Source organism: Dyadobacter sp. CY356, from assembly GCF_021440195.1.
GTDB lineage: Bacteria > Bacteroidota > Bacteroidia > Cytophagales > Spirosomataceae > Dyadobacter.
Map to the genome: position 1 here is coordinate 288,358 of NZ_JAJTSZ010000001.1, position 115,343 is coordinate 403,700.

Here is a 115,343-nt window from a genome sequence, read left to right on the forward strand (position 1 = left end):
GGATAATGGTTCTTAAACTTAAACCAATAACCAGCGTTCCAACCATTAACATCAGTGGTTTGCGTTTTATCTTTCCAACCAGAAGTGCACCAAAAGGCGCTGCAATCACCCCGCCGATGATAAGCCCGAGTACTACCTGCCAGCTGTTGATGCCATTAAAAATCAGAAAGGTAATGCCGCTTGCAAAACTGATAACAAACTCAGCCGCATTTACAGAGCCGATCGTATAACGGGGATCGCGCCCCTGGCCAAGCAGGGTTGAAGTAACAATAGGTCCCCAGCCACCACCGCCCACAGAATCCATGAATCCTCCGGTTGCTGCCAGAATACCGATGCGTTTTGTTTTATTTTTGACCAGGTTTTTTTGAATGGCTTTTCGGATAATGATCACACCCAAAATCAGCATGTAAAAGGCGATGTAAGGTTTAATTACCGCTCCGTCGATAATGTCTGACAATAAATATGCGCCCGTAACTGCTCCCAGAACACCGGGTATGAGAAGTGATTTGAAAAGTTTCTTGTTAATATTTTTAAATCTGAAATGCGAGATTGCAGAGGCACCTGTTGTAAACATTTCTGCTACGTGTACACTTGCGCTACTCACGGCCGGCGTTACGCCAAGACTCAACAAAAACGATGTTGAGGTCACACCATATGCCATTCCAAGTGCTCCGTCAACCAATTGAGCTGCAAGTCCTACTAACAGATATAGTGCGAAATCACTGGCTACAAATGTTCCGATCCCTTCCTGAGTAATGGATATTGTTCCGTTCAAAAACAAGAAACCAACAAACAGAACAAATATACTGATTGGTAAAATATACCAGACAGGTCTTGTAGGAAGTTTAAGAGAAAGAACTTTTTCCAGCATGGTGATGGGATTTAATAATTCAGCAATTTGTGTGACAGTATGCAAAACTACTAAAACTATTAAATCTACCAAATTGATAGAGTAAAATTAATCTGAAATTAATTTTCCGAATTTGATGAAAAGAAATTTTACCAGCTGATTTTTATGAATGAAACGGCTTGACGCGGCAATGGGAATTTCATATCCAATTCCCCGTTTTTTACATTAACCCACTCAGGAGAAGTCAGAAGCTGTAATTGTCCGGCTTTTTCAAGCGTTGATATCTGTTCATCGGTTGGATTTTTTGGAGATCCCATTTTCTTCCATACTTCGTAAGAATTACTGTATTGCTGATCAATACGATAATGCTGAACCAGAACTCTTTGGGCAGTTATTCCTTTTAAATGAATATCGACAGGAGAATCGGGAGCTGGTTTATTATCATCATGGTAATTCCAGACCATCACAGCGGCTTCTTTTTGATCTTTGGAAGCAAAGGCATTAATGTCTGGTTCGCCGCGAACACTCCCATCGCGTACTTTAAGGAAATCATATGCCAGATTTTGTTTGACTTCCACACGTTTTCCCTGCATCATACCAAACATTCTGAAAACATTTAAAACCGGTTTGTCGACGCCGTTGGTGGCCAGATCACGGAATCCGCGAAACCAGGCCTGATCTTCAAATTCAAACGCCCACGTTACAGCCCCCATTAGATTGACGCCTCTGGCCTCGGCCAGATCCGATTTTCTTGCAAAGGACGCCGCTGTATAACTTGAATACATCGTCCCGTTCCGGTATGCATTCTGTGGACTTAAATCTTCCGAACAGGCCGCGCAGCCTTCCGGATCAGATTCTCCTATAATGATCGGCAAATTTTTTAGGGTTGGATACGAAGCTACAATTTCAAAACCTTTGTCCATATCACGCAGTTGCGTTCCCATATCCATCCGTACCATACCATCAACCAGTTTTGGCGCTCCTTTGGCGTGGAAAGTTAAAACGTCAATAGGCGATCCGATTTTGCCTGTGACATAATTTTTTCCTTTGGTAACATGATCCAGAAAGGCTCTGAAAAATTTGGCAGAAACATCCCAGTTAGGTCCGGTTACTTCCGGGCCGCCAACTTTTGCTGTGGGAAGGGCGCGTTTTACTGCATCTGCGGAATAATCATACATTTTGATATACTCTTCCGTCGTTCCCTTCCAGTAGCTGATATTTGGCTCATTCCATAATTCCCAATACCAGCTTTCAACTTCTTTTTTACCATATTTTTCAACTGAATGTTTAACCCATTGGTAAACGAGTTCTGCGAATTTGGCGTAATCTTTCGGCGGATATGCCCAGCCTGTATAAATGTCATTATAGTTATCGCCAGGTTTCCAGAAATGGCGATAGGGCTGAGGATGAGAAGATAAAGCTTCGGGCATGAAACCGATTTGCGCAATAGGTTTCATGCCACGTTCAATGTAAGTATCAAATATTTTATCAACAATCGTCCAGTTATAAACCGGTTTCCCGTCTTTATCTTCCGTGTAAGCGTTTGTTGAACCCCATTTCAAAGCGGCAACACCATCGCCAGTGACCAGCATACTGTGCGCGCGGACATAAACCGGAACCTTACTCAACTGTGATATTTCAGTAAGCAGTTTTTTCCCGTCTTTCATGTAAGTATAATTTGGCTCGTCGTAGCCAAACCAAGACCAGATCGGTTTTATTGGGCCCTTTTCTTTATTTAAATCGATTTCGATGGAGACAGGTTTTGCCTCCTGTGCAACAACCGGAAGTATTGCGAAAATCAGTAAGCCAGTGGATAATATAGATCTGAGAAAGTTGCTGATTTTCATAATTTTGATAGACGTTAGACTATTCCTGTGACAAAATCGATATAGTTGTCGCGTGTTATCCAGTTGGTCCGGGCCTCAGGGTACGCTTCGATGAAAGCCTTGGGAAACTTAATCTTACTGTCTTTCCATTTAAATTCATAAGCAGAAATTTGTTCATCCCTGAGTTCCAGCCAATCCAGTTCCTGCTGATCATAGGTTCGCCAGAAATAAGTGAAAGGAGATTTATTATCGTAAGCATTGTATTTCATACGTTCGGAAACAAGATAATTTTCCCAGAGACCACCAATATCCTTTCGTTGAATCACAGGTAAAAAATTATTAATCAATGCATTACGAATTCCATTGTCGAAAAAATACCACTTAGATGATTTACTAACTTCTTTTCTTAAATTTTTACTGAAACCTCCGACGCGAAAAATAATGAATACTTTCGAAAACAGATCGAGATATCGCTCCACAGTATTTCTGTCAATTTGGAGTGATTTGGCTAATTCTTCGAAGGATACTTCCTGTCCAACCTGATAGGCAACCAATTGCAGAAGTTGCAGCATTTTGTGTGAATACCGCACTTGTTCATACATCAGGATGTCTTTTAGCAAGTAGCCGTTTACCAATTCTTTGAGGTATTCAATTTGCTCATCCCTAGATTTCATTTGCAGAACGTCGGGGTAACATCCAAAAATAAGTCTGTTTTCCAGCTGCTGTTTTGTTTCAAGAAAATTTTCTGTTTTTGACAATTCCATTTGAGCCAGTGGGAAAAGCTGAAAACTTATTTGTCTCCCTACAAGTGGTTCGCCGGTTTGGTTTGAAAGCTCAAAAGCAGATGAGCCGCTGGCTAAAATGGTTAGTGATGGAAATGAATCAATCAGAAGTTTGAGCGATTTACCTATTTCAGGCACCGCTTGTGCTTCGTCAATTATTAATAAATCGATACCTGTTACCCAACGTTGATAGGAAGTTATACGACGATCCGTTAGTAAATCCTTTACATCAAGATCCTCTCCATTCATATACAGCGACTTTCCCTTGAAATCCGCTTTGATTTTATTTAGTAAAAAAGTTTTTCCAACACGTCGCGCACCTGTTAAAACGATCGCCTTATTAGACGATAATTGTTTTTCAATTATTGGAAGAATATATCTGTCAAATACCATTTAGCTAAATTCGTTGAATGGACTCAACAAATTTAGCTAAATTCATTGAGTCTATTCAACGAATTAACAATATTTTATAACCAGACTACCTTTTGCTCCGAAATATGCTCTTTTCCAATAATGTCCCGGTATAAGTTCGGTCGACGTGCTTTTAAATACCTGCTGCCACCTGCGCGCTCTAATTTTTCCGGCGTTAAAGTTGCAATGGCTATATCATTATCAAGTTCCCGACATTCGGCAATGATGTCGCCATAAGGATCAAGAATCATGGAGCAGCCATTTTTTAACTGATCATCATCCATACCGATCGGATTTGAAAAAACTGCGTAAATCGCGTTGTCATAAGCACGCGCCGGTAACCATTTCATCAGCCAGCTGCGGCCTTTGGCACCATCAAATTCCTGGCGAAGTGAAGTGGGATCAGCTTCTCTGTTTTCCCATAAAACCGGATCAACAAAACCTGCACCCGGGCGGGTTGAAGGTGTACACATAGTTACGTGCGGCATAAAAATAATATCTGCACCGAGCAATTTTGTCGCTCTGACGTTTTCGATAATATTGTTATCATAACAGATCAGAATACCGGATTTCCAGCCAAACAGATCAAAAACGACGTATTCATTTCCTGGTGTAAGATGTGGATTGATGAACGGATGAAGTTTACGGAATTTGGCAACCAGGCCATTTTCGTTCACACAGACATATGCCTTGTACATTTTATCATCCGCATCTTTTTCAAAAAGTCCGGCTAAAATGGTGATGTTATTTGACTTTGAAATTTCGGTCAGTTTCCGGATACTGGGACCGTCGGGAATGAATTCGGAGATTTCAAGCAATGCTTGTTTTGATAAATTCCGGGCGAAGGTATATCCGGTGACTGAACATTCGTGAAAGGCGATAACCTTTGCTCCCTTTGCCGCTGCCTGCTGCGAGAGCTGGTTGATCATTTCAAGATTATAGGCTTTGTCGCCGCTCCGGTTTTCAAATTGTGCAGTCGCAACTTTAAGATTTTCCATACTGATATCGTTTTTAGTTTAACGAATCAAAAATAGAAAGTGGTGAAACGACATGATTGTACAAACCCGACAGCAGCAATATTTTCAGGGGATTTGTAAGAAATTTGCAGCCAATAAATTCGGTTGATCTAAATACTGACCTGGTGTGATACCGGAAATATTTCTCATCTCACGAATTAAATGCGCCTGGTCGAAAAAACCTGCGTCGTACACCAGCCCTGTTTTTGGAATTTCTGAATTCTTACGTAGTAATTTCAAAAAATACTGCACCCGGATCATGCCGGAATATCGTTTCGGGGTAAGTCCGACATGTTCTTCAAAAGTCCGTTGTAATTTTCTCTCGCTGACTTGCAAAGTATCGGTAAGCTGCATGACCGAAAGATTTCCGTGGTACTGATGGATTAAACTTATAGCTTGAAATGGTAGCTGATTATTACGATCGTTTTCTGAAAGTTTAGTGATCAGGAAATTTTCAACCAATTGGATTTTGAAAAAAATATTTGAAAGGTTGAAAATTTGCTCAGCGAGATTTTGGGTTTCGGAAGTGTAAAATGTTTCAAGATCAAGAATCATGTTTTTCAGCTCAACCGCAGGAATTTTAAGTAAAGTGGATATTCCAAACGGGTGAAAAACTACGATTAGTAACTTTATATTACCCGTGGAAACGATATTTTGATAAGTATCCAACTGGCCGTAAACAAAGGTCGTCGGGAGAAATTCTGAAATGCTACCTCCGTTTTTCAGGTGCAAAAGCGGAGTTCCAAAATTGAAAACCATGCCAGTATTCCCATCTGAAAACAACCTCAGACCGACATTGGAAATCTGTTCATTTTCAATGATCAGAAAATGTTTTACAATATGCGCCAACGGAGGAGATGGGAGAATCTGCATGGAATCTACATTTTGCTATGCTTTTTTAACCCAAAAACTTTGTCCATCAAAACCGCTTTTTGCCAGTAATGTTGCAGCCATCCGGCTGCGTTTTCCGGTTGTACAATAAAAGACTATTGTTTTATCGGCAGGAAATAAGCTGACGTTTTCTGGTATTTCAGAAAGCGGGATATTTTTTCCACCGATGAAGTCTTCTTCAAATTCATAATTTTCCCTTACATCGATCAAATATAAATCTTCGGCTCCGGATTCGAGCTTTACTTCCAGCTCTTCAAAAAACATTTCTTCGATTTTGTTAGTAACCGGTTGTGTGGCCGGTATCTCATTTATAGTAAGTTCTTTAACTGGAAATGCAGAAGATCTGCTGAAACTGAAAATGTTATTCGTGTTACCAAGCGCATTCAAAACCAATAACTTTCCTGATAAAATCTCACCAATTTCACAGATTATTTTGATCGTTTCATTGGCCATGTAGGTGCCGATAATACCCGGCAAAATTCCGATTACACCGGCCACTTCACAATTATCACCTTCTTCGGCTTCCGGAAAAAGACAGCGGTAGGTTGGTCCGCCTTTATAATTAAAAACGGAAACCTGTCCTTCAAATCTTAAAATGGAGCCAAAAACCAGCGGTTTATTTAGCTCGACACAAATATCATTGGCAAGATAACGGGTAGGGAAATTATCGGATCCGTCGATAACCAGATCGTAATTTGAAATTATTTCAGCCGCATTCGATTCGTCCAAACGGACTGGAATAGCTTTCAGAATTACATAAGGATTCATCACAGCTAATTTCCTGACAGCTGTTTCTGCTTTCCCTTTGCCGATATCATCCGGCGAATACAAAATCTGCCGATGCAGGTTTGTAACATCAACCGTATCATCATCAACCACGCCAATTGTTCCAACTCCTGCCGCAACCAGATATTGCAAAACAGGACATCCCAAACCGCCCGCGCCGATGACAAGCACTTTCGCAGCTTTCAGTTTTTCCTGCCCGGCCATACCCATTTCAGGTAAAATAATCTGGCGGCTATATCTTTTTCTTTCTGGTATTTCCATATGTGTTTTATTACACAGAGCTACGCAGAGAAATAAAGAGAGGCACAGAGTATTCTTTTAAGAATTTCTCTGTGTAGCTCCTTTTAGCTCTGTGGCCCTCTGTGAAACCTACAAATCTCTGTGTCACCTATGACAAAACTTGATCCCAATCTTTCCAGACAGGCTCATATCCCTTTGATCTGATCATCTCCGCAATGACTTCCGGACTTCGTTCGTCTGAAATCTCAAACTGTTCCAAAGATTCAGGTTCGACAGCATATCCTCCCGGATTTGTTTTGGAACCTGCGCTGATGGAAGTTATCCCAAGCCGCACGCAATGATCTCTGAATTTTTCAGATTCGCGCGTCGACAAAGAAATTTCAACTTCTTCATTAAACAAACGATAGGCACAAATGAGTTGCACCAGTTCGCGGTCATTCATTTCTACTTTTGGTTCAAGGCCGCCGGAAAACGGGCGAAGTCTCGGAAATGACAGACTATAACGTGTTTGCCAATATGTTTTTTCCAGATAATTCAGGTGTAATGCTGTGAAAAAACTGTCCGTTCGCCAATCTTCAAGTCCAATTAAAACGCCTAAACCCATTTTATGAATTCCTGCCCGACCTAATCTGTCCGGAGTTTCCAAACGGTAATTAAAGTTAGATTTTTTTCCTTTGGGATGATGCTTTTTGTAATCTTCTTTGTGGTAAGTTTCCTGATAAATAAGGACCGAAGTTAATCCCAGCGGAATGAGCTCAACATATTCCTCAGTATCCAAAGGTTGCACCTCCATCGAAACCTGCGCAAAATACGGGTGAATTAATTTCAAAACTTTTTTGAAATATTCTGTGTGAACGGTTTGATTAGCTTCGCCTGTAACCAAAAGTACATGATCATATCCAAGGCTTTTGATCACTTTTACTTCCCGTAAGATTTCCTCTTCGGTCAGCGTTTTTCGGCGCACTTTATTATCCAGACTAAACCCACAATAGGTGCAGATATTGGTGCATTCATTGGAAAGATACAATGGAATATATAATTGAATTGTTTTTCCAAAACGTTTTTGAGTTAACCTTTGGCTTAGCTGCGCCATAGGTTCCAGGTAAGCTGCGGCGGCAGGAGAAATAAGGGCTTTAAAATCTTCCAGCGTCCTTTTGGAATTATGTATAGCATTCTCCACGTCATTTTTGGTTTTGGAATAAATGCTTTCCTTAACATCCTCCCAGCTGTATGTTTCAAATAAATCTTTAAAACTATTCATCTAAAAAAGCGGTTAACGGACTGCTTGCGATGGCAAAGTTTCCTTGTTTTGCTAACCTTGCGTGGTAAGCCATTCTTCCGGCTTCGACTGCCATCTTAAAAGCAATTGCCATTTGTACAGGATTTCCGGCAACGGCAATCGCAGTATTAACAAGAACGGCATCAGCACCGATTTCCATGGCCTTTGCGGCATCAGAAGGTGAGCCAATTCCGGCATCCACAATCACGGGAACGTTGCTTTGTTCAATAATAATTTCCAGAAAATCAATGGTCTTTAAACCTTTATTACTCCCGATTGGCGAGCCTAGCGGCATCACTGCGGAAGCTCCCGCATTTTCCAGGCGTTTGCATAAAACAGGATCGGCGTGGATATAGGGCAGGATGATAAAGCCAAGTTTTGCCAGTTCTTCTGTTGCCAGTAAGGTTTCAATCGGGTCGGGCATCAGGTATTTAGGGTCCGGATGAATTTCCAGTTTGAGCCAGTTTGTTTCCAAAGCTTCTCTTGCCAATTGCGCGGCAAAAACCGCTTCTTTTGCCGTTCTTACACCGGAAGTGTTTGGCAGCAGGTTTATTTTCGGATGGTTCAGATGCAAAAGGATATCATCATCCTGACTGTCCATATTGACCCTTCGCAACGCAACTGTAACAAGTTCGGAGCCGGATGCCACCAAAGCTTCTTCCATTAATTTTGACGAACTGAATTTTCCGGTACCGGTAAACAGGCGGGAACAGAATTCTTTGTCAGCTATTTTTAACATAATACTTTATTGATTTTGTAAACCAGATTTTTGGGATTTTCTGCGTTGATAATAGAGCCTGAAACAGCAACGCCATACATACCTGTTTCCAGAATTTGTGAAATATCTTCCTGTCCAATACCGCCGATTGCAATAAGTGGAATTGTATGTTTCAGTTTTTTAAGCGACTCTGCTATGTTCAGATAGCCTTCCAAGCCTAAAATTGGACTCAGATTTTGTTTGGTTGATGTAAACCGGAAAGGGCCCAGGCCAACGTAATCTGAGCCTTCTTTTATTCTATCCAAAATATTTTCGAGCGTATTGGCTGTTCCTCCGATGACCGTTTCGTTGCCTAAAATTTTTCTGGCTGAGGAAATCGGCATATCATTTAAACCAAGATGCAAACCATAGGCACCAACTTCTCTGGCAATAAACGGGAAGTCATTGATGATGAGTTTTGCCTGGTAATTATCACAAACGGTTTTGACTTTTTCTGCCAGTTTTAACACATCTTCAAAAGATTGGTTTTTTACTCGAAGCTGTATCCAACCGCAACCTGCGTCGAGCGCGATTTGGATACTGTCGAGGTGTGTCAGGTCTTTTGTTTGGTTTGATATGAATTGTAGTTTATCGATCATTTTATTTCTCTTTTGCTTCATGTACCTATCTCATATACCCTAAAACACCAGGGTATAAACCCCGGGCTAAGATATGTGACCCCGTTAGGGTCGTGGACGTGACGAACATTTAGGCCGTGATTGTTTTTTGCTTCATGTACCTACCTCATCCATCCCAAAACCCCGGGGTATAAACCCTGGGCTAAGATATGTGACCCCGTTAGGGTCATGGACGTGACGAACATTTACGCCGTGATTGTTTTTTGCTTCATGTACCTATCTCATACACCCTAAAACCCCAGGGTATAAACCCCGGGCTAAGATATGTGACCCCGTTAGGGTCATGGAACGAACGAACATTTAGACAATAATTAGGTTATGATTGTCCAAATGTTGGGGGTGCCCCAAAGCCCAACGGGCTTACATATTTTAGCACCGGGCATCGCCCGGTGGTGGCGTGATGTTCGTGTGATGCCGGTGTGTTTGTTTATATGGTAAATAATTATTCGTGGTAATTTTTACATTTCATGTTGATGAAATTCACCATCTCCCGTAATTTCCTAAAATTGGAAATTGCATTTTCCGGCTTCTCCCATAACGTTCCTAAAACAGCGGCACCGTCGAAATTCATCTTTCCTATTTGTTGAAGATTTTGTATATTAACTCCGCCCAATCCAATCATTGGTATTTTCTTAATATCCGGCTCAATAAAAAAATCATGACTCAAAACACCCTGATAACCTGATTTTGAAATACTGTTAAATACCGGCCCGAAAAATGTATAACTGAAATGCTCCGACAGATTACTTATTTCAGATAAATCATGGATCGAAGTGCTCAGTAGAAAATCATCTGACAGTAGTTTTTCCAGACTTTCCTGCGAAGCTAGTTTCCTTTCTTTTTCAGGAAAATGAAGTCTTTTAATTCCGAATTCCCCTGCCAGTTTATGATACTGGTGAATTGAAATTCTATCACGAAATTCAGGTTTGATGTTACTTAGCAAATTTCTAAAATCGTCTTCTTCGCTTTCCGGTTTTCTGATATGTAAACACACCAATCCTTCCCTGAAAAGACTGTTTATTATTTCAGCCTCGTCAGGGAAAAATTTAGGATTGGATATGGCTAATAGTTTCATTATAAATAGATTTCACTGCCCTTGTTTGCAAATTCTCTTGCTTTTTCCTGCATACCTTCTTCCAGTACAACCTCCTCCATCAAGCCATTTTCTTCGGCATAATCACGAACATCCTGGGTAATTTTCATAGAGCAGAAGTTTGGTCCGCACATGGAACAGAAGTGAGCGATTTTTGCACCTTCGGCTGGTAAAGTTTCATCGTGAAATTCTTTTGCCGTATCCGGATCGAGCGAAAGATTAAACTGATCTTCCCAGCGAAATTCAAAGCGCGCTTTGCTTAAAGCGTTATCACGGTATTGTGCGCCCGGATGTCCTTTTGCCAGATCGGCAGCGTGGGCGGCGATTTTATAAGTAATCACACCGTCTTTTACATCCTTTTTGTTTGGCAACCCCAAATGCTCTTTGGGTGTAACATAACAAAGCATCGCCGTTCCAAACCAGCCGATCATGGCCGCGCCGATGGCTGAGGTAATATGGTCATATCCGGGAGCGATATCTGTGGTCAACGGGCCCAACGTATAAAAAGGAGCTTCCTGACAATGCTCCAGTTGTTTTTCCATATTCTCCTTAATCAAATGCATCGGCACGTGACCGGGACCTTCGATGATAGTTTGCACATCATGTTTCCAGGCAATTTTTGTCAGTTCACCCAACGTTTCCAGTTCTGAAAATTGCGCTGCGTCATTGGCATCTGAAATACATCCCGGACGTAATCCGTCGCCCAACGAAAATGCTACATCATAGGCTTTCATGATCTCGCAGATTTCTTCAAAATGCGTGTAAAGGAAATTTTCCTTGTGATGGGCCAGACACCATTTTGCCATAATCGATCCGCCGCGGGAAACAATTCCGGTGAGGCGTTTGGCCGTTAATGGAATATATCTCAATAAAACACCTGCGTGGATTGTAAAATAATCCACGCCTTGTTCAGCCTGTTCAATCAGCGTATCTCTGAACAATTCCCAGGTCAGATCTTCGGCTTTTCCATTTACCTTTTCCAATGCCTGATAAATTGGAACGGTACCAATCGGGACGGGAGAATTACGGATAATCCACTCACGTGTTTCATGAATATTCTTTCCGGTTGAAAGATCCATAATCGTATCAGCACCCCAGCGACAAGCCCAAACGGCCTTTTCCACTTCTTCCTCAATACTTGACGAAACAGCGGAATTGCCAATATTGGCGTTGATTTTGACGAGGAAATTCCGGCCAATGATCATCGGTTCACTTTCCGGATGGTTGATATTAACTGGAATTACCGCTCTTCCGGCTGCAACTTCTGAGCGCACAAATTCCGGTGTGATGAAATTTTTAGGCGTGTTTGCTCCAAAACTATGTCCGGCGTGTTGATGACAAAGTGTATTGGTTTTGCCGTTTATTTCTTTGATCTGTTCCTCAATCCGCTGGTTTTCACGAATGGCGATATATTCCATTTCAGCCGTGATAATGCCTTTTTTTGCATAATGCAATTGAGAGACATTTTGTCCGGCCTTTGCACGGAGCGGTTTGCTGATATGGGCGAATCTTAACGAATCCAGACTGCTGTCATTTTTTCTTTTTATGCCATATTCAGAAGTAATAGAATCCAGTAGTTCTACATCACCACGGTTCATAATCCAGGAAGTTCGCAGCGGTTCCAGTCCTTTTTTTACATCAATTTCAATATTGGGATCAGTGAATGGACCGCTGGTATCATACACGGTAACCGACGGATTTTTTTCAGTCAAACCCGCTTTTCCATGCACTTTGGTATCAGTCAGCGCAATTTCGCGCATGGCTACGGAGATATCATGCAGCTGCCCTTTGACATAAATCTTTGTCGATTTTGGAAAAGGAGTACGGGTAATTACTTCTGTATTTGGTGTTTTTTCAATTTTCATGGGTAGTGGCTTTTGGCTATTAGCGGTTGGCTGTTAGCTGTATGGATTATAGAAATATTCTGGAAAGGGATAGTCCGGGGGATTCTTTATCCGCCCTGAGTAGCTTTGATCAGGGTGATTTTATCTTCGGGATTGAGGACATGGACTGGCCATTCCCTTTTTGGTATGATGGCCTGGTTGATCGCGATGGCAATTCCTTTTCTGGAATCTGCGAACAAAAAGGACAAAAGCTCTTCAACCGAAAAGTGTTCGGGAATTTCTGTACGTTGTTGATTAATGCTGATTTCCATTCTGAATAATGTTTTATGAGAAAAACTTCAGGAATGGACCTTGCGAAAGATTCATTAAGATACAATAGCAGTATCTCTTACTTTTCCCTATCGGCAGTACTAACTGCATCAGGTTCAAAGGGTATTATCTCAGTCCGCATACGGGACACCCCCAAAGTTTCCGTAAAGCTATTGGAAAAATCGGAGTTTCAAAAAAATAATATTTAAACCTGTTTTTTGAAGATTGTGAAACTGTGGAAGTTTTGGTAATTATGAAGTAACTTTGAATTTGTCATATTAACACCTCAAAAAGAATCTGCTTTTAATGGATCTTATTATCAGAAATGCTGCTCCGAAGGACTTGCCGGCTATATTGGAAATTGTTAATCAAGCTATTTTAGAAACCACTGCCATTTATGATTATGAGATCAGAACCTTGGAAGAACAGACTGCATGGTTTAATAAAATGATAGAAGATGGTATGCCGGTGATCGTAGCGGAATTTGAAAAGGAGGTGATCGGTTATGGGTCTTATAATATTTTCCGTCCAAAAATTGGTTACAAATTCAGCGTTGAACACTCTATTTATTTGAATGACAAATCACGTGGAATCGGGGTAGGAGGCAGGTTATTGGGAAGTTTGATACAGCGCGCAAAAGAATCAGGTTTGCATACGATGATTGCAGGGATTGATGCAACAAATCGTGGCAGTATCAAATTTCACGAAAAATATGGATTTGTTGAAAAAGGGTATTTGAGAGAGGTAGGTTATAAATTTGATCAATGGCTAGATTTGGTTTTTATGCAATTGATCCTGAAAGAAGATTAATTGAATGAGCCCTGAAAGGGCGTTATATCTTAGAATCGGGCACCGCCCGATTGATGCGGGATGTGGGCATTCTACAATTGCGTATTTCGAATTCCAAATTCACAATTCAAAATCGCGAATTCCGACCTCAAATCCATTCGATCATTCCGCCAATCGCCCATTCCGCCATTCCGCCATTCCAATAGGGCGTTGCCCTATCCTAAATTATGACGCCCTTTCAGGGCTAAAAAGGGCGTCATATTAATCAATGGGCTCTCCCGGTTTCCACATAAGTTTCCTCATCACCCGTCGGTTTTCTATGCCAATATGAAGCGAGGATAGATCCGGTAATATTCATCAAAGGCCCGAAGACGGCCGGTGCCAAACCCACAGTTGCCATTTTTCCCATTTCTTTTGCGATACCTGATGCCAGACCACCATTTTGCATGCCTACTTCAATGGCAATGGTGCGGCAATCGCGCTCGCTCATTTTGAATAGCTTTCCTGAAAAATAACCGAGTGTATATCCTAAAAGATTGTGTATCAACACTAAGCCTATCAAAGCTGGTCCGATTGTCAAAAGACTATCTCTTCCTGCTGCCGTGATGATTACAATAATAAATGCAATTCCAGACATAGATACCAGCGGCATGGCATCATCCAGCCATTTAGCTTTCCCACTGAATAATTTATTGAAAATCAAACCTGCGCCGATCGGAAGAATAACCATTTTAACGATATCCCACATCATACGCAGCATATCAATTTCAACAAATGCACCGGCATATAACTTCATCAGCATCGGTGTCATCAGCGGTGCCAGCATGGTTGAAATAGCGGTAATTGTGATTGATAATGCGAGATTTGCTTTTGCCAGATATGAAATTACGTTGGACGCCATACCATTTGGCGAACAACCAATCAGGATAATACCAGCTGCAATTTCAGCAGGAAAACCACTGACGCTTGCAAGGGTAAAACCCAAAAGCGGCATGATCAAAAAGTGACTAGTTACCCCGATAAAAACCCCTCGCGGCATTTTTACAACACCGACAAAATCCTCAAAACTCATCGAAGTTCCCATGCCGAACATGATGATCTGGATTAATGGTGTAATTAAAACAGCAAATTTGAAACCATCATATTGCTGAAAATATTGTGGATAATACAATGCCGTTGTAACAGCAGCGAAAATGATTGTAGTATAAGTAAATCCTTTTAACGTTTCCGATCCCCGGAAACTAATGGCGAGTGCTATGAAAAAGCCGATAAAAAAAGGACCTGCCTGCGACAGGTTTCCAGTTACTGTGAGATAAATTGCTACGACCAGACATAAGACAGCAATACCAGATAGGAGCTTGTAAATATTCATAAACTTATTTTAATTATGCAATTCAGGAATAGGTGCATTTGTGGAGAAAAGCAGGGAATACATTTTTCTTACTTTTCAGGAAGTGTAATTACCAGGTTCTTTTCTTCATGTATTCGTCCAGGTCTGAACGCTTCATAGGAATTTCCTTAGGATTTTTGTCCAGCCATTTCATGAAATCCTCTTTCAGTTTGTCTGACCATTGGCTATCAATTTGCCCTGGCGTATACTTTCCTTCTTTCAGCATCTGAATTCCGAATTTGTCGCGGATAGCAATAAATTCAGCGGTCAAAACGACTTTTTCGACCAAATGGGCAGGGATGAAGATGATACCTTCTCTTTTGGCAAGAACAAGATCACCTGGTAAGACAATGGCTCTCCCAATGCGTATCGGCGTATTAAGTCCCATCAAAACCACATCTTTCAAATAAGACGGGTCCCAATCGCGGACGAAAGCGTTAAAACCTTCAATTTTTGATAAACCTTCCAGATCTCTGGCAGAGGCATCAAAAACAACGCCGTTTCCCGATTTGGCGAAAATTGAATTTCCAAGGTTATCCCCGATCAATGTGCCCTGAGCGATTTTGCCAAAACCATCAGCAACATATACGTCACCTTTTGAAAGCTGATCGATTGGCCATGAATTGGTATTGCCAATACGGCCATTTTTTGCACCTCGTTCTTTTATATTTTTTTCAATATCCGGGCGGGAAGGCATGAATTGCGCGGTAAGCGCGCGACCGGCAATGGTAACATCCTGATGGATCATTTTCCAGTTAGCATCAAACTGGGAATTATAACCTTCATTTTGGAGAACAACCCAGGCTTCCTCTATGGCAATTTCTTTTGCCCTGCGAATCATGTCGTCCGACACTTTTGGCCTTCCGTCCGGAAAACGTTCGCCTTTCCATTCAGAAGTCAGAAAGGTTAATTCTTCCCTGGAAATGGTTTGCGCGTGAAGAGAATTATAAAAATTAAAACTTAAAAATAATGCTGCGGCAACAATGGATTTAATTTTCATTTCAATTGGATTGCAAATTTTGAAGGGCCGGCAAGATAAAATTTGGATTATATTCTGGCACGAATTGTATCAGATTATAACCCAAAAGAGAAAAGACCGGTTATCCCGAATTTTACTAGATTATATTATTTTTTTGAAGCGACAACCATCGGAGTTGTGATTCCATTCAGGTCATAAACAATCTTTCCGGCACGGATGGTCAGTTCACATTCCAGCTTTTCCTTGCCTGTGATTTTTGTTCCGGTATAATCAAAAAAGCCAAAAACACCGGTATCATTCATGCTGAAATTTCCTTTCAATACCCGTAAAACCGCTACATCAGCAAGTCCGCCAACGGTTAAACTTCCAAGTTTTTCTCTGTGGATTGCCTGTGCCGGAGCCCAGGTACTTGCCTTGATAACACTTTGCAGGTCCATGCCCATGGCCAGGAATTTTGACATGACATTCAGCATATCTTTCATCGCCGCATTCATGCTTCCCGTATGTATATCGGTGCTGATCGTGTTTGGATAAAATCCACTTTTAACAGCAGGGATTGCCTGAGAAAATGCAAAGCTGATTCCTCCATAACCCACATCAAATAAAATTCCTTTTTTACGGGCGTCGTAAACAAATGGCTTAATCTTTCCGGTTTTTACATCCAGAATCGGCTCGCGGCTGGCCAGTTGTCCGAAACAATGTGTAAAAATATCACCCGGACGAAGATGTTGCATAAATAATTCTTCGATGGAAAGTACAGGTGTACTTCCGCCAAAATCGATCATCACAGGAATATTGGCCAGTTTGCCGGCTTCCACAGCTTTGTCGGTCGGCGTCCAGTCATGACCGTTATAATGGGCCAGTTTTACACCCACAACATAATCAGGATTTTCTTTGGCTACGCGCGCCGTGTTAACCGGATCCATATCAGCAATATTCTGTTCATAAGTTCCGCCACGCATACCTTCTCCTACAATATTCAGAAAAGATAAAACACGGGTTTTTGAAATATCGATGGTTTGTCTTTTGAAATCCGGGAAAGATTTCCAGCCTGCGCAACCAGCATCCACAACCGTTGTCACACCCGTACGAAAAGTAAATCCATCCGGTGCCAAAGCGTTAGGTCCGTTGCTGTAAGTCTGATCCATTTTGGTGCCGTAGAAATTATGCGAGTGCATGTCAATTAATCCGGGAGTAACATACATTCCTTTGGCATCCACAACCTGTACGGCAAGTTTTGGATCAATGTTTTTGGCTACACTTTTTACCGTATCCCCATTCAAGGCAACATCCATAATACCATTGATGTTGTTTTTCGGGTCAATCACATGGCCGCCTTTTATGACGATCGTGTATTTTTGAGCATTGGCGGAAATGCTGCAACAGGCCATTAAAAGGCCCATGGAAAGAATAATTTTTTTCATTTTTAAGGTTTAGGAATTAAGTATCAAATTTACTGTTTTGTTACCGTTATCAAAGAGCGTGCGGTTACATTAAATGTTAATATTTTATCAGTTTGAAATCTGCTGAATAGGGATTGATAATCATTAACCAGGATACTTTTAATTGATTGAAGTGAGGTGTTTTGAACGGGTTGGTTTAGATACTTATCGTTTAATCAATTGATAAGTGAAGAAATGATTAAGGGAATAGGAATGTGTAAACAGAAAAAATATCACTGAGAAAAATCCGAAGACCATCTCAGTGATACTTTACTTTTCAGCTAGATATAGGCGATGCAATCTATTTCAACAAGTGAGTTTCCGGGAACGCCGCCATAAACGGCTACGGTTGTTCGCACGGGTGGTTTATCGCCAAATCTGCCTTTGTAAGCTTCGTTCATGGCTTTGTAATCATTCAGATCATGAAGCAAAACGCTTACTTTTAATACTTTTTGCATAGAAGAACCTGCGCCAATCAATTCTTTTTCAACCTCATCCAGAACATGTTTTGCGGGAGCCGTAATGTCGCCTTCAAAATGGGCGCCTTTGCCTGCTATAAAAACAAGATTGTTGAATTTTGTATGCCCTGAAAACAGCGGTATATCCTGGTGGTTCACAACATTTCCGGCTTCCTTTTCAGGTACAGCTTCCAATGCTTTCGCTTCTGAAGAAGAAAGGCCAAGTCCTGTTACACCGGCCGCCGGGGTAAATAATTTTTTGAGGATTGATCTGCGTTCTGTTTGCATACGGCTATTATTGGCTGAGGAAAAATTGAAATTGCGGCTTTTTTATTTATCCCACCAAACAACGCTGGAAAGATTGTTTGTGCCACCTTGTCTGGTTCTTGCTTCTATGAAATTTGTTTCATTATAAAGTCCTTCTGAATCCGGAATCTGGAATCTGGTCGGGATTTTTCCACCGGTAAGGTTACCCGGATAATTTGTCGGCGTCAGTTTTGGATATCCTGTCCGTCTCCAGTTAGAGAAAATTTCGTACTCGTCTTCCAAAAATAGCGCTACCCATTTCTGCGTGCTGATCTGCTCGATTTGTTCTTCAACAGAACCGGATGTTTTGTAAGGATTGGCAGTCAGGTAAGCATTGATTCTTGCGTCAGAAATATTTCCTGCACTTCCGAACAGAGCCCATTGTTTCATACCCGAAGTTACCGCGCTGTTGTATTCAGCTTGGGCCGTTGCACCAGTATACCATCCTCTAACCGCCGCTTCTGCTAAAAGCAAGTGAGCTTCTGCGCTTGTGAAAACCAGTAATGGTGCGCTGTATTTCAAAATCGTGTTCGGATTTGGCTCAGAGTAAGAATTGAAATCCGCTGGCAAGCTGTTGAAGGCTGCGTTTTGCATACCTTTTTGAAGAGCTGTCGTAGTATCTGCGGTGAAAGTTTTGCCATCTGCTGATGGTACCCAAACAATTGAGATCACATTCAAACGAGGATCTTTTGTTGTCTTCAACTGATCGATCAAGGTTTTTGAAAACTTACCTCCTTCAACATTATCACCACCCGGCGTTACATAGTCTGTACCCATCAAACCACTTGCAATGAAATTTCTGCTGGCAGTTACAGATCCGTCAACATATCCGATCGTTGCGATATCAGCATCACTGGTGATCACTCCACCTGCTATGGCTTTCTGAACCCATGTTTTAGCCAATGCTGCATCTACTTGCGTCAGGCGCATTCCCAGACGAAGCATCAAAGAATATCCGAATTTTTTCCATTTTGTGACATCACCTCCATAAATCAGATCAGCAGTTCCGAATGTGGCCTGAGCAGGATCAAATGCAGCAATGGCCTGTTCAAGTTCTTTCAGCATATCTGCATAAATTGCAGACTGCGTATCATATACAGGACTATAATTTTTATCCGTAAGTGCCTTTCCAGCCTGGCTGTAAGGAATATCGCCGTACAAATCTGTCAGTCTGTGATACATGTATGCTTTCCAGATACGTGCAACTGAAAGTTTGTTCACATCAGCAGGAGCTGTATTGACAGCGCTTATCACTTGTTCAATATCAATAACAGAACCTTGTGTGGTCATGTCCGTTCCGCCATACATTCCCCAGCTTCCTGTTGAATACGTATAGTTGAAATACTTATCTCCCGCAGCCGGTACTTCTTTGTATGTAGCAAAATGCTGCATCGAACCACCGATTGTCAGATACGCGGCACCGGTAAAGTTATTGGCTACTGTTGAAAGCTGAGCTCTTGTGAAAAGGAAACCCGGTACAACGGCTGTCGATGCGTTTGGATTCACGTTCATTTCTTCAAACCCATTGTCACAAGCGGCAAAGAGCAGGGCCATTGGGGCCAGATATAGTAATCTTAAAAACTTTTTCATATTCACTAAAATATTTTAATGATTAAAATTTCACCATCAGGTTTACGCCCAGACTTCTTGTTCTTGGCACACCAAATGCTTCAAGACCCTGTGCGTTACCATTTGTGTAGCTTGATTCAGGATCAAAGTAGTTGTTTCTTTTGTCTTTATAAAGAAGCAAAAGGTTACGTCCTACAAGTGAAACCGAAGCGGATTGCAGTTTCAAAAATGACATTTTGTTAACCGGCAGATTGTAGCTGAAAATAACCTGACGAAGTTTGATAAAGTCATTATTGAAAGTGAACATCGATGTGTAGTTCTTGTCGTTATCGTAATAAGTATCGATGTCAGCTTTCGCCCAGGTTTTCGAGAATGGAGCTCCTTCGGGAGTTACACCTGTTACTGTTAAACCATTGTCACGACCAGGCAGTGTTTCTTTTGGCAGACCGAAACGGTAGGCATACTGGTACATGTTTGAATAAACAATGCTACCGAATTTACCATCAACAAGAATGTTCAGAGAGAAATTTTTGTATCTGAATGTGTTGGTGATACCCATGGTCAGCGGAGGAATACCTCTTCCCAGTTTTTCAAGGTCACCTCTTACTGCATAACCGCTGGCTGTATTGAAAACAACATTTCCGCTGGCGTCGGTTTTTTTCTTGTAACCCCAGACTTCACCATAAGAACCTCCAACTACGTTACGGATTGTACCGCCACCTACACCATCACCAACAGTAAGGGTTTTAAGTCCTTCTGCAAGTTTCACAACTTTGCTGTCATTGTAGGCCATATTATAACTTACGTCCCAGGAAAAGTTTGCTTTTTTAAGCGGCGTTCCTGTCAGTAAAAGTTCAACCCCCTTGTTGCTAAGTTCACCCACGTTCAAAAGAGCAGATGTATAACCTGACGAAGCTGCGATTGAGCTCTGCACAATATCATTCGTAGTCTTGCGATTGTAAAGTGTGACATCCAGTCCAATTCGGTTATTAAGGAATTTTGCTTCGATACCGGCTTCATAAGTTGTTGAAGTCAATGGTCTCAGATCCGGGTTCGGTACAAGAGACGAGTTTAGCTGCTGAACCGGACGACCGTTGTGGCCACCTTGCGCCATGCTATAACTTTGGTAGATCTGGTAAGCCGCTACGTTCGCACCACCCACTTGTGCCCATGAACCGCGTAATTTTGCGAAACTCACAACCTCAGGCAATTTGAAAGCCTCAGACAGAATCAAAGTACCACCGATAGCAGGGTAGAAGATGCTGTTGCTGGCTGTGTTCAAAACTGAGAACCAGTCCTGGCGACCAGACATGGTGATGTAAGCAAGTCCTTTATAACCTAAATCAACCGAACCGAACAACGAATTGATACCGCTTTTTGAGTATGAAGGCGTAGTGGTAGAAGTTGCAAGGTTTGTAAAACTGTAAAAATATGGAATCGTAAATTCTGTACCGTTAAACGAAGTCTGGTCATAAATGCTTCTTTGCATGTTACCACCTGCCAACGCTGAAAAGCTAAGGTTTTCAAAGAAATTAGTGTTGTAATTCAACGTAACCATACCGTTGGTTTCAGAGGAAGTGATTTTTTTCGCTTCATAAACACCAAGAGGCTGGTAAGCATTGTTTGTTGGTACTACGAATTCATAGTTGAAGTTGTAGTAATCCTGACTTACACTTGCCTTCACAAAAAGGTTGTCAAGAATGTCGTATTTTATATTTGCCTGTCCAAGAAAACGATTTTTTCTGTCTTCGTTTTTGAACTTATTGATCACCATATATGGGTTTGGAGCAGCCGGAACCGGGTTCCATTCAATTTCCTTACCTGTTGTCTGATCATATCCCGGAGCAAGGCTTCTGATATCAACTGTGTTGGCGATCAAATATGTAGCCCAGTGCGGGTTGTAATCTGCATAACCAACTTTTGGACGGTTATGGCCGTTTTCAATGTTATATTGAACAACAGTTTCAATGCTCAATTTCTTACCAAGCATTGCATTCACGTTCAGGTTGGCAATTCTTCTGTTGAAAGTTGAATTTGGGACAATGCTGTTTGAGCTTGTATTGTTCAAACCAAAACGGAAGTTTACAGTTTCGTTACCACCTGTGAAAGAAAGAGAATTGATATAGTTTGTACCGGTTCTGTAAAAGTTTTTCAGGTTGTCTTTCTGCGGAGAATAGGGGCGCATCTGGCCATCGAACTGGATCACATCCGTTCCATCCATTTTCGCTCCATATGACAAACGTCCTGAACTTTTTGCCTGTGTCTGCGTCAATGGTTTTACACCATCCACACCCTGGCCATATTCATATTGCCAGTCCGGAATAATCGAAAGATTGTCTGTTGTGAAGTTGGTATTAAATTCAACACCAATACCTTTTTGTGCTTTTCCTTTTTTTGTAGTGATCAAAATAACACCATTGGAAGCACGTGCGCCATACAAAGCCGCTGCCGGTCCGCCTTTCAAAACGCTGATCGATTCGATATCATCCGGGTTAATACCACCGATACCGTCACCACGGTCAGTATTGTTACCATTACCGTCCGAGGCGTTTCCACCACCCGGAGAGCTGTTATCCATCGGCATACCGTTGATTACATACAAAGGCTGGTTGTTTCCGCTCAAAGATCCGTTACCACGAATGATAATACGGCTGGAACCACCAGGGCCCGTTGCCATACCTGTTGCATTCACCCCGGCAATTTTACCCGTAAGTGCGTTTGCCACGTTATTTTCACGAGCCTGTGTAAACTCGCTGCCTTTCACTTCCGTCACTGCATAAGCCAGTGCTTTTTTCTCTTTGGAAATACCAAGAGCTGTAACAACCACCTCGTTAAGCGCTTTCGCTTCCGGAGCCAATTGTACAGAAATATCGCCCTTGGAGCCAACTGCCGATTCCTGTGAAGTATAACCTACAAAACTGAAAATCAGCACAGCCGAGGAAAGTTCTGAATCAGGAATATCCAGTGAATATTTCCCCTCCGCGTTTGTAGAAGTTCCGCGCTGAGATCCTTTCACAAGCACACTTACGCCTGGAAGTCCGGATCCGGTTTCGTCCGTTACCGTACCCGTAACTACTTTCTTTGGAGATTCTTTTGGTGAAGAAATTTTCAACTCCGATGCAGCCTGTTCGCGTTTTAGAATGATACGGTCCTGAACTACTTCGTAAGTAACATTATGTGGAGCCAGGATTTTCCCTAAAACCTCGGATAATGACTCATCCTGAAACTTGAAAGAACCTTTCTGATTATTGAAAATCTGCGGATTATACATGAACTTAACCTTGGTCACATTTTCAATTTTATCGAGTACTTTATCGATCTCGGTATTTGATAAACGTAAGGTTACTTTTTGGTCAAGCACCTTCTGTCCATTCACATCGGCGGAGTGGACTAAGGTAGTGAAGATCACTGCAAGTAAAGCTTGATACAGACTCATACGCATGATTTTCTGCAAAGCGTGTTGATAATGTATTGATTTTGACATAATTTTGTTTTTGTCGGGTTAATAAATTCGGCAAAATGATTCCCTTGTATCCGCGCAACGCGGAAGGTGTAATGAGCTTACAAAATGGGGATGATTGGTCGTCGGTGATGTTGGCGCATCATCGACACTTTTTTTTACAGGAGTTTGGGACAGGTTATCGTCATAGGCATTTCATTCAGATAGTTTAAATAGTATAGGTTGCTTGGTTATTCTTGTTCTGCTAATAATCTTTCTATAATATTTTTTGTGATGAGTGTAATCTGACTAATGTGTTTTATTAATTACTGATTTTCAGGAGAATATGAGCATCCTTTGCTCGAAATTATAATACTGGCATCGAGCTGTTCATGCGTGGCATTGATGGTACGGCAAATCAGATCTATTTTTTCGAACAAAGGTTCGTCCGATAATGACGCTGTGAGGTAACAGTTTTTCATAATTTCAGCATCGAAAAGAATTTTTACCCCGTAAGAATTTTCCAATGCCGTAAATACTTCTTTAATCGGTGTTCCTTTAAAATTGAAAGACTGCTTTTGAATAGGCAGGTCAAGTAGTTCAGGATCAGCGATCAGACTTCGGGTGAACCGCATATTAAGCGGTGAAAAAACAATTTGCTGATTGGGTGTAAGCACCATACCGCCCAGTTTATTATCAGCCTGCTGCGTTTCCAGATTTTCATCCGTTAAAGCAAAAACGGATACTTTTCCGGTTTTCACAACCACTTTCACATCTTTTTCATTTTCAAAAGCACTGATGATAAAACTTGTTCCTAACACTTTCGTTACCAGTCCGTTAGCATAAACAAAGAAAGGCTGATCCGGATTTTTAGCTACTTCAAAAAATGCTTCACCGTATAGAAAAACTTCGCGTTTAGATCCTGTGAAAGATCTGGGATAGCTTATGTGACTTTTAGGTTGTAAAAGCACCGAACTCCCATCCTGTAATGCTACCAGTTTTGGCTTGTCGGTATTATTAACTTCCTGTATCAGCGGTTCTTTAATCTGGCTTATGATTTCTTTGTATAACGAATTTGTTTTTTCAGCAGGCGAATTTTTATTGATAAACCACCAGCCAAATCCTATGATCATCAAAACCGAGGCTGCAACACTATACCATTCAGGGCGGAATAAGAAAACTGACCGTGAAGTTTTCGCATTTTTCTCGCCAAGCGAATAAGACAAGCGGTGAATTTCTGTGGTCACTTCTTCATCTGATACGGTATCAAAAGAATTAAATACTGCATTCAGCAAGTGGGCTGCTTTATTTATCAATTCATGCTTATCCGGATTTTCTGACAGCCATTTTTCCCAGAAAATGCTTTCTTTTTCGTCATTGGATAATTTCCAAAGTCGGAATGAAGGATCAGTGGCTAGTTCTTCTGGTTGAAAATTTCTGTAATCAGGTTGCATGGATAAAGCGTAGTAATTGCGAATTCAAATAAAGGATGCAGAAAAAGTATGTCAATACTCTTTTTTGTAAAATTAATTCTTGACTTTTTTTGAAAGAGGGAAATAAACTATTGATTGTGAAAGGAGATAAATATGGGAAACGTCAATAGATCAACATGTAAATTATTAATAACCAGTTGCTTAACAATGGAATCTGACTTTTTAGTGTGGTTATGGCTTTGAATAACAAATTTGCCACCGACTGACGGTTGACCTGCATCAGATCAGCAATTTGTTCATTTTCCAGACCTTCGTAAAATTTCAAAAAAATGGCTTCTTTCTGGCGTTTTGGAAGTTCGTTGATTGCGTTTCTTACTTTACGCTGACTTTCATGATAGTGTTCTGTTTCTTCTATTTCCGATTCAATCGTATGATTATCGGTAATTTCCTCAATCTCATCCAGATCAAGATATGGATAAATATGCTTGTTCCTGCGGAATTCCTGTAAGATCTGATTGCGCAGCGATTTTAAGAAATAAATTGTAACAAACTGAATGTTAATCGTTTGTCTTTTTTCCCAGATATGAAGCATTAATTCCTGAATGGCATCCTTGATATATTCCCGGTCGTTGGTAAAACTTGTAGCGTAGTTGAAAAGGGTCCGGTATAATTTGTCGGCAAGCTGGCAAAAAGCACCACTGTCCCCGGCTTTTGATTGCTGCCAGAGATCCAGAAGAATTTCATTTTCTAAAAGAATACGTTGCTTTTTATCCAAGAATGTAGGTGGTTGCTATTGTAAATTAACAGTCAATTTATTGAAATAAGAAATTTATGGCGCAGAAAATATTATTTCCCAAAATAATATATCGATTAATTATAGAAATTCGAAATAAGGTGAAGTTTTGAAATGTTTAAATAGGTACAACAAAGAGAGAAGTCAACTTGTGGAAAGTTGACTTCTCTGTAATTTTAAAGTGCATAAAGAAATACTGAGTACTAAATATAGGCGATACAGTCAATTTCGATTAGTGAGTCGCCAGGAATTCCCTTTACAGCTACTGTTGTGCGGACAGGAGGTTTACTTCCAAAACGACCTTTATAAACTTCGTTCATAGTTGCCCAATCTTCAATTTTGTCAAGGTAAACGTTCACCTTAAGTACTTTTTCCATAGAAGATCCGGCTTTTTTCAATTCTTTTTCGATCGAATCCAGGACGATTTTCGTGTGTGATGTTACATCACCCGGAACATGTGCTCCTATTCCGGCTATGAAAACCATGTTGTTGAATTTAGTGTGACTTGCGAATAAAGGCACATCCTGATACATTACCACCTCGCCTACTTCTTTTTCAGGCGTCGCGTCAGCAGCCTTTGCAACACTACCTAATCCTGCTACTCCTGCTATGGACGTAAATAATTTTTTGAGAATTGATCTTCTTTCCGTTTTCATGTTTAAATTAATTAAGATTTATGTTAAGGATATTATGCTTTTTTTATTTTTTTCAAAACCTTGGCATCACCGGGTAAAGTGATTTTCCAGAGTGTTCCTCCTGATTTTGTACCACCCTGTTTGCCGCCATATTCAATAATATACATCTCATTACCAATCAGAATCGCATCGGTAGGGCTGGTAAAGTTATCGACAATCCTGGTAGTCTGAACTTTATAATTGTCAGCTTTTTTGTCATAGATCAGATGCAAATGAAGTAAATCTTTTCCTTGTCTGCGCAAAGCATTCGGATTTGCTGCACCCGCTTTACCACCTCCTGCATAACGCATTACAAATCCGTCTCCCTTAAATTCTTTTGAAAGAGCTTTGTCTTTATCAAAAATGAGCGCAAGTGGAGAAGAATGGGCATTAAAAGTTCCAACCGTAACACCCGTCGTATCACCATCCATAACCAAGCCGGTTTTACGGTCGCGGTATTCATTTGCATCCGGGCCAAGGTTCTGAACGGATGGTGTGAAAGTCACACCAACTGGTCTTTTTGGAAAATCCGGATCGTTATGGAAATATTTCATCAGCCAGGCAAATGCAAACTTACTCAGGAAAGGATCAGTATCCGGGTTTGGTTGCCAGTCCGGATATTGCTGTGGATTATCAATCCCGCCCATAACCCATGGGAAACCATAATGACGCCCCTGACGAACCCAGAACATATCTTCGGGATGATCATAATCACCGGAATTAGAAACAGCGAAAAGATTGCCTTTCCCGTCATAAGCCATATCGTATGCATTACGAATACCTTCGGCAAAAATGAAACCTTGTTCTTTTAATTTATCGGTATCATCGACCAGTAACAAATCTTTGGAGTCGATCGGGAAGCGGTAAATTTTTGTTGTTAATGCTTTGTCGCGGGCATTGGGATATAGGCCGCCATTGTCCTGTACTTCACCGTGATCGGTTCTGGCTCCGGAATTTACAACGATATATTTCCCATCCGGACTAATTTCCAGGGCATTCCAGCCGTGGTCAAAAGTGGTTTTATTTGCACCATATTCAACCGTATTAAACACAACCGTCATTTCAGGTTTTTCATCATTCCGTTTCAATTCATACCGAACCATTCTTCCCTTATTCCCTTTGTTGTTATTTACATTGATATTTCCGGTAAGAAAAAGGGTGTTTTTGTGAAAAGCGGCACCCTGCAAACGGGTAATTCCATGATCCGCCGCGGTCAGTATTTTTACGCTCGTTGGCTGTCCGTCTTTTTTGACAATGTGAAAAACATCACCGTCAAAACTGGTGTAATACAAATCGCCGCTTACCGGATTTTGGATTAATCTTACGGCCTCCGGCTCAACTTTCATGTAGGCTTCCACCTTGACATCCTCACGTAACGGATGGGGCGTTTGCGTAGGCTGGTCGCGGCCTCCCTGAGCAAAATTCAAATGTGGAATGGCAAATATTCCAAAAGCTAACAAGTTTACTTTTAAAAAAGGATTCAGGATTTTTTTCATTTTTCAGGTTTAGGAAGTATTATTCGGTCACGGATAATTTTCTGAGGTAGGCTACCAGCTGCCATCTTTGTTCTGCTGTAAAAACATCCTGGAATGGTGGCATATTCCCTTTTCCGTTTGACAATTTCCAGAACAATGCGCCATTGGTTTGTTTTTTAACTAACGGATCATGGAAATTGGCGGGCTTCTGGCCCAATGCCCCGCCGGCCGCGCCGTCTCCATATCCGCTTTCGCCGTGACAGGATGCGCAGTATAAACCAAATAGTTCTTCTCCATTGGCCAGTGTAAGCGGCTCATCGTGATATGGGCTCACCAGCGTATCTGCCCAGGCCGGTGCAACCCAGCGATCCTGACTATAAGCCGGTTGGTTGCTTCCGGTGAAGGAAGACAAACTTACAGCCCCAATCCCTATACAGCATAGTAAACTTGCGGCAATCTTTTTGTTTAATATCATTTGAACGAATTATTTTTTTGTTTAGGAATTTGTTGTTTTCTAGTCAGCCAGCTTTAATGATTTACGTTCTTTTTTTATATCATCCGCGTCAATAGCCGACGAATTATTTCCAAAGCTCTGTCTGATAAAAGTTAATACTTCGGCGATCTCCTCATTTTTCAGAAAGCTGTGATTCGGCATAATGTTGTTGTAAGGCTTACCTTTTACTTCAATTTGCCCTTCCAGACCTTTTAACAACACAGCTATCAGTTTTTTCTTATCTCCATTCACCCATTCGGATCCTGCCAGTGGCGGGAATCTTTGTGAATCACCTTGTCCGTTTCGCTGGTGACAGGCGGCGCAATAAACACTGTAAACTTTTCCACCGGCAACAGGTTTGTCTTTATCAAGATTGTCATTTACAACATCCGGCGTGCGGATATGTGGCATGGTTTTTCTCTTTTCCATCTGTTCCAAAGATGCAGCAGCAAATTTTGATTTATCTCCTTTGTAGGTGACTTTCCAGATTTTTCCTTTTTCCGTTTCGGCAAAATAAAGGGAACCATCCGGCCCCATGGCAATGCCCATTGGCCGGTAAGAAGCATCGCTGGTATTAACTATTGGATCAACTCCTGCAAAACCATCAGCAAAAATATCCCAGCCACCAGAAGGCTGACCATTTGAAAAAGGCACAAAACCGATGATGTAACTTGCCTGCGGATAAGGTGCCCGGTTTGTTGAGCCGTGAAAAGCGATGAAAGCACCATTTTTATACCGGTCGGGGAATTGATTGCCCTGGTAAAAAAGAAGGTCATTCGGAGCCCAGTGACCTGGAAATCCGATCAGTGGTTTTTCATAAATGCCACAGTTTCCAACAATTTTACCATCACCGCCATATTCCGGACCTAATACTTTTTTCTGTTGGATCTGATCATAATAACAATACGGCCAGCCAACATTGGCACCTTCTTTTATCCTCACAAATTCTTCCGAAGGCAAAACCGCACTTTGCCAGGGCGAGTAAACACCGGCCCATAAACGCAATAAATCATCGCGTCCGTGCTGCAACAAGTATAAATTGTCATCCGCATTATTCCAGTCCATGGCTACAACACTCCGGATTCCGGTTGCGTAACGATAACCGTCTTTTTGTGTTTGATTCAATTTATTAGCATCAAAACGCCAGACTCCGCCGTGATCTTCCAAAAACGGACAGGGCGTCATACCGGCAGAGCTTGGCATACGGAATAATTCTTCGCAGGCATTGGAAGGTGCTCCAAAAGGAATGTACATATTCCCCTTATTATCAAAAGAAATCGGTTTTGCGATGTGTTCATGCATGCCGTGCGCGTGATCGTCGGTCATGATGATTTCTTCTTTTCCTTCCGGAATCAGTTTACCCGGCGTAAGCTTTTGGCGATAAACGATCAGTTCTGAACTGTAATAAATGTAGCCGTTATGAATCCGGACGCCGGTTCCGTAGCCATGTTCCTTTTTAGAACCACCAAAACTTTTGACGATATCTGCACGACCATCGTTGTTTGTATCACGCAGGGCAATCACTGATTCGTTTTTATTGGCAAACCGCGCTTTGACATAAATATCACCGTTACCATTTACGGCAATATGCCTTGCACGACCGGGAAGGCTGTCAACGACAACGACGGCCTCAAAGCCGTCGGGTAAAAAAAGTCCTCCGTTTTTCGAATTGACGACGTCGGGCTGAGGTCTGGTTACAAATCCTGTAACCAGAATAATAAGGAAAGAGGAAGCAATTTTCAAGTTCACGATCGACGGGTTTAGGAATGCCGGGGATAGTTTTTAGCATTTAGCCATTTGCTTTAAGCTTATGGCCAGGAGGTGCTTTGGATCCTATTTCAATTCTACGATCATTTCGATTTCTACCGGGATATTGCCTGGAAGAGATCCCATCCCTACTGCTGAACGTGCGTGTTTTCCATTTTCTCCAAATATTTCAACCAGCAGATCTGAACAGCCGTTGATCACCATCGGATGCTGGCCAAAATCAGGACCGGCGTTAACCATACCAAGAAGTTTTACAATTCTTTTTACTTTGTTTAAATCACCGCCAAGAAAACCTTTAAGCGTTGAAACCAGGGAAATGCCTGTTAAACGGGCCGCTTCTTTTGCCTGTTCAATCGTCAAATCTGTTCCGACTTTACCGATTATTTGTCCACCTTCCGGCTTGTCCGGGCCATGTCCCGATAGGTAAACAAGATTTCCAACCTGAACCGCTTTTACATAATTGGCAATCGGTGCAACTGGTTTGATCAGTTTAATGTTTTTTTCTTTTATGCGTGCTTCATAATCTGTGACTGTTTGCGCGAAAGAGGAAATAGTGAAAATTGAGCAGAAAAATAATAAAATCAGCGTTGGGAATAGAGCGTTAGAGGTCTTTTTCATGTAGAGATTTGATAGTTCAGTGAGGTTGATAATATTTCTATTTTGCTGTCTGCATTGTCAGTCCGTTCAGGTCATAGACGATTTTTCCACCCATGATCGTCATTTCGCATTCCAGCTTTTGCTTGCCTTCCATCTTGTAACCCGTCCTGTCATAAAATCCGAATTTTCCTTCACGGATGGAGAAAATTGCAATGTCGGCAATCGCATTTTCAGAAAGATGACCAAGATTTTCGCGTTTTATAACCTGTGCAGGTGCCCAGGTACTTTCCTTGATAACGGTCGGCAGATCCACACCCATCACAAGGAATTTTGACATGATACTCAACATATCTTTCATAGAAGAATTCATGCTGCCCGTATGCAAGTCGGTACTGATCGTGTTCGGGTAAAATCCGGCGTTGATAGCAGGAATGGCCTGGGAATAATTGAAACTTGCGCCGCCATAACCGACATCGAAAATAATCCCTTTTTTTCGTGCTTCAAGCGCAAAGGGTTTTACTTTCCCGGTTTTTTCGTCAACAATGGTTTCCCTCACATTTCCTTCCAGATTGGTTAAGGCATGCGTAAAAATATCTCCCGGACGAAGATATTTTGTGAATAGCGTTTCAAGAGAAAGGGGAGGATTGTTACCCCCGAAATCGATCATAACCGGCATATTGGCCAATTTCCCTGCTTCCACAACGCGTTCAATGGGTTTCCAGTCGGCACCCACAAAATGGGCAACTTTAAATCCAACAACATCATTTTTGTTTTTCAAGGCAACCGCTGCGGCCATGTGCGCATCCATATCGCTGGTATCCTGCTCATATTTACCGCCCCGCATACCAGCGCCAACGATGTTCATGAAAGATAAAACACGCGTTTTGGAATTCAGAATTATGTTCTTTTTGAACTCAGGAAAAGATTCCCAGCCCGCGCCGCCAGCGTCTACAATGGTGGTAACGCCAACCCGGAAAGTAAAACCATCAGGAGGCAGTGCCACCAGGCCATTACTCAAATAATGGTCTGGCTGGGTACCAAAAAATACGTGACCGTGAATATCAATGAGTCCGGGCGTGACATACATGCCCTTTGCATCCACAACTTTTGCAGCTTCTTTTGGGTTAATGTCCTTCGCTACTTTTTTTATTTTCCCCTCAAAAATCCCGATATCCATGATCTGGTTGAGATTATTTTTCGGGTCGATAACCGTGCCGCCTTTTATGAGGACGCTGTAAGTCTGGGCGTTAGCAATAAAGCAATTAATACAAATCAGATAAAAAATCAGTAAGGATTTATGTTTCATATCACGAATCAGGGCTTAGGGAGATAGTTTGTTAAAGTCAGGATTAAACCGCTGCCTTTGACAATTCTTCTTTTAATCTTGCTGCAACAATCTTTTCCTCGCCTGATTTTAACATCCACGAAGTAATGGTTAACGAACTTCCATCGGCCGGCATAATTTCAATGGACGGATTTCCGTTGCGAAGGTTTTCCTGTAATGTTTTCACCGGAAGATTCAGTTTTGTCAGATCCCAGGATACTTTTAAAGTCGGTGTATGATTTCCGAGTTCCGGAACGAAAGTTTCAACGTTGACACCTTTTACACTTTTTGCAGCATTACTGATCAGCGCGATGCGGTCTTCCCACATTTTCCACTCTTTTTTATGATCCATTTTCACGAAGTTATCCAGCGCAACATACATGCCCAGGATTTCTTCCTTATTCACTTTCATACCGCGTCCAATCGTGGAGCCACGTGGAGGCATACTTAACCTTGCCGCTTCTATCAGATTCTTTTTACCCATCAAAATACCTGCACTTTGCGGTCCGCGCATTGCTTTTCCACCTGAAACACAAACCAGATCAAAGCCCATATCGTTAAATTTCCAAAGGTTTTCAACCGGAGGAACATCCGCAGCCATATCAATCATTGTTGGAATTCCTTTGCTTTTCGCAATTTCAATCCACTTTTCATGTTTGATCTGTCCTTTATCCGACTGGATATTAAGAAACCACATCAAAGCTGTTTTTTCATTGATCGCTTTTTCAAGATCTTCCAATGTTTCAACAGAAATAATCGTGCAGCCAGTATTCGTCAAAGCATGTGAATAACCAATATTATGGCCTTTCTGAATAATCACTTCGGACTTCATTCCCGTACCTTCAAGATGCGGTAAAGCTTCAACTTTTTTAGGGTCCATGCCGGTCAGAACACCAGCCAGTCCAAGCGTCAATGCAGAAAAGCAACCGGCAGTTACTACCGCTGCTTCTGCGTGTGTAAGTGCGGCAATTTTTTCACCAACTTTGGTTTGTACTTCATCAAGGATCATGAATTCTTTGGAAGCTCCCTGGATTGTTTCCACAACTTCGTCCTGCATTAAGGAGCCAGTCATGAATGTGTAGGTACCCGCTGCGTTAATAAAAGTTCGGATGCCCAGTTCTTTTGCCAGATTTCTTACCGGAAGTTTTGCAGTAAAGCTTAAAGGATCAAGGCTAGATTGTCCCAAAATTCCACCAAGAAGAGGAAAAGTGGATAGATGTTTGATTAAATCTCTGCGGTTTAGCATAATGTAGATTTGACTGGATTAAGATGTTTAGGATAGGTCAAAATCAATTTGACAGATGAACAAATAAAGGATGCAGTAAATATCAAACTATACCCTTTTTGATGCAATTATTTTTTTCGATTGTCGAAATTATAAAAATATAGTTTGGTGTTAGGTGATTTTGGTAAATTTTTATTTTGAGGGCGAAAGTAATATTTATTGGCTATGAATTTTTAATTCCCTGGTCATTATCAGATACTTATTGCGAGAGATTATACACTCACTTCCGACTTATGGACAGTTTACGATTTTAAATGTATCTTTGTTTAAGTAACTCAAATTGAAAATCATGGTAACAGTAGTCGGGACATATCAAAATGGTTATGTGAAATTGGATAATGATTTTCCTTCGGACAATCCTGTTAAGGTTATAGTTACATTTTTAGAGAATGTGGAAATTAAATCGGATAAAGGCTTGTCACTATCTGATTTCTCTTTTTCAAAAAGTCAGAAAAATCTTGAAAATTATCAGGGATCATTTAGTGATGCTGTGATTGAGGAAAGAAGTTAAAAATACCATAGTTGAAATCATTTCTGAACGTTCCTATAAATTAGCAGCTGATTGCTATCAACCCAACAGCTCCTTAAATACCGGTTATGAAAAAATTTCTTCTATTTCTCATTTTCTTACCCTTTCTCACCCAAGCCCAAATCACCCAGAAAGCCCAAAAAATAGATTCTCTTCTTAATTATTTACAAGAACGGGATTTGTTTAATGGCACTGTTTTGATCGGAAATAAAGGAAAGATTGTTTTCAAAAAAGCGTACGGAATAACAAACACATCAGATAATAAACTGCTGACAACCGCATCGGCATTTAATCTTGCTTCGGTTTCCAAGCAGTTTTATACGATGATGGCGATGATTTTGAAAGAACAGGGGAAATTGAATTTTGATGATAAGGTAAACCGATATCTGCCTGAATTTCCTTATGATAATATTACAGTTCGCCAGCTCATGAATCACACTTCGGGCTTACCAGAATATTTTGATTTTGCCCAGAATAATATGGGGCTACTGGATACACTTACGAATGAATCTCTGCTGGAATTGATAGCCAATAAAAAGCCGGAAGTTGTTTTTCAGCCGGGAGAGAAGTTTGAATATTGTAATACCAATTATACAACACTGGCATCGATCATCGAAAAAATTTCTGGTATTCCGGCTGACCGGTTTTTTAAAAAAAATATTGCTGATCCTTTGAAAATGACTAATTCCTATGTCTACACATTGAAAATGAAAACCTATCCGCCGAGTCGTGTTTTTGGTTTTAAGGTGGAGGGCGGGAAAAAAGTTTTGAATGATCTGGTGCGGTTTGATGGTGTGGTGGGTGATGGAAATATTTACTCAACCGTTGAAGATCTGTACAAATGGGACCAGGCTTTTTATACCGAAAAGCTGGTGAAAAAAGCTACTTTCCAGGAAGCTATTACTTCCGGAAAACTGAATAACGGGAAGGAAACTGGTTATGGTTTTGGCTGGTTTATTACCAAGGCAGGTGAGATTGTACAGCATTCCGGAGGCTGGGTTGGTTTTAATACGATGATTGTCAGGCATATTAATACGAATGAAACACTGATCATTCTTGACAATTCCGGAAATTATCGGGCTGCCGGATTGGCTACCAGTCTTTTTGAAGTAAGAGAAATCAAAGTGCCGTTAACTACTCTAATTAGTAATGTAAACCTTATCGACGGAACAGGAACGGCAGGCAGAAAAGTGGGTGTGAGACTAATTGATGCAAAGATTCGTGACATTGGTGATCTGACCGCTTTTAAAAATGAAGAAGTAATTGATGGAAAAGGAAAAATACTGGCTCCCGGTTTTATCGACAGCCATAGTCACCATGACCGCGGACTGCAAGATAATCCGGAATCACTTTCTACAATCAGTCAGGGAATAACGACGATTGTGGTGGGACAGGATGGTGGCGGGATTCCTGTTCACAGCATTTTAGCACGATTGAAAAATAAACCGGTTAGCACAAATCTGGCAACGTATACCGGCCATGGTATGATGCGGTCGATGGTGATGGGAAAGAAATTGTTTCGTACTTCAAAGCCGTCTGAACTCGATACTATGAAAAGTATTTTAAGCCGGGAACTGGATAAAGGTTCGCTGGGTTTGGCAACGGGACTGGAATATGAAGATGCATTTTATTCTAACCGTGATGAATTAGTGGATCTGGCAAAAGTTGCAGCGTCAAAAGGCGGAAGATATATAAGTCATATCCGCAGTGAAGATATGAATCTGGAAGAGTCGCTGGACGAAATTATTCAGATTGGAAAAAGGGCAAAAATTCCGGTACAGATTTCACATATGAAGATTGCCATGGTCAGTAAGTGGGGGAAGTCTCATGATATTCTGGCTCAACTCGCCGAAGCAAGAGCGGAAGGTGTGAACATTACAGCAGATGTTTATCCTTACCAAATGTGGATGTCCACACCACGGGTTTTGTTTCCAAAAAAGGATTTTAACAACGAAGAAAGCGCCATTTTTGCCACCAAGCAATTATTTGATCCTGCGCAATCGTACATAACCAATTTTTCTGCCAATAAAGCTTACGAAGGAAAAACGGTAACTGAAATTGGGCAAATGAATCAGGAAAGCCCGGCCAAAGCATTGATGCGCATTGTGCGTGAGGCTGATGAAAAAGACGGATCTTCGGTAATTGCTGCAACGTCAATGTCCGAAGAGGATGTGATTAATTTCCTGGCCTGGCCAAACAGCAGCATTTGTTCAGACGGAAGTGTAGGCGGGCATCCACGCGGCCATGGTTCTTTCCCACGTGTGTTAGGAAAGTACGTAAGAGAGCAAAAAATTATGTCGCTTGAAACTGCCATTTATAAAATGACAGGCCTGGCGGCGGAAAATACGGGAATCAAAAACAGAGGTATCGTTACACCAGATTACTACGCAGATCTGGTTTTGTTTGATCCTGAAACAGTAAAAGATAATGCTACAATTGCTAATCCAATGGCATTATCAGACGGGATTTTGATGGTTTGGGTGAATGGGAAAGTGGTTTTTAAGGATGGGAAAGCCACGAAGGTTTTTTCCGGGAAGTTTGTGAAGAGAGGGGAGTAGGGGATAGAATTTCTGGATTTGAGAAGCATTATTTAATCAATAATAAGCTCAGTTTTCATGATATTATGTGAGAAGAGCTGCTGCATTATCATTATGTTTTTTGTTGAAAGGTATATTATTGTATATCTTTGTAAATATACATACACTATTTAATCGTTATCATAATAATGAAATCCTCCGAATTTCACAGGTATATCAGGCGTAATGGTTGGGTACATATACGAACAAATGGTAGTCATTATATTTATGAGAAGAATGGACGGAGATATCCAGTCCCATTTCATGGATCAAATGAAATTTATGAGGGATTGAGAAAGAAGATTGTAAAAGATTTAGGTTTAAAATAATCGATACATATTAAAATCATGAAAAAAATTAAAATCATAATTGCCAGAGGAAAGGATGATTATGCAGCCTATGCTGAAAACGTGGAAAAGATTTACGGGATAGGAGATACTATTCAGGAGGCAAAAATGTCAGCCCTAAATTGTATTGATATTGTTAAAACATTTTCTCCGGATAACATTCCAGCTGCCTTGAAAGGTGATTACGAAATTGTTTGGAAATTTGATGTTGAGAGCTTGTTAGCGTATTATAAAGGTATTTTCAATCAAACAGGAATTGCGAAACTGACCGGAATTAATGAGAAACAGTTAAATCATTATGCTTCCGGACTTAAAAAACCTCGTCAGGCTCAGGTTAAAAAAATTGAAGCTGCCTTGCATCGCCTTGGATCAGAATTGCTTGCAGTAGAATTGTAATATTTTCAACCAAAAACCCGCTGACCAGAATATAAAATCAGATCAGCGGGTTTATTATTATCAAATTTTTTCTACTTCAAAAATAACTGCTTCACACAAACCGGTGTTGGAATACTAATTTCCTTCTCAGTATAAGTTAACAAACCAGTTGTCACATTTCTTTTAAAGAAAACAACATTATTATTATCACGGTTGGTAACAATTACCAATTCTCCTTTCGCATCAACCATAAAATTACGTGGATGTTTTCCATGCGTTTCCGGAAATCCGACGGTTGTCAACTTTCCGGTTTTTGCATCTACGGCATATACTACAAGACTTTCATGACCACGGTTAGAAGCATAAAGGAATTTTCCATCCGGCGAAAAATGAATATCAGCGGCAAAACTTTTTCCTTTAAAATCTTCCGGCAGCATGCTCACACGTTCGATCGGAACCAGTGCCCCGGTATTTTTTACAATTTGGAAGCCATTAACAACTGAATGTAATTCACAGGCCGAATACCCGAAATTTCCATTGGGATGAATGGCAAAATGGCGGGGACCGTCGCCTTCCTTCACTTCTGCATAAGGCACTGCACCAGGTGTAAGTTTGCCGGTTTTCTGATCAACAGAATAAATCATTATGCGGTCAATGCCGAGATCAGAAGCATAAATAAATTTACCATCTGCTGAAGGAATTACCGAGTGCATATGCGGTTTTTGATTAGCTGAGCCCTTATCCTGAATCTGATCTGCCAGTTCGCCAATACTTCCGTCTTCATTTAACAAATAAACAGCCAGCAAACCGCTGCCATAATTGGAAACATAAATAAACCGTCCTTTGGGATCCACACTCACATGACATGGGCCTTTGCCAACAGATGATTTTTCATTAATCGGCGTAAGTTTGGCCGTTGTCTGGTCAATTTTATAGGATGATATCGTGCTATTATCTTCGTTTGCTGAATAAAGGAATTTTTTATTTGGGTGAAATTCCAAAAACGACGGGCTGTTTTTATTGGTCAAAACCTGCAATTCCTTGAACGACATTTTACTTCTGTCAAATTCATAAACATAAATTCCTTCGCCTTTTTGGGTATAAGTACCGATATAAAGAATTTCTCTGGGTGCAGGTTTTTGGGCAAATGTCATGGTTGCTGCGATTAGACAGATAAAAGTAAGAACGGTTTGTTTCATGGTTTAGTAATTATTTGATAAGCGTTTATTCAAAAATGAGTGTACCGAATTTCTTGAAATCATGGAAACTTCCGCTGGTTTTCTGCCAGGAATAATAAGCGGTTTCGGTGTCGTCATAATCAATACGGTAAAAATTTCCTTTCCATTGTGTACCAGATTTTGGTGTTGTAGGGATTATTGGGTTCATAAGCGCATATGGAATAAAAAATTCCGCTTTCCAGCCCTCTACTGCAGCCATGCTCTTCTTTTGTCCTAATGCGCTGGTTTCGTGCTGTACTTTATTTCGCTCGTCATAATGCCAGGGTTTCCAGCCGGTATTTCCACCTTTGAGATTTGGTACCAGAATCGCAAGTTCATAGTTCAATGGAGAAACTTCGTATTCCAGATAAATAGGAATAGCAGTATCCGGCCATAAAAAAACCTCCACAACATCTTCTTTAAACAAAAGCCCGAAATCTTCCAGGATCGTTGAAGTCAGTCTCTTATCTGTACAGTCGAAAAGAAAATATATCCCTTTTTCAGAATACATAATTTTGGCTTTCGTAGGAAATTGTTTGCCGGGTTTCGTTTGTTTTGGACCATTTTGGACCGTTATATCAAACCAGCTTGCACTCGCCCAGTTTGCCGCCGAACCTTCACCATTGACTTTAAAGTCGCTGGTCTTTTTGATAATAAGTGTGGAATCTCCTGAGCCGGCAATAACGGAGTTCTGATAAAAAACTCCGGCCGTCAATATAAACAGGAGTGCGATTTTTTGTAACATTTTTATGTGGTTTAGGAGATTCAGGAAACAGAAATCCGTTTGGATCAATGCAGGGCGGCAATTTCATGAGGTTTTTAGATAATACCAAATCTTAGTGTTATTTATGGTTCAAATAGTAAACTGACCTATCCTGATCAGGTTCTTAATAATATAGCCGTGGAAAATCCATGCGTTCATCTTCTACAAAAACGGATATTTCTCTACAATTAATTACAGATTAAGTTAGAAAAGCAACAGGTATGATTATTTAAAAATTGATATCAGAATAAGTTTAGTAGTCAACTTTTAAACTGAATGATCATGATATCGAAAAGAAAAGATCCGGAAATTATAGATACTAGTAAGTCATTGTTGGAACCGCCGGTTTATTCAGATAAGACGAGTGGTAAAACGCTTGGGACAGATTTGCCAAGTGAAAACCCTGATCTGTTGAGGGAAGATTATAGTGTTGATGATGTGACCAACAAAGCAGAAGATGAAACTGTGGTCGATTTGGAAAACGACGATGATGATGACGATTTAGACAGATAGCAGGCAATAAAGAGATTAAAATTTTAGGAGCCTTCCAATTCAATTGGAAGGCTTTTTATTTTATTATGAGTATTGAACCTGCATTTATGCCTTATCCTGCTAATTAATCATTTGCCGTATCAGGCAAGCCATCTCACGTTCAATACTTATTTTTTGCTGATCAATGAGTACACCCAAAGACAATGTTACACAAAGCATCACAAAAGTGATTGCAGCTTCCTCGCTCGGGACGTTAATTGAATGGTATGATTTCTACATTTTTGGAAGTCTGGCGGTGATTATCGGTCATCAACTTTTTCCAAGTGATGCCGGGGCGTCGGCGCTGATCAACACACTGGCTATTTTTGCTGCCGGATTTATTGTCCGGCCATTTGGCGCATTGGTTTTTGGTCGTTTGGGTGATCTGATCGGGAGAAAATATACATTTTTACTAACGCTCGTTTTAATGGGCGGCTCCACTTTTTTGATCGGGTTAATTCCTTCCTATTCCAGTATCGGATACGCTGCACCTATTTTGGTTTTGATTTTAAGACTTGTTCAGGGTTTGGCACTTGGTGGTGAATATGGAGGTGCGGCAACGTATGTGGCAGAACATGCACCGGCAGGAAAAAGAGGATTTTTTACAAGCTGGATACAGACCACCGCGACGCTGGGATTATTCCTCTCGCTGGGTGTTATCGTGGCCACAAAAAATATTCTTGGAGCGCCTGCTTTCGCGGATTGGGGCTGGCGGATACCGTTTTTGCTTTCCATTTTATTGGTAGGCGTTTCGATTTATATCCGGATGAAAATGCATGAATCGCCGGTATTTTCAAAATTGAAAGCGGAAGGAAAGATTTCGGCAAATCCATTAAAAGAAAGCTTCCAGAAAAAGGCCAATTTTAAAATGGTATTGCTCGCTCTTTTCGGTGCGACAATGGGGCAGGGTGTGATCTGGTATACAGGTCAGTTTTATGCCCAGTCTTTTTTGGAAAATACCTGCAAACTGGATTTCAACGAATCCCGATATATTCTGCTTTGGGCGATTCTGTTCGCAACGCCATTTTTTGTAATCTTCGGTTCATGGAGTGATAAAGTGGGAAGAAAATGGATTATGCTTTCCGGAATGTTGCTCGGGATTGTATTTTACCGTCCGATTTATCAATATTTTATTGATGCAACAAATGTCGGTGAATTTCAAAAAACGGAATTGAAATCAACATCGGTTCCGGTGATTACCAGGGAGTTTTTGGCAGAAAAATCAGATTCTGTAATTACTACAACGACCTTGAAAACGTTGAATAATGGAAGTACTTTCAAGGAAATAAAAGCAGTTACGCTTCACGCAGATGAAACAATGCAGCCAACTGAAAAGATTTCTTACACCGACGTAACACTGCCAAATAGCACGTTTTGGATCATTGTTGCCCTGGTATTTTTCCAGGTACTTTTGGTTACAATGGTCTATGGGCCCATCGCCGCTTTTCTGGTAGAATTGTTTCCAACACAGATCCGATATACTTCCATGTCACTTCCTTACCATATCGGAAATGGTGTTTTTGGGGGTTTGGTGCCGTTTATCGCGACACTGGTAGCGTCCTTTCAGGGCTCTACACCTTTGTCAGGATTGTGGTATCCGATCGGAATTGCTTCTTTATCTTTTGTTATCGGTGCTGTTTATATCAACAATAAAGGTGACCGGGATGTAACTGATTAAGCTTTCGGCGGTCGGCTATCGGATGGTAAGAATCCGGAGATTTGTGCTTGATAAAAACATTGTAAACAGCTATTATTGAACAAAAGATATGAATACTTTAAAAAGAGTTTTAGGAGTTGTCTGGATCATTCTGGGACCGACAATTATTTTGTTTTTATTTATGCAGGCTGCTGAAAAAATTGCGGCGGCAGCGGTTGGAATAGCCCGGACGAATACAACTTTACAATGGTCGATTATCATCATCATATTTATCCCGATTTGTGCCGGACTGATGATTTTTGGCTACTACGGATTAAAGGGAGAATATGACCGGCTACCAGAGCGTTCGGATGAACTTTGAAAATGTTTAAACCAAAATAAAGAACAGTTAAAAGAATAAAAACTTCTTCATTTCAGGACAGGTTCCTTATATTTATTGTTACAGAGATGAAAGTCTGGCAATAAACTTTGATTTGATATAACAAGTCAACAAAACCAAAAACCATGAAAGAAGACGTTTTTATTCTTGCTGCCGCCCGCACACCGATCGGTAGTTTTGGCGGGTCATTATCCTCCGTTCCCGCCACCCGCCTCGGAGCTGCTGCAATCCGGGGCGCATTGGAAAAATCTAAAATTGACCCGGCCTCTGTGCAGGAAGTATATATGGGAAATGTTATTTCATCCAATCTTGGACAAGCTCCTGCGCGTCAGGCCGCTATTTTCTCAGGTTTAGCTACTGACGTTATTTGCACGACAGTAAATAAAGTTTGTGCTTCCGGCATGAAAGCAGTTATGCTTGCTGCCCAGTCCATTCAGCTGGGCGATGCAGAAGTTGTCGTCGCGGGCGGTATGGAAAATATGTCTCAAATCCCTTATTATTTACCAAAAGCACGGACTGGATATGGTTATGGAAACGGGGAAATTATTGACGGATTGGTAAAAGATGGTCTGACGGATGTATATAACCAAAGTGCGATGGGACTTTGTGGAGATAAAACAGCTTTAAAATATAGTATTTCAAGAGAAGAGCAGGATGAATTTGCGATCCGTTCTTATAAATTAAGTGCAGATTCAACGGAAAAAGGATATTTCAAAAACGAAATTGTACCTGTTGAAATAGTTCCCCCAAAAGGTGGAGCTTCGACTTTTGTAGAAGAGGATGAGGAATTTAAAAAGGTCAAATTTGAAAAAATCCCGTCTTTAAAACCAGTTTTCTCGGCTGATGGAACAGTTACCGCAGCTAATGCTTCTACCATTAACGACGGCGCAGCAGCATTGGTTTTAGCCAATTCGGGTACGGTTTTGAAAATGGGTTTAAAACCTATTGCGAAAATTGTTGCCTATGCAGATGCAGAGCAGGATCCGGCCTGGTTCACGACTACACCGGTTTTGGCAACGCACAAAGTTTTGAAGAAGGCAGGGCTATCGGTTTCAGATATTGATTATTTTGAAATTAACGAGGCATTTGCGGTAGTTCCCCTGTATTATATAAAAGAACTTGAACTTGATCAGGAAAAGGTAAATGTCTTCGGTGGCGGCGTTTCACTTGGACATCCTTTGGGTGCTTCCGGTGCCAGAATTATTACTACTTTACTTTCTGTTTTGGAACAAAAAAACGGACGATATGGTCTTGCCGCAATTTGTAATGGAGGTGGAGGAGCATCAGCGATTATAGTCGAGAGACTATAATTATTACCAAAAACATTGTTGCCAAGAATACACAAATTGACACGAATGATTTTAAAAATATTTGTGAAAATTCGTGTATCCGTGGCAAGTTGTAATTTATCGGATCAGTACTTTCAACCGGTTATAAAAACCTGTGCTTTTGAAGGTGAAAGTTTTGTGAAGAATATAATTGCTGATAAAGCTGAAACCCATTCCCACAATATAACAGGCCATTTCATTAACATTGACATGTTTTTTTGACCAGGGAAGTAGATAATTATGCTGCTGAAAATAATTATCAGAAATGTAATATGCCGCGGTTGAAAATATGTAGGTTACAAAACCTGAAAAAACAGCTACCATTAAAAACTTTACCATTTCCCGTCTCGTCTGATTCGTTTTACGGGCGTTAAAGGCAAACAGTTTGGTAAGTGCAAAGCCGACTACAAAAGAAGCTGCGTAGGCGGGTAAAATTGATTGCTGAAATGTTAATCCAAACCAGTCTTTAAATAAACTACTACAAAGTAACTGAACGACAGCCCCGGTTCCGGCTACAAGAAAATAGGCAATTAAGTCTTTAGAATTAAAGATTTTACTCTTTGTATTATCAACCACAGGGCTAATTATTAGTTTACAATAATGAAATTTCAGCTCAATATTAGAAATAAATTGATCCTGAAACAAAGGCAGCCCGATAATTTGATTTAATGGAAACAATTTATACCTTTTCCCGGACTAGCTTTTTTGTGACTAATTTGCTACTTATTCGTCCTAACAAATATTCGTTTTTAGCTTTGGTTCGGTTTTATTAATGTGTGGTAAACGGTAGCCATTGTTGGGAACACAGGAAGATATTTTATAGTATTTATTTTATAGTAACACGTTTATGAAAAGATTTTTTTTACTCTGTACGTTGGTTTTTGCTTTTTCAATAGCCCAGGCTCAGCCAGAGAAATGGGCGATAGGTGTAAAAGTAGGGGAGCCGACAGGTTTCAATCTCCGGAAGTATGGGGATAAAAATGCACTGGATATTACGGTTGGTACTTATTCCAGTTTGTTAAAAAAGAAAGCTTACCGTGAAGGGGAATATGCGAGCATCGGATTTATGCTGAATGGCAGTTATTTATGGTTCGTCCCTATGTTTAACGACAGAATGATTGCTTATGGCGGTGTTGGGGTTCAGATTAATTCACGAAAATATTATCCGAATACCAATATCAAATCTGTACATACCAATAACATTTCAACTGGACCGTCCTTTACCGGAGGTCTTGAGTTTTTCTTCTCTCAGAAACCGACTTCCTTTTTTGTGGAAGGTGGAGGATATGTTGAATTACTTCCAAAAGTGCTTTATTTCAGTCCCAATTTGAATATAGGACTTCGACATAACTTTTAATTGATACCGCCATGCGTCGTATTTTTATTATCTCAGGAATTACATTTCTTGCTTTCTATCATTTTTCTTGTGCTAATCTTAAAAGCAGTCTGAGTAAAACGGATGGCTCGGATTACAGCAGGCAACAGCCGTATTCAAGCACTTCGGTACAGAGAGATACAACGACGGTGATAAAATCCTCGACATCATACAATCCGGGAAAGTCTGATCAGGCGGAGGTGAGATATAAAAAGGATTACCTGAAAACCGGAAACGAAACAGACTTACGAACTGGTTCAGATTCCCGAACTGGCAACAATTCAAGTGCCGAAGCAAACCAGCAATTAATAAATCAATATGCTGAAATGGATAAACTGGGTGGTCTTGTGCTTTACGAACTGGATATTGTTGAACGCCGCAGAGATGTTTTGCTCGACAAATTCAGATCTGCTTCCGCCTCGGAGCGAGAAACATTATCAAATGAATTGAACACGCTTGACGGAAATCAAATTGCGCTTTATAAAGCATATGTTAAAGTTTATAAGGAAGGCAAAACGGATTGGCCGGCTGTTCATAAAAGCGTGGAAAGTACACTGCTTAGTTTGAGAGGTATTGGAAATAAGTAATATGGATGAATTTCCATATTACTTATTTACCAGTCAGCACCTTTTGTATTTGTTTTGATCCTGCACAAATAGCCGTCAACAGTAATGTAAAGCGTTGATCCGTCATCTCCCCAGGCGCAGTTGGACGCGAGTTCTCCGTCTGTTTCAATTTTTCCTAAAAGTTTTCCTTCGGGAGATAAAATCAAGATTCCGCCGGGTCCGGAAGTCCAGATATTACCTTCCATATCAAGTTTAAGTCCGTCTGGCAAACCCTTCAAGCCGGATTTACTCATTGGCGTTGCATCAAAAAATAACTTCCCTTTTCGCACCGAGCCGTCTGTCTGAACAGGATATGACATAATGTATGCTTTTTCAGGATCTGACTGTGCGATGAATAAGGTCTTCCCATCTGCTGAAAATGCCAGTCCGTTTGGTCGGGTTAAATCCTTGATAATGATTTTGGTTTCGCCTCTTGGCGTAATTTGATAAACGCCAAAATAAGACGTTTCGCGACTGGAATCCATTTCATATTTTGGCAAACCATAAGGCGGATCGGTGAAATAAAAGCTGCCGTTCGCCGAATGCTGTACCACATCATTTGGACTGTTAAATCGTTTACCTTCAAAATTATCTGACAGCGTTATTTTTCCACCGCCGTTTAAAGGCATGGCAGAAATACGGCGGTCGCCATGTTCGCAGAAAATTAGTCTTCCTTTTTTATCAATGGTCAATCCATTACTTCCCGGTTCATTGCTATATTCACCCAAACCCGTATAACCTGCAGGTTTCAGGAAAACAGATAACTCATTTTTCTCTTCCCACTTGTAAACCGTATTTTTGGGGACATCCGAAAAAAGTAAATATCCTCCGTTTTTCACCCAGACAGGCCCTTCACACCATACAAATCCTGATGCAATTACCTCCAGTTTCGCATTCTTTGACAGCAGCTTTTCCATCTTCGGGTCGTTGACCGTGATCTTACCAAGGGTCGGATAAGTTTTTTGTGCAAAAGAAGAATATGCTAAAACCAGAAATAAACAGGATATAAATGATGTGAGGCGTAGTTTCATTTTTATAAAATTAACCGGATTGTCAGTAATTCTTTATAAAGATGGAATGGCAGGCTAAACTACTGGTGACCAGTTTATACCTGATATTGTTGTCGGTCTTTCCTTTAAAATCAGACTGCCATAAGCTGTGAGTTCCAATTCTCCACCCTGAGTAATGGAAGATTTATTTGTGGAAAAAATTAAATCCTGAAAACCCGCTCTGCTATCCGGCAGTCGTATATTTTTCACTTCACTGCTCAAATTATGAATGATCAAAACCGGCTCGGTTTCATGCGTACGGACATAGGCCATGATCGTATTGTCGAATGATTCTACTTCTTCAATGTTTGGCTTTAAAATCTGCCCGAGTGCCTTTACCGTTTTACGTAATTCAATCAACTTTTTATAGTGCGAATAAATAGAATCCGCATCCTTCATTTGGCTGGAAAGTGGTTCTATCGTTCTCAGTGTCGAGAATTCCGCATTTAACCAGTTTGTCTTCATTGAATCCGATTCATTTTCAGACCAGAGAAATGGCTCACGGATATATGGATCCGGTTTGGTACCGAGCATTCCAATTTCTTCTCCGTAATATATATAAGGTTGCCCTGGCAAAGTAAGTAGTAGCGTAGCGGCCAGTTTTATTTTGCCTTTATGATTCCCAACAACACTTCCTATCCGATCCTGATCATGATTTGTGAGCATGATCGCATCTATAAATTCAGGATTGAAAGCTTCAAATTGAGAATAACTGGCCAGTAACTGCTGAACCAAATTTTCATCTTTTTCCTGGATAACAATCCGCTGCAAAGCAAAACTCAGGTCAAAATGAAAAGTCGCATTCAGATTTTCCAGATAGGGTGCCACTTCCCAGGTTTCTGCCCAGACTTCCGCAACCGTATAGGCATCTGGTTTTGCTTTCCTGACCACATCATCAAAAAACTCCCAAAAACCCCGGTTTTTTTCTTTTTCCCAGATTGGATAAATATGCCTGGCAGCGTCCAGGCGAAATCCGTCGATACCAATTTCTTCAAGCCAGAAGGTTATGATTTTGGCCAGTTCTTTTCTCAACAGGTCCGAATCATAATTCAGATCCGGCATACCTTTCCAGAATAACCCGTAGTATTTTTCATTATCTCCAGGAATTTCATGCCATGGATATACCTCATCCGAATCGTCAGAAGTTTGTCGTTCAGCAATTCCCAGCTCTTCAATTTTTTCAGGAGATAACCACCAGTAAAAATGCCTGAAAGGATTATCCGGGCCCTTACTCGATTCTGTGAACCAGGGATGGTACGTGCTGGTATGGTTGACGATCAGGTCAAGATATACGACAATATTCCTTTTATGCGCCTCAGAAAGCAGTCGTTTGAAATCTGCCATCGTCCCAAATTCTGGTTCAATTTCAAAATGATCAACCGGGTCATACTTGTGATAACTTGGTGAAGGATTGATGGGTGTCAGCCAGATTGCCTCAATTCCAAGATCCGCCAGATAATCCAGTTTTGAAATAATACCATTCAAATCACCGATTCCATCTCCATTCGAGTCGCAAAACGACCGGACGAAAATTTCGTAACAGACCCGTGGAATAAATTTCGGAAGATTTGGATGCATCAGATTTTGGAAAGGTGACTGGCCAGAGAGCTGGTTTTCAGCTTTGTGTTATCAAAAACGGTTTCAATAATTGGTAAACCACATGAACCGGAAGTCCCATGATCGTATAGAACGAACCTTCGATCCGGTTTATTCCCACCATTCCGATCCATTCCTGAACACCATAAGCACCCGCTTTATCAAATGGTTTATATTCTTCAATATAGTAGTTTATTTCGGTTTCCTCTAATGTCCTGAAACTTACAAGTGCGGTATCGGAAATGGTGTAAACATGATCATCTGCCAGTAAACTAACAGCCGTGGTAACCTCATGCGTTTTTCCGGAAAGCATTTTTAACATCCTCACCGCGTCTGTAATATCTTGCGGTTTATTTAAAATAGTTTCTCCGATAATAACAACTGTGTCGGCTGTCAATATAATTTTTTCAGGATGAAGATTTCTGAAAACTTCTGCTTTTTGTGCAGAAATATATCCTGCTACTTCATGGGTTGGTATATTATCGGGGAATGATTCATCCGTTGGAATCACTTCCACTTCAAAATCAAAACCGGTTTCCTGTAATAATAGTTGTCTGCGTGGGGAATTGGAAGCCAGAATTAATGGCTTGGCTAATTGAAACATATGGTAATTAAATAATTATCAAATTTTAACTTATTGATAATAAGTGAGTTGTCTAAATGGTCTGTTTTTTGATACAAATATCTGTAAATACTTTTTACAAACCGGAACTTATAGCGAACAAATATATGTTCCAACATTATATGTATATACACGGTATTGCATAATAACAATTTAAGCTATGTCTATTGAAACCGATATAAAACAAAAAAAATTTCGAAGCCCTTATCAGCGAATGGGACTAAATCTGGTTTACACCAGTAACTGGATCCAATATCAGCAGATGGAGATCTTTCGGGAATTTGATATAACATCACAGCAATTTAACGTTTTGAGGATTCTAAGAGGGCAACATCCCAATCCAATAAAAGTGAGTGATATTGCAGACAGAATGCTGGATAAAAATTCCAACACTTCACGTCTGATTGATAAGTTGCTTGTTAAAAAACTGGTTGACAGAAAATCATGTCCAAATGATCGCCGCGCTGTGGATGTCATTATTACCGAAGAAGGTCTGGAATTATTAAAAAAACTTGACCCGGAAGTTGAAAAATGGGAAGCTAATATGACAGGAATTACACCCGATGAAGCGGACCTGATCAGTACTTTACTCGATAAATTACGTAATTCAAAAAACAACAATTAATACATATAACAAACAATTCAATTTAAATTAAATCATGATTACAATGAATTCTCTAAAATCGATTGCTGCTTCTGTTGCAGTTTCTTTGTTCGCATTTACTGCTGTTTCTGCTGCTGACGGTAAAGTTAAGGCTACAAACCTTAAAGTTGACGTTTCAAAAAGTGAACTGGTTTGGACTGGTAAAAAAGTTACAGGCGAACACACTGGTAAAATTGCCTTGAAAGATGGTACTGTTATTATGGATGGTACTAAATTGTCTGGTGGTAAATTCACTGCTGATTTGACAAGTATCACAAATACAGACTTAACTGACAAAGAATACAACGGTAAATTGATCGGTCACTTGAAGTCGGAAGACTTCTTCGGTGTTGAAAAACACCCGACTGCAACTTTCGTTACTACAAAAGCAGTTGCTAAAAGCGCAGGTGTTTATGATGTAACTGGTAACCTGACTATCAAAGGAATTACAAAACCTGTAACTTTCCCGGTAACAGTAAAACCAACTGCAACAGGTGCTGATATCACTGGTAAATTGGTAATTGACCGTTCGAAATACGACATTAAATACAACTCAAAATCTTTCTTTGATGCTGCTGCACTTGGTGACAAAATGATCAATGACGATTTCGTGATCGATATTAAATTGGTAGCTGTTAAATAATATTCAGTAGACCCGACTTTGAAAAAGCCTGCCGACAAATTTTGTCTGGCAGGCTTTTTCTTTTTGCATTTATTCTTCAATATTATTCCATTCCCGGTAAAAGGGGAAATCATCCAGAAATTTAATCTGACCGTTCTCAACCTTGAAACAATAATGGGCCATACCATTTGTCACAGCCAGATATGCAGGTTGTAAAGTGAAATTATAACGGCTGATCTGTGCAAAAGTGATTTCATTCACCGGAATGAAAGGGGCTTTGCATTCAACCAGAAGAAATGGCAGGCTGTCTTTTGAGAGTATCATAATATCCGTTCTTTTGGCCAAAGTATGATATTTCATACCTGTTTCAATGGCAAAAAGCGATTTGGGATATCCGTAGTGGTTTATTAACAAATGAATAAAATGTTGCCGAACCCATTCTTCCGGCGTTAGAGAGACAAATTTTCTTCGTATAATGTCAAAAATATAGGGTTTTCCACTTACGTCTTTAACTTTATATTCGAAAGCAGGCAAATTTAATGATTCCATAGGCGAAGATAATCATCACAATTACCGATGCCAATAAACCCGGAAAATTCATGACAACGAAAGAACAAATTGTAGAAAACTGGCTTCCGCGTTATACCGGTACTGCCGTAGAGGATTTTGGAAGTTATATTCTGCTTACCAATTTTTTCAATTATGTGACGATGTTTGCAGAAAAATTTGGTGTGGAGGTGAAAGGGCAGGGGCGCGCCATGCAAACGGCCACGGCAAACGACATTACCATTATCAATTTTGGTATGGGAAGTCCTATGGCGGCGACGGTCATGGATTTGCTGTCTGCCATAAATCCGAAAGCTGTTCTTTTTCTTGGAAAATGTGGTGGTTTGAAGAAAACGCAGGTTGGAGATTTGATCCTTCCCATCGCGGCTATCCGGGGAGAAGGAACCAGCGATGATTATATGCCAAGTGAAATTCCGGCACTTCCGTCATTCCGGTTACAAAGCACAGTTTCGGCCAGTATCGCCAAACACAAACTGGATTACTGGACAGGTACGGTTTACACAACCAACCGAAGAATCTGGGAACATGACGACAGTTTCAAGGAATATCTTCGCGATATCCGCGCCATGGCCATTGACATGGAAACGGCTACGATTTTTATAGTTGGTTTTGCTAATTCAATTCCCCATGGCGCTCTGCTTTTGGTATCTGACAATCCTATGGTACCGGAAGGGGTAAAAACGGAAGAAAGTGATAAAAAGGTGACGACCAATTATGTTACGATGCACCTGGAAATTGGTATAGAGTCCTTGACTGAATTGGCCAGATCAGGAGAATCCGTAAAACATTTGCGGTTTGAGTAACCGCTCCAAATTTATTTTGCCCAGGGTTTTGTCGCGTCGGTTATAACCAGAATCCAATCAGTTTCAGGGCCTGCTGCGTATGGTTTAAATTCGGTTACTTTATCATTTTTTATTTTACCGATTTTTACTTTTGTGGCATCCCTTGGATTGAACCAGTAAGCTGTCAGTGATCTAGCACTAAACTGATTGAGATCTATTTTTAAACTGCGGCCATAGGGTGTGTAAGCGATCAACAGATCCTTATTTTGGGAAAACGCTGAAACCTGATAACCTGCGTCTTCCGGATTTTCATTTTTAATTACAGATTGATCAGGAACAAGTGCTGTCCATGGAAGTGATTCTATAAATTTTTTCAGGTATCCCATCTGGAATGCACCCGGAAAGTCAACAGCAATCTTCCAGTTTGTTCTGGCTACGGAAACGGGTGGATTTTTGTCAAAATTGAAAAACTGCCAGATATCATGACAGCCATAAGTATGTCCGCATGCACCTGAAAGTACCGCCCAATATGCTGCCTGCCGGGTATCAAAATCGTTGAAATAACCCAGCTCAGGTTTCCAGTTAACCGGATGATCTTCATAACGCGGCTCCCCATCCAATGTAGGTTTTGGCGGGAAAAGGTTATAGTCATTACGGATCATCAGATAGTTTTTACTATTTTTTTCTCCATGACCGGATTGGAACATATTAACGTTCAGCCAGTTTTCCTTATGGAAATATTTGGATGAGTAACTGGCTCCCATTGGATGGTAACTGATAATCTGAGCATCTCCGACAGCTTCTTTAATTCCTGCCGCCATTGCTTCTATAATCTTTATATGGGTTTCGTTTTCCGGACTTCTGTCACCACCTAAAATCCAGATGATCTTTTTGTTTTTAAATTTCTTACCCAGATAGGCGCCATAAGTTTTAGCATTTTCAGGTGTGAATATTTCTGGTCCAACGCCCCATTTTTTATTGAATTTATCACCCCAGGTCGGTAAAAGGCCAATATATAATCCCAGTTGATTGGCTTTATCAATTACTTTTTCGACATGTTGAAAATACAATTCATTGGGTTTTGTTGGATCGTTATTGATCAATGGTAATTGTCCCTGCTGATCCGGTTGCGTAAGTCCGTCGAATTCTGCTAAGGCCACGCTTTGAATCACGTTAAATCCTTTCGAAGCTCTGTTTTGAAGATAAAATTCAGCTTCTTCAAAAGTGAGCCAGTGAAACAGTTCCCATGCTGTATCCCCAAGCCAGAAGAATGGTTTTCCATCTTCCTGCATGATATAGTGACTATCTTTTGGTATAGATAAATTTTGTAATCTGACGGAAGCTGCCGGTTGATTTTTCTGGGCAAAGTCGGGTTGCCAGATGCAGATTGAAAGTAACAGGAGAAATATACTTTTATACATTGTAGTAATATCTGCGCTGGAAATGAGGAAGTTTTCTGGTAGGATTAGACAAAAATAATAAAGAATTTAATTGTTGCTTGTTACTTATTGATGCAGGTAAAATTAATCCGATAGCTCTGCTAAAACTGCAAATTGACAGAACTGACCAGCATCATTTGGAAAACCGGCAGATCAAAAACGGATATAATATAACAGGAATCTAAAACAGCAGGCGTATGAGACGGAATATGGTAAGTGTAAGGTCATATAATCAACAAGGTATATAAAACTTGTGATTTGCATGAATTAATACCAATTTTGAGCCATGGAAGGTTTATCATTATACGACCGTATTGGCGGCGAAGACACTTTGAGATTGTTAACTGATCGTTTTTATGATCATGTATTTTCCCATGAACTGATTTCCCGTCTCTTCAAAAGTGACAAAGATGAAATTAAAGAAAAACAGCGGCTTTTTTTGACCCAGTTTTTAGGCGGTCCTGCCTTATATTCCGAAGTTTTCGGTCATCCAAGATTAAGAGCCCGTCACATTCCGCATCCGATTACCGAAGAAGACGCAATTGCCTGGCTAACTTGCATGGACAGAGCAATTTCATCGTTAACTATCAGTGACGACCTGAAAAAAGAACTATTCAGCAGATTCCCGCAATCTGCTCTGTTTATGGTCAATAGCTAGTAATTACGCTACGTTTAGCAATCTTACTTTTTTACAAAAAATAATTTCTATTATCTATTTATCAACAACTATTTGATATTCAATTAGTTGTTAATATCTTTGTATTACTCCTCGTTATTAATGTTCCTGAAAGTTACTATTTCAATAATTTTTAGACTAATTTTGATTTTAGCTAACTTCTCCTCGATCCAATCCTATTAAATAATCGTATATGTACATGTGGCTCAATAAGTCACAAGTACCAAATTTCACGGAAAATCCTTTCTATTAACATGATCATCGTTGCTGAATTTTTAATACGTACGCTTATCGGAATAGTCTTGCTGGCCGCTTTGGTCATCACAACGGTTCTTTTGGGACCGGTTCATCTAACGATTATGCTGCTATCCGGGTCACTTTTTGAAAAAGCGAATATGAAATCACAGTGGGTTTGGTAATTAGCTTTTCTATTTAAGAAAGTCCGCAAATTCAGAATCAATCTGAAAATATTTCACTCCGAAAGACGCCATTTTAATGCAATCGTCGTTTGCCTCTTTGTACATGTTTTCAGAATTTTTGTAGTGATATTTGTTGATAGCAGCAACAGTAATGATTCCATTATTATTTGCCCAGTCAACATCATCTTTCGTCATTTTTGCAGGACGTTCAAACAAGAAATAATCCGATGGTTTGTAATTTTTTCTGGTTATGTTTTCTTCCAGCTGTTTTCTGGTACAGCTGAGTTTTATCTTTCCTGTAAAAAATTCAGTAGATTCATCAGTTCCGATCATGAGTGCGTTTTCGCGTAGGTTATACCGGTCAAGCAGTGCCAGCAGTTGATTAAACAGCGCAATATTTAAACCTTCAATTTTATTGTCCAGCATTACATTCATCTGGTTTTTACTGCAAAATTCAAAAACTGATTCCAGTTTCAGCGGAGTATTTCCATCAATTTTGCTGGAAAGTTTTTCAACATCCGCCCAATTCATCTCCGTCACTTTTTGTTTTAAACCATAATATCTTTCAAAAGTCGCGTCATGATTTGCTATCAACACGCCATCTTTTGTAACGCGCATATCGGTTTCAATCATAGCGTATTTATATTCCTTTGCCTTTTTCAAAGCAGGAAGTCCGTTTTCGGTATAACTGCTGTCAACAACACCGCCTCTGTGGGCAATAAGCCGGATGTTTTTATTTTGGGCCCTTACCGTTAAATTGACAAAAAGCAGGAGTATTACTAAACCTCCGCAAATTTGGAACAGAGAAATTTTCATTCTAAAAAACAATTGAAGGTGTTTCAGGATTGAAAGTTAGTTTGCGTCAAAAATCAACTAAAATTCTGATTTTCATGCATCTGTTGTGTAAACTAAATGTAAAGATTTGTGGATTTATCTTTTGAACAGATTGACCGATCGGTCAAAATAGAATAAATATTGGTTTTAATTTTAAGAAGACGTTAAATTCGTCATAAATGTAAAGAACAAGAATTCCTTACCTTTGCGGCATGAATTTTAAAGAGCAGTTGATAAATTACCCCATACTGGAAATTGTGGCCCGGGCTTCGGCAGAGCTGGGTGTTGAAGCATATATAATAGGTGGTTTCGTTCGTGACCTCATACTTAAAAGGCCGAGTAAAGATATTGATATCGTTTCCATCGGCAGCGGAATAGAGCTTGCGGAGCTTGTTGCACAGCAGCTTGGCCCGGATGTTCATGTCAGTATTTTCAAAACATTCGGAACGGCACAAATCCGCCAGGGCGATCTGGAAGTAGAATTTGTTGGGGCGCGGAAGGAATCTTACAGCCCCGATTCACGTAAACCTGCGGTTGAAGATGGTACATTAAAGGACGATCAAAACCGCCGTGATTTTACAATCAATGCAATGGGAATAAGTTTGAGCCGGAGCAATTTTGGCGAGCTGATTGATCCCTTTGAAGGTATGCGTGATCTTCGAAAAAAAATAATCCGCACGCCATTGGAGCCGGGAATTACGTTTTCCGACGATCCCTTGCGTATGATGCGGGCCATTCGTTTTGCATCCCAGCTGAACTTCGATATTGAACCTGATACTTTCGAAGCGATTATCAGCATGAAAGACCGGATTGGTATTGTATCCATGGAGCGGATTTCGGACGAGCTTAATAAAATCATTCTTTCGCCCGTTCCATCCTATGGATTTAAGCTGTTATACCACGCAGGGCTCTTAGCGATTATCTTCCCTGAAATGATCGAACTGCTTGGTGTTGAGACAATTGATGGCAAAGGGCATAAGGATAATTTCTATCATACTTTGCAGGTACTGGATAATGTTTCAGAAAATACAGACGACCTCTGGCTTCGCTGGGCTGCCATTTTACATGACATTGCAAAACCTGCAACAAAACGTTTTGATAAAAAAGTAGGCTGGTCATTTCATAATCATGAAGAAATCGGAGCGCGTATGGTTCCGGTTATTTTTCGCCGGATGAAATTGCCGCAGAATGAAAAAATGCGTTTTGTCAAAAAACTTGTCAGATTGCATTTGCGTCCGATAGTATTGTCGCGCGAAGAAATTACAGATTCTGCCATGCGCCGGCTTTTGGTTGAGGCGGGGGAAGATATTGAAGGATTAATGAAGCTTTGCCGCGCTGATATCACTTCAAAAAACCCGGATAAGGTGAAGAAGTTTCTTCACAATTTTGACATTGTTGAACAAAAACTGAAAGATCTGGAAGAGCGGGATAAACTGAGAAGTTTTCAGCCTGTTATTACCGGGGAGATTATCATTGAAACTTTTGGACTGAAACCATCACGTGAAGTTGGGGTGATGAAAGAAATTATCCGGGAGGCAATACTTGAAGGTATTATTCCAAACGAATATGAACAGGCTTACGCTTTTATGGTAGAAGAGGGTAAAAAAATGGGTTTAACCGTTCAATAATCCACTTTTATATTGAAGGGGCACATTGAATAAATTGTTGTATTCTCTATTTTTGCAGACCTGAATTAATCAAATCAAAATCCTTCATAGTTATTACAATGGAAAGTACACAGTTTAAACGTTTTTTTGGCGCACTTCTGACCTTGTTGGGAATTGCTGTTTTGTTGTTTGCCTGTGTCGCTTTTCTTTCCGAAAAACCGGTTTTGGGACTTACCGTTTCAAAATGGGAATCTGTCGTTCCGTTTTTAGTGGGTTCGGTTTTCTTGCTTACCGGCGTAAATTTAGTCAGTAGAGTTTAGGTTGAACGTACCAGTGCCGCGCCAACAGTGCATTCCAGACACTTTTTGTTGATACAATATTGATTGTACCATTCAATAAGCGACTGGGAGTCGGCGGCTGATTTTACTTTCATTCCTAATATTTCCCATTCCCTTGTGATCCGGTTATTTTCTGCCGGAATTTCGGACAGCCAGTTCAATGCTTTATCCAGAAATTCCGGTTGTTGTTTTTGTTTTGAATAGGCTACCAGAAGCGGAACCGCTGCATTGATAATCAATAGATTCATAGCATCTTTTCCCATTACCGGAACTTTGGATTTTGATAATTTACCAAACTGAAAATGATGGATCCAGTACTCGGATTGTTTTAAATTAAACAGGTGATGAAGTGATTTTACATTTTCAGCTGACGTGATGGAGGAGAATAATGTGCCATTTTTGGTGATCAGATCTGCAAACTGAGAAATCCGTATCGTAGGAAAACCGGCGGGACGCAAACGCAGAAATTTGAATTCATGCGCATTCATTTTGAACTGAGAAATGCTGTACTTGTTTGATAAAAACTGATATTCTCTCCGAAGTGCTTCAATATATAGGTCTTCCGGTTCTTCATCTTCTGATTTGTTTGGGATTAAACCTGCGGTGCCAAAAAGCAGTGCTTCCAATTGGATAGATTGTGTGCGATGTTTTTGTAATATTTTCAATGGAATAATCTGTGTAAGACGTAAAAATGCCGGATCATTCAATTTAAATCCAAAATGTTGTCCCAGCCATTGGTATGCAGTTTCTTCCCAATCCTGCTGATTTGCCTGATATAATTCGAGAACTCTGGATGCCTTTTTATCCAGCCTTTCCAGCAGGACTCTGTCAAGCATCGAAAATTTCTGCAATTCATTAACCAGTGAGAATTGTTCCTGGCATGAAATTCCCGGATTTTCATAAAATTCCCGGGTATTCATCAAAGCTGCATATCTTTCCAAAATTGAAAGGCGGACCAGGCCTTTGAGTGATAAGACAGGCAATAATGATTGATCCGGTCTGAATATCGGCGTATCATTTTCCCAGACCACATGTATCACCACACTTTCATAAGCTTCATTTTCATCATGCTGATGCAGCAGCCAGTCTGATGATTTCGTATGTATTTCAACAGAACCTACCCATTCCACGCCATCAATTCTAATTCGTGCATCCGAAAAATCCGGACCGGCATTGGTATTTTTATGCCCGGTACGAATAATCTGAATTACTTCGCCTTCCTCGGTTTTCAGGTTTCCGGCATCAAAATATTGAAATTGCCATATAAAACTTAGCAGATCTTCATTCATAATCTCGGCGGATAGCGTGTGGTGAAAAAATATGCTGTTTCAGGATTATTATTCTTTGTCCAAACCTGAATTGTTCTGTTCTTTGTACGTGTTTTTATTGGTTTGGTTTCTTATCCTGAAGAAATAATTATTGTATGCTCCGCCGTTTTCTGTTCTATGCGTTTAAATTTCTCATTTACTTCTTTGCTATTTCCATCATTTGGGTCGTGGTTTTAAAATTTGTCCCCGTTTGGGTGACACCTTTTATGATCTCGCGCAAGATCGATGCGTTCCGGGCGGATGAAGACACGGAAATTCATAAGGACTGGGAGCCTTACGACAATATTTCAAAGGAAGTAGCACTGGCCGTGGTTGCATCCGAAGACCAGAATTTTCCTAATCACTGGGGTTTTGACTTTGATGAAATTTATGATGCAATGACCGAGAAACGCAAACGGGTTCGTGGGGCGAGTACTATTTCTCAGCAGGTTGCCAAAAATGTTTTTTTATGGCATGGCAGAAGTTATATCCGGAAAGGATTGGAAGTCTATTTTACCGTTTTAATTGAGCTGATCTGGGACAAACAGCGCATTTTGGAAGTATATCTTAATGTTGCAGAAATGGGAAAAATGACATTTGGCGTTGAAGCTGCTTCACAGCGATTCTACAAAAAACCGGCAAAGAATTTATCACGTTATGAAGCTGCCAGAATAGCAGCAGTATTACCAAATCCTGTTCGGTTTTCAATCAAAAATCCTTCTGCCTATGTTAACAAAAGGACCAATCAGATTGTGAGACAAATGAAATATTTGGGTGGACGGAATTATATTGCTGATTTATAGGGCAAGTTTTGCGGTTACAGGTTAATTATAAAATTTATCATTAGTTTTTAATATATCCCAAGCGTCTACTATTAACTCTTGATCTCATTTTTCAACGACAAACCGTTTTCAAAATCCGCTAAATTATTCAACGTTATCGTTGCAATTTCTTCCAACGCTTCCTTTGTGAAAAAGCCAAGATGACCCGTAATTAAAACATTTGGAAAAGAGATCAATCTTGAAATAACATCATCCAGGATTACACTTTCTGACAGATCCTGAAAAAAAAGATCTGCTTCCTGTTCATAAACGTCGATACCGAGGTAACCGATTTTCCCTGTTTTTAAACCTTCAATGGCATCTTGCGCTTCGATTAAAGCACCCCGGCTTGTATTGATCAGCATAACTCCGTTTTTCATTTTTGAAATGGAATTGGTATTGATAATATGAGCTGTTTCAGGCGTGAGCGGGCAATGCAGGGAAATGATGTCGCTTAAAGTCAATAGTTCATCCAGGTTTTTATATTGAACACCTTTTGCTTTTAAATCAGCGGATTCCTGAATGTCGTAAGCCAAAACATTACAGCCAAAACCAAGCATTATTTTACAAAAAGAGGCGCCAATCAAGCCTGTTCCGATAACACCGACTGTTTTGCCGGACAAATTAAAACCAGTTAGATTCTCAATAGAAAAGTTTCCCTCCCTGACGCGGTTATAGGCTTTATGCGTTTTCCTGTTTAAAGTCAGAATAAGAGCAGTGGCGTGTTCAGCAACAGATTCCGGTGAGTAGGCAGGCACTCTGACAATACTTAAATTCCTCGATTTCGCTGCTTTTAGATCCACATTATTGAAACCGGCACAGCGTAATGCGATTACTTTTATTCCGTTCTTATTGATTATTCCAATCGTATCTTCATCAATTTTATCATTGACAAAAACACAAACTGCATCAAAACCGGCTGTCAGGCTTGCGGTTTGCTCATTTAACGAAACTTCGAAAAAAGTCAGATCATGCAGGTTAGCATCGTTAAATCTGGTAAAATATTCTTTGTCGTATGACTTGGTACTAAAAAAAGCGACTTTCATAACCGGGACTTAAATTTACGTTGGTGAGACAAATGTGGTCATTAATAAATACGCATTTCAACTTTCTTCTCATAAATTTCTTTTGGCACATAATCAATGATACCGGTTTTGAGCGCGTCAATCAACCTTGTTTTCACCTGTTCCCGATTCACTACCAGACAAACTTCCCGTGCAGGTTCGGGCCACTGGAAATGCCGGATATGTTTTTTTCTTTCATCTGACAATTCCATCACAGCAAGTTCAGGAAGAATGGTGATACCTCCATTTTTTTCTACCATACGTATCAGCGTTTCGATACTGCCCGAACGGTAATGAAAGCTATTGCCAAACCGGCTGCTTTTGCTCAATTCACATAACCGCTGGATCTGGGTCCTGAAACAATGTCCCTCTTCCAAAAGCCACAAATCATTGGGTTCAATATCTCCGGGAAGGATATATTCTTTGTTAAACAAATCCGTATTTTCAGAAACATAAGCATAAAATATTTCTTTGTACAACGGGATTTCCTGTAAGCTGCTATCTCCTGAAAGTGAGGCCACAATGCCTACGTCCAGATTTCCGAGTTTGAGTTCTGTAATAATCCGTTCAGTGATCATCTCCGAAACATGAAGCCGGATGTTGGGATAATTCTCAATAAAGGGTTGCACCAAATGGGGTAAAAGATAGGGAGCAACAGTAGGAATAATACCAATCCGAAGCTCTCCTGACAAATCGCCATTAAAATGCTTCGCAATTTCTGCCATTTGACGTGCTTCAAAAAGTATCGTTTTGGCCTGGTCAATAATCAGTCTCCCGATTGCTGTCGGGACAATGGGTTGTTTGGTACGATCGAAAATTTTTACGCTTAATTCATCTTCAAGCTTTCTGATCATCATCGACAAAGTAGGTTGTGTAACATTACAATGTTCCGAAGCCTGGACGAAATGACGATGATTATCGACGGCGACTATATATTCGAGCTGCTGAATATTCATAAAATTTTTATTGCGTTTTTGATGAGGCGATCTGCCCGGGATAACTTGATCAGCGTAAATACTTCAAATATAAATATAGTTTTTATCTATGTAAATATAAAAATTATCAGTTTGATTTATTATTTAAAGATAATATTATTTGTAGTGTTGAAAGGTTGCACGAAGGTTAGGGTACGCTTAACAGGAAAGAATTGATTAAAGGAATATATATTGTAAGTCATAAAGCCATGCGAAAATTTTTGCGTGGCTTTATTTTTTTGTTAAAAAAGAATTAAATTTTATTACTATATAAATTTGAAATGTTGCCGGGATCAGCAGGTTCTAAGAATAAATATTCCCAGAATATGGTCTTATCAAGCGGTAGGGCCAGTTTTTTGTCAAATGAATAAATCGTTTAATTAAAATTGTCTGTTAAAATTTTAATTGCACCGATCGGGTAATTCATGAGCTAATAATTTTTTAGACTAATTCGTATATTAGCCGGAGTTAATTCCAATGTCACACCTAAAAACAGACTTAGAAATGAAAAATTTGAAGGCAATTATGTTGATTTTGTTCCTTGCCATTACCGGGACAACGTTTGCCCAAACTGCAACACCTGCGGTAAAAACGACGGTAACAAAAAAGAAAACGGATAAAGACGCGACTGTTACAAAAGTTGACGTGAAGACAAACGCGGCGGCAACGCAGCCTGGTGCCAAACTGAAAAAGGATGGTACACTTGATAAACGTTATGCCGAAAATAAAAATCTTAAAAAGGACGGAACCCCGGACAAGAGATTTAAAGCTAATAAAAAGGATTCTTTGAAAGCAGGTAAAAAACCTTGATTTTTGGAATTGGTTTAAAGGGAAAGTACAGAAGGCTGCAAATTTTTTTGCAGCCTTCTGTACTTTTATACGGTTTTGCTGAATTTTTGGTGGCTTTAAATAGGGGTTTCTCCCTGTCCGGTTGTCATTGTGTTATATTGCATATAGTTTTGAGAAAATAAGGAGACTTTGCTGCAAGATTTAATTTTTACGAAGTACACTTCGATCCGGAATGACAGTTACCTGTTTTATTATGACTCTTTATTTACAGGATGAACCGGATTCATAATTATTTCAGAATGAGCATGATTACAGCACTTTCATTCATGCTATCGGTTTGTTATGCCCAAAGTTTGCTGAATAAAAGTGTTTCGGTTTCGGTTAAAAATAAGCAGGTTTCAGAGGTTTTAAAGATTATTGGCGCGCAAGGGAATTTTAGTTTTTCTTATAACAGCGATATCATTCCGGGCGATAGTATAATAAGTATTTCTGTTCATTCAAAATCCGTTAAACAGGTGTTGGATGTGATATTGCGGGGAAATTATCAATTTAAAGAAGCAGGTGATTTTCTAATAATTCAAAAATCTGCGAAGGAGAAATTCTACCATATATCCGGACAGATTTTTGATAGCGAATCTGGAAAAACCGTTGATTTCGCAAGCGTCTATTCCAGGCAATTATTGACGTCTGCATTGACGGATAATGACGGTGTTTTCAAACTCAGGATGCGTGACAAAAACTTTCCTATATTGCTAACCGTAAGTAAGGTTGGGTACGCCGATACCACAATCATTGTAAATTCCGATATATCATCCTCTGTAAACATCACTTTGAACCCAAAGGCGATTGATCTGGACACACTCATTGTGAAATATTCCGAAGGAGGAAATTCCTGGCTTGTAAGGCGGTTTGTGTCCTCCCGGCTCCGTTTGCAAAGCCGGAATATAAGCCGGTTTTTTGTGGCACTGCCATACCAGATATCATTAACGCCCGGGTTAAGTTCCCACGGCAAAATGAGCTCCCAAATTGTAAATAAGCTTTCTATCAATATCTACGGTGGTTACACTGCCGGTGTGAATGGTGTTGAGATTGGAGGACTTTTTAATATTTCCAAAAAGGACGTACGGTATTTACAGATGGCATCTACTTTCAACGCCGTTTCCGGGCATGTTACCGGCGTCCAGATTGGAGGTGTTTATAATCAGGTTTTAGATTCGCTAGTTGGCGTTCAAATGTCTGGTTTTGCAGGTTGGACGAAAGGTAATCTGAAAGGGGTTCAGATGGCTGGATTGTATAATAAAGTTTCCGGAAATATAAAAGGTATCCAGGTTTCCGGTGGCGGAAATGTTACAAAAGGAACGATAAACGGAGGGCAGATCAGTGGAATTTTCAATAAATCCATGCAGGCCATGCACGGGTTTCAGATTAGCGGTGGCGTAAATATTGCAAATGAAAAAGTTTCTGGGCCACAGATCAGCGGAATTGGTAACATCAGCAAAAAGGAGACAAACGGTTTGCAGCTAAGCAGTATGTTTAATTATGCAAAAAATCTGAAAGGTGTTCAGATAGGTGTCGTGAATCTTGCAGACAGTTCTTCCGGGTATAGTTTCGGGTTGCTCAATATTGTGAAAAATGGTAAAAGAACAGTTTCTGTTTATGGAAATGAAATGTTGCCTTTAAATATAGCCTGGAAATCAGGCAGTAAAAAACTTTATAATATTCTAACTGTCGGAACGTCTGTTGGTGGAAGTAAGGCCTTTACATTCGGTTTTGGTATTGGTAGGGAATTTAAAATCAATAAAAATCTTACGCTGCATGCTGAAATTATCGATCACAATATTTATCTAGGAACCTGGAAAGATCTGCCGGTTCTTTACCGTTTCCAAAGCGGGCTTAATATCAAATTAAGTAAATCTCTTTCACTAAGCGCCGGCCCCGCTTTTTCAATGTTTTATTCTGAACAAAAGGAATTTAAAAATAACTATCAGTCCTTTTCTGACAAAGGGTTTATGCGCTTCAAAATGAGCCAGAATGGATATGCCTGGTTAGGCTGGCAAGGTGGCTTGAGCTGGAACTACGGGTCGATATTTTAGCAAGCAGCTTTGGCTAAAGCCGGAAAGTATGTGTCTTTCTCCCGACCCCAGGTTTAAACCTGGGGTTAATTTTTTATGGCTTATGGCTATCAATTTCACTGGTGGAATCCCAACCAATTCGGGCTCAAAAACAGACCGAGGCTTCGATCTCAGTAGTAGCAATCCAACAACTTCGGACCAAAAAAATTAACCCAGGGTTTCAACCTTGGGTCCGGAATGGTCCACCAATTTTCCTGGCTTTAGCCCGTAGCATTGTCGGAAATTTCTCTATTGAAGTTAGCGTATTGCTATACTCAATTATCTAAAATATATAAAGCAAGAGAAATTAATAGCAGGTAGATATAGTTGGTTGGGCTGGGATTATTTGTTGATCTTACAGGAAATTGCTCTGGCTAAAGCCGGCAAGTATGTGGTAATCTTGCGACCCCAGGTTGAAACCTGGGGTTAATTTTTTATGGCTTATGGCTTTCAACTTCACTGGTGGAATCCCAACCAATTCAGGCTGAAAAGACAGACCGAGGCTTCGACCTCAGTAGTAGCAATCCAACCACTTCGGCCCAAAAAAAAATTCAAAAAAAAATTAACCCAGGGTTTCAATCCTGGGTCCGGAATGGTCCACCAATTTCCCGGGCCTTAGCCCGTAACATTATCGGAAATTTCTCTATTGAAGTTAGCGTATTGCTATACTCAATTATCTAAAATATATAAAGCAAGAGAAATTAATAGCAGGTAGATATAGTTGGTTGGGCTGGGATTATTTGTTGATCTTACAGGAAATTGCTCTGGCTAAAGCCGGCAAGTATGTGGTAATCTTGCGACCCCAGGTTGAAACCTGGGGTTAATTTTTTTGGCTTATGGCTTTCAACTTCACTGGTGGAATCCCAACCAATTCGGGCTAAAAAACAGACCCGGGTTTCAACCTCTATGGTGGAATCTTAACCTATTTCAGGTCAAAAACAAACTCAGGGCTTCAACCTTAATAGTAGCAATCCAACAACTTCGGGCCAAAAAAATTAACCCAGGGTTTCAACCCTGGGTCCGGAATGGTCCACCAATTTCCCGGGCTTTAGCCCGTATCACAGGCGGAAATTTTTCCATGGAAATAAGGGGATCGCTATACTTGATTGTCTAAAATACATACAGCAATAGAAATTAATTGCAGGCAGATATTGGTGATTAGGCTGGGATTATTTGTTGATCTTACAGGAAGTTGCTCTGGCTAAAGCCGGCAAGTATGTGGCAATCTTGCGACCCCAGGTTTCAACCTGGGGTTAATTTTTTTGGCTTATGGCTTTCAGCTTCACTGGTAGAATCCCAACCAATTCACGCTAAAAAACAGACTCGGGTTTCAACCTCTATGGTGGAATCTTAACCAATTTCAGGTCAAAAACAAACTCAGGGCTTCAACCTTAATAGTAGCAATCCTAACCAATTTGGGCCAAAAAAATTAACCCAGGGTTTCAACCCTGGGTCCGGAGTGGTCCACCAATTTTCCGGGCTTCAGCCCGTATCATAGTCGGAAATTTTTCCATGGAAATGAGGGGATCGCTATACTTGATTGTCTAAAATACATACAGCAAAAGAAATGAATTGTAGGCCTGCAATTTCTAAACTCTGACTGCCGTGATTTTAGCAATTATAAATTTTGACAAAATGAAAATCTATTTCAATTCTCTTAGAATATCTCTGGCCATCAGTTTTTTGCTCGTTTGCTTTTCAATTTCCGCTGTGGCACAAATTGAAAAAACACGTTTAATGCATGTTGGGCTTATATATCCGGTAAGTTCAAACGGACTAAATGCAGCAGAATTTACTAACAAATTTTCCCTCCACGCGATTAGTGGTATCTCAGGAAATGAGACGGGAATTGCGATTTCAGGGGTTGCCACCGTTGTCAAGGAAAACGCAAAAGGAGTTCAGGTCAGTGGAGTAGCCAATGTAATCGGGAATTCTGCTGATGGCATTCAGATTGCTGGTTTTATGAATCTTATTCGGCACAACGCGAAGGGACTGCCCATTGCCGGTTTGTTAAATTTAAGTGAAAGCGCCGGTCCTGCACAGATTGCCGGATTTAGTAATATTACAAAGGAGTCAGTTAATGGAGTGCAAATTGCCGGATTTCTTAATAAGTCCAAAAATGTAAATAGCCAGATTTCAGGATTCATCAATTTGGCAAAAAACGTTAAGGGTGTACAAATTGCCGGATTAATTAATATTGCCGATAGCAGCGACTATCCGATTGCCTTATTAAATTTTGTAAAAAACGGTGAGAAATCAATTGGAATCACTGTGGACGAAACTGCAACTACAATTGCTTCATTCAGATCTGGTGGGAGGGTTTTATATGGGATTCTGGGTGTTGGATATAATTTGAAAAGCGACAATAAATCGCTGTATGGTTTGGAGGCAGGTTTGGGCGTCCATATCCCAATTGCGTCTAAATTCAGGATTAATGCCGAACTGGCAAACCTGATGTTGACAGATTTCAAAAGCGGGGATTACTTTAAAAATTCATTACGAATACTTCCTACATTTAAGATCACAGATAAGTTTGAAATATTTGCAGGACCGTCCATTAACTATGTGAAATATTCCAAAGGAAAGGGAGACGATCTGAACAATAACTATCTATGGAAAAAGACCAGCGGAAAGGATTTTAATGGACTTTATTTAGGTTTTAATGTCGGAATTCAATATATTTTATAAAGCAAAAACTTTGGTCTTCATTAATATTTCACATTGTCGCCAATTTCGTCAAAAAGGGAACATAATCTACAATATGTTGATTGGCTGATGTTTGGTTAAACCTTAACAATTATAGAGTTAGCCTTTTTCCGTGAATTGGTATTATTTTTTTCTGATGGCTCGTTGATAACCAATTTTCCACTTAATTCAACGAGTATGAACAGATTGACAGAAATGAAGAAATTTGCGTTTATAGGTATCTGCGTCTTGAGCGTTGCCTGGGGCTGTAAGGATGACGATGATGATGTGACACCGCCTGTTGATATTTTGCCAACTTTAAAAGTTACCACCACACTTTCAGGAGCAAATGAAAGGCCGGCAAATATGTTAACCGCTACTGGAACGGTGGATGGAACGTTGGATCAGGAGACTAATATTTTAAAATTAAACATAGCTTACAGCGACACTTCTGCGTCTGATTCTGCCGGGCTAGATTCGAGCAGCACCTTCTTACCAACCGCCTGGAAAATATATAAAGGGGCTGTTGACGATACTACTGGTACGGAAGTAGTTGATCTTGGTACTACCTTTACGACCCCGTTTGCATTTACCGATACCCTTACCGCCGCTCAGGCTGCCGATTTAAAGGCAGGATTGTATTTTGTTAATATCCATACAAAGGAATATCCAAATGGAGCAATCCGTGGACAACTGTCTGCGAAAGAGTAATATCAAAAAGTCATAAAAAAAGCGGGACCAGATCGATCCCGCTTTTTTTATGACTTGTCATTATTTAAAATAATCCTTTGGCTTTTTCAAGTGCCTTGTCGAGGCCGCTTGCATCCGAACCTCCCGCAGTTGCGAAGAAAGGTTGTCCGCCTCCACCACCACGAATCTCCTTTGCAAGATCTTTCACAATAGTACCTGCATTCAAGCCAGAACTTTGCACAACATTTTCGGCAATAAATACCGATATCTGAGGTTTTCCTGCCACTTCGGCACCAAATACAGCGATGAGATTTTCAACTTGCTCACGCAGTTCGTATGAAAGCTGTTTTAGGGATTCAGCACTTGGTACGTTTACTTTCTCAATAATCAGATTGAAACTTTGGTAGCTCCTAACCTTGTCCAGCAATTGTATTTTCAGGCTCTGGATTTTTTCATTTTCCAATGCTTCAATCCGTTTTTGCAACAGCGTACGCTCTTCAAGTAAATTTTCAACCGCCTTCACAATATCTTTCGGACCTTTTAAAAGTTCTTTGAGCTGCACCAGGGTTTCTTCCTGCTGACGCATTATTTCCAATGCTTTTTCACCCGTAACAGCCTCCACACGGCGAACACCGGCAGAAACAGAACCTTCGGAAATAAATTTGAAAACACCGATTTCGCCTGTTGAAGGAATGTGTGTTCCTCCGCAAAGCTCAAAGGAGAATTCAGGGTCAAAGATGATCACTCTTACAAAATCCCCATATTTTTCACCAAATGTAGCCGTGGCTCCCATCGCAATGGCTTCCTGAATGGGTACATTGGTCATTACTTTTAACGGAATATTCTCACGGATTTTTTCATTAACACGGTCTTCAATCTTTTTCAGTTCCTCGTCGGTAACTTTTGAAAAATGGGAAAAGTCAAAACGTAGTAATTCATCATTCAAATACGAACCCTTCTGTCCGATATGCGTACCCAGTACTTCACGCATTGACGAAAGCATCAAATGCGTGGCCGAGTGATTTGCCTTTATTTTATTACGACGGTCTTCATCAATATGTGCCACAACGATTCCTGCATTTTGCAGTGCTTCGTCAAGATTTTTATCTTTTGAAATATGAACAAAAAGATCATTTTCCTTTTTGGTATCAATAATGTTGACAACCTTGGATTCACCGTTTACATTGAAATGCAATGTTCCCGTATCTCCAACCTGTCCACCCATTTCAGCATAAAAAGGTGTGCGGTCCAGAACGATATGATATTCGTCGCCGGTTTTTGTTTTAACCTTACGATATTTTACAATGTGGCTATGCGTTTCTTCAAAATCATAACCCAAAAACTCTACACCATCCGATTCGCGAAGTTCGATCCAGTCGGTCGCCTCCTTGGCAGCATCCTGTCTTGATCTTGCTTTTTGAGCTGCCAAAGCATCCTGAAAACCGGCTTCATCAATAATAAAACTTTTTTCCCGGGCAATCAATGCCGTCAAATCAACAGGAAAACCAAAAGTATCGCTTAGTTCAAAAACTTCATCGCCTGCTATGACATTCGTTTGTTTTTCTTTTAACGAAGTCATAATGATATCAAGGCGTTTAAGTCCCGATTCAAGCGTGCGCAAAAAGCTTTTTTCTTCTTCCAGAATTACTCTTGTAACAAATTCCTCCTGTGAAGTAAGCTCAGGGAAAACATCCTTAAACTGCTCCGAAAGAACAGGTATCAGCTTATGAAAAAACGGTTCGGAGAATCCCAGATAGGAATAACCGTAACGAACGGCCCGGCGTAAAATCCGGCGGATAACATATCCCGCTTTTACATTGGATGGTAACTGCCCATCTGTAATAGCAAAAGCCACGGCGCGGATGTGATCAGAAATTACGCGCATGGCGATGTCCGTAAAAGGCTCATCACTGCCATATGTTTTTCCGGATAACTTTTCCAAAACCTGAATTGTATTCTGGAAAACATCCGTATCATAATTTGACATTTTTGCCTGAACAGCCATACAAAGTCGTTCAAAACCCATTCCTGTGTCCACGTGGGTTGCAGGAAGAGGAATTAATGAGCTGTCAGCTTTACGCTCAAACTGCATAAAAACCAGGTTCCAGATTTCCACAACCTGAGGATGATCATTGTTAACCAAAGATTTTCCCGAAATCGTATCCACATCCGTTTGCGGACGCAGATCAATATGTATTTCTGAACAAGGTCCACATGGGCCGGTATCGCCCATTTCCCAGAAATTGTCTTTTTTATTTCCAAGAATAATCCGGTCTTCACCTACAATAGGTACCCACAAATCCCATGCTTCCTGATCAAACGGGACACCGTCTTTTGCATCACCTTCAAAAACAGAAACGTAAAGCCTCTCCTTTGGCAGCTTGTAAACTTCTGTCAATAACTCCCATGCCCAGGTAATCGCTTCTTTTTTGAAATAATCTCCAAACGACCAGTTTCCCAGCATTTCAAACATTGTGTGATGGTAAGTATCAAACCCAACATCCTCTAAATCATTATGTTTACCTGAAACGCGAAGGCATTTTTGAGTATCGGCAATGCGACGTGAAGGTGGTGTGCCATTACCTAAAAAGAAGTCCTTGAACTGTGCCATTCCCGAGTTATTGAACATCAGGGTGGGGTCATTCTTGGCTACCAATGGAGCCGAAGGAACAATAAGGTGATCTTTACTACGGAAAAAATCCAGAAAAGACTGGCGTATCTGATGCGAAGTCATTGTATGTAATTAGGTACTAAATCTCTATGAAAATGTTTGTAAAGTTAGTGAAAAATGCAATTTGGTCATGATGGCGGGGCTATTAATTACCAACTTAGGTTTTTCTGGCCTCAAAAGCTTTCTTTTTTCAACGATATTTATACAGGTTTGAAATAATAAAAATATCGGAACATCAGGCGACTTTTCTGGCCCGGGATCGGTTTTGAATATAGAAGATGAGAATCATTTATTTCAAATTCGCGGTCTTGTTAATTTATGATGAAGGAAATTGGAATTCTGTTTTTATTACAATAGAGTATAAAAGCAAATGAAGCTCCTTTTTTAAATAATCAACAAGTAAAGATTGACACCAAGTAAAATTTTTAAATAACTGACGGATGTGTTTTGTTTACCGGAACAAACAAACATTCGCTTAACACTCTTAATGTGCTACTGATGAAACCCTATTCGGAGTATTCGGCCGAAGAGTTGGCAATGGAAAACCTCTTTATCCGATGGGTACGTTTTCCTAATGACCCACCCATACGCTCTTTTTGGGAAAACTGGATGATAAAATATCCAAACAAAATAGATACCATTGATCAGGCGCGTAAATTGGTTTTAATTACATCAGAATGGAAGCCGGAAGCGCTTTCTAATCAGGATGTTAATTCTTTGTGGGACCGTATCAGGACTTCCCTGGAAATTATCAAGGAAAGAGAACCAGGTGACTTTCAGCAAGAACCATCCCCTGAAATATTGAAGTCGAACAATATCATCCTTGGCGTTATTTCGATGGCTTTGATTGGAATTTTGTGCTTTATCTTCCTGATCTTTATTAAGTGATCCTGTACTTCCTGTGCTTTGGATTTTTAAAAAATACTGAACAATTCCCCCATTCCCATCCCCGGAACTTATCGTTAAAAGTATCATTCAGGTTCTTTTTATAGCTGCTCAGACAGCTTAAATTCTTTTATTTATTCATAATTTTATGGTTTTAAGGATATCTTTTAGATTTCCCTAACGTACTGTTTTAGTCTTTTTTTGGTGAGTTTTTACTGCAATTCAGATACGGTTAATAAAGTAAGATACTCAAAAAGTGCAATTTTATTGACTTTTTATAGAATTTAAAAAACAAGTATTTTACCTCCAATTGTCAGTATTTTACCATAAAATATTTGATGATCCATATAATGGCAACGTTCCCGATAACGATTGCATAAATAAAATTCATCTTTCCTTTTCAATTGTCTTCTCCTTTCTATAATCTCAACCAGAAAACAGGAATTGTACTTTATATTCAAAAAACTAGATTTATTGGTTTTGTTCAACACGTAGATTTTGTTTGTATGGTATGAATGAGGTAGTTAAAATTCCTGATATGCCTTAGTTTTCAGAATAAGTTTTCAAGGTTCTCTAACCGTTAAATTTTAAAGATGGTGAACCATTGATGATTATTCGGTTACAAGGTGTCTGCTTCAAACCTGATCATCATTCCTATTAATTCTGAAATTCCTTTCGCTTTTAGTTGCCTTAAAATAATAACAAAACTGGCCATAATTCTAAACGAAAAGATGGAAAATGATTATCTTATAAATATTTTATGAAAAAATTAAATCATTTATAGGGGTAGGAGATAGTTTTCGCGTCAGCAAGATTGAGTTTTAAAACATTTTTAATTCTAAAGTCACAATACAGTATGAAAAAAAACTTTACGAGCATTAGGCAATACTTATTCGGTTGTGCCGTGATGAGTGTAATGAGCCTGAGCGTTTCAGCCCACGGCTCTTCACTGAGTTCAGGAACTTCTCCAAAAGAAACAGCAATTGACAAAACGATATCCGGGCAGGTATTATCCGTTGAAGATAACTCTCCGGTTCCGGGCGTATCTGTGGTGTTGAAGGGAAGCAGAGTTGGTACAAATACAGATGCGGATGGTAAGTTTAAAATTGATGTACCTGATAACTCAGCTGTACTTGTGTTTTCATCCGTTGGATTTGTATCACAGGAAGTACCGGTTGGCACTAAAAGTACCATCGACGTGGTGCTAGCCAGTGATATGAAAAATTTGAGTGAAGTTGTTGTTGTTGGTTATGGTACGCAAAAGAAAAGCCAGTTAACCGGTGCAATTTCCTCTGTAAGCTCAAAAATGATCAACGAAATGCCGATCACCAACCTTGGGCAGGCCTTGCAAGGCCGTGTGGCCGGGGTGGATGTAGCGCAGTCGGGAAGTAAGCCGGGAACAGTACCAAAAATTCTTATCCGTGGCCGCCGCTCATTCAGTGCCGGAAATAATCCGCTTTATGTTGTTGATGGTATTCCACTTTCTGGTGACCGCAATGAATTACTGGCAACTCGTCCGTTCGATTTTGTATCCGGTGGGTACGAGGACATGAATCCAAATGACGTTGCATCCATGGAAATCCTTAAAGATGCTACGGCAACTGCAATTTATGGAGCGAGAGGTGCCAACGGGGTTGTTTTGATCAGTACAAAAAGAGGCCCTTCCAAAGGAAAAACTACTGTAAGTTATGATACTTACGTAGGTTCTACCAATGCTTTGGACAAAGTTAATTTGATGACCGGCGCAGAGTATGCTGAATTGAAACGCGAGTCACGCAGGACAACAGGGACTTATAAAGATGAGGCCGGTAATCTGGTTCCTACGGGTACTACGGATGCTTATGCAGACTCAAAATTATTTGAAGCAATAGAACTTGACGGAATTGCAAATAACCGCACGACAGATTATCAGGATATGATGATCCGCAGTGGTTTTCAACAAAATCATTCACTTGGTGTTCAGGGAGGAAATGAAAAAACACAATTTTATATTTCAGGCGGTTTTTTCAAAGACAAAGGTATTATACCCGGGCTTGATTTTACACGTACTTCAGTTCGGGTAAATCTTGATCATAATATCAACAAACGCGTTAAAGTCGGGATTTCATCGTATACTATGTATAGTGTACGTAATGGAGCCAACAGAAATCCTTATGGTTTAACCTTACCGCAAAACCCGTTAGCACGTGCTTATGACGATGCCGGAAAGCTTATTTTCGCACAAACCACGGATGCTCTTTTGACAAACCCAATGGCAGAGCTTGTTAAAGGTGCACAGATTGATCAAACCAAGAAATATCGTTTCTTTAACAGTTTGTATGCCGAGGTTCAGATTCTTCCGGGATTGAAATACCGTGCTAATTTTGGTCCGGATTTCAGTATTTCACGGGCTGGCCGTTTCATTGGCGCACAAACAAATGAAATTAAAGGCGGGCAACCAAAAGCAAATACAAACAGCCAGTTTGGTTTCAATTATACAATTGAAAACATTCTTACTTATGGAAAAACTTTTGGAACCGTTCATAATTTTAACGTAACGGCTTTACAATCAATTCAGCGTGACAATTTTGAATATAATAATATTGCAGTGCAAGGGGTTCCGGTAGAAGGTCAGGAATTTTATAATGCTGGTAATGCTGGTTCTGTTTTAGGTGTAGGAAGTAATCTTATTCAGTGGACGCTTAACTCATACATGGTTCGTTTGAATTATGATTATAACGACAAATATCTGGTAACAGTAACAGCACGTCGTGACGGGTCAAGCCGCTTTGGGGAAAATACCAAATACGGTAACTTTCCAGGTGTTGCCCTGGCATGGAACATTTATAACGAACCGTTTTTTAAAGGAATTAAATGGATCGATCAGTTGAAAATCCGTGCGAGTTATGGTAAAACGGGTAACCAGGGTGTGTCGCCATACCAGACTCAGGGATTACTTAAACGTACTTCTTATGCGTGGGGAACTTCTGCTGCTTATGGTTATCGCCCAAATTCAATCGGAAATCCTGATCTTAAATGGGAATCGTCCGGTACAAAAAACATAGGTATTGATTATAGTTTCTTCGGAAACCGGGTTTCAGGTTCTATTGAACTGTATCAAACCAATACCACTGACCTGCTTCTTTCAGATCAGCTGCCAACTTCAATCGGATTTAATGCTGTAACCCGTAATGTCGGTGAAACTCGTAACCGTGGTATAGAGATCGGGGTTTCAACCGTCAACGTTAACTCAAAAAGTGGTTTCAAATGGAGCACTGACTTTGTATTCTATAAAAACAAGGAAGCAATTCTTTCTCTATACAATGGTAAAGTGGATGATACAGGAAACAAATGGTTTATTGGACATCCGCTTAACTCATTCTTCGACTATAAGAAAATCGGGATCTGGCAGCTTGGCGAAGAAGATGCAGCAAAAGCACAGGGATTTACAGTTGGGCAGGTTAAACTTCAGGATACTGACAAAGATGGTAAGATCACAGCCAATGACCGCGTAATTCTGGGTTCAGATATTCCTTCATGGCAAGGTGGTATTACCAACCGTTTCAGCTTCAAAGGAATTGATCTTTCGTTTTTTATCTTTGCCCGTGTAGGTCAAAAAATTCTTAGCAAGTTTCATCAGGATAACCTTACTTTACAAGGTCGTTACAACCAGATCAAAGTAGATTACTGGACTCCAAAAAATCCAACGAATGAATTCCCGAGACCAAACTTTAACCAGGAGTTCCCGGTTTACAATACTTCGTTTATCTATTTTGACGGTTCTTTCGTGAAGGTTCGTAACATCAATATTGGTTATACTTTCTCTCCGAAATTTGTACAAAAACTTGGTTTGGAATCACTTAGGTTGTTTTCAAGCATCCAGCAGCCATTCATTTTCTCAAAATACCGCTCGAAATACAATGGTATAGATCCTGAATCATCTGATGGAAACGTTAACAGCGATGTAACACCTGCAACAAGGATTACAACTTTTGGACTAAACATCAAATTCTGATCAGGCTGCCTGCCGGATGTTTTTTGCAAACGGTTATAGAAAAGGTTAACAGGAGTGGCCAGTTACAACAATCTTAAATTTAAAAAAATGACACGGACATATTTATCAAAATCTTTTAAAACACTAAGCATACTGGCGTTCCTGTTCATAGGCCAGTCGTGTAAGGACCTGCTGGATGAAAAAGTAATTTCCAGCATTAGTGACGAATATATGACCACTGCCGCAGGTTTTAATTCTGCCTCCAATGCAGCGTATTCTTCACTGAGAAACTTTTATGGAACGGAAAGAGGGCTGTCGATGACGGAGTACGGAACTGACCTTTACTCAGCCGGTGCAGATGGTAGTTATAAAGGTTTTCACTTTTATGATTCTCAGCTGATCGGTACGGTAACTATTATTCAGGAAGTTTGGGAAGAGCTATATAAAGGAATAAATACCTGCAACGCTGTTATTGAACGTGCAGCAGGTGTAGCGGGTGTTACAGATGCTGTGAAAACACAAAGAGTAGCAGAAATGAAATTCCTTCGTGCACATTATTATTTCATTCTTTTTCAGGAGTTTGGTGGAGTCGATCTGCGTTTGACAGAAACGATTATTCCTACAAAAACAACAAAACGCGCTTCGGATGCAGAGATGTACGCAGCCATCATCAAAGATTTGGAAGAATCTTTGCCTGGATTGGAAAACAAAGCAAAATCTGCTGATTATGGTCGTGCTACAAAAGCGGCTGCCGAACATTTACTTGCAAAAGTTTACCTGGCCAAAGCCACATCTTCTGTAAAAGCAGCGGATGATTACTCGAAAGCAGCAACTTATGCCCAAAATGTAATCAATAATTACGGCTTCAAATTGTTACCGGATTTTGCCAGTGTGTTCGCACAGGGTGCCGGTGAAATTAATGATGAGGTTATTTTTGCTGTTCAGTATACTACCGATCCTCTGACCAATATATCTGATCCGACTACAAACGGAAATGGTAACAACCTTCACTTGTTGTTCGGTATGCAGTATGATGTGCAGGCGGGTATGGTGCGTGATATTTTTTACGGTCGTCCGTTTAAACGTTTGAAACCAACACCTTATACGTTAGAAACAGTTTTTAAAGACCGCGTGAATGATTCACGTTACAAGAAGACATTTAGAGATACCTGGCTTTCCAATTCTCCGGGTACCTTCACAAATGTTTTTGATAATTCTAAGAAATCGGTGACATTTAAGGCGGGTGATACCACGATCTTTATTCCGGGCGTGGAATGGACGCTGGCACAACGCGCTGCAAAACCTTATCAGGTTCTCGTACCAAGTTTATATAACCTTTCGCTTTTCCCGACGCTGGTGAAATTTATGGATCCGCTTCGTATTGATAAAACTTACGAACCAGGTAGCCGTGATTATCTTGCTTTCCGTTTGGCAGATACCTATCTGATGCTTGCCGAAGCACAAATAAAACTTGGAAAACCGGCTGATGCTGCCGCTTCAATTAATATGGTTCGTCGCCGTGCAGCTTTTGCAGGTAAGGAAACTGCAATGGAAATTACAGCCGCGGACGCGACCATGGAGTTTTTAATGGAAGAACGTGGACGGGAGTTATTAGGCGAGCAAACACGATGGCTGGATTTGAAACGTTGGGGTGTTTTGGTTGAACGTGTTAAAAAGTACAACACAGACGCAGTGGCCAATATTAAAGAAACACATAATCTGCGTCCGATCCCTCAAACACAAATTGATAGAAGTGATAAAGGAACTGATGGTGCTTCGGTATTTCCTCAGAATCCGGGGTATTGATTTTAGTGTTTTGTTGGAAGGATTAATGTGGTTTTAGAATACAGATATTTTGATATTCTATTTTAAAATCAAAGAAAAAGCTCTCATTTAGGGGGCTTTTTCTTTCATTTTACGCGAGAAGTCTTAATGTAATTTTAATTTTTTTCGGGAAGTTCAGGTAACTTTACATTAGCCAGAATTTTTTTAGCAAGTTCGACTTTCTCAGGAAATAAAATCCTTCCTCTGAATCTTTCAAGTCGCTTATTGATTTTGATGCTATTTATATTTTGTGTTTTCATTTTCAATGGTTTTTTCTTTTTACCAAAAATCCGATGTAGTTTTTATCAATAAGGTATTCTTCAAAAGTCTCATCAACCAATATCCCGTAAACGTAAAAATCCTTTTTAAGTTCCGTTAAGTTGTTTGTAATCCCCATGCGATACAACCGTGTTCTTACACTATTACTTCCAGTAGCAAACACCCATTTAGTAGGATATTTTTCTGTGAATGCGTAAAGCGTAGAAACTACTGTTGCTAGTACTTTTCTGCCGTCCCCATTATTTGTAACGATTTTATCATTTATTTCTTTTGTCTTGTTGTCATAGTCACCAAAAGCTAAATTGTAAATATTTTCATCACCTATTTTGGTATACTGGACAATTTTTCGAATGTTTCCTTTATTCCCCTTACTGGTAAATTCGAAGAAATGAAGTTCATTTTCCGTTTGATATTCATATCTGGGATATTTCACATTTGACTACATATACTGGTGTATTCTTATTCTAAGTTAGATTGTTATGAAGACGATTTCATTCAGGCAAAGTAACTTATTGATGAATACAAATTTTATTTCTCACAAAATCACTCCAAACCTTTCACCAATTTGTCAGGGTAAAAATGCCAAAATATCGTTATATAATTTAAACTCTTTCCTTCTTACTATAACCAATCAAAGTTATAATTTACAAACAGCCGTTTTGGCACTAATGCAATATGAAAATTAACAAAGTACGCATTACATTTTTGGCATTAATCTTATCAGTTTCAATTGCTAATGCCCAGAAGTCAAAAGACGGCTGGCAGAATTTGTTTAACGGAAAAGACCTGACCGGCTGGAAACAATTAAATGGAAAAGCAAAATATGAAGTAAAAGATGGCGCCATTGTAGGAACTTCTGTGGCGGACACACCCAATTCTTTTTTGACCACAGAAAAGGATTATGGTGATTTTATATTGGAATGTGATGTAAAAGTAGACAACAAACTGAACTCGGGAATTCAGATCAGAAGCCTTTCAACACCTGATTATCAAAATGGCCGTGTGCATGGCTATCAGGTAGAAATCGATCCGAGCGACCGGGCATGGTCTGGCGGACTTTATGACGAGGCGCGCCGTGGCTGGTTATATTCACTGGACATCAATCCGGAAGGGAAAAAGGCTTTCAAAAAAGATGCATGGAACAAATACCGTATAGAAGCAATCGGTAATTCAATCCGCACTTTCGTCAACGGCATTCCGGTTGCGGATGTGGTGGATGACATGACGCCAAGCGGATTCATTTGCCTGCAGGTTCATGCGATCGGTAATAAAGATAAGAGTCTTGAAGGCACGCAGGTGAGCTGGAAAAATGTCCGGATCAAAACAACAAATCTTAAACCTAGTCCAAAAACGAATATCCGGATTGTCAACCTGATCCCGAATACGCTTGTAGAAGCGGAAAAAGCACAGGGATGGAGTTTACTGTATGATGGTAAATCGGTGGACCAATGGACGTCCTATGCCGGTCCTGATTTTCCTTCAAAACGCTGGAATTACAATGACGGTACCATTACCATTTCAAAATCCGACGGTTCTGAAACAGGAAATGACATCATAACAAAACAGCTCTACGGACCAGCATTTGAATTTCAGTTTCAATTCAAATTGACAGAAGGTGCAAACAGCGGAGTGAAATATTTTGTTGATAAAAAGTTTAATTCAAACGGAAAATCCGGTGTCGGACTGGAATTTCAGGTTTTAGATGACGCAAAGCATCCTGACGCAAAAATGGGTAAAAACGGAAACAGAACCATTGGATCTTTATATGATATCATCACTTCTGAAAAGCCTGCGAATTCGATCAAAAAAATTGGTGAATGGAATCTGGGACGAATTGTAGTAAATCCGGATGGAACTGTTCAGCATTTTTTAAATAATCATAAAGTTGTCGAGTACGTTCGTGGATCGCAGGCCTTCAAGGATCTGGTTGCAGAGTCCAAGTTCAAAAACTTTGATGGTTTTGGTCTTTCTGAAAAAGGATATCTGCTTTTGCAGGATCATGGAGATAATGTTTCTTTCCGTAGCCTGAAAGTTAAGGTGTTGAGTAAATAAATTTAGTCTTTCAAAATTTCATTCATAATTATGACTACCAGAAGAGATTTTATCAAAAAAACAGCTTTGGTAACTGCCGGGGCAGCTGTAAGTATTAATTCAGTGAACGCATCAAGCTATCGCCGCATTTTGGGGGCTAATGATCGCGTACGTGTAGGGATTATCGGATTTTCTGACCGTTTCCGCAGTTCACTGGCTCCAAGTTTTGCGGAGCATTCCAAAGAAATGAATTTTGAGTTCATGGGCGTTTCAGATATCTGGAATCGTCGCAGAGACGAGGCTGAAAAGTTTATAAAAGGAAAAGGCTGGTCTGCCAGTGAATTCGTTAAAGCGCGTAATAACGAAGAGTTGCTGGCTCGTAAAGATGTGGATGCAGTCATTATCAGTACTGCTGATTTTCAACATGCGCTGCATTGTGTAGAAGCTGTAAAATCCGGTCGGGATGTATATGTCGAAAAACCTTTCGCTGAATCTTTGGCTGACGGGAAACTTGCGCTGAAAACGGTTGAGGCTTCCAAGCAAATTGTTCAGGTAGGTTCGCAGCGACGCAGTGCACCGAACTATCATGCCGCAAACGACTTTATCAAATCGGGTAAATTTGGTGATATTTCGATGGTTGAAATGACCTGGAATGTAAATCAGCCAGCAAGATGGAGACGTGCCGAACTGGTTTCTCAAATCAGAAAAGAAGATACCGACTGGGACCGTTTCTTATTAAACCGTCCAAAAACAGAATGGAATCCACGCCATTATCTTGAATTCCGCTTGTTTTACCCCTATTCGTCAGGTCTGCCCGGGCAATGGATGTCGCACCAGATTGATACCGTTCACTGGTTCTCGGGCCTGGAAGCTCCCCGTAGCGTTGTAGCCAACGGTGGCGTTTATGTTTGGAAAGATGGGCGTGTCAATGCAGATACTTTCTCAGCAACTTTTGATTACGGACCGTTTGATAATCCGGATAAAGGTTTCCAGGTAATTTATTCTGCACGTATGCACCAGGCAGCTGGAGATGTGAAGGAATACTATTACTCAAATGGTGGGATGATCAATCTGGATACCAATAAAATTACATCAGAAGGCGGATTGAAAGAAAAAGATGCAGCTGCAATGGGCATGAAAGCCAATCTGCTTCCTGAACAGTCTTTGAAAACTGGTGAAAAAATCTCGACAGATGCCAACACAGGATCTGATCCGATGACCTCGCTTCACATGCGTAACTGGATGGAATGTGTGCGCAGCCGCAAGCAGCCAAACGCGCCGGCACGTGCAGGTTTCAACCATTCGGTAGCCAATATTATGTCAACACAAGCTTTGCACACAGGTAAAAAAGTGACCTGGGATCCAAAGAAAAGCGACATCGTGCTAAGTTAAATTATTTAAACGCAGAAGTAATAGAGTTTTACGCAGAGTTACACAGAGTTTTTGTGTTAATATTAAAAAAATAATACCTCAGCGTAACTCCGCGTAAAACTTCCCTACCTCCGCGTTTAACTTTAAACTAAAATCCAAGTGAAGTTTAGATATACCAGTATTACGATTGCTGCTTTTTCTTTGGCAGTGACCGGCTTGGTTCAGGCCCAGAAGGTTGACCTGGTCGATAATAAAAAGGACAAAAAAGTAGAAATAAATATTGATGGGAAACCATTTACATCTTATTTCTATCCGGGTGAAGATGTTTTGAAAAAAGCGGTTTTATATCCTGTAATGACCGCGAAAGGAACTTTGATCACCCGTGGCTGGCCGCTGGATCCGCGTCCCGGAGAACGAATCGATCATCCGCATCATGTGGGGATATGGTTGAATTATGAGAATGTAAATGACAATGATTACTGGAATAACAGTGATGCGGTTGATCATGTAAAACATGCTTACGGAACGATCAGACATACCGGAATTACGTCCATGAAAAGTGGTAAAGATAAAGGTGAACTGACTGTTACGGCCGACTGGGTTGACAGAGATGGAAAACTGACTTTGCAGGAAAAAACAACATACATATTTTCAGGAAAAGGTACTACCAGAACCGTTGACCGTTTGACAACTTTGACGGCAGTTATAGATGCTGCGATGCCCGATGTTAAGGATGGTATGTTTGCGATACGTATAGCCCGGGAACTGGAATTGCCTTCTACAAAACCTGAAATATTTACGGATGCTAGCGGTATTGCAACCAAAGTTCCAACACTGAATAATGAAGGTATTACCGGAAATTACCGTAATAGCAATGGTATTACGGGTGAGGACGTTTGGGCTAAAAGAGCTGTCTGGTGTAATCTGACTGGTAAAATTAAAGATGAAGATATCAGTATCGCCATCATTGATCATCCTAAAAACGTAGGTTATCCTGCTTATTTCCACGCGAGGGGTTATGGTCTTTTTGCTGTAAATCCACTTGGACAAAAAGCTTTTAGTGATGGAAAAGAAGTTTTGAATTTTAAATTGAAAAAAGGAGAATCTACAACTTTCCGTTATCGTCTGGTTGTGGCCTCCGAACATCTTTCTGATGCTTCGATCAATGCGATGGCAACTGATTTTGCGAAAGTGAGATAAATAATTTGATGGTTTAATATTGAAAACGCCTTGAAAATCTGTCTGTTAAACAGAAATTTCGAGGCGTTTTATTGATTAAGGAATTTTATTTATTTTCCCATTACGCGAAAAACAGGATACCGTAAATATTCCTTCTCTCTGTAAGGAGAATTTTCATAAACAAATCTTAGCTGCGCATCTCCGCTTTTAGCAAAAGCTTCATCAGATTTTCTTTTGTCTTCCAGCAACTTTTGCAGTTCTGGTGATTTGCTCAAAATCTCCGCTGCCAGATCTTCAAAAACGTAACTGGAATAACCTTCCTTCGCCTGAAGAATGGTATCAAAGAAATTCCATTTGAAAAATGAATCTACTGCTTTTGGTTCAAGGGTCTCAACGATGTAACGGTTTGTCCATTGGTTTACAGGAATATACCAGTCGCCTTTTCTGAATTTCACCTTTCTATTTTCTGTCCGAAGTTCTGTATTTGTATGCCAGTAGTGCCCTTCAAAAGGTTGTTTTGGCGCATCGTAACTTTGGATATAGTAGACATCCACTTCACGCTCCTCATCTTTTTCAATCTGAGTCATTTGTACCTGATTCAATTTTAAAAGATCAATGACATTAAACCAGCCTTGCGGAATAATGTAGGCAACCGGCTTTTGAACTACATCCAACGGCTCATAAGTATCATAAAACGGCGCTTTCACATTCAAAGGTTTGGTACGGTCATAATGCAGACGATCTTTACCACTTACCTTACTTGCATAATACTCAGGCGTGTAACCTTTGAAATCAATTTCCGTAAACTTCTCTTTATTATTCTGCCAGGTAATCGCGAATTTTTCCTGTGTTTTCACCGCTTCTTTCGTGTCTTTCCGCATCTGCAAAACAGATTTTCGATATTGAGCCAAAACTTTTAAGTTTCCATGCAGATAAGCATAAGTTGCCTTTACACGTTTGTCATATGATTTAAGCATATGCGTTTCCGTCATTACGCCCAGCGTATGAAAAAGCGCAGCATAACCTGTTGAATAACGGGGCCAGTCAGGGAATTGAACAAATCCTTTGTCAGGCGTTTGTCCCCAGGAATTTACATAAGGTGTCGCTTCATAACCCGCCTCTTTCAGATATTTGTACATAAACGGAAGGAAAGTTTCTCTTTGAAATTTTCCCAAAGAGCCTCCCAGTTTGTCCTGTTGTGCGTAGTCCAGCGTCATCACGTATTGATAATCTGCGCCATTACTTACATGCGTATCAGCAAAGAGGTCCGGATCTAGTTCATGAAAAATAGCAGCAAAACTTTTTGCATTGCGGGTGTCATTTTTGATAAAATCACGGTTTAAATCATAATCCCGTGCATTCCCGCGAAACCCATATTCCACCGGACCATCCTGATTAACACGCGTTGTGTTATTGCGGTTAAGTGCTCCGCCAATATTATAAAAGGGGATAATGGCCAAAACAATGCTATCCATTTCCGGGAATTTTTCCGGGTGAAGTGCAATGTCGCGCAGCAAAAGCATAGACGCATCTACGCCGTCGGACTCGCCCGGGTGAATGGCATTGTTGATAAATAAAATCGCTTTCCCCTGCGCTTTTAATTTTTTGATATCGAAGATTTTGTTTTTGGAATAAAGAACCAGACTTAAAGGTTTCCCGCTATCCGTAAGACCTTTTTCTGTAATTTGAATTTGTGGAAAATTTTTGGCCAGAAGTTTGTAAAAAGCGATACCTTCTTCATAAGTCGGCGTTTCTTTTTCACCGCTTTTTTCAAAATGAGTTTGATACTGGGCAATGGCTGCTGTGGAGAAAAGTAGCAGTAATACCAGGAGTGTTTTTTGCATCATAGTTAATAAAAAATTGCATATCGACAATTTTACTGATAAGCCTGTCGATATGCAATTTCCTGAACTATTATTTGGCAAATTATTCTTCTTCCGTCACCAAAATGTCGGGATGTGATATAGCTTCATAATTATCCGCATATTTAATATCGTCTAACCAATAAGCAGAACTTACGATATCAAAGGTTATTTCATTAGCGTTTTTATCAACCGTTTTCAGTTCCCAGATAATATTTTTTGCTTCTTCGAAACTTGTTCCTTCCAATTGATCACCAAAAAGACGGTTCACCAAATTGTGATCAGACATTCCCTGAGCCAGAATTCTCACAATCGGAGCTTCGGGATTTTCTTCAAAAATGGATAAACTTTCCGGATTTTCAGCCGTAAGTTTTACTTGAAACTGCACAGCTTCGGTTCTTGGAAACTTACCATTGTAAGCATCATACAATAATTGGGTTGCCTTGTAAAAACGGGTATGTAAATCCAGTTTCGGATTTTCTTCCCATAATTTTTCTGTCAGCATCTGATGAGAAAGATTTTCTATCTGACCGTCCGTCAGTTCATCTTCAATCAAATATTCCAGAACAAGTTTCGCGGCTTCGGCTGGTTCATAGTCGGTAATCGACATGAAACACATTTCTTTTAATTCTGCCTCGCTGATTTCATCCGGATTAGCATAATCCATTTTTTCAAGCAAAGCCTTGTAATCGCTATTTTTCCAGGATCCCGGAATTTCTTTTATCGATGTAAAAGACGAAATTTCTACTGCGAATTTATTCTTATCTTCCATAAATCTGTTTATTGAATTTTCATTATGATATAACATTCAATCCCGAAGGTTGAGACGTCAGATTCAAGATTAAGTATCTCAAAAAAGAAAGTAAGGAAAACTGTGCCAGCGTTTATGATTTTATCTTTTATTTCTTGGTGACATGGTCCTTTTGAAATAGAAAGCAATAGGAAATAACAGTGAAACCATGACGATGGGAAGAAATAAAGACCCCAGACCTTTTACATGTCCGTCAACCACCAAATTTGTAACGACCAGAATATATATAAATCCAATCATCGCAATCAGGCGGATGAAGCGGATTGTCCTGATGGCAAAATCGAAATTTTTGTTAGGCACCAAGGTCGCTTTTGATGGATCAAAAACAAATTTGATCGATAGGGTGATACACATAAAAATGGCAGCCGCAATGGCAAACACTGCAAAAATCATGATTTTCTTACCAAAACCATCAGCATGACCAACCACATTAAAATGAAGCGGGATAATATCAGGGGAACGGAAATAAGTGAAGATGGTTATCAAAGCCAAGGCGATTAAACCAAACCAACCGGCGGTATCCAACATTTTGTCAACACCGGAAAAACTGGATTTTGCTGACGATTTTGTATTCTTAATCTTTGCCATTATTATTAATTTATGCGCAAATCTAATGTTTATATTGATCGATCAGATACAAATAGGGGCCTAAAAGATGATGCGCAAAAACATCCGTTTTTGAATCCGGGAAAAGTTTGTAATAGGCATCATCACCAAGCAAGGTAATTGTTGGACCAATTCTCACATAATCAGCTGTTTTAGCATAAACTGGTGGTTGAAATTCCGGCAATGTTTTCTTGACCATTTTCGAAACGTAGTTACCCAGATATTTTTGATAATTGCGCTGCGCCTTTTCGCTTGGTTTTTTTAATTGCTTGTAGGCATGACGAAGCGCAATTCTTGTGAAGAATTTTTGCTTTTTCAACACACCATCAATATTCCTGAATGGATTTGTTTCATTAAAATCTGATAAATTTTGAACTGAAAAAGGTGTTTGCGGAACCCAGTCTGCACCATTGATGATGTTGACACCCCAGCCACCGTCAACCAGACTTTCATATTCATAGGCATAATATACATTTCCCGCCTTTGGAGCGGCGCTGGAATAAGTTTTAAAACGAATGTCTTTTGGCAGAATATTCTGTTTTTGAAGACTATACAAATGCGAAGTCATCAGATAACTCAGCGCTCCTCCCTGGCTGTGACCCATAATAATAAATTCCTTAATTCCGCTTTTGTAACAGGAATCAATTTTTGGGATTATATCCCTGGCCAGATAAGCAATGCCGATCAGCCAGCCGACGTGCACTGCGGCCCGGGGATTTTCTGCCAGATGATATTTGAATGTAAAATTATTTGAAAGTTTCAGCTCGCCCTGGGCAGGCACCATGGCCGCATAAAAATTTTGCAGCCAGCTCACCGGATTCGTTGTTGTTCCTCTGAGATTAATCACAGCCACCGCAGACTTTGTATTCTTCCACAAATCCCATCGGTTATCCATCCCCACTATTGGTGAGTTATAGACGGATTTAAAATGAACTGGATATGGAATTGTATTTTTAGTTGTATCGTAAAGTCGTGCATGCATTCTTATCAGTTCAATGTATTCCGCCTTGTCAAAACCAGGTTTTAAAATTGTGTTTTGAGCATTTACAGAAGCAAAGAAGTTAAATACAAGAATTGCCGAAAAGACAAACCCAGCGATTTTTTTCAAGTGAAGGAGGAATGGACGAAGTGTGATCATAGCGAATGTTGAATGTGTAGTAAATATATTAATTAATGTTACTGAAAGAATATCGCGTTAGTTAACGGCCCATATTTGTAAATAAATTTGTCTAAAACCATGTTGCATTTGACTTTTTTCAATTATTAGAATACACTTAGAGTTTGGTCATAAGCGTACCTAAATTTTTATGGCTGCTATTAATTTTTTATTTTAGCCAGTCTAAAAAATATTTTCATGGAGTTATACTATTCATTTTCTGTTCTTATTGTAATATCTGCGGTCTTTGCCTATCTCAATGCGCGTTTCCTGAAATTGCCTGCTTCTATCGGTGTTATGGTCATCGCGCTCATGGTTTCTTTGGGGTTGCTTGCCACGGATAATATATTTCCGCACACCTTCGACAGGATCACCACTTTGCTGCACAGCATCGATCTGACCGAAATTCTGATGGGTGCGATGCTTAACTTTTTGCTTTTTGCTGGTGCTATTCATATCCATTTGGAAGATTTAAAAGAGCAGCGAATACCCGTTATGGTTTTCTCAACCGTCAGCGTTGTCATTTCCACTTTTGCGATTGGTTTTATGATGTATGAAATCCTTCCCTGGCTTGGATTGGGTATTCCATTTATTCAGTGTCTCGTTTTTGGTGCGCTCATTTCGCCTACGGATCCGATTGCCGTGTTAGGTATTCTGAAACAGGCTGGTGTTCCGAAGTCTCTGGAAACAAAAATCGCAGGAGAATCACTTTTTAATGATGGAATGGCCGTTGTGGTTTTTATTATTATGCTTGCGCTGGCAAGAGGTGAGGAGGTCAATACTTCGTTTGTTGGGATATCAACGCTTTTGGCAAAAGAGGCCCTGGGAGGAATTTTGTTAGGGGTGGTGCTGGGTTTTATAGGTTCTCATGCCAATAATAAGGTGGATGGCTACAATGTGCACGTGCTGATCACACTCGCGATTGTGATGGGTGGGCATTTGGTTGCCGAGGCCATGCACATGTCAGGGCCGCTTGCCATGGTTGCAGCCGGACTGATGATCGGGAATTATGGTAAAAATCTGGGTAATATTACAGCAACGGAACAAGATTATCTCGACAAATTCTGGGAGCTGATCGATGAAATCCTTAATGCACTTTTATTCCTGATCATCGGTTTTGAATTGTTGTTGATCAAGGATTTAAGACAATATTTCTGGCTTGGGGCTATTACGATCGCGGTCGTATTATTTGCCCGTTTTATTTCAATTTATATTCCTGTGAGAATTATCCCTTTCCAAAAACGTTTTGGAAAACAATCCATTATTATTCTGGTTTGGGGAGGTTTGCGAGGCGGCGTTTCCATCGCGCTGGCTTTGTCAATTGATGATGATCTCAACAAGAATTTGCTTCTGGCAATTACTTATTTTGTCGTTCTGTTTTCAATTATTGTACAAGGCCTCACAGTTGGAAAACTGACCGGGAAGATTGATGAAGTTGAAGATGAAATGATTTAAGGAAGGATGACACAGGAATTAAATGTTTTCCTGTGTCATCTTTTTAATCAGTGTATTGGTTTTGTAAAGCCAGATATCCTGCGCCTGGCATGTCCAGTGGGAATCGCCTCGTAAATACGCTTTTTCCTTCATTTTTCTAAAATCCGGAAGCACATCAATGTAAGGAATATCAAGTTTTGGATGGGAATAAACTCTGCTGATCAGATTATTATAATTGCCATATTCGGGCATAAGGACTGATACTTTATTTGGAATAACAGACAAAATCACATGATCAAAACCTAGTTTCTGTGCCAGTGCTTTGCTTTTTGATACATTTCCGACAATTGAATCCACCTCAGAATCTTCAAGTTCTGTAAATGCAGAAGTGATGGCCGGTGTGTCCGTATCCAGATAATAGACAACGTCTTTGTCATGATTGACCAGTGTAACTTTTTTGTCTGCTCTGTGAAATAGGTTGAAAGTAAATGACGCTTTCATTTCTTTCAGTTTCAACAATAAATCATTTTGAAAAAAGACAGCGTCAAGCCTTCCTTCGGTGCCATCGGATGAAAATGCAAGGTCCAGCTTGTTCATAAACGAAGGTTCCGGCCCTTTTAAAACAAATGTGTTAGAATCAGATATCAGGTTATGGATTGGCGAAACCATCTTTTCCCGAAAATGTCTTTCAACACTTTCAAGCAAGAGAATATTGATAGCCGAAGTATCCGTTTTCAAATGCAGAATGTTATCCCAATGCACATATTGATATTGATCTACAGCAAAATCTTCTTTTCCGACACGTTCTTTTTCCGTAAAGCTGTCACCAATTATGTATAAATGAATTTTTTTTGAGCCATTATTTTTCTCAACAAAAACCTGTTTGGGGCATTTTTTAACCGGATCTTTAAATTGCGGTAAATTCGATAAACGGTATAAATCCCCGAAACGATAACTGTCTTTGGTCAGATTCCATTCGTCCAGTTTTGTCTTCAATGCCGGACTTAATCCCACAAGCCAGACAAAGGAAAATAGTATTAAAAATATGTATTTTAAATATTTCATAATTAACGCAGCTTGATCGACCAAACCTGTACTTTCTTTTCAGAACGACTGAAAATCAGTAGTTTGTAATAGGATGGAAGATAGGTTAACTGAACTTTCATTTCAGAAGGAATCGGTTTATCGCCCAGGCGTTTTCCTGTCATATCAAATATTGTCGAGTAATTCCCGGACCGGATCGTGATAAATCGGTTGTCAACACCAAAAAAGTGATATTGGATTGTAGAGTTTGGTAAAAGATTTTTAATCTCAAAAAGTTCTTTTCCTTCTTTGGTTAAAAACGCAGCTTTGGCAGCCGAGGTCCTGACTAAAATCCAGTCCAGCGAATTTCTATCAAACAAAGTTTTAAACTGACAGGATGGTTCCGGACGCAAAAGCTGTGTTTGAGAAGTTATTTTTCCGTCCATACTGATATGCGTCAATGCACCATATACACTAATCCCCACAAGCTCTGACTGGCCAGTGGCGGGGTTTTGCGTCCAGGTAAAAGGACTTTCTGTACGGGCTAAAATATCGGCGGGAAAACCTTCTTTTACGGCACCTGTTGTTTTCAAAAGATATATTTTACCGTTTTTCTGGGTAACAATATAATTCCGGTTTCCAATCTGGTTGAGTGCAACAACAGGTCCCTGAATATTATCAAAATGAGTCGAACGGTTTAGTTTCCGGATCGCCTTCATCACACTTTCCCAGATATAAAGTTCTCCATATTCATCTGTAACAATAAACCGGTTACTGCCGTCTTCTCCGCCATCAATCATGTTAAGCGCCGTAATTCTGCCAGAAGATGGTAAAGCTTTCGAAAAGCTGGTGATCACATGCGTGGAATCATCCTCATCAACAGCATAAACCGCACTTGAAGTAGCAAATATCCGTTGCTGACGACCAATGTTCAGAAAATCAACTTTATAAGCTGATGTCACAATCGGGCCATTAAGCTTTGTGACAGTTTCCGTTTTTCCTGTTTTTAAATTATTGACACGGAGCAGATTATTGTCTTTATCTGTAAGCAGAACTTCTGAACTTCCGTCGATAGGATTTTGTAAAGCTGTAAGAGAAGAGTCATACAAAACGGGCCATTCGATATCAATGTTCAGGAAAGTGCGGTTTAAAACTTTATTTGCTGTCTGTCTTTTTTTCGGATTTAAGGTTATTTCCGGATAAGCATCTCCGCCGTCATAACGACATTGTAAAACAACAGATTCAATTTTGGAAGTCAGATCCGAGTATGATTTAGCAACAGAAGCTTCCCCACGGGATTGTGCTTTTCTTAGATTTACGACCAGCGATAGCTGCGCATCTGATTTGTTTCTGGTCAATATACTATCATACTCAGCGGATTGTTTCCAGGTAAGCTGATTTTCATAGTCAACAATATAATTTTGCAGCACCTGAGAGTTGTTGCTCATCACCAGATAAGGTGCAACATAGGTGATGTAAGTGCGCGGAAATCCGGAAAACATCGGGCCATAAATACCGGCCGGTAATTCCGGAATAGCGACCGAGTAAATATCATATCCCTGAAACTGATCCGTAGAAACATTGGATTCGGGCGTGGAAAGTCTGGCCAGTTTTTTAAGAACTGGACGTAGTTTATCATAGTTTGAAAATTCAGCAAGCAGGATTTTTCCATCACTGATGCTGTTGTTTTCTTCAAGCTGACAAAGGATAAGTTCCGACCCCAGGTTATTCAAAAGCAGATCACTTTCGTTTCCAATGTGATATACAAGTTTTTCCCAGGCTTCAGACTTTTGCCTTTTATGCCATTTTAAAAACTGTTTTTGAAAATCAACCTTATCTTTTACACCAAATCTGTAAAAATAAGAAGTTTGCTGAGAGATGTGTTTGTGACCTTTGAAAGCAGATCCTGCACTATTTTTCAACCAGTTGGTAATGTAATAATCCGGTGAGTCGGTGCCATTTGAAGTCATCAGAAGCTTATTCTCGCCTTCCTTGCGTTCAACATGAAAATCCTGGAAATTTGGAAAACCTTTGGCAAATTCAGCAAAATTACTGCTTTGATTGTTTACCGGAATGATCGATTTCCATGCCTCATTTTTCAGATACAAACTGGTTCCATAATTCGAATCATCACTTTTAGAAAAGGTGGATTTCAGATTTGAACTTGGAATATGAAGCGAAGAAGCGCGGACAACATCCTCAATTAATTCTCCATAATAGCTTAAAATCAGAAAGTTATCCTTAATCACATATGAAAACAAAGGTCGGGAATGTGTGTCGTTGATATCCGTTATCCTGTTATCCTGAAACGTATGATGCATCACACGAATGTTGTCATGATGCGGATTTTCAAGCCATTTTGAATCTTTTTCACCTTCAACAGGAATGTACATAATGACACCCCATTCTGTTTTTGTCCGGGGATGATAGGAGTAGGAAATATTTTTTCCTTTCAGGAAGGTGTTTAATTTTTTCTGATCCGGTGTGAGTAAGTTAAGCAGCGATAAATTATCACTGGCTATGTCCAGTAACGGAAGTCTTTTCAGATCCAGATTTGCATCCGTTGCTTCGTAAACCGAATCCTGTAAATGCTCACTTGTGATAACCACAACTGCATTGGACGGAATATATTTCCAGGCCGCCGAAGAACCGCGAAATGATTTGTATAGAAAATATCCTGCCGGAACCAGAAGGATGGCCAGCAGGATAGTAATAATTCGTTTTTTCGACACGGGCTTATTGAGTAAGCAGTTTCAGGCAAAAAACTTACGAGAAACTGTGTTATTTTTAAATATAAAAATACTCAGTATGAGCTGTTTCTCTTTTGTTAAGCACGGATCGCTTTCACGTGCTGGTTCAGTTCCAGACGGAAGCGTAACAATTCTTTAAAGCTGCGGATACAAACTTTCCACAGATTCCATTTCACAATAGAAACTTCTCCGGTTTCCCGATCTTTATGCGTAATTGGAATATCGAACAATTCCTGACCTGATTTTTTTGCCATAACCGAAAGGAAAATATTCGGGGCGAAAGGTTCAGGATTTGGAAGCTGATTCATCAGTTTTTGAAGGAACGTACCTTTTATCAATCTGAAAGGAATGTTGCTGTCAAGAATATAAGTACCATAAACGAAGGAAATCGTGCTTCTCAGGAACTTGGTGATGAACAAACGAACGCCGGCGTCATGACGCACTTCGCGGTATCCTAATATAAACTCAGACTGATGTCTTTTCTCCCAAAGTTTGTCAAAATCGTCAGAAACAAACTGGTCATCACTGTCGGTCTGGAAAACATATTGAGAATTTAATTCCAAAGCTTTACGATAACCGTTTACCACGGCATTGCCATGCCCACCGTTTTTCTGATTTACAACGGTAAGATTGGTAACTTCTTTTTCAAGTTTGTCCAAAAGCACTTTTGTATTATCCTTGGAACCGTCATTGATAACGATCAGTGTGGTATTATCGTTTGGAAATTTATTTTTCAGGAAACTTGTCCAGTTGTGTACTACTTTTTCGATACAATCTTGTTCATTGTATGCCGGCATTACTATACTAAGAAGGAACGTCATGCAGAAATTTATTTGGTATGTTGATGCAAAATTAAGGAAAAAAGACTGTATCCGGAAATTGGATATTTTTTATTGACTAAGCGTAACGATCTTTCAGCGAATTAATTGGTTTTTCAAAGAAATACCAGGATATAGATGCGACGATAATCGTTAACAATGAAAACAGACAAGCCTCAAAAGTTAAATTGCCTTCCAAAGAAGGGATATGCTGATAAATCTTGTGAATCAGTCTGACGGTCGGGTGATTAGGGCCGCTATGATAATGGTTGTATATAAAATTGTGATACAGATAAATTCCATAACTTATCTTACCCAGATAGACGCTGATGGGGTTTTCAAGGAAGTATTTCATAACACCGCCATATCCGGTAACCGCGCGCCCAATCAGGAAAAAGCTGAATATTGAAGAAACCAGACGATCAAATACAACATCAACGATATTATGAATTTCGCCTAAACTCTTATTCCAGTATTGCATTAAAATCCAGCCTAAAAGACCTAATAAAACCGGCCAGGTTTTATCAAAAAGTTTCAGGAAAATATCTTTTTTGTAGAGCTGCAACCAGGCCATTAATCCTCCCATTGCGAAGGAATCCAGACAGGCCGGCATGGTTACATACGAAACACTCCAGTCTTTTCCTGAAAAATAAAAATAGAAACGAAGCAATACACCCACCACGCCCATCACAGCCAGCCAAGGAATCAGGTTCTTTTTTGAAACAAAAAATATCAGAAACGGGAAGAAAAGATAAACCTGTTCTTCTACTGCCAGAGACCATAAATGGTCGCAAGAACCAAGCCAGGTTTGATATACGGCGATGTAAATGTTGGTACCATATAATGCCAGCCAGGCAAATTTTTCACGAACGGGCGGGACATTCAGTATAAATAAAATCGCAAGTAAGAGATAGTAAATCGGGAAAATCCGGATCGTTCTACGGATCAAAAATTTACGTATGTATTTCCTAAAACCATTTGGTTCGGTAACATAGTGTTCTTTGCTTTTAAGCAAAATTCTTGAAATCAGAAAACCACTTAAAACAAAAAATATAGTTACGCCCAATTTCCCGTAAGGGATAATATTAACGGCTGAAAAAAAATGGTCAATAAGTACGAGGGCAACTGCTATGAAGCGGATTCCGTCCAGTTGAATGATATGTCCCTTGGCAGTTGCGTGCATGTTTACCAGTTTACTTTTACTTTATTTTGTGTTACGTTGTCCACAGTAATTTTGTCGTTTTTGAACAAAATTCCGGTTTCATCACCTTGCTGACGGATAATTGCCACTTTGTAATTTCCCTTTTCAAGGGCAGCAAAAGGAATATCCGCGTAAAAGCCGGGCGCAAAATAATATTGTTTTAAGAATAATTCCTTTCTATTGTTGTTTCGGCTGCGGTGTGTCGGGAAAACATAAAAGCGTTTATCCGAACTCAGCAGAATATAAATCCCGCTGTCCTGAAGACGTTGGCTTATTAATCCCGTATTTTTTACTAAAAGCGATTTAGAAGACTTCTCAAAAGAAGTTCCGGCATACAATTCAGTTAGTGCGCGAGAATTCCCGGCATAAGACTGTCTGTCGGCAATCGCAATTAATGGTAACCATTTTTCATAAAAAACAGGTGTTTTCTGTACAATCCGCGCGGCGAAAGAAGTATCCGACGGAGCTGTTAAAGATTTGTCTGTGTAGGTCCAGTTAAACTGCATCGTGGTCATATCCTTCCTCAAATTGGAGGCATCAACCAAATGATAATGATAACTAAAAACGTTAAATGTGATGGCCAGAGAAACAATTGCCGTAATATACGGTGATAAAAAACTTCCTCGGATCGGGATCACAACATACAGGTAGGCAACCATCAGAAGCAATACTGAATATATTTTGTAACGACTGGTGATCAATCCCTCCAAACCAAAACCTGCGCGACTGTATACTACAATGACGGCAGTTCCTAAAATGAAAAGGATTGTTCCGAAGCAAAATAGGTCCGTAATTTTTTCAAATTTAACAGCGTATTTTTTTGTTGAAAGTCTGAAAAGCGTGGCTGACGCAATGGAAACGGCAACTAGAAATAAAAATATTCCCATAAAAACACAGGCACCAAAATGATCCTTTACGGGAATTGATTCCGCAAATGAGCCCAGAAAAGCCATATATCCTTTTGCGAGCTGAAAAATCGAAGCCTTGGAATCGGGATTGGTCTCTGGTTTTGTATAGGTCCAGAAATAACCGAGAATACCTGCCAGACTTAAAAAACACCAGGCTGTCAACCTTTTGCGGTCACCGGAAAGAAATAACATTACAGCTCCAACCGGAAAAACCAGTAAACCATTTCCACTGGTTGAAATCGTCAGAAGTGCTAAAACCAGGGATAGAATGAATAATAACGGCTTGGGATGAACACACAAATAAAGTGTCCAAAGTAACAAGGTGATTACGCCAAAGTTCTGAATGGCAGCCATTCCCCAATACATATTTTCCCAAAAGGCAAGGGTGAGCCAGATGAAAGAAATGGGTACGAGCGCGAATAATGGTTTTTTATTATTTTTTAAAAGGACGTACCACAACGGAATTATGCCAAGCAATAACAGATTCCCGATCAGCATCAAATGCCGGTAATTTAACTTGCCGAAAACTGAAAAATCGAGCATGGAGAAAAACCGGTCAAGCGCGATGCGGTGTTCATTATGCTGTTTGAAAATTGCTTTTAATTTTCCCTGCCAGGTTCCGGCATGTACATATTCGACAATAAATGCTTTCAACGCGTGGTCATCCCATTTTGGAATGTTGATGGCATAATAATCCCACACCCAGAAATAAATTCCGATTGGGATAAAAATGATCAGGCTTACCAATAGCGTTAAAGCCCCCTTGTTCATGCAGGAATTATTAATTGATGGATATGCGCCGTCAATGAAGCCGGGTCCAGTTCAGAAAGTTTTTGATGATAAGCCTGACTGCCGTAAAGCCTGTTTGGATATCCTTCGGCCTTTAAACTTTTAAAAGAGCTCATTTTAACGCCTCTTTCCAAAAGTTGAACAGAAAGCTGCTGCGCCAGACCACCGGTGCTGACATGTTCTTCGGCTACCAGAATTGCAGGTGCTTTTTCAATCAGTTCTACAATTTCATTAGTTAGTTCCAATGGAAAGTGCAACGCACTGATTACATTCACTTTTGCCGCCAGTTCATTGGATTGTGCCAATGCCGATATTACATTATTAGCGATCGGGCCGAGCGCAAAAATGGTAATTTCCGGTGAATCTCCTTTGTGGATCACTTTAAACGAACCGGAAGAATAAGAATTTTCAGGTGCATTTTTACCAAAACCCAAACGCAGATAAGCAGGGCGGGATTCAGAAACCATTTGCCTGATCACAGGATCAACTTCATCAGCAAAGGCCGGTACCCAGATATTTGCGTTTTGCAAACCACTCAGACAGGCAATGTCTTCCAGCGTATGGTGGCTGCTGCCCATAATTCCGTAACCATATCCACCGCCATTTCCAACCAGAAAAACCGGCAGATTATGAAAGCAAACATCATTTCGGAATTGTTCCAGACAACGGTAAACGATGAAAGGAGCTATGCTGTAACAAAAAACTTTGTATCCTTTATGTGCAAAACCAGCTGCAACACCGACCATATTTTGCTCGGCAACACCTGCATTAATAAATCTCTTTCCCAGCTTGCCCTGTAAACCTTCCAGTGCTGCATAGCCCAGATCGCCGGTGATGAAAACGATAGAATCGTCTTCTGTCGCCAGTTGCTCCATAGTGGCTGCAAATTCTTTTCTCATTTTCTTAACTGTTCACTCAAAGATTTACTTAATATCCTTTGTTCGATTGTATTGGCACTATTTCCAATCAACAGACAGATCCCGAAATTCTACAAAATATTTTTCCCCCAACCGATGTGTATAATCAAATTTAAAAAGCTTAATCATTTTTACGGCTGGTAAAACTCCCTCAAAAGTATAAGTGCACTTAATTGGAACATCTGTGTTGAAATCAATCTTTGAAAATGTGCTGGCTCCGATTGTATAACTTTTGAGTTTGTACTCATTGCCATCAATGTCAATGATTGAGTTTACATGCGACATAATATACCAATTCGCTGCTGATGTTTTTAAGATTAAAGTTGCAGTAATTGTTTGATTTTTACTGTTTCCTTCAAATTTTAACAACTTAAAATCAATATTATCTGAATTTACCTCTTTAATCGGCTTACCGATTTTTAAAGCGTTTTTCAAATAATCATTTTCCTCTTTCGTTTTTTGTAATTCAGTTTTAATCTGATCACAATTTTGCGTTGATTGACCAACGACTTGAAATGCTGAAAAGCATATCAAAGCTCCAATAATAACTTTCATTTTTAGTATGTGTTTATTAAAATTCAACCTTACTATCAGCTGTTATTTTAGAAAATCAACAGCTGATAAATTATTTTCTTAACTGTTTAACCAAAGTCCTGATTTCGTCCGCCGTTTTATAAGATTTAGAACCTCGTCTGATACGTGTACGAATGTATTTTGGCCGTTTTTTTGTCTCTTCAAAAATCTTGGTGATATATTCTCCCAAAAACGAAATACCCAAAATGGTTAATCCACCGAAGAATACGATCAGTACAATAACCGTACTAATGCCTTGTGGCGTATCCGGGAAGAAAAATAGTTTTGCCAGAATCTGCCAGATAATTCCCAGAATAGAAAGTCCGGTCAGCGTGAAACCTGCGTAACTCATCAATTCCAAAGGTGCAAAACTGAACGAGAAAATGGCTTTTTTAGCCCACCAGATATTTTTTGTCCAGTTATTGGTTGAAACGCCAAACATCCTTTCCGGTCTTACATAAGGAACTCCCGTTTGTTTGAATCCAACCCAGGCGCGTAATCCGCGCAGGAATTGCTCCGTTTCCGGCAGATCTACCAGTTCCTTAACAACTTTTCTATCAATCATAGAAAAATCCCCTGCGTCGCGCGGAATCGGGATATAGCTAAGGCTTTGGAATATCTTGTAAAATGTTTTGTAGAAAAAGTGAATATGTGGTTTCATTTCACGCTGCACACGTACACCGTAAACCACATCATATCCTTCCATCCATTTCTCATAAAATGCAGGAATTATTTCCGGCGGATCCTGTAAATCTCCGTCCATCAAAACCACACAATCACCCGTCGCGATTTCCATTCCACTTAGAAAAGCAGATTGAGAACCGAAATTCCTTGAATGGCTTATACCAACTACATTCGGGTCTTTATCACATATTTTGTTAATAACTTCCTCCTGGTTATCTGGGGAATTGTCATTAACAAAAATAATCTCATATCTGACTTTTAAATCATTACACGTCTTTACAATTCTTTCATACATGTATGGAATCGCCTGCGCATCCTTGTAACATGCGATGATCGCGGTGATAACCGGATTTAGTTTCGGGTTAAGGAAAGCCGGAAGAATAGTTTCTTCATATTTCAGAGCATCCTGCCAGTTTTTGGTTTTAGCAAGTCCGTCTTCCAGAGAGGTGTTGGCTTTCCATCCAAAATCTGTCTCAAAAGCATCCGGATCGCCATACCATTCTGCCAGGTCCCATTTCCGGTTTGACATACTTCCCCATTTCGGTTCTTGTGCGATACCAAAAGTTTTACGGGAAGTTTCAACCAGATCACCGATTGTTGTTTTTCTTCCGGTGGCAATATTATAAGATCTTCCCGCAGTTGCACTTGTAATTTTAAGCGCAGCATCCAGAAATGCTTCGATGCAATCTTCAATAAAAACAAAATCGCGGCTGATATCCGGGGAAACCAAAGAGGGAAGTTCACCCTTTCTAACACTTTCCACAAGTTTTGGAATAAGTCTGTCGGGCTCTTCCCAATAACCGTAAATTGAATAAAGGCGTAGATTCAGGGTTTTCAGATCCAGAACTTTCGCATAATATTCAAGCAAATACGCAGCCGAAACTTTTGAAACTGCGTAATGGCTGTTAGGTTCGACGCGGTCTGTTTCCTTGGGAGCAGTACAATTAAATCCGTATTCGGAACTACTGCCGGCATGGATATATACGGTTTCCTTCGAACAATTTTGCAGAATATTCGCCGTACCTATAACATTCGTTTCGTAGGTAAGATTTACGCTGCTTTGTTTACTGTAAGCACCATAAGCGGCAAGATTGAAAAGCGTTTGCGGTTTATATTTTTCAAAAACTTCACGAACAGAATTGTCCGAAAGGATATCGCAGTGAATAATATTTTCAAACGGAACATTTAATAATTTTAACCGCCAGGCTTTTGTAGCATCGTGGGTCAGCGCATAACAATCCTTTCTGATCTTGAAAATATCATTAAAAAGATTTGCACCGATAAAACCACTGGCTCCAAATACGAAAATCGGTCCTTTAAGTTGTTCTATTTTATCGCGGTAATGCGGTAAAGAATCAAGCATTGATAAGTTCATTAATATAGCGTTCCGTTACTTCCAGACTGGCCTGTCGAAATTGTTCTTCACTCATCGGCAGATAATGCCAGTCTATTTTATTTTCCATATAAGACACACCTTTTCCTTTTACCGTTTTGGCAATAATGGCTTTTGGAAGTCCGTTTTTATGGGTTTTCAATTCTTGTATAACCTGGTGAATAGCAAAAATATCATGACCGTCAACTTCAACAGTTTCAAATCCGATGGCGCGCCACTTTTGCGGTGAAGCAGTTTCACCTAAAACTTTGTTAGTAAAATCAAATCCCTGGATTCCGTTTTTATCAACAAACATAAAAAGATTATCAAGCTGATTTGCAATCGCATAATGCGCCGCTTCCCAGGTTGTTCCTTCATTTGTTTCTCCATCAGAAAGCAAAGCAAAAGCGTAACTGTCTTCATCACTCACTTTCGCAGCGTGCGCAATTCCGGTAGCAATTGGCAAGCCGTGGCCAAGAGAACCAGTGGCAAAAGGAATCCCTTTATACTGACGCGGGGCAGGGTGTGCGGGCAGGGTAGTGCCGTCCTGATAAAAAGTAGAAAGTTCTTCGTCAGAAATTTCTCCAAGCACATTTAAACAAGCATAAAGCGCTGCCGCTGCGTGCCCTTTTGATAATATAAAAGTATCTTCTTCGGATTTATTTAAAAACAGGATGGCAATCATCAGGTCGATGCAGCTTAATGAGCAGCCGATGTGCCCTGCATTTGCCTGATGGTAAAGTCCCAGGATTTTCAGCCGTAATTCACCGCTGATCTGCCTTGGTTCATTTATTATTTCATTTACTGTCATGGCAGTTTGGATGTCGATGTTTGCGATGAAATCAAATACAAAGTAACGAGCAAAATTGTATTATTATGTCCGCAATATACAAAATCTTATTTGACGGTCTTGCCCGAAGAACTCACTCCTGTCATTCATATTAATAACGAACGCCCTTTAAGTTGATGATTTCCAGCGTATCTTTTTGAATTTTTCTTTTAATTAATATTTTATCAACCTGCGTTGTATCCATCGCCTGAATATAATTTAAACCTTTTGGAAGATACAAATTAGTTAGCTGGGCATCCCTTATCGAGTAGGTCAAAAAGGAGCGATCCATTTCTGACAAAATTTCCAGTTTAAAAGCAGGATAAAAAATAGTGTCGCCAGTTTGATACTCTTTTTTGATTTTTTGTGCAGCAGCGTAATATGGGTTTGGAGCGCGAGGTTCAGCAAACTGTCCATATTTTACAGAACGGTCCTGATAAAATTCCTGCAATCTCTGTCCTACAAAATAGAATTGAACGGCAAGGAAGAAGAAAATTAATATTCGATATTCTGAGGACAAAGTTGAAAAGTATTGCAACAACAGGCTGATCAATATGATAACATAAGGAAACGAAAACCCGGAATATCTTTGTTGCAAACCACTCGTGTGGCCGCCATTAATTGCCATTACGATCAAAAACAATGTAGGGATAAGTGCCATCATAAATAGCAGTATCAGTCTTCTACGCTGCAAATTATCTGACTCTTTGTATATATCGTATAAAAATGAGGAAGCAAAAATCACAACAGAAAGTACACAAAACTGGAATTTGTTGCTTGTATAAACAAGGGCACTCAGTAGAACGATAACGTAAGGAATTCTTGGTGCGATAAATTCATGAATTTTAAATTTGCCCTTGTAACGATACCAGGCAATTAATAAAAGCCCAACTAGTACAGAAATCAACGTATTACGCTTTCCTACCAGTGAATCTGCCATTCCATTTGTGAAAATTATCAGATCAGAAAAAATGGATAGCGATTTGTTAAGAATATTTGGAAAGGTAGCAGGATAAACACCAAATGGATTATTTCCAGGATTGGTTTCTGCATATCGTCTGTATTCATCGGCCTGGTGATTGAGCGAGTAAAAAGTGTACTTTCCACCTCCATAAAGCAGCCACCATGTTACTCCGGATAAAGCAGCAACGGCAGAAACAGCCATTTTTATCCAGCCACTCACGGATCTTAAAAAGAGAAGTGCATAAAGAGCATGAACCAAAAGCACAGCAATGACCAGAAAGTTACTTAACAAGCCCAGACCAGCAGCCAGAATGTAGCCAATGTACAGCCAAACTGTATTTCTTTGTCCGGGACGTATTTCGATAAGCTGTAAAAACAGATAAGTTGCAAGAAGTGTCAGGAAAAAAGTCAGGGAATAATTTCTTGCCTGATGGCTATATGCAATAAAAAACGGTTCTATTGCTACAATTCCTGCTGCAATAAGTCCGGTGTTCATTGAAAAGAAACGCTTTCCAAAAAAATAGGTCAGACCAATAATAAAGACACTAAAAAAAACTGAAAATAACCTCGCTGAAAAATCAGAAATTCCAGTTAGTTCCAACCAAAAATGTAAAAGCAGATAATAAAATGATCCATTACCAATGTCGCTACGCGTCATCGCCTCGAAATAGTCAGCTGTTGTTTTAGGCGCCCAAAATTCGGAGGATGTAAAAGTCCGTGGAGAAAATGTTTCGTTATAGGTAAATGATCGTAAAACGGCAGGATGACGATATTGGGTTGTCGGAGCTTCCCATATTTGCGAGGGGGACAATTTTCTAGTAGCGAAAACTTCCTTTTGATTCGCACCTTCCAGTACGATGCCCTGACTAACAACCATCGTGCTTTTTTCATCAAAAAAGATGCTGTACGAATCCAGATGATATAGTCTGAGTGTTATACCGATGATGAGTATAACGGCAAGTGTGATCCAGGTTTGCAAACTTTCCTTCTTGTATGTGTGCACCATGTTTGATTGTCGGAAGTTAAAGCCGCGAAATTAAGGAAATTTCCTATGATTAGGCACTTTTACATTTTTAGAATGGTAAACTCCACGCGGCGGTTTTTCTGGCGGGTTGCTTCTGTGAGGTTACTGGCAATCGGTTTTGCAGGTCCCCAGGCTTTTGTCTGAATTCTTGAACTTCCTATTCCTTTGGTTACCAGATATTTCTTCACTTCTAAAACCCGGTCTTCCGAAAGTTTTACATTTTTCTTTACGTCGCCCTGGTTATCCGTATGTCCTTCAAGTAATATTTCCATTTCCGGATATTCATTCATGATGCCTATGATCCGGTCAAGCTCCTGGTATGAAGTTACGGTAATATTGGCACTGCTCTGGGTGAACATATTATTGGCGAGCCTGATTTGCTGGCCTGGCTTAACGGCCTGCAAATAAAGATTTTTGTGAATGGTTCTGAATCCCGTTTCATCAACCAGATCAATATCTTCTGTCGTTGAAAAATAATCTTTCTGACTTGCCGTAATCACATAAGCTTCTTTCAAAGGCAGTATCAGTTTAAATTCACCTGTTTCACCATCAAAAGTGGTTTTGCTGAATGTTTCTCCTGTTTTGAGAATTTTTGCTGTAATTTCCGCTTTAACCGGTGTGGTTGTTTCAAATTCAAAAACAGAGCCTGTTACGGTCGCAACCGGGTCTGGTTTAATGGATGGTGTAAGTCTGATCCTGAAAATATCTTCCCTGCCCAAAGTATTGTCCGCAGAGCTGAAATAGCCATAATCTCCGGCGGCTGGAATATTAAAATAGGAATCGTGTTTGGCAGTATTAATATTCGGGCCAAGGTTTTCCGGTTTTGACCAGTTCAGCCAGGTATCATCCAGACGGTGTGAAAGAAATACATCCCCGCCGCCATAACCACTTCTGCCTGAGGAAGTAAAATATAATGTTTTGTTGTCCAGTCCTAAAAAAGGGGAATTTTCGTCGCTGGCACTATTTAATACCAAGCCCATATGTTTAGGCTCCGACCAGCTTTCATCTTCCTTGATAAATGAAACATAAAGATCTTTTTTGCCTTCAGTATCTTTTCGCTGTACCGACATGATCAGCACATTTCCATGTGGTGAAATGGCAAATTCTGATGCTTCGTTTTCGTTATAAAGGTTTTGAATTTTAATTTCTTTTGGAAAACTCCAACCGTTTTTAGTGTAAAATGATTTAGATAATCCATAAACCAAACCTCCGCCAGGCAAATAAACATTGATCAGATAAATGGTTTTTCCATCCGCCGAAACACCAATAATGGCATTGTCACCGCTGTTATTTACAGGTGGTCCCAGATTAACCGCTTCGGTCCAATTGTTACTTTTATCCAAAGTTGATACCCAGGCATCCTGTTTCGATGGAGAACCAATATTTTTTTCATAATCTGCCCGGGTAAAGTATAACGTTCTTCCATCCGCTGAAATGATCGGGTTAATTTCTTGTCCTTTGCTGTTTACAGCCTTTCCAAGATTTTCTTTCTTCTCATCCTTTAAAGCTGAGGGTGCTACGTTAATAAGTGCTTCAATGGGTTCAGTACCCGAAGAAATTCCGATGGCATCAATCTGATTAAAGCCAGCAACTTTTGACGGGTCCAGAATCACCTTTACAGCATTGGCAACAAGATTTTCCTGTTTTGGAAATATGCGAAGCATCCTTCCTCTGACAGCAATTGGGGCTGCTTTTTCATCATAAAGGAGAAATTCTTTGCCGGCATCGTTGTAGGCATACACCCGGATAACAGCACCGGGATTAAAATTTTCGGCAATGGCAATTTGTTTCAGCGAAATGGATTCTTTGTAGCCAACTTTAATCCATTCTTCATTCCGCCCGTCGGGCATTGCAGATTGCCAGGCACACGGACTATATCCAAAATCGGGAAGTTTGTTAGGCTCGTCCAGAATTTGTTTGGAGCGAAAACCCTGGCCGGAATCTTTATTTCTATATTCGGAAGAATACCCAAGAATTTTATCTGCCCAAAGTACCCGCTGAGCGAACGTTTTTCCGCTTAACAAAAGGATAAGGGTAATGTAAAAACTTAATTTTCTTCTCAAAAGGCTCATTCGGGGTGCACTTGCTTGTTGTGTCATTCTATTCTGCCAAGAAAATAATTGTACCGGACTGATTTGCACAATTATTTTCTTAGCAGTAGGTTTTTAGTTTCAGTTTTAACAATCAATATATTAATAATAAAAGCGCCTTGCAAAACTTTAATACTGTAACCAGTTTTGCATTAAAACGGATCCATATTAATTTTTGGAACCGACCAATAAAATCCAGTCCCATTCCGGTTGTGGGTCCGGTGGTGCTATGGTTGCAAGTTCCGTACGTTTCAGTGCGCCGCCAGCCCAGCGTCTTCCTGTACGCGGACTATACCATACCGCACTGAATTCGTCACCTGTAAGTTGCGACAGATCTATTCCAAAAGAACGGAAAGTAGGAATATACATCATCACCATGCGCTTGTTGGTCAATGCTGAAACTGAAATTTCAGAGCTCTGCGTTGTGTCTGTGACCATTTTCATAGATGCGGCGGGTTCCAGGTAATCCCAGGGAAGTCCTTTTAATATTTTGACAAGATACTTCATATACTCGCCGCCATCCTTCGTTATATTCGTTTTCCAGGTTGGATTAAAATTTTTGATCGTACTCATATGGCAAAAACCGGCAGCAGAATTCAGCAAGGATTCGTAAGCCTGTTTTCTGATTAAAGCAGACTGATCCTTAATCGGGAATTCCGAATTGGCTATCAGAAACGGACTTTTCATGGATTTTCCGATGTTTTTCTGCCAGGTTGCCAAAGCTGCATATTCAGAATCTGTCACAGTGGAATCCGGTACAAAGACTTTTAAATCCGTATGGTTTTGAACCAATGAATCCGGTGGAGAACAGGTCGAAAGCGAAGCAACGAGAAGCTTGTTTGCCGAAGTTTTTTTCAAAACCTCAGTCAGTGTTTTGGAAAGAAAACCTTTCTGATTTTCCTCTTCACTAACGATCCAGAATATATTAGGGATCTTAGCAAACCGGTTTCCGAGATATTCACCAAAACTACGCGAAGATTCTTCTCCCTGTGTTTCAAAAACAACATTCCAGCTTTGACGGGAAACAACCAGCCCAACGGCCATATTCCTTTCTTTCGCCGCTAAAACAACTTTTTCCAGATAATCAAAATAGGCCTTATTTGGACTTTTCAGATCATTTTCACCCTGAAATGGTGTTATTTTCTGGAAACTTTTTTGCGTAGGAAGCGATGGTAAAACGTGAACCAAAACCGTATTGAACGACTGCCCTTTTCTGATATCAAGATATTGTACAGCTTCCGGATAATCCAATTTTCTCAACAGTTGCCAGGCAACATCAGCAACCACCAAAAATGGTGTATCGGTTTGATCGGTCAGATGTTTTCCATCCGCACTCAGCTTTAATGGATACTGATAAATTTGTGGCGGACTTACCGGTTTATTTTCTGCGCTGGCTGCTGTTTTGATATTGAAGAGCAAACTCACAGCCAAAAAAGCCCGGATTATCATAAGTCCAGGTTACTATTGAACTTCTCAGTAAAATTGGGTTTTGTGAAATAATAAATCATTCAGAGCGGGGTGTTTATGGGTTAGACATTAGTTTTTTCGTAATTCTGCGATTGTTTCCAGTGGATTTTCAGAATTAAAAACAAAACTTCCGGCCACCAGAACATCAGCTCCGTTTTCAACGAGAAAACGTGAGTTATCATTGTTTACGCCTCCATCAACTTCTATTTTGAAATCCAGTCCAAGCTCCTCACGCATGCAATTCAGCTTGTAAATTTTCCTGTAAGTGTTTTCAATAAATTTTTGCCCGCCAAATCCCGGATTAACCGACATGATCAATACCTGGGAAAGATCCGGCAATATTTCGGACAACATTTCAACCGGTGTATGCGGATTTAAAGCAACACTCGGTAATACACCTAACTCCCTGATCAGTTGAACGGTACGATGTAAATGCGGACAAGCTTCGTAATGAACAGTGATAATGGATGCCCCTGCTTTTTTGAAATTTTCCAGATAGCGATCTGGTTGTTCAATCATTAAATGGACGTCAAGTGGCTTGGTTGCATGGCGGTTTATTGCCTCACACACGGGAAATCCAAAAGAAATATTTGGAACAAACATGCCATCCATGATATCCACGTGTATGTAATCCGCCTCACTTTTATTCAGCATTTCGATATCACGTTGCAAATTAGCAAAGTCAGCAGCAAGTATGGAAGGGGCAATCAAAGCCATAAAAACAAGTCAGTAATGTATAAATCCGGACGAATTTAAAGAATTTCTGCTGTAAGATGAAAATGGTGGGCAAAATGGCTGAAAATTGAGATTAGTTTCTAGCTAAATATAAAATCAGCCTGGAAATGCAGTCCAGCTAAAAGTCGTGATTCGATTACCTGACTGCCGCTTGCATTGGAAAATAATTCAAACTGTCCGTTTTTAAGAAAATAAATCTCAATGGTTTCGTATTCTGGAAAAACGATCCAGTATTCCTTTACACCAAATCTTTCATATAGTTCTTTCTTTTCTATTGTGTCCAGATGATAAGAGCTTTTGGAAACTATTTCAACTAATAATTCCGGCACTCCTCTGATCCAATCGTCCCCGGCAATTTCCAGGTTTTCTTTGCTGATAAAAATTAAATCCGGCTGAACACGATTTATATTTTCTTCAAATATTACATCCAAAGGAGCATAATATATCTCACCGTGATCTCCTCTTTCAACAAAATTTTCAATTATCTTATGAAGTTTTTTTGAAATTTTCTGATGTCGGATTTTGGGACTTGGAAACATAACTTCTTTACCATTTATGATTTGTGTCAAATCCCAGTCTTGTAGAAAGGCCTCTTCTTTGTAAATCATATTGAGAAATGTTTTTTGTGAAAATACGGAAATCTGTTCAGAAAGCGTACGGCACGTTGTTATTTTTCAATGCTTCAAAAAATAGAATAAACACTAAATTTGTGCCCGAAGGCAAAATTGAATGAACCGACATTTCATCAAAAATAATCCAATACCACCCGCTAGCCACCAAAAATCATGAACCCGGAAGAACGCATTAACGAACTGATCGAACAGATAGATCATTACAATTTTCAGTATTACCAGGAAAGCATTTCTGAAATTTCAGATTACGATTTTGATATTTTATTAAAAGAACTGGCGAAGCTGGAAAATGAATATCCGGAATTCAAACGCAGCGATTCGCCAACACAACGGGTAGGAGGCACGGTAACTAAAAATTTTAATGCTGTTTATCACCGTTATCCCATGTTGTCGCTCGACAATACCTATAACGAACAGGAGCTTCGGGATTTTGATGAACGCGTTAGGAAAGGACTGGATGGAGAAGCCTACGAGTATATTTGTGAGCTGAAATTTGATGGTATTTCACTAAGTTTTACATATGAAAACGGGGTTTTGGTACGGGGCGTAACCCGTGGTGATGGGACGCGTGGTGATGAAATTACGAACAATGTCAAAACAATTAAATCACTTCCGCTGCGTGTGAAAACCAGTAAAGTGCCTCCAATTTTTGAGATCCGCGGAGAAGGGTTTATGCCTTTTCAATCATTCCAAAAATTAAATGAAGATATGGAAGCGCTTGGGGTTAGTCTTTACGCCAACCCGCGTAATGCTGCTTCCGGTTCTTTCAAATTACAGGATTCTGCCGAAACGGCGCGGCGTGCGCTGGATTGTTACATTTATTCATTTCTGAGCGATGAAACGATTTTTGCCAGTCACGAAGAAAGTTTACTCGCGCTCAAATCCTGGGGTTTCAATACTTCACCAGGTTGGAAAAAAGTGGATAATATCGATGACGTGATCGCATACATTCATGAATGGGAAGAAAAACGTGCAACGCTTCCACTGGCGACGGATGGAATTGTGATCAAAATAAATTCATTTGAACAACAGCGCGAACTGGGTTTTACAGCAAAAAGTCCGCGTTGGGCAATTTCATTTAAATATAAGGCTGAGAATAAACCAGCGATACTAAGATCGGTTAATTTTCAGGTTGGCCGTACCGGAAATATTACGCCAGTGGCTAATTTATGTGCTGAATCGGAAAGAACTACTCCATATAATAAAGTTAAGGGCGTCCATCTTTCAGGCACTTATGTGAAACGGGCGACGCTTCATAATGCCAATGAAATGGAACGTCTGGACATTCAGTTGGGCGATACCGTTTTTGTTGAAAAAAGCGGTGAAATTATTCCGAAAATTACAGGTGTGGATGTTATCAAACGAGGTTTGTTTACAACCGAACACATCAGTTTTCCTACAAACTGCCCGGAATGTGGTTCAATATTAGCCAGAAATGAGGGTGAAGTTGCATATTATTGCCCGAATGATAGTGCTTGTCCACCACAACTAAAAGGCCGGATTGAACATTTTATTCACCGGAAGGCGATGAATATTGAAAGTTTGGGAGAAGGGAAAATTGAATTGCTTTTTGATACGCATCTGGTAAAAACACCGGCAGATTTGTATGATCTGACTTATGAAAAATTACTCGGTCTCGAAAAAAATATTGTCAACGAAGAAACCGGGAAAACGAAGAAAATAAGTTTCAGAGAGAAAACGGTTGAAAACATTTTGAAAGGTCTGGAACTATCAAAATCGGCCCCTTTTAAAAATGTATTATTTGGATTGGGTATCCGCTTTGTAGGTGCAACGGTTGCAGAGAAATTGGCGGCTTATTTTAAAAATATCACTGCCCTTCGTTCCGCCACTTATGAAGATCTGATTAATGTACCTGAAATTGGCGGAAGAATTGCGCAAAGTGTAATTGCCTATTTTTCAGTTCCGGAAAACCAGCTGGTGATGGAACGGTTGGAAAAAGCGGGTCTGCAAATGACAACGGATGACAAACCTGTTGAAATGGAAAGTAACCTGCTGGAAGGCAAAACGTTTGTGATTTCGGGAGTATTTGCAAATTTTGACCGCGACGAACTGAAACATAAAATTGAAGCCAATGCAGGAAGGATTTTGAGTGGTGTTTCAGGGAAATTAAATTTCCTTTTGGCAGGTGATAATATGGGCCCGTCGAAGCTGGAAAAGGCGAGAAAACTAGGTGTGACGATTTTGTCCGAAGAAGAATTTTTAGGAATGATTCAGAAATGATGAAGGAATTTGAGTCAGGTAACTAACTTTGTGTTTTAAAATCAACAATTATATAAGAAATAATGCCATTGGACGAACGTTTCAAAGGAGTCGGAGCAGCGCTGATTACACCCTTTGATGAGCATCAGGAAATTGACTACGCTGGGTTAAGAAAGTTAATCGAATTCGTATCTGAGGGAGGCGTGGATTATCTGGTCGTGCAGGGCACCACCGGCGAATCGCCAACGATCTCGACAGAAGAAAAAAACGAAATTCTGGCATTTTCAAAGAAGCATAATACAAAGGAACTTCCGATCGTATATGGCTTGGGTGGAAATGACACGAGATCAGTTTTGGAAACGATCCGAAAGACTGACCTGAACGGAGTAGACGCGATTTTGTCTGTTTGTCCCTATTACAATAAACCAACTCAGGAAGGAATTATCGCGCATTTTACGGCCATTGCGGATGCATCGCCGGTGCCGGTTTTGTTATACAATGTTCCTGGTCGCACGGTTATCAACATGAAAGCCGAAACAATCCTGAAACTTGCGGAACATCCGAACATTATCGGAATCAAAGATGCAGGCGGAAGTATTGAGCAGAGCATGGAACTTGCTGCAAATGCGCCCAAAGATTTTATTCTGCTTTCGGGAGATGATAACCTGGTCACCACTATGGTCAGTGTTGGCTGGCATGGTGTGATTTCTGTGATTGCAAATGCTTTCCCCCGTGAATTTACTGATCTGACCTGGCATGCATTGGAGGGAAATTTCAAGGATGCTGCGACTTTGCAACTTGCATTTTTGGAATTTGACACCTTGTTATACATCGAATCCAATCCGGTTGGAATTAAAAAATGCCTTGAAATTAAAGGTATTTGTAGCTCGGAAGTTCGTTTGCCGTTGTTGAAAGCATCAGCACAACTGGGTGAAAAATTGGAAAAAGCGATGGTTCGGGAAGGGTTTATGTGATCTCTTTTTTATTGATACGTTTGAGATTGGTCCATAGTTTTATGTCACCCTTTCAGGGTTTTTATGAGGCCTGAATTGATGTTTTTCTATAATAATGTCATCCCTTCGGGATTATTGATCCGAGAAGATTTTGATAGTATTATGTCACCCTTTCAGGGTTTTCATCAGGCCAGAATTGATGTTTTCTATAATAATTTCATCCCTTCGGGATTGTTGATCAGGAAGATTTTTGATAATTTTATATCACCTTTTCAGGGTTTTCATCAGGCTTGAATTGATGTTTTTTTATAATAATGTCATCCCTTCAGGGTTTTCATCAGGCCTGAATTGAAGTTTTTCTATAATAATGTCATCCCTTCGGGATTGTTGATCAGGAAGATTTTTGATAATTTTATATCACCCTTTCCGGGTTTTCATCAGGCTTGAATTGATGTTTTTCTATAATAATGTCATCCCTTCGGGATTGTTGATCAGGGAAGATTTTGATAGTATTATGTCACCCTTTCAGGGTTTTCATCAGGCCTGAATTGATGTTTTTCTATAATAATGTCATCCCTTCGGGATTGTTGATCAGGGAAGATTTTTGATAGTATTATGTCACCCTTTCAGGGTTTTCATCAGGCTTGAATTGATTTTTTCTATAATAATGTCATCCCTTTGGGATTGTTGATCAGGGAAGATTTTTGATAATTTCATATCACCCTTTCAGGGTTTTTATGAGACCTGAATTGATGTTTTTCTATAATAATGTCATCCCTTCGGGATTGTTGATCAGGGAAGATTTTTGATAGTATTATGTCATCCTTTCAGGGTTTTCATCAGGCTTGAATTGATTTTTTCTATAATAATGTCATCCCTTTGGGATTGTTGATCAGGGAAGATTTTTGATAATTTCATATCACCCTTTTAGGGTTTTCATCAGGCCTGAATTGATTTTTCTATAATAATGTCATCCCTTCGGGATTGTTGATAAGGGAAGATTTTGATAGTATTATGTCACCCTTTCAGTGTTTTCATCAGGCCTGAATTGATGTTTTTCTATAATAATGTCATCCCTTCGGGATTGTTGATCAGGGAAGATTTTTGATAATTTCATATCACCTTTCAGGGTTTTCATCAGGCCTGAATTGATGTTTTTCTATAATAATGTCATCCCTTCGGGATTGTTGATCCGAGAAGTTTTTGATAATTTCATATCACATTTCAGGGTTTTCATCAGGCCTGAATTGATGTTTTTCTATAATGATGTCGTCCCTTCGGGATTGTTTCCAAATGAAAAATTCATGTGCATGTCTTGAATACAAAGACTGCATAATATTGAGATGTAACCCCGAAGGGGTGGTAGTATTGTAGAAAAGCCAAATTCTAACAACATTCCAAAACCCTGAAAGGGTGACATAAGAAGGTTCTTTATCTAAATAAATAGAATTGATTTTTGATCATCTCTGTTTAATATGATGAAGAACCTCCTTTGTTTAAATTGAAATATGATAAAACAACAAGTTTGTTTAAAATATAAAATCTCATGATTACCTTTTATCCTGGCCCGTCAAAAGTTTATCCGGAAATTGAGCATTATTTATCTGATGCTTTCAAAAGTGGAATTTTAAGCGTCAATCACCGCAGTGAGCCTTTCATGAAAATGCTCAAAGAGACGATTGAAATGATGAAGACGAAACTGGAAATTCCGGCGGAATATGAAATTTATTTCTGTTCGTCAGCAACAGAGTGCTGGGAAATTATTGCGCAATCGCTGGTTGAAACAAAAAGCCTGCATGTTTTCAATGGAGCATTTGGAGAGAAATGGATGGAATATACCCAAAAAATAAAACCTGCTTCTAATGGTTTATTTTTTGATCTGAATGTATTGCCTGAAATATCTGATATTATTGCTGACCAGGACTGCGATGTGATTTGTTTAACGCATAATGAAACTTCCAATGGAACCGCTTTGCCTGATTTCTTTTTTGAAAATTTAAGAAAGCAAACCCAAAAAGTAATTACAGTTGACGCAACTTCCTCCATGGCTGGTGTTACCTTTCCCTGGGCATCAGCAGATGTTTGGTATGCTTCCGTGCAAAAATGCTTTGGCTTGCCGGCGGGATTAAGCGTAGTGGTCGTTTCGCCAAAAGCTGTTCAGCAGGCAGAAAAAATAGGAGAGCGTGATCATTACAATAGTTTGCTTTTTGTTCGGGACAATTTTTTAAAATACCAAACGCCATACACACCTAATGCGCTGGGAATTTATCTGGCTGGCCGTGTAATGGATCAGGTAGAAATTCTTTCTGAAATATCGGTTCAAATCAAAGAAAGAGCGAAAAGTTGGTATCAGTTTTTGTCCGAATCCGGTTTTGATGTTCTTGTTGAAAATGAAGAAGTTCGGTCGGATACCGTCATTGCCGTTTCCGGGGAAAAACAAGAAATTGCTTCAATCAAAAAAGCGGCAAAGGAAAATGGTATTTTGCTGGGAAACGGATATGGTTCGTGGAAAGAAACCAGTTTCAGGATCGCAAATTTCCCAGCTATTACTTTGGATGAAATCAATCAGTTGAAAGTTTTCCTGAAAACTTATTCAGAAACGCCTGGATGAGTAGTAATACAAGCAAATTGTATTTACTAATTAAAATGTCTTTTACTCAATTCTCAGAAACACCACCGTGTTAATAGATATGTTGCATCAATACCAGACACAAACAAAGTGTCTGGTGGCTCTTGATTCCATTATTTTTGGATTTGATGGTCAGGAATTAAAATTATTACTGGTAAAGCGCGGTATCGAAGATGAGCATCATACCTGGTCTTTAATGGGTGGGTGGGTCCAGCCGGATGAAAGTCTGGAAGAGGCATCCAATCGTATACTTTTTGAGTTGACAAGTCTTACCGACATATATCTTGAACAGTTACACACCTTTGGCAATCCAAAACGTGACCCGGTGGAACGCACCGTTTCAGTTGCTTATTTTGCACTGATCAATGTGGAGGACTACGATAATAAAATATCAAAAAACTTTGAGGCACAATGGTTTTCCATGCAGGAATTGCCACAACTGTTGTTTGACCACAGTGCAATGGTTGAAATGGCGATCGAAAATTTACGTTACAAAGCTTCCCAGCATCCGATAGGTTTTGAACTGCTTCCTGAGAAATTCACGATTCCTCAATTACAGAAATTGTATGAAGCGATCTTTGGTACAGAACTGGATAAAAGAAATTTCAGCAGGAAATTATTGTCAACTCATTTGCTAGTCAAACTGGATGAAAAGCAAAAGGGTTTTTCCAAAAAGGGCGCTTTTTATTACAGGATCAACGAGGAGAAATACAAAAAGCAGTTCAATACTTTTTTGAATTTTCTTCCAAACAGCATCGCCTAAACCTCTTTTATTCGACTGGCTTCCAATAAAAGGTTTGTGTAAGCAGTCTGTTTTGTTCAACTTTGCGGCTTAATCCTCGAATTTGGTGTCGCAATGTTCAATATCAAAGAAATACTTTCTGTAACACTGATTCTCTTTTCGGTGATCGATGTGCTGGGTTCAATCCCGATTATTGTCGATTTCCGTAAGAAGTTAGGAAAGATTGAATCCGAAAAAGCGACACTGGCCGCGGGAACCATTATGATCTCTTTTTTATTTTTGGGAGAAAGGCTTTTAAGCCTGTTCGGCGTGGATGTGGCTTCATTTGCCGTTGCAGGCGCTATCATTCTATTTCTTCTGGGATTGGAAATGATATTGGGAAGAAATATTTTTAAGCATGATGACATCAGTGTAAGTGCCGCATCCATAGTCCCAATCGCCTTCCCGATCATCGCCGGAGCAGGTACGATGACGACACTTTTGGCACTACGTACAACCTATGAGATCAATAATATATTGGTAGGTGTTCTTCTCAATTTATTTTTTGTTTATCTCGTTTTAAAATCGTCTTACTGGATTGAAAGTAAACTTGGACAGGGCGGAACAGACATTCTTCGCAAGGTTTTTGGTATCATTCTGCTGGCGATAGCGATCAAACTTTTCAAAACAAATCTTATATTATAAAAATCAGAAAGTTATTATAACTTATTGATTGATAAATTTTTAATAATAAATACAAGTAACAAAATGCAACAATTAGATAGTCTTAACCAGGTCGCTGAGTTTCATACAACATTTAAACATCCTATTCTCGAAACACCAACAATTCCGTCCGAAGACCGCAGCCGGTTACGTGTTGCGCTTTTGGCTGAGGAGTTGAAAGAGCTGGAAGTGGCGATTCTTGAAAAAGATATTGTTGAAATTGCAGATGCGCTTTGTGATCTTCAATACGTACTTTCCGGTGCAGTGCTGGAATTTGGATTGGGAAATAAATTCAGAGCATTGTTTGATGAAGTTCAGCGTTCCAATATGTCAAAAGCTTGTTCGAGCGTTGAAGAAGCGGAAGCAACCGTGGCGCATTACAATGCAAAAGGTACTGAATGTTATTACAAAGAAGACAGCGGCAAATACCTTGTTTACCGTACAGCTGACGATAAAACGCTGAAAAATATCAATTATTCACCGGCCGATCTGGCTGGAATAATTGCTTCGTAGAAAATTATAAAAGTCATTATTCATTCTAATTTTTGAGTCGATATGTCTTCCGTTCTAAACCGGTTTCTGAGTTATGTTCAGGTGGATACACAATCTGATCCGCAGTCTACAAGTTTTCCAAGTACGGAAAAACAACGTGACCTGAGTAATCAGCTTGTTGTTGAATTACAGGAACTGGGTATTGAGGACGCCCATCTGGATGAACACGGTTATGTTTATGCTACAATTCCGGCCAATTCAAACAAGGAAAATATTCCGGTTATCTGTTTTTGTTCTCACGTTGATACATCACCGGACGTCACAGGCGCAAACGTTGAACCAATCGTGCATCAGAAATGGAATGGAGATGATATTGTGTTGCCAGATGATCACGAACAGGTCCTCAGACTTTCTGAACATCCGGATTTGAAAAACCAGATTGGAAATGATATTGTAACAGCCAGCGGAACAACACTTTTGGGTGCGGATAACAAAGCCGGTGTTGCAGAAATTATGGCTGCGGCGGAGATTCTGGTTACAGATTCCAGAATTAAACATGGCGTAATCAAAATACTTTTTACGCCGGATGAGGAAGTGGGCAGAGGAACGGAGCAAGTAGACTTAAAAAAACTTGCAGCGGATTTTGGTTATACCGTCGATGGAGAAGCTGTTGGTACGATGGAAGATGAAACATTTTCAGCGGATGGAGTAAAAATCACGATTCATGGTGTAAGTACGCACCCGGGATATGCCATTGGAAAACTTGAAAATGCGCTGAAAATCGCCGCAGAAGTTCTCGCCGCTTTACCAAAAGATTCGCTCTCACCGGAAACCACGGAAGGAAAGGAAGGATTTATTCATCCAGGACATATCGAAGGAATTCAGGAAAAAGTGGTGATCGATTTTATCATCCGAGATTTTAATGAAGCCGGTTTGCATGAAAAGGAAGCTTTGCTAAAAGGAATTCTGGATCAGGTGATGAGGAATTATCCAAATTCGAAAAGTGAATTCAAGGTTACCGAGCAATACCGGAACATGAAGGAAATTCTTGCTAAATATCCACAAGTAATCGATAATGCAACAGAAGCAATGAAACGTTCAGGATTAAATCCGGTCACGAGAAGTATTCGGGGTGGAACTGACGGTTCCAGATTATCCTTTATGGGCTTACCGTGCCCGAATATTTTTGCAGGTGAACATGCGTTTCATTCCCGGTTGGAGTGGGTTTCTGTTCAGGATATGGAAAAAGCAGTGGAGGTTATTGTAAACCTGGCCCAGGTTTGGGAAGAAAGAAGTTAGTTTGGAGTAATGGCAAAAAAGACGAAATTTTATGTAGTGTGGCAAGGTAGACAAACAGGTGTGTTTACCGATTGGAAAGAATGTGAAGCGCAAATCAAGGGTTTTGAAGATGCCCGTTACAAATCTTTTGACTCGATACAGGAAGCTGAAACAGCCATTCAGAGGAATTATTGGGAGTATGTTCAGAAAAAAGAAAATGCTGCGAAAGTTGTTGCCAAAACAGCACCAGCCAATATTGGTCAGCCTATAAAAAATGCCATTGCCGTTGATGCCGCCTGGAATACGACTTCCGGTGACATGGAATATCAGGGGACTTATCTGCAAACCGGTGAAAGGATTTTTTTACAAGGTCCGTTCAAAGATGCAACCAACAATATCGGAGAATTTCTGGCGATCGTTCACGGACTGGCATATCTTCAAAAAAATAATAGTGACATCCCGATTTATTCTGATTCCAGAACGGCGATCAGTTGGATTAAAAAGAAACATGCAAATACAAAGTTGCAGTTGACACCAAGAAATAAGCCTGTTTTTGAAATGCTCCAAAGAGCCGAAAGATGGCTGGCCAGTAATACTTATCCAAACAAGATCCTGAAATGGGAGACAGAATACTGGGGTGAAAATCCGGCAGATTTTGGAAGAAAATAATTAATCAATTGGCCAGAAATTCATTTTTCAAGTTCAAACAATTTACCATTAATCAGGATAAAAGTGCGATGAAAGTCTGCACGGATGCCTGTGTTTTTGGTGCCTGGGCGGATGTGGAAAAAGCAGAGAGAATTCTGGATATTGGCGCTGGTACCGGTTTATTATCCTTGATGGTCGCACAAAGGAACCGTGAAGCAAAAATTACCGCTGTTGAAATAGACAAAGATGCCTTTTTGCAGGCAACTGAAAATGCCGGAAATAGTCCATTTAAAAGTCAAATTGAGGTTTTCAATACCGCTATTCAGGATTTTTTACCCAGTGAAAAGTTTGATTGTATCATTACAAACCCACCTTTTTTTCAATCTGATTTAAAATCACCTGATGCAAAAATAAATCTGGCCCACCATGCGGATTCGCTGTCTTTTGAAGACCTGCTTACTGCAATTAAAAGATTATTACAGCCAAATGGGAAATGGAATATTTTGCTTCCGGTAGACGAAGGGCTTGTTTTTCAAAGTCTTGCGGAAAATTCGGGCTGGAAGCTGCGCC

General features: G+C 40.0%; 99 protein-coding genes and 1 riboswitch (2 of these 100 only partly in view). Of the genes, 39 read left to right on the plus strand and 60 right to left on the minus strand.

Annotation, left to right across the window (positions count from 1 at the left end):
- The 12 genes from LXL81_RS01240 to thiS form a co-directional block, all read right to left on the minus strand.
- Positions 1 to 871: the 5' portion of a sulfite exporter TauE/SafE family protein gene (locus LXL81_RS01240; RefSeq protein WP_234644883.1), read on the minus strand. The gene continues 14 nt to the left of window position 1, outside the view; the window shows 871 of its 885 coding nt (coding positions 1-871); the start codon lies at positions 869 to 871; its stop codon lies off the left edge, out of view.
- 128 nt (positions 872 to 999) lie between these two features.
- A complete protein-coding gene (locus LXL81_RS01245; protein ID WP_234644884.1) occupies positions 1,000 to 2,697 on the minus strand; it encodes a GH39 family glycosyl hydrolase in 1,698 nt (565 codons plus the stop codon).
- Positions 2,698 to 2,711: 14 nt separating this feature from the next.
- The gene (locus LXL81_RS01250) at positions 2,712 to 3,851 is read right to left on the minus strand and encodes an ATP-binding protein (RefSeq protein WP_234644885.1); all 1,140 of its coding nucleotides are present in this window, start codon (positions 3,849 to 3,851) and stop codon (positions 2,712 to 2,714) included.
- Between the two features lie 74 nt (positions 3,852 to 3,925).
- Positions 3,926 to 4,867 (minus strand): nitrilase family protein, encoded by a 942-nt coding sequence (locus LXL81_RS01255; RefSeq protein WP_234644886.1) that lies wholly within the window; start codon positions 4,865 to 4,867, stop codon positions 3,926 to 3,928.
- Positions 4,868 to 4,951: 84 nt separating this feature from the next.
- Positions 4,952 to 5,758 (minus strand): helix-turn-helix domain-containing protein, encoded by an 807-nt coding sequence (locus LXL81_RS01260; RefSeq protein WP_234644887.1) that lies wholly within the window; start codon positions 5,756 to 5,758, stop codon positions 4,952 to 4,954.
- 15 nt (positions 5,759 to 5,773) lie between these two features.
- Complete coding sequence (gene moeB / locus LXL81_RS01265) at positions 5,774 to 6,823, minus strand: HesA/MoeB/ThiF family protein (RefSeq protein WP_234644888.1); 1,050 nt, start codon at positions 6,821 to 6,823, stop codon at positions 5,774 to 5,776.
- A 127-nt stretch (positions 6,824 to 6,950) separates the two neighbouring features.
- Entirely contained in the window at positions 6,951 to 8,063 is a 1,113-nt protein-coding gene (gene thiH / locus LXL81_RS01270) for a 2-iminoacetate synthase ThiH (RefSeq protein ID WP_234644889.1), read from the minus strand.
- Positions 8,056 to 8,820, minus strand: coding sequence for a thiazole synthase (locus tag LXL81_RS01275; RefSeq protein WP_234644890.1), 765 nt, complete (start codon positions 8,818 to 8,820; stop codon positions 8,056 to 8,058). The genes thiH and LXL81_RS01275 overlap by 8 nt, the downstream gene beginning before the upstream one ends.
- Entirely contained in the window at positions 8,814 to 9,437 is a 624-nt protein-coding gene (locus LXL81_RS01280; RefSeq protein ID WP_234644891.1) for a thiamine phosphate synthase, read from the minus strand. The genes LXL81_RS01275 and LXL81_RS01280 overlap by 7 nt, the downstream gene beginning before the upstream one ends.
- 481 nt (positions 9,438 to 9,918) lie before the next feature.
- Positions 9,919 to 10,551 (minus strand): thiamine phosphate synthase, encoded by a 633-nt coding sequence (locus LXL81_RS01285; protein ID WP_234644892.1) that lies wholly within the window; start codon positions 10,549 to 10,551, stop codon positions 9,919 to 9,921.
- Complete coding sequence (thiC, locus tag LXL81_RS01290) at positions 10,551 to 12,434, minus strand: phosphomethylpyrimidine synthase ThiC (protein WP_234644893.1); 1,884 nt, start codon at positions 12,432 to 12,434, stop codon at positions 10,551 to 10,553. The genes LXL81_RS01285 and thiC overlap by 1 nt, the downstream gene beginning before the upstream one ends.
- An 86-nt stretch (positions 12,435 to 12,520) precedes the next feature.
- Entirely contained in the window at positions 12,521 to 12,724 is a 204-nt protein-coding gene (gene thiS, locus LXL81_RS01295; RefSeq protein WP_234644894.1) for a sulfur carrier protein ThiS, read from the minus strand.
- A 67-nt stretch (positions 12,725 to 12,791) separates the two neighbouring features.
- Positions 12,792 to 12,887, minus strand: a riboswitch (TPP riboswitch).
- A gap of 141 nt (positions 12,888 to 13,028) precedes the next feature.
- On the opposite strand from thiS, the gene LXL81_RS01300 reads away from it, so the two are divergent.
- Positions 13,029 to 13,532 (plus strand): GNAT family N-acetyltransferase, encoded by a 504-nt coding sequence (locus LXL81_RS01300; protein ID WP_234644895.1) that lies wholly within the window; start codon positions 13,029 to 13,031, stop codon positions 13,530 to 13,532.
- Positions 13,533 to 13,776: 244 nt separating this feature from the next.
- On the opposite strand, the gene LXL81_RS01305 is transcribed toward LXL81_RS01300, so the two are convergent.
- The 15 genes from LXL81_RS01305 to LXL81_RS01375 all read right to left on the minus strand — a co-directional run bounded on the left by LXL81_RS01305 (position 13,777) and on the right by LXL81_RS01375 (position 32,896).
- Complete coding sequence (locus LXL81_RS01305) at positions 13,777 to 14,883, minus strand: bile acid:sodium symporter family protein (protein WP_234644896.1); 1,107 nt, start codon at positions 14,881 to 14,883, stop codon at positions 13,777 to 13,779.
- A gap of 88 nt (positions 14,884 to 14,971) precedes the next feature.
- Entirely contained in the window at positions 14,972 to 15,901 is a 930-nt protein-coding gene (locus LXL81_RS01310; protein ID WP_234644897.1) for an RraA family protein, read from the minus strand.
- 125 nt (positions 15,902 to 16,026) lie between these two features.
- A complete protein-coding gene (locus tag LXL81_RS01315) occupies positions 16,027 to 17,304 on the minus strand; it encodes an amidohydrolase/deacetylase family metallohydrolase (RefSeq protein WP_234644898.1) in 1,278 nt (425 codons plus the stop codon).
- Between the two features lie 299 nt (positions 17,305 to 17,603).
- Positions 17,604 to 18,068 carry a RidA family protein gene (locus LXL81_RS01320; protein WP_234644899.1) on the minus strand — a complete coding sequence of 155 codons (465 nt, stop codon included), beginning with the start codon at positions 18,066 to 18,068 and terminating at the stop codon, positions 17,604 to 17,606.
- A 42-nt stretch (positions 18,069 to 18,110) separates the two neighbouring features.
- Positions 18,111 to 19,676: a SusD/RagB family nutrient-binding outer membrane lipoprotein gene (locus tag LXL81_RS01325; protein ID WP_234644900.1), complete on the minus strand. Its 1,566-nt coding sequence runs from the start codon at positions 19,674 to 19,676 to the stop codon at positions 18,111 to 18,113.
- A 22-nt stretch (positions 19,677 to 19,698) separates the two neighbouring features.
- Entirely contained in the window at positions 19,699 to 23,139 is a 3,441-nt protein-coding gene (locus LXL81_RS01330; RefSeq protein WP_234644901.1) for a SusC/RagA family TonB-linked outer membrane protein, read from the minus strand.
- 281 nt (positions 23,140 to 23,420) lie between these two features.
- A complete protein-coding gene (locus tag LXL81_RS01335) occupies positions 23,421 to 24,548 on the minus strand; it encodes a FecR family protein (protein WP_234644902.1) in 1,128 nt (375 codons plus the stop codon).
- 142 nt (positions 24,549 to 24,690) lie between these two features.
- Entirely contained in the window at positions 24,691 to 25,302 is a 612-nt protein-coding gene (locus tag LXL81_RS01340; protein ID WP_234644903.1) for an RNA polymerase sigma factor, read from the minus strand.
- Between the two features lie 221 nt (positions 25,303 to 25,523).
- A complete protein-coding gene (locus LXL81_RS01345; protein WP_234644904.1) occupies positions 25,524 to 25,976 on the minus strand; it encodes a RidA family protein in 453 nt (150 codons plus the stop codon).
- A gap of 32 nt (positions 25,977 to 26,008) precedes the next feature.
- Positions 26,009 to 27,490, minus strand: coding sequence for a sorbosone dehydrogenase family protein (locus LXL81_RS01350; protein WP_234644905.1), 1,482 nt, complete (start codon positions 27,488 to 27,490; stop codon positions 26,009 to 26,011).
- Positions 27,491 to 27,509: 19 nt separating this feature from the next.
- The gene (locus LXL81_RS01355; RefSeq protein WP_234644906.1) at positions 27,510 to 27,944 is read right to left on the minus strand and encodes a cytochrome c; all 435 of its coding nucleotides are present in this window, start codon (positions 27,942 to 27,944) and stop codon (positions 27,510 to 27,512) included.
- Between the two features lie 39 nt (positions 27,945 to 27,983).
- Positions 27,984 to 29,711, minus strand: a complete 1,728-nt coding sequence (locus tag LXL81_RS01360) for a c-type cytochrome (RefSeq protein WP_234644907.1) — start codon at positions 29,709 to 29,711, stop codon at positions 27,984 to 27,986.
- Between the two features lie 84 nt (positions 29,712 to 29,795).
- Complete coding sequence (locus LXL81_RS01365; RefSeq protein ID WP_234644908.1) at positions 29,796 to 30,347, minus strand: RidA family protein; 552 nt, start codon at positions 30,345 to 30,347, stop codon at positions 29,796 to 29,798.
- Between the two features lie 37 nt (positions 30,348 to 30,384).
- Complete coding sequence (locus LXL81_RS01370; protein WP_234644909.1) at positions 30,385 to 31,632, minus strand: amidohydrolase/deacetylase family metallohydrolase; 1,248 nt, start codon at positions 31,630 to 31,632, stop codon at positions 30,385 to 30,387.
- Positions 31,633 to 31,675: 43 nt separating this feature from the next.
- The gene (locus LXL81_RS01375) at positions 31,676 to 32,896 is read right to left on the minus strand and encodes an aminotransferase class V-fold PLP-dependent enzyme (RefSeq protein ID WP_234644910.1); all 1,221 of its coding nucleotides are present in this window, start codon (positions 32,894 to 32,896) and stop codon (positions 31,676 to 31,678) included.
- Between the two features lie 328 nt (positions 32,897 to 33,224).
- Here LXL81_RS01375 and LXL81_RS01380 point away from each other — a divergent pair, with 328 nt between their 5' ends.
- The 4 genes from LXL81_RS01380 to LXL81_RS01390 all read left to right on the plus strand — a co-directional run bounded on the left by LXL81_RS01380 (position 33,225) and on the right by LXL81_RS01390 (position 36,783).
- The gene (locus LXL81_RS01380) at positions 33,225 to 33,446 is read left to right on the plus strand and encodes a hypothetical protein (protein WP_234644911.1); all 222 of its coding nucleotides are present in this window, start codon (positions 33,225 to 33,227) and stop codon (positions 33,444 to 33,446) included.
- 86 nt (positions 33,447 to 33,532) lie between these two features.
- On the plus strand, positions 33,533 to 36,022 hold the full coding sequence (locus tag LXL81_RS01385; protein ID WP_234644912.1) for a serine hydrolase: 2,490 nt from the start codon (positions 33,533 to 33,535) through the stop codon (positions 36,020 to 36,022).
- 167 nt (positions 36,023 to 36,189) lie between these two features.
- Positions 36,190 to 36,369, plus strand: a complete 180-nt coding sequence (locus tag LXL81_RS29225) for a type II toxin-antitoxin system HicA family toxin (protein ID WP_409013833.1) — start codon at positions 36,190 to 36,192, stop codon at positions 36,367 to 36,369.
- An 18-nt stretch (positions 36,370 to 36,387) separates the two neighbouring features.
- Positions 36,388 to 36,783 (plus strand): type II toxin-antitoxin system HicB family antitoxin, encoded by a 396-nt coding sequence (locus tag LXL81_RS01390; RefSeq protein WP_234644913.1) that lies wholly within the window; start codon positions 36,388 to 36,390, stop codon positions 36,781 to 36,783.
- A 71-nt stretch (positions 36,784 to 36,854) separates the two neighbouring features.
- On the opposite strand, the gene LXL81_RS01395 is transcribed toward LXL81_RS01390, so the two are convergent.
- Both LXL81_RS01395 and LXL81_RS01400 read right to left on the minus strand, forming a co-directional pair.
- Positions 36,855 to 37,961, minus strand: coding sequence for a lactonase family protein (locus LXL81_RS01395; RefSeq protein ID WP_234644914.1), 1,107 nt, complete (start codon positions 37,959 to 37,961; stop codon positions 36,855 to 36,857).
- Positions 37,962 to 37,986: 25 nt separating this feature from the next.
- Positions 37,987 to 38,724 (minus strand): carbohydrate-binding family 9-like protein, encoded by a 738-nt coding sequence (locus LXL81_RS01400; RefSeq protein ID WP_234644915.1) that lies wholly within the window; start codon positions 38,722 to 38,724, stop codon positions 37,987 to 37,989.
- A gap of 300 nt (positions 38,725 to 39,024) precedes the next feature.
- Between LXL81_RS01400 and LXL81_RS01405 the strand changes: the two genes are divergently transcribed.
- From LXL81_RS01405 to LXL81_RS01420, 4 genes are all read left to right on the plus strand, one after another.
- Positions 39,025 to 39,255 (plus strand): hypothetical protein, encoded by a 231-nt coding sequence (locus LXL81_RS01405; protein ID WP_234644916.1) that lies wholly within the window; start codon positions 39,025 to 39,027, stop codon positions 39,253 to 39,255.
- 163 nt (positions 39,256 to 39,418) lie between these two features.
- Positions 39,419 to 40,951: an MFS transporter gene (locus LXL81_RS01410; RefSeq protein ID WP_234644917.1), complete on the plus strand. Its 1,533-nt coding sequence runs from the start codon at positions 39,419 to 39,421 to the stop codon at positions 40,949 to 40,951.
- Positions 40,952 to 41,039: 88 nt separating this feature from the next.
- Positions 41,040 to 41,291 (plus strand): DUF6814 family protein, encoded by a 252-nt coding sequence (locus tag LXL81_RS01415; protein ID WP_234644918.1) that lies wholly within the window; start codon positions 41,040 to 41,042, stop codon positions 41,289 to 41,291.
- Between the two features lie 143 nt (positions 41,292 to 41,434).
- Entirely contained in the window at positions 41,435 to 42,619 is a 1,185-nt protein-coding gene (locus tag LXL81_RS01420) for an acetyl-CoA C-acyltransferase (protein ID WP_234644919.1), read from the plus strand.
- A 96-nt stretch (positions 42,620 to 42,715) separates the two neighbouring features.
- On the opposite strand, the gene LXL81_RS01425 is transcribed toward LXL81_RS01420, so the two are convergent.
- Positions 42,716 to 43,213 carry a GtrA family protein gene (locus LXL81_RS01425; RefSeq protein ID WP_234644920.1) on the minus strand — a complete coding sequence of 166 codons (498 nt, stop codon included), beginning with the start codon at positions 43,211 to 43,213 and terminating at the stop codon, positions 42,716 to 42,718.
- A gap of 271 nt (positions 43,214 to 43,484) precedes the next feature.
- Here LXL81_RS01425 and LXL81_RS01430 point away from each other — a divergent pair, with 271 nt between their 5' ends.
- Positions 43,485 to 43,994, plus strand: coding sequence for a hypothetical protein (locus LXL81_RS01430; protein ID WP_234644921.1), 510 nt, complete (start codon positions 43,485 to 43,487; stop codon positions 43,992 to 43,994).
- A gap of 11 nt (positions 43,995 to 44,005) precedes the next feature.
- The gene (locus LXL81_RS01435; protein ID WP_234644922.1) at positions 44,006 to 44,599 is read left to right on the plus strand and encodes a hypothetical protein; all 594 of its coding nucleotides are present in this window, start codon (positions 44,006 to 44,008) and stop codon (positions 44,597 to 44,599) included.
- A gap of 26 nt (positions 44,600 to 44,625) precedes the next feature.
- Here the strand turns inward: LXL81_RS01435 and LXL81_RS01440 are convergent, their stop codons facing one another.
- From LXL81_RS01440 to LXL81_RS01450, 3 genes are read right to left on the minus strand one after another with little or no spacing between them, the layout of a single operon-like run.
- Complete coding sequence (locus tag LXL81_RS01440; protein ID WP_234644923.1) at positions 44,626 to 45,648, minus strand: SMP-30/gluconolactonase/LRE family protein; 1,023 nt, start codon at positions 45,646 to 45,648, stop codon at positions 44,626 to 44,628.
- A 54-nt stretch (positions 45,649 to 45,702) separates the two neighbouring features.
- Complete coding sequence (locus LXL81_RS01445) at positions 45,703 to 47,244, minus strand: alpha-amylase family glycosyl hydrolase (RefSeq protein WP_234644924.1); 1,542 nt, start codon at positions 47,242 to 47,244, stop codon at positions 45,703 to 45,705.
- A 37-nt stretch (positions 47,245 to 47,281) separates the two neighbouring features.
- A complete protein-coding gene (locus LXL81_RS01450) occupies positions 47,282 to 47,866 on the minus strand; it encodes a Maf family nucleotide pyrophosphatase (protein ID WP_234644925.1) in 585 nt (194 codons plus the stop codon).
- Positions 47,867 to 48,044: 178 nt separating this feature from the next.
- Here LXL81_RS01450 and LXL81_RS01455 point away from each other — a divergent pair, with 178 nt between their 5' ends.
- Positions 48,045 to 48,509 carry a MarR family winged helix-turn-helix transcriptional regulator gene (locus tag LXL81_RS01455; RefSeq protein WP_234644926.1) on the plus strand — a complete coding sequence of 155 codons (465 nt, stop codon included), beginning with the start codon at positions 48,045 to 48,047 and terminating at the stop codon, positions 48,507 to 48,509.
- A 43-nt stretch (positions 48,510 to 48,552) separates the two neighbouring features.
- Entirely contained in the window at positions 48,553 to 49,170 is a 618-nt protein-coding gene (locus LXL81_RS01460) for a YceI family protein (RefSeq protein WP_234644927.1), read from the plus strand.
- 69 nt (positions 49,171 to 49,239) lie between these two features.
- Here LXL81_RS01460 and LXL81_RS01465 read toward each other — a convergent pair whose 3' ends face one another.
- A complete protein-coding gene (locus LXL81_RS01465; RefSeq protein WP_234644928.1) occupies positions 49,240 to 49,698 on the minus strand; it encodes a type I restriction enzyme HsdR N-terminal domain-containing protein in 459 nt (152 codons plus the stop codon).
- A 50-nt stretch (positions 49,699 to 49,748) separates the two neighbouring features.
- Between LXL81_RS01465 and LXL81_RS01470 the strand changes: the two genes are divergently transcribed.
- Positions 49,749 to 50,519: an AMP nucleosidase gene (locus LXL81_RS01470; RefSeq protein WP_234644929.1), complete on the plus strand. Its 771-nt coding sequence runs from the start codon at positions 49,749 to 49,751 to the stop codon at positions 50,517 to 50,519.
- Between the two features lie 11 nt (positions 50,520 to 50,530).
- On the opposite strand, the gene LXL81_RS01475 is transcribed toward LXL81_RS01470, so the two are convergent.
- Positions 50,531 to 51,919 carry a glycoside hydrolase family 140 protein gene (locus LXL81_RS01475; RefSeq protein WP_234644930.1) on the minus strand — a complete coding sequence of 463 codons (1,389 nt, stop codon included), beginning with the start codon at positions 51,917 to 51,919 and terminating at the stop codon, positions 50,531 to 50,533.
- A gap of 304 nt (positions 51,920 to 52,223) precedes the next feature.
- On the opposite strand from LXL81_RS01475, the gene LXL81_RS01480 reads away from it, so the two are divergent.
- A complete protein-coding gene (locus LXL81_RS01480) occupies positions 52,224 to 52,595 on the plus strand; it encodes a globin (RefSeq protein ID WP_234644931.1) in 372 nt (123 codons plus the stop codon).
- Between the two features lie 272 nt (positions 52,596 to 52,867).
- Entirely contained in the window at positions 52,868 to 53,032 is a 165-nt protein-coding gene (locus LXL81_RS01485; RefSeq protein WP_234644932.1) for a hypothetical protein, read from the plus strand.
- Positions 53,033 to 53,041: 9 nt separating this feature from the next.
- On the opposite strand, the gene LXL81_RS01490 is transcribed toward LXL81_RS01485, so the two are convergent.
- A complete protein-coding gene (locus tag LXL81_RS01490; protein WP_234644933.1) occupies positions 53,042 to 53,848 on the minus strand; it encodes a glycerophosphodiester phosphodiesterase family protein in 807 nt (268 codons plus the stop codon).
- Positions 53,849 to 54,078: 230 nt separating this feature from the next.
- Between LXL81_RS01490 and LXL81_RS01495 the strand changes: the two genes are divergently transcribed.
- Entirely contained in the window at positions 54,079 to 55,494 is a 1,416-nt protein-coding gene (locus tag LXL81_RS01495) for a CCA tRNA nucleotidyltransferase (protein WP_234644934.1), read from the plus strand.
- 98 nt (positions 55,495 to 55,592) lie between these two features.
- Entirely contained in the window at positions 55,593 to 55,793 is a 201-nt protein-coding gene (locus tag LXL81_RS01500) for a hypothetical protein (protein WP_090334525.1), read from the plus strand.
- Here LXL81_RS01500 and LXL81_RS01505 read toward each other — a convergent pair.
- Entirely contained in the window at positions 55,790 to 57,100 is a 1,311-nt protein-coding gene (locus LXL81_RS01505) for a DUF2851 family protein (RefSeq protein ID WP_234644935.1), read from the minus strand. The two genes, LXL81_RS01500 and LXL81_RS01505, sit on opposite strands and share 4 nt — an antisense overlap.
- Positions 57,101 to 57,234: 134 nt before the next feature.
- On the opposite strand from LXL81_RS01505, the gene mtgA reads away from it, so the two are divergent.
- Positions 57,235 to 57,921, plus strand: coding sequence for a monofunctional biosynthetic peptidoglycan transglycosylase (gene mtgA / locus LXL81_RS01510; RefSeq protein WP_234644936.1), 687 nt, complete (start codon positions 57,235 to 57,237; stop codon positions 57,919 to 57,921).
- A 71-nt stretch (positions 57,922 to 57,992) separates the two neighbouring features.
- Here the strand turns inward: mtgA and LXL81_RS01515 are convergent, their stop codons facing one another.
- Positions 57,993 to 58,985 carry a 2-hydroxyacid dehydrogenase gene (locus tag LXL81_RS01515; RefSeq protein ID WP_234644937.1) on the minus strand — a complete coding sequence of 331 codons (993 nt, stop codon included), beginning with the start codon at positions 58,983 to 58,985 and terminating at the stop codon, positions 57,993 to 57,995.
- 41 nt (positions 58,986 to 59,026) lie between these two features.
- The gene (locus tag LXL81_RS01520) at positions 59,027 to 59,959 is read right to left on the minus strand and encodes a hydrogen peroxide-inducible genes activator (RefSeq protein ID WP_234644938.1); all 933 of its coding nucleotides are present in this window, start codon (positions 59,957 to 59,959) and stop codon (positions 59,027 to 59,029) included.
- Positions 59,960 to 60,481: 522 nt separating this feature from the next.
- Here LXL81_RS01520 and LXL81_RS01525 point away from each other — a divergent pair.
- The 4 genes from LXL81_RS01525 (at position 60,482) to LXL81_RS01540 (ending at position 66,273) form a co-directional block, all read left to right on the plus strand.
- Positions 60,482 to 60,787 (plus strand): hypothetical protein, encoded by a 306-nt coding sequence (locus tag LXL81_RS01525; protein WP_234644939.1) that lies wholly within the window; start codon positions 60,482 to 60,484, stop codon positions 60,785 to 60,787.
- A gap of 278 nt (positions 60,788 to 61,065) precedes the next feature.
- On the plus strand, positions 61,066 to 62,859 hold the full coding sequence (locus LXL81_RS01530; RefSeq protein ID WP_234644940.1) for an STN and carboxypeptidase regulatory-like domain-containing protein: 1,794 nt from the start codon (positions 61,066 to 61,068) through the stop codon (positions 62,857 to 62,859).
- 1,653 nt (positions 62,860 to 64,512) lie between these two features.
- On the plus strand, positions 64,513 to 65,565 hold the full coding sequence (locus tag LXL81_RS01535) for a hypothetical protein (RefSeq protein WP_234644941.1): 1,053 nt from the start codon (positions 64,513 to 64,515) through the stop codon (positions 65,563 to 65,565).
- A gap of 195 nt (positions 65,566 to 65,760) precedes the next feature.
- Positions 65,761 to 66,273: a CHRD domain-containing protein gene (locus LXL81_RS01540; RefSeq protein ID WP_234644942.1), complete on the plus strand. Its 513-nt coding sequence runs from the start codon at positions 65,761 to 65,763 to the stop codon at positions 66,271 to 66,273.
- A 64-nt stretch (positions 66,274 to 66,337) separates the two neighbouring features.
- Here LXL81_RS01540 and alaS read toward each other — a convergent pair whose 3' ends face one another.
- Positions 66,338 to 68,986, minus strand: a complete 2,649-nt coding sequence (alaS, locus tag LXL81_RS01545; protein WP_234644943.1) for an alanine--tRNA ligase — start codon at positions 68,984 to 68,986, stop codon at positions 66,338 to 66,340.
- A 435-nt stretch (positions 68,987 to 69,421) separates the two neighbouring features.
- Here alaS and LXL81_RS01550 point away from each other — a divergent pair, with 435 nt between their 5' ends.
- The 3 genes from LXL81_RS01550 (at position 69,422) to LXL81_RS01560 (ending at position 75,587) form a co-directional block, all read left to right on the plus strand.
- Positions 69,422 to 69,811 (plus strand): hypothetical protein, encoded by a 390-nt coding sequence (locus LXL81_RS01550; protein WP_234644944.1) that lies wholly within the window; start codon positions 69,422 to 69,424, stop codon positions 69,809 to 69,811.
- Positions 69,812 to 70,664: 853 nt separating this feature from the next.
- Positions 70,665 to 73,802, plus strand: a complete 3,138-nt coding sequence (locus LXL81_RS01555; RefSeq protein WP_234644945.1) for a TonB-dependent receptor — start codon at positions 70,665 to 70,667, stop codon at positions 73,800 to 73,802.
- An 87-nt stretch (positions 73,803 to 73,889) separates the two neighbouring features.
- Complete coding sequence (locus LXL81_RS01560; protein WP_234644946.1) at positions 73,890 to 75,587, plus strand: RagB/SusD family nutrient uptake outer membrane protein; 1,698 nt, start codon at positions 73,890 to 73,892, stop codon at positions 75,585 to 75,587.
- A gap of 134 nt (positions 75,588 to 75,721) precedes the next feature.
- Here the strand turns inward: LXL81_RS01560 and LXL81_RS01565 are convergent, their stop codons facing one another.
- Together LXL81_RS01565 and LXL81_RS01570 are read right to left on the minus strand one after the other, a co-directional pair.
- Positions 75,722 to 75,865 (minus strand): hypothetical protein, encoded by a 144-nt coding sequence (locus tag LXL81_RS01565; protein WP_234644947.1) that lies wholly within the window; start codon positions 75,863 to 75,865, stop codon positions 75,722 to 75,724.
- Positions 75,866 to 75,867: 2 nt separating this feature from the next.
- Positions 75,868 to 76,317, minus strand: a complete 450-nt coding sequence (locus LXL81_RS01570; RefSeq protein ID WP_234644948.1) for a DUF6934 family protein — start codon at positions 76,315 to 76,317, stop codon at positions 75,868 to 75,870.
- A gap of 242 nt (positions 76,318 to 76,559) precedes the next feature.
- Between LXL81_RS01570 and LXL81_RS01575 the strand changes: the two genes are divergently transcribed.
- From LXL81_RS01575 to LXL81_RS01585, 3 genes are all read left to right on the plus strand, one after another.
- On the plus strand, positions 76,560 to 77,936 hold the full coding sequence (locus LXL81_RS01575) for a DUF1080 domain-containing protein (protein ID WP_234644949.1): 1,377 nt from the start codon (positions 76,560 to 76,562) through the stop codon (positions 77,934 to 77,936).
- Between the two features lie 30 nt (positions 77,937 to 77,966).
- The gene (locus tag LXL81_RS01580; protein WP_234644950.1) at positions 77,967 to 79,307 is read left to right on the plus strand and encodes a Gfo/Idh/MocA family protein; all 1,341 of its coding nucleotides are present in this window, start codon (positions 77,967 to 77,969) and stop codon (positions 79,305 to 79,307) included.
- A 138-nt stretch (positions 79,308 to 79,445) separates the two neighbouring features.
- Complete coding sequence (locus LXL81_RS01585; protein WP_234644951.1) at positions 79,446 to 80,486, plus strand: PmoA family protein; 1,041 nt, start codon at positions 79,446 to 79,448, stop codon at positions 80,484 to 80,486.
- An 89-nt stretch (positions 80,487 to 80,575) separates the two neighbouring features.
- Here the strand turns inward: LXL81_RS01585 and LXL81_RS01590 are convergent, their stop codons facing one another.
- The 4 genes from LXL81_RS01590 to LXL81_RS01605 form a co-directional block, all read right to left on the minus strand.
- The gene (locus LXL81_RS01590; protein WP_310589540.1) at positions 80,576 to 82,312 is read right to left on the minus strand and encodes a M14 family metallopeptidase; all 1,737 of its coding nucleotides are present in this window, start codon (positions 82,310 to 82,312) and stop codon (positions 80,576 to 80,578) included.
- 79 nt (positions 82,313 to 82,391) lie between these two features.
- Entirely contained in the window at positions 82,392 to 83,099 is a 708-nt protein-coding gene (locus tag LXL81_RS01595; protein WP_234644952.1) for a hypothetical protein, read from the minus strand.
- A gap of 120 nt (positions 83,100 to 83,219) precedes the next feature.
- The gene (locus tag LXL81_RS01600) at positions 83,220 to 83,726 is read right to left on the minus strand and encodes a DUF1648 domain-containing protein (RefSeq protein WP_234644953.1); all 507 of its coding nucleotides are present in this window, start codon (positions 83,724 to 83,726) and stop codon (positions 83,220 to 83,222) included.
- A gap of 22 nt (positions 83,727 to 83,748) precedes the next feature.
- Positions 83,749 to 84,882 carry a lipase family protein gene (locus tag LXL81_RS01605; RefSeq protein WP_234644954.1) on the minus strand — a complete coding sequence of 378 codons (1,134 nt, stop codon included), beginning with the start codon at positions 84,880 to 84,882 and terminating at the stop codon, positions 83,749 to 83,751.
- 216 nt (positions 84,883 to 85,098) lie between these two features.
- On the opposite strand from LXL81_RS01605, the gene LXL81_RS01610 reads away from it, so the two are divergent.
- Complete coding sequence (locus LXL81_RS01610) at positions 85,099 to 86,355, plus strand: sodium:proton antiporter (protein ID WP_234644955.1); 1,257 nt, start codon at positions 85,099 to 85,101, stop codon at positions 86,353 to 86,355.
- Positions 86,356 to 86,373: 18 nt separating this feature from the next.
- Here the strand turns inward: LXL81_RS01610 and LXL81_RS01615 are convergent, their stop codons facing one another.
- The 14 genes from LXL81_RS01615 to LXL81_RS01680 all read right to left on the minus strand — a co-directional run bounded on the left by LXL81_RS01615 (position 86,374) and on the right by LXL81_RS01680 (position 105,085).
- Entirely contained in the window at positions 86,374 to 87,399 is a 1,026-nt protein-coding gene (locus LXL81_RS01615; RefSeq protein WP_234644956.1) for a hypothetical protein, read from the minus strand.
- A 2-nt stretch (positions 87,400 to 87,401) separates the two neighbouring features.
- Positions 87,402 to 90,089, minus strand: a complete 2,688-nt coding sequence (locus LXL81_RS01620; protein WP_234644957.1) for a hypothetical protein — start codon at positions 90,087 to 90,089, stop codon at positions 87,402 to 87,404.
- Positions 90,090 to 90,184: 95 nt separating this feature from the next.
- Entirely contained in the window at positions 90,185 to 90,928 is a 744-nt protein-coding gene (locus LXL81_RS01625) for a glycosyltransferase family 2 protein (RefSeq protein WP_194122590.1), read from the minus strand.
- 76 nt (positions 90,929 to 91,004) lie between these two features.
- Positions 91,005 to 92,108, minus strand: a complete 1,104-nt coding sequence (locus tag LXL81_RS01630) for an acyltransferase (protein ID WP_234644958.1) — start codon at positions 92,106 to 92,108, stop codon at positions 91,005 to 91,007.
- Positions 92,109 to 92,110: 2 nt separating this feature from the next.
- Positions 92,111 to 93,805 carry a hypothetical protein gene (locus LXL81_RS01635; protein WP_234644959.1) on the minus strand — a complete coding sequence of 565 codons (1,695 nt, stop codon included), beginning with the start codon at positions 93,803 to 93,805 and terminating at the stop codon, positions 92,111 to 92,113.
- Positions 93,802 to 94,722, minus strand: a complete 921-nt coding sequence (locus LXL81_RS01640) for a transketolase family protein (protein ID WP_234644960.1) — start codon at positions 94,720 to 94,722, stop codon at positions 93,802 to 93,804. The genes LXL81_RS01635 and LXL81_RS01640 overlap by 4 nt, the downstream gene beginning before the upstream one ends.
- A 57-nt stretch (positions 94,723 to 94,779) precedes the next feature.
- On the minus strand, positions 94,780 to 95,295 hold the full coding sequence (locus LXL81_RS01645) for a hypothetical protein (RefSeq protein WP_234644961.1): 516 nt from the start codon (positions 95,293 to 95,295) through the stop codon (positions 94,780 to 94,782).
- A 70-nt stretch (positions 95,296 to 95,365) separates the two neighbouring features.
- Positions 95,366 to 97,360 (minus strand): NAD-dependent epimerase/dehydratase family protein, encoded by a 1,995-nt coding sequence (locus tag LXL81_RS01650; RefSeq protein WP_234644962.1) that lies wholly within the window; start codon positions 97,358 to 97,360, stop codon positions 95,366 to 95,368.
- Entirely contained in the window at positions 97,353 to 98,180 is an 828-nt protein-coding gene (locus LXL81_RS01655; RefSeq protein ID WP_234644963.1) for a transketolase, read from the minus strand. The genes LXL81_RS01650 and LXL81_RS01655 overlap by 8 nt, the downstream gene beginning before the upstream one ends.
- Before the next feature lie 130 nt (positions 98,181 to 98,310).
- On the minus strand, positions 98,311 to 100,167 hold the full coding sequence (locus LXL81_RS01660) for a glycosyltransferase family 39 protein (RefSeq protein ID WP_234644964.1): 1,857 nt from the start codon (positions 100,165 to 100,167) through the stop codon (positions 98,311 to 98,313).
- A 59-nt stretch (positions 100,168 to 100,226) separates the two neighbouring features.
- The gene (locus LXL81_RS01665) at positions 100,227 to 102,284 is read right to left on the minus strand and encodes an OmpA family protein (RefSeq protein WP_234644965.1); all 2,058 of its coding nucleotides are present in this window, start codon (positions 102,282 to 102,284) and stop codon (positions 100,227 to 100,229) included.
- A 159-nt stretch (positions 102,285 to 102,443) separates the two neighbouring features.
- Positions 102,444 to 103,724 (minus strand): DUF4038 domain-containing protein, encoded by a 1,281-nt coding sequence (locus LXL81_RS01670; RefSeq protein ID WP_234644966.1) that lies wholly within the window; start codon positions 103,722 to 103,724, stop codon positions 102,444 to 102,446.
- A gap of 87 nt (positions 103,725 to 103,811) precedes the next feature.
- Complete coding sequence (rpe, locus tag LXL81_RS01675; RefSeq protein WP_234644967.1) at positions 103,812 to 104,459, minus strand: ribulose-phosphate 3-epimerase; 648 nt, start codon at positions 104,457 to 104,459, stop codon at positions 103,812 to 103,814.
- A 98-nt stretch (positions 104,460 to 104,557) separates the two neighbouring features.
- The gene (locus LXL81_RS01680) at positions 104,558 to 105,085 is read right to left on the minus strand and encodes a Uma2 family endonuclease (RefSeq protein ID WP_234644968.1); all 528 of its coding nucleotides are present in this window, start codon (positions 105,083 to 105,085) and stop codon (positions 104,558 to 104,560) included.
- A gap of 177 nt (positions 105,086 to 105,262) precedes the next feature.
- On the opposite strand from LXL81_RS01680, the gene ligA reads away from it, so the two are divergent.
- The 9 genes from ligA to LXL81_RS01725 form a co-directional block, all read left to right on the plus strand.
- Positions 105,263 to 107,350: an NAD-dependent DNA ligase LigA gene (gene ligA, locus LXL81_RS01685; RefSeq protein WP_234644969.1), complete on the plus strand. Its 2,088-nt coding sequence runs from the start codon at positions 105,263 to 105,265 to the stop codon at positions 107,348 to 107,350.
- Between the two features lie 62 nt (positions 107,351 to 107,412).
- On the plus strand, positions 107,413 to 108,303 hold the full coding sequence (gene dapA / locus LXL81_RS01690; RefSeq protein WP_234644970.1) for a 4-hydroxy-tetrahydrodipicolinate synthase: 891 nt from the start codon (positions 107,413 to 107,415) through the stop codon (positions 108,301 to 108,303).
- Between the two features lie 1,525 nt (positions 108,304 to 109,828).
- Positions 109,829 to 110,893 (plus strand): aminotransferase class V-fold PLP-dependent enzyme, encoded by a 1,065-nt coding sequence (locus LXL81_RS01695; RefSeq protein WP_234644971.1) that lies wholly within the window; start codon positions 109,829 to 109,831, stop codon positions 110,891 to 110,893.
- Positions 110,894 to 110,972: 79 nt separating this feature from the next.
- Positions 110,973 to 111,674: an NrtR DNA-binding winged helix domain-containing protein gene (locus LXL81_RS01700; RefSeq protein WP_234644972.1), complete on the plus strand. Its 702-nt coding sequence runs from the start codon at positions 110,973 to 110,975 to the stop codon at positions 111,672 to 111,674.
- Positions 111,675 to 111,767: 93 nt separating this feature from the next.
- Complete coding sequence (locus LXL81_RS01705) at positions 111,768 to 112,337, plus strand: MarC family protein (RefSeq protein ID WP_234644973.1); 570 nt, start codon at positions 111,768 to 111,770, stop codon at positions 112,335 to 112,337.
- 63 nt (positions 112,338 to 112,400) lie between these two features.
- Positions 112,401 to 112,868, plus strand: a complete 468-nt coding sequence (locus LXL81_RS01710) for a nucleoside triphosphate pyrophosphohydrolase family protein (protein WP_234644974.1) — start codon at positions 112,401 to 112,403, stop codon at positions 112,866 to 112,868.
- A 42-nt stretch (positions 112,869 to 112,910) separates the two neighbouring features.
- On the plus strand, positions 112,911 to 114,146 hold the full coding sequence (gene pepT / locus LXL81_RS01715) for a peptidase T (RefSeq protein WP_234644975.1): 1,236 nt from the start codon (positions 112,911 to 112,913) through the stop codon (positions 114,144 to 114,146).
- A 9-nt stretch (positions 114,147 to 114,155) separates the two neighbouring features.
- Positions 114,156 to 114,794: a viroplasmin family protein gene (locus LXL81_RS01720; RefSeq protein WP_234644976.1), complete on the plus strand. Its 639-nt coding sequence runs from the start codon at positions 114,156 to 114,158 to the stop codon at positions 114,792 to 114,794.
- 8 nt (positions 114,795 to 114,802) lie between these two features.
- A protein-coding gene (locus LXL81_RS01725) for a tRNA1(Val) (adenine(37)-N6)-methyltransferase (protein WP_234644977.1) crosses the window boundary here: on the plus strand, positions 114,803 to 115,343 show its 5' portion. Its footprint extends 182 nt past the window's final position; only the first 541 of its 723 coding nucleotides appear in the window; it begins with the start codon at positions 114,803 to 114,805; its stop codon lies off the right edge, out of view.

What these genes read in the sequence shown, in the direction of transcription:
- LXL81_RS01245 (WP_234644884.1), bottom strand. Translation starts at nt 2,697, where the DNA reads ATGAAAATCAGCAACTTTCTCAGATCTATATTATCCACTGGCTTACTG.
- LXL81_RS01250 (WP_234644885.1), bottom strand. Translation starts at nt 3,851, where the DNA reads ATGGTATTTGACAGATATATTCTTCCAATAATTGAAAAACAATTATCG.
- LXL81_RS01255 (WP_234644886.1), bottom strand. Translation starts at nt 4,867, where the DNA reads ATGGAAAATCTTAAAGTTGCGACTGCACAATTTGAAAACCGGAGCGGC.
- LXL81_RS01260 (WP_234644887.1), bottom strand. Translation starts at nt 5,758, where the DNA reads ATGCAGATTCTCCCATCTCCTCCGTTGGCGCATATTGTAAAACATTTT.
- moeB (WP_234644888.1), bottom strand. Translation starts at nt 6,823, where the DNA reads ATGGAAATACCAGAAAGAAAAAGATATAGCCGCCAGATTATTTTACCT.
- thiH (WP_234644889.1), bottom strand. Translation starts at nt 8,063, where the DNA reads ATGAATAGTTTTAAAGATTTATTTGAAACATACAGCTGGGAGGATGTT.
- LXL81_RS01275 (WP_234644890.1), bottom strand. Translation starts at nt 8,820, where the DNA reads ATGTTAAAAATAGCTGACAAAGAATTCTGTTCCCGCCTGTTTACCGGT.
- LXL81_RS01280 (WP_234644891.1), bottom strand. Translation starts at nt 9,437, where the DNA reads ATGATCGATAAACTACAATTCATATCAAACCAAACAAAAGACCTGACA.
- LXL81_RS01285 (WP_234644892.1), bottom strand. Translation starts at nt 10,551, where the DNA reads ATGAAACTATTAGCCATATCCAATCCTAAATTTTTCCCTGACGAGGCT.
- thiC (WP_234644893.1), bottom strand. Translation starts at nt 12,434, where the DNA reads ATGAAAATTGAAAAAACACCAAATACAGAAGTAATTACCCGTACTCCT.
- thiS (WP_234644894.1), bottom strand. Translation starts at nt 12,724, where the DNA reads ATGGAAATCAGCATTAATCAACAACGTACAGAAATTCCCGAACACTTT.
- LXL81_RS01300 (WP_234644895.1), top strand. Translation starts at nt 13,029, where the DNA reads ATGGATCTTATTATCAGAAATGCTGCTCCGAAGGACTTGCCGGCTATA.
- LXL81_RS01305 (WP_234644896.1), bottom strand. Translation starts at nt 14,883, where the DNA reads ATGAATATTTACAAGCTCCTATCTGGTATTGCTGTCTTATGTCTGGTC.
- LXL81_RS01310 (WP_234644897.1), bottom strand. Translation starts at nt 15,901, where the DNA reads ATGAAAATTAAATCCATTGTTGCCGCAGCATTATTTTTAAGTTTTAAT.
- LXL81_RS01315 (WP_234644898.1), bottom strand. Translation starts at nt 17,304, where the DNA reads ATGAAAAAAATTATTCTTTCCATGGGCCTTTTAATGGCCTGTTGCAGC.
- LXL81_RS01320 (WP_234644899.1), bottom strand. Translation starts at nt 18,068, where the DNA reads ATGCAAACAGAACGCAGATCAATCCTCAAAAAATTATTTACCCCGGCG.
- LXL81_RS01325 (WP_234644900.1), bottom strand. Translation starts at nt 19,676, where the DNA reads ATGAAAAAGTTTTTAAGATTACTATATCTGGCCCCAATGGCCCTGCTC.
- LXL81_RS01330 (WP_234644901.1), bottom strand. Translation starts at nt 23,139, where the DNA reads ATGTCAAAATCAATACATTATCAACACGCTTTGCAGAAAATCATGCGT.
- LXL81_RS01335 (WP_234644902.1), bottom strand. Translation starts at nt 24,548, where the DNA reads ATGCAACCTGATTACAGAAATTTTCAACCAGAAGAACTAGCCACTGAT.
- LXL81_RS01345 (WP_234644904.1), bottom strand. Translation starts at nt 25,976, where the DNA reads ATGAAAACGGAAAGAAGATCAATTCTCAAAAAATTATTTACGTCCATA.
- LXL81_RS01350 (WP_234644905.1), bottom strand. Translation starts at nt 27,490, where the DNA reads ATGAAAAAAATCCTGAATCCTTTTTTAAAAGTAAACTTGTTAGCTTTT.
- LXL81_RS01355 (WP_234644906.1), bottom strand. Translation starts at nt 27,944, where the DNA reads ATGATATTAAACAAAAAGATTGCCGCAAGTTTACTATGCTGTATAGGG.
- LXL81_RS01365 (WP_234644908.1), bottom strand. Translation starts at nt 30,347, where the DNA reads ATGAAAAAGACCTCTAACGCTCTATTCCCAACGCTGATTTTATTATTT.
- LXL81_RS01370 (WP_234644909.1), bottom strand. Translation starts at nt 31,632, where the DNA reads ATGAAACATAAATCCTTACTGATTTTTTATCTGATTTGTATTAATTGC.
- LXL81_RS01375 (WP_234644910.1), bottom strand. Translation starts at nt 32,896, where the DNA reads ATGCTAAACCGCAGAGATTTAATCAAACATCTATCCACTTTTCCTCTT.
- LXL81_RS01380 (WP_234644911.1), top strand. Translation starts at nt 33,225, where the DNA reads ATGGTAACAGTAGTCGGGACATATCAAAATGGTTATGTGAAATTGGAT.
- LXL81_RS01385 (WP_234644912.1), top strand. Translation starts at nt 33,533, where the DNA reads ATGAAAAAATTTCTTCTATTTCTCATTTTCTTACCCTTTCTCACCCAA.
- LXL81_RS29225 (WP_409013833.1), top strand. Translation starts at nt 36,190, where the DNA reads ATGAAATCCTCCGAATTTCACAGGTATATCAGGCGTAATGGTTGGGTA.
- LXL81_RS01390 (WP_234644913.1), top strand. Translation starts at nt 36,388, where the DNA reads ATGAAAAAAATTAAAATCATAATTGCCAGAGGAAAGGATGATTATGCA.
- LXL81_RS01395 (WP_234644914.1), bottom strand. Translation starts at nt 37,961, where the DNA reads ATGAAACAAACCGTTCTTACTTTTATCTGTCTAATCGCAGCAACCATG.
- LXL81_RS01400 (WP_234644915.1), bottom strand. Translation starts at nt 38,724, where the DNA reads ATGTTACAAAAAATCGCACTCCTGTTTATATTGACGGCCGGAGTTTTT.
- LXL81_RS01405 (WP_234644916.1), top strand. Translation starts at nt 39,025, where the DNA reads ATGATATCGAAAAGAAAAGATCCGGAAATTATAGATACTAGTAAGTCA.
- LXL81_RS01410 (WP_234644917.1), top strand. Translation starts at nt 39,419, where the DNA reads ATGAGTACACCCAAAGACAATGTTACACAAAGCATCACAAAAGTGATT.
- LXL81_RS01415 (WP_234644918.1), top strand. Translation starts at nt 41,040, where the DNA reads ATGAATACTTTAAAAAGAGTTTTAGGAGTTGTCTGGATCATTCTGGGA.
- LXL81_RS01420 (WP_234644919.1), top strand. Translation starts at nt 41,435, where the DNA reads ATGAAAGAAGACGTTTTTATTCTTGCTGCCGCCCGCACACCGATCGGT.
- LXL81_RS01430 (WP_234644921.1), top strand. Translation starts at nt 43,485, where the DNA reads ATGAAAAGATTTTTTTTACTCTGTACGTTGGTTTTTGCTTTTTCAATA.
- LXL81_RS01435 (WP_234644922.1), top strand. Translation starts at nt 44,006, where the DNA reads ATGCGTCGTATTTTTATTATCTCAGGAATTACATTTCTTGCTTTCTAT.
- LXL81_RS01440 (WP_234644923.1), bottom strand. Translation starts at nt 45,648, where the DNA reads ATGAAACTACGCCTCACATCATTTATATCCTGTTTATTTCTGGTTTTA.
- LXL81_RS01445 (WP_234644924.1), bottom strand. Translation starts at nt 47,244, where the DNA reads ATGCATCCAAATCTTCCGAAATTTATTCCACGGGTCTGTTACGAAATT.
- LXL81_RS01450 (WP_234644925.1), bottom strand. Translation starts at nt 47,866, where the DNA reads ATGTTTCAATTAGCCAAGCCATTAATTCTGGCTTCCAATTCCCCACGC.
- LXL81_RS01455 (WP_234644926.1), top strand. Translation starts at nt 48,045, where the DNA reads ATGTCTATTGAAACCGATATAAAACAAAAAAAATTTCGAAGCCCTTAT.
- LXL81_RS01460 (WP_234644927.1), top strand. Translation starts at nt 48,553, where the DNA reads ATGAATTCTCTAAAATCGATTGCTGCTTCTGTTGCAGTTTCTTTGTTC.
- LXL81_RS01465 (WP_234644928.1), bottom strand. Translation starts at nt 49,698, where the DNA reads ATGGAATCATTAAATTTGCCTGCTTTCGAATATAAAGTTAAAGACGTA.
- LXL81_RS01470 (WP_234644929.1), top strand. Translation starts at nt 49,749, where the DNA reads ATGACAACGAAAGAACAAATTGTAGAAAACTGGCTTCCGCGTTATACC.
- LXL81_RS01475 (WP_234644930.1), bottom strand. Translation starts at nt 51,919, where the DNA reads ATGTATAAAAGTATATTTCTCCTGTTACTTTCAATCTGCATCTGGCAA.
- LXL81_RS01480 (WP_234644931.1), top strand. Translation starts at nt 52,224, where the DNA reads ATGGAAGGTTTATCATTATACGACCGTATTGGCGGCGAAGACACTTTG.
- LXL81_RS01485 (WP_234644932.1), top strand. Translation starts at nt 52,868, where the DNA reads ATGATCATCGTTGCTGAATTTTTAATACGTACGCTTATCGGAATAGTC.
- LXL81_RS01490 (WP_234644933.1), bottom strand. Translation starts at nt 53,848, where the DNA reads ATGAAAATTTCTCTGTTCCAAATTTGCGGAGGTTTAGTAATACTCCTG.
- LXL81_RS01495 (WP_234644934.1), top strand. Translation starts at nt 54,079, where the DNA reads ATGAATTTTAAAGAGCAGTTGATAAATTACCCCATACTGGAAATTGTG.
- LXL81_RS01500 (WP_090334525.1), top strand. Translation starts at nt 55,593, where the DNA reads ATGGAAAGTACACAGTTTAAACGTTTTTTTGGCGCACTTCTGACCTTG.
- LXL81_RS01505 (WP_234644935.1), bottom strand. Translation starts at nt 57,100, where the DNA reads ATGAATGAAGATCTGCTAAGTTTTATATGGCAATTTCAATATTTTGAT.
- mtgA (WP_234644936.1), top strand. Translation starts at nt 57,235, where the DNA reads ATGCTCCGCCGTTTTCTGTTCTATGCGTTTAAATTTCTCATTTACTTC.
- LXL81_RS01515 (WP_234644937.1), bottom strand. Translation starts at nt 58,985, where the DNA reads ATGAAAGTCGCTTTTTTTAGTACCAAGTCATACGACAAAGAATATTTT.
- LXL81_RS01520 (WP_234644938.1), bottom strand. Translation starts at nt 59,959, where the DNA reads ATGAATATTCAGCAGCTCGAATATATAGTCGCCGTCGATAATCATCGT.
- LXL81_RS01525 (WP_234644939.1), top strand. Translation starts at nt 60,482, where the DNA reads ATGAAAAATTTGAAGGCAATTATGTTGATTTTGTTCCTTGCCATTACC.
- LXL81_RS01530 (WP_234644940.1), top strand. Translation starts at nt 61,066, where the DNA reads ATGAGCATGATTACAGCACTTTCATTCATGCTATCGGTTTGTTATGCC.
- LXL81_RS01535 (WP_234644941.1), top strand. Translation starts at nt 64,513, where the DNA reads ATGAAAATCTATTTCAATTCTCTTAGAATATCTCTGGCCATCAGTTTT.
- LXL81_RS01540 (WP_234644942.1), top strand. Translation starts at nt 65,761, where the DNA reads ATGAACAGATTGACAGAAATGAAGAAATTTGCGTTTATAGGTATCTGC.
- alaS (WP_234644943.1), bottom strand. Translation starts at nt 68,986, where the DNA reads ATGACTTCGCATCAGATACGCCAGTCTTTTCTGGATTTTTTCCGTAGT.
- LXL81_RS01550 (WP_234644944.1), top strand. Translation starts at nt 69,422, where the DNA reads ATGAAACCCTATTCGGAGTATTCGGCCGAAGAGTTGGCAATGGAAAAC.
- LXL81_RS01555 (WP_234644945.1), top strand. Translation starts at nt 70,665, where the DNA reads ATGAAAAAAAACTTTACGAGCATTAGGCAATACTTATTCGGTTGTGCC.
- LXL81_RS01560 (WP_234644946.1), top strand. Translation starts at nt 73,890, where the DNA reads ATGACACGGACATATTTATCAAAATCTTTTAAAACACTAAGCATACTG.
- LXL81_RS01565 (WP_234644947.1), bottom strand. Translation starts at nt 75,865, where the DNA reads ATGAAAACACAAAATATAAATAGCATCAAAATCAATAAGCGACTTGAA.
- LXL81_RS01575 (WP_234644949.1), top strand. Translation starts at nt 76,560, where the DNA reads ATGAAAATTAACAAAGTACGCATTACATTTTTGGCATTAATCTTATCA.
- LXL81_RS01580 (WP_234644950.1), top strand. Translation starts at nt 77,967, where the DNA reads ATGACTACCAGAAGAGATTTTATCAAAAAAACAGCTTTGGTAACTGCC.
- LXL81_RS01590 (WP_310589540.1), bottom strand. Translation starts at nt 82,312, where the DNA reads ATGATGCAAAAAACACTCCTGGTATTACTGCTACTTTTCTCCACAGCA.
- LXL81_RS01595 (WP_234644952.1), bottom strand. Translation starts at nt 83,099, where the DNA reads ATGGAAGATAAGAATAAATTCGCAGTAGAAATTTCGTCTTTTACATCG.
- LXL81_RS01600 (WP_234644953.1), bottom strand. Translation starts at nt 83,726, where the DNA reads ATGGCAAAGATTAAGAATACAAAATCGTCAGCAAAATCCAGTTTTTCC.
- LXL81_RS01605 (WP_234644954.1), bottom strand. Translation starts at nt 84,882, where the DNA reads ATGATCACACTTCGTCCATTCCTCCTTCACTTGAAAAAAATCGCTGGG.
- LXL81_RS01610 (WP_234644955.1), top strand. Translation starts at nt 85,099, where the DNA reads ATGGAGTTATACTATTCATTTTCTGTTCTTATTGTAATATCTGCGGTC.
- LXL81_RS01615 (WP_234644956.1), bottom strand. Translation starts at nt 87,399, where the DNA reads ATGAAATATTTAAAATACATATTTTTAATACTATTTTCCTTTGTCTGG.
- LXL81_RS01625 (WP_194122590.1), bottom strand. Translation starts at nt 90,928, where the DNA reads ATGACGTTCCTTCTTAGTATAGTAATGCCGGCATACAATGAACAAGAT.
- LXL81_RS01630 (WP_234644958.1), bottom strand. Translation starts at nt 92,108, where the DNA reads ATGCACGCAACTGCCAAGGGACATATCATTCAACTGGACGGAATCCGC.
- LXL81_RS01635 (WP_234644959.1), bottom strand. Translation starts at nt 93,805, where the DNA reads ATGAACAAGGGGGCTTTAACGCTATTGGTAAGCCTGATCATTTTTATC.
- LXL81_RS01640 (WP_234644960.1), bottom strand. Translation starts at nt 94,722, where the DNA reads ATGAGAAAAGAATTTGCAGCCACTATGGAGCAACTGGCGACAGAAGAC.
- LXL81_RS01645 (WP_234644961.1), bottom strand. Translation starts at nt 95,295, where the DNA reads ATGAAAGTTATTATTGGAGCTTTGATATGCTTTTCAGCATTTCAAGTC.
- LXL81_RS01650 (WP_234644962.1), bottom strand. Translation starts at nt 97,360, where the DNA reads ATGCTTGATTCTTTACCGCATTACCGCGATAAAATAGAACAACTTAAA.
- LXL81_RS01655 (WP_234644963.1), bottom strand. Translation starts at nt 98,180, where the DNA reads ATGACAGTAAATGAAATAATAAATGAACCAAGGCAGATCAGCGGTGAA.
- LXL81_RS01660 (WP_234644964.1), bottom strand. Translation starts at nt 100,167, where the DNA reads ATGGTGCACACATACAAGAAGGAAAGTTTGCAAACCTGGATCACACTT.
- LXL81_RS01665 (WP_234644965.1), bottom strand. Translation starts at nt 102,284, where the DNA reads ATGACACAACAAGCAAGTGCACCCCGAATGAGCCTTTTGAGAAGAAAA.
- LXL81_RS01670 (WP_234644966.1), bottom strand. Translation starts at nt 103,724, where the DNA reads ATGATAATCCGGGCTTTTTTGGCTGTGAGTTTGCTCTTCAATATCAAA.
- rpe (WP_234644967.1), bottom strand. Translation starts at nt 104,459, where the DNA reads ATGGCTTTGATTGCCCCTTCCATACTTGCTGCTGACTTTGCTAATTTG.
- LXL81_RS01680 (WP_234644968.1), bottom strand. Translation starts at nt 105,085, where the DNA reads ATGATTTACAAAGAAGAGGCCTTTCTACAAGACTGGGATTTGACACAA.
- ligA (WP_234644969.1), top strand. Translation starts at nt 105,263, where the DNA reads ATGAACCCGGAAGAACGCATTAACGAACTGATCGAACAGATAGATCAT.
- dapA (WP_234644970.1), top strand. Translation starts at nt 107,413, where the DNA reads ATGCCATTGGACGAACGTTTCAAAGGAGTCGGAGCAGCGCTGATTACA.
- LXL81_RS01695 (WP_234644971.1), top strand. Translation starts at nt 109,829, where the DNA reads ATGATTACCTTTTATCCTGGCCCGTCAAAAGTTTATCCGGAAATTGAG.
- LXL81_RS01700 (WP_234644972.1), top strand. Translation starts at nt 110,973, where the DNA reads ATGTTGCATCAATACCAGACACAAACAAAGTGTCTGGTGGCTCTTGAT.
- LXL81_RS01705 (WP_234644973.1), top strand. Translation starts at nt 111,768, where the DNA reads ATGTTCAATATCAAAGAAATACTTTCTGTAACACTGATTCTCTTTTCG.
- LXL81_RS01710 (WP_234644974.1), top strand. Translation starts at nt 112,401, where the DNA reads ATGCAACAATTAGATAGTCTTAACCAGGTCGCTGAGTTTCATACAACA.
- pepT (WP_234644975.1), top strand. Translation starts at nt 112,911, where the DNA reads ATGTCTTCCGTTCTAAACCGGTTTCTGAGTTATGTTCAGGTGGATACA.
- LXL81_RS01720 (WP_234644976.1), top strand. Translation starts at nt 114,156, where the DNA reads ATGGCAAAAAAGACGAAATTTTATGTAGTGTGGCAAGGTAGACAAACA.